General features: G+C 69.3%; 106 protein-coding genes, 8 tRNA genes and 1 other RNA gene (1 of these 115 running past the window's edge). 69 read left to right on the top strand and 46 right to left on the bottom strand.

All coding sequences use genetic code 11. The features are described from left to right. On the top strand, positions 1-488 hold the final stretch of the coding sequence (gndA, locus tag AC0Z9V_RS03185; protein ID WP_133080668.1) for an NADP-dependent phosphogluconate dehydrogenase. The gene continues 952 nt to the left of window position 1, outside the view; the window shows 488 of its 1,440 coding nt (coding positions 953-1,440); its start codon lies beyond the left edge, outside the window; the stop codon is at positions 486-488. 58 nt (positions 489-546) lie between these two features. Here the strand turns inward: gndA and epsC are convergent, their stop codons facing one another. The 3 genes from epsC to msrA all read right to left on the bottom strand — a co-directional run bounded on the left by epsC (position 547) and on the right by msrA (position 2,768). Then, positions 547-1,134: a serine O-acetyltransferase EpsC gene (gene epsC, locus AC0Z9V_RS03180; protein ID WP_133080667.1), complete on the bottom strand. Its 588-nt coding sequence runs from the start codon at positions 1,132-1,134 to the stop codon at positions 547-549. Positions 1,135-1,197: 63 nt separating this feature from the next. Further along, positions 1,198-2,133, bottom strand: a complete 936-nt coding sequence (cysK, locus tag AC0Z9V_RS03175; protein ID WP_208741343.1) for a cysteine synthase A — start codon at positions 2,131-2,133, stop codon at positions 1,198-1,200. A gap of 110 nt (positions 2,134-2,243) precedes the next feature. Beyond that, on the bottom strand, positions 2,244-2,768 hold the full coding sequence (gene msrA, locus AC0Z9V_RS03170; RefSeq protein ID WP_485141269.1) for a peptide-methionine (S)-S-oxide reductase MsrA: 525 nt from the start codon (positions 2,766-2,768) through the stop codon (positions 2,244-2,246). Positions 2,769-2,873: 105 nt separating this feature from the next. On the opposite strand from msrA, the gene AC0Z9V_RS03165 reads away from it, so the two are divergent. The 3 genes from AC0Z9V_RS03165 to AC0Z9V_RS03155 all read left to right on the top strand — a co-directional run bounded on the left by AC0Z9V_RS03165 (position 2,874) and on the right by AC0Z9V_RS03155 (position 5,567). Further along, entirely contained in the window at positions 2,874-3,800 is a 927-nt protein-coding gene (locus AC0Z9V_RS03165; RefSeq protein WP_485140676.1) for a Nif3-like dinuclear metal center hexameric protein, read from the top strand. 85 nt (positions 3,801-3,885) lie between these two features. Further along, positions 3,886-4,629, top strand: coding sequence for a zinc ribbon domain-containing protein (locus AC0Z9V_RS03160; protein ID WP_485140675.1), 744 nt, complete (start codon positions 3,886-3,888; stop codon positions 4,627-4,629). A gap of 2 nt (positions 4,630-4,631) precedes the next feature. Then, a complete protein-coding gene (locus tag AC0Z9V_RS03155) occupies positions 4,632-5,567 on the top strand; it encodes a reverse transcriptase-like protein (protein WP_485140674.1) in 936 nt (311 codons plus the stop codon). Between the two features lie 3 nt (positions 5,568-5,570). Here AC0Z9V_RS03155 and AC0Z9V_RS03150 read toward each other — a convergent pair whose 3' ends face one another. Continuing rightward, positions 5,571-6,332, bottom strand: coding sequence for a YaaA family protein (locus tag AC0Z9V_RS03150; RefSeq protein ID WP_485140673.1), 762 nt, complete (start codon positions 6,330-6,332; stop codon positions 5,571-5,573). 80 nt (positions 6,333-6,412) lie between these two features. On the opposite strand from AC0Z9V_RS03150, the gene rnpB reads away from it, so the two are divergent. Further along, positions 6,413-6,809: RNase P RNA component class A (rnpB, locus tag AC0Z9V_RS03145), an RNA gene on the top strand. A gap of 238 nt (positions 6,810-7,047) precedes the next feature. Here the strand turns inward: rnpB and AC0Z9V_RS03140 are convergent. Continuing rightward, positions 7,048-7,173, bottom strand: coding sequence for a helix-turn-helix transcriptional regulator (locus AC0Z9V_RS03140; protein WP_485140672.1), 126 nt, complete (start codon positions 7,171-7,173; stop codon positions 7,048-7,050). A 259-nt stretch (positions 7,174-7,432) separates the two neighbouring features. On the opposite strand from AC0Z9V_RS03140, the gene AC0Z9V_RS03135 reads away from it, so the two are divergent. The 3 genes from AC0Z9V_RS03135 to AC0Z9V_RS03125 all read left to right on the top strand — a co-directional run bounded on the left by AC0Z9V_RS03135 (position 7,433) and on the right by AC0Z9V_RS03125 (position 10,703). Then, positions 7,433-8,704 carry a choice-of-anchor P family protein gene (locus tag AC0Z9V_RS03135; protein WP_485140671.1) on the top strand — a complete coding sequence of 424 codons (1,272 nt, stop codon included), beginning with the start codon at positions 7,433-7,435 and terminating at the stop codon, positions 8,702-8,704. Between the two features lie 814 nt (positions 8,705-9,518). Next, positions 9,519-10,376, top strand: coding sequence for a glucose-1-phosphate thymidylyltransferase RfbA (gene rfbA, locus AC0Z9V_RS03130; RefSeq protein ID WP_485141268.1), 858 nt, complete (start codon positions 9,519-9,521; stop codon positions 10,374-10,376). Positions 10,377-10,451: 75 nt separating this feature from the next. Continuing rightward, positions 10,452-10,703, top strand: coding sequence for a hypothetical protein (locus AC0Z9V_RS03125; RefSeq protein ID WP_485140670.1), 252 nt, complete (start codon positions 10,452-10,454; stop codon positions 10,701-10,703). Between the two features lie 58 nt (positions 10,704-10,761). On the opposite strand, the gene AC0Z9V_RS03120 is transcribed toward AC0Z9V_RS03125, so the two are convergent. Beyond that, positions 10,762-11,799, bottom strand: a complete 1,038-nt coding sequence (locus tag AC0Z9V_RS03120) for a glycosyltransferase family 61 protein (protein WP_485140669.1) — start codon at positions 11,797-11,799, stop codon at positions 10,762-10,764. Between the two features lie 1,143 nt (positions 11,800-12,942). Here AC0Z9V_RS03120 and AC0Z9V_RS03115 point away from each other — a divergent pair. Continuing rightward, positions 12,943-13,881, top strand: coding sequence for a hypothetical protein (locus tag AC0Z9V_RS03115; RefSeq protein ID WP_485140668.1), 939 nt, complete (start codon positions 12,943-12,945; stop codon positions 13,879-13,881). A gap of 149 nt (positions 13,882-14,030) precedes the next feature. On the opposite strand, the gene terL is transcribed toward AC0Z9V_RS03115, so the two are convergent. Together terL and AC0Z9V_RS03105 are read right to left on the bottom strand one after the other, a co-directional pair. Further along, positions 14,031-14,576: a phage terminase large subunit gene (terL, locus tag AC0Z9V_RS03110; protein WP_485140667.1), complete on the bottom strand. Its 546-nt coding sequence runs from the start codon at positions 14,574-14,576 to the stop codon at positions 14,031-14,033. A gap of 434 nt (positions 14,577-15,010) precedes the next feature. Then, complete coding sequence (locus AC0Z9V_RS03105; RefSeq protein WP_485140666.1) at positions 15,011-15,133, bottom strand: hypothetical protein; 123 nt, start codon at positions 15,131-15,133, stop codon at positions 15,011-15,013. Between the two features lie 358 nt (positions 15,134-15,491). Here AC0Z9V_RS03105 and AC0Z9V_RS03100 point away from each other — a divergent pair, with 358 nt between their 5' ends. The 3 genes from AC0Z9V_RS03100 to AC0Z9V_RS03090 all read left to right on the top strand — a co-directional run bounded on the left by AC0Z9V_RS03100 (position 15,492) and on the right by AC0Z9V_RS03090 (position 19,133). Beyond that, entirely contained in the window at positions 15,492-15,689 is a 198-nt protein-coding gene (locus AC0Z9V_RS03100) for a hypothetical protein (RefSeq protein WP_485140665.1), read from the top strand. 827 nt (positions 15,690-16,516) lie between these two features. Beyond that, positions 16,517-16,903 carry a hypothetical protein gene (locus AC0Z9V_RS03095; protein ID WP_485140664.1) on the top strand — a complete coding sequence of 129 codons (387 nt, stop codon included), beginning with the start codon at positions 16,517-16,519 and terminating at the stop codon, positions 16,901-16,903. A gap of 928 nt (positions 16,904-17,831) precedes the next feature. Then, entirely contained in the window at positions 17,832-19,133 is a 1,302-nt protein-coding gene (locus tag AC0Z9V_RS03090) for an MFS transporter (protein ID WP_485140663.1), read from the top strand. A 33-nt stretch (positions 19,134-19,166) separates the two neighbouring features. On the opposite strand, the gene def (AC0Z9V_RS03085) is transcribed toward AC0Z9V_RS03090, so the two are convergent. From def (AC0Z9V_RS03085) to orn, 4 genes are all read right to left on the bottom strand, one after another. Next, positions 19,167-19,739 (bottom strand): peptide deformylase, encoded by a 573-nt coding sequence (gene def, locus AC0Z9V_RS03085; protein WP_485140662.1) that lies wholly within the window; start codon positions 19,737-19,739, stop codon positions 19,167-19,169. 5 nt (positions 19,740-19,744) lie between these two features. Further along, a complete protein-coding gene (locus AC0Z9V_RS03080; RefSeq protein ID WP_133080649.1) occupies positions 19,745-20,917 on the bottom strand; it encodes an acyl-CoA dehydrogenase family protein in 1,173 nt (390 codons plus the stop codon). Between the two features lie 151 nt (positions 20,918-21,068). Further along, a tRNA-His gene (locus AC0Z9V_RS03075) sits at positions 21,069-21,141 on the bottom strand. 126 nt (positions 21,142-21,267) lie between these two features. Further along, positions 21,268-21,870: an oligoribonuclease gene (gene orn / locus AC0Z9V_RS03070; protein ID WP_208741325.1), complete on the bottom strand. Its 603-nt coding sequence runs from the start codon at positions 21,868-21,870 to the stop codon at positions 21,268-21,270. Between the two features lie 318 nt (positions 21,871-22,188). Here orn and mptB point away from each other — a divergent pair, with 318 nt between their 5' ends. The 3 genes from mptB (at position 22,189) to AC0Z9V_RS03055 (ending at position 24,353) form a co-directional block, all read left to right on the top strand. Continuing rightward, positions 22,189-23,709, top strand: coding sequence for a polyprenol phosphomannose-dependent alpha 1,6 mannosyltransferase MptB (gene mptB, locus AC0Z9V_RS03065; RefSeq protein WP_485140661.1), 1,521 nt, complete (start codon positions 22,189-22,191; stop codon positions 23,707-23,709). A gap of 83 nt (positions 23,710-23,792) precedes the next feature. Beyond that, positions 23,793-24,212: a DUF3224 domain-containing protein gene (locus AC0Z9V_RS03060; RefSeq protein ID WP_133080647.1), complete on the top strand. Its 420-nt coding sequence runs from the start codon at positions 23,793-23,795 to the stop codon at positions 24,210-24,212. 68 nt (positions 24,213-24,280) lie between these two features. After that, a tRNA-Arg gene (locus AC0Z9V_RS03055) sits at positions 24,281-24,353 on the top strand. Between the two features lie 74 nt (positions 24,354-24,427). On the opposite strand, the gene AC0Z9V_RS03050 is transcribed toward AC0Z9V_RS03055, so the two are convergent. Beyond that, on the bottom strand, positions 24,428-24,871 hold the full coding sequence (locus AC0Z9V_RS03050; protein ID WP_133080646.1) for a DUF6098 family protein: 444 nt from the start codon (positions 24,869-24,871) through the stop codon (positions 24,428-24,430). A gap of 195 nt (positions 24,872-25,066) precedes the next feature. On the opposite strand from AC0Z9V_RS03050, the gene ssb reads away from it, so the two are divergent. Continuing rightward, complete coding sequence (gene ssb / locus AC0Z9V_RS03045) at positions 25,067-25,669, top strand: single-stranded DNA-binding protein (protein WP_485140660.1); 603 nt, start codon at positions 25,067-25,069, stop codon at positions 25,667-25,669. A 56-nt stretch (positions 25,670-25,725) separates the two neighbouring features. Then, complete coding sequence (gene ettA, locus AC0Z9V_RS03040; RefSeq protein WP_133080644.1) at positions 25,726-27,408, top strand: energy-dependent translational throttle protein EttA; 1,683 nt, start codon at positions 25,726-25,728, stop codon at positions 27,406-27,408. A 128-nt stretch (positions 27,409-27,536) separates the two neighbouring features. On the opposite strand, the gene tesB is transcribed toward ettA, so the two are convergent. Next, positions 27,537-28,457, bottom strand: coding sequence for an acyl-CoA thioesterase II (gene tesB, locus AC0Z9V_RS03035; RefSeq protein WP_133080643.1), 921 nt, complete (start codon positions 28,455-28,457; stop codon positions 27,537-27,539). A 204-nt stretch (positions 28,458-28,661) separates the two neighbouring features. Between tesB and AC0Z9V_RS03030 the strand changes: the two genes are divergently transcribed. Beyond that, complete coding sequence (locus tag AC0Z9V_RS03030; RefSeq protein ID WP_485140659.1) at positions 28,662-29,126, top strand: acyl-CoA thioesterase; 465 nt, start codon at positions 28,662-28,664, stop codon at positions 29,124-29,126. A gap of 7 nt (positions 29,127-29,133) precedes the next feature. Further along, entirely contained in the window at positions 29,134-29,802 is a 669-nt protein-coding gene (locus AC0Z9V_RS03025; RefSeq protein WP_485140658.1) for a DUF8185 domain-containing protein, read from the top strand. A 124-nt stretch (positions 29,803-29,926) separates the two neighbouring features. Here AC0Z9V_RS03025 and AC0Z9V_RS03020 read toward each other — a convergent pair whose 3' ends face one another. The 4 genes from AC0Z9V_RS03020 to pepN form a co-directional block, all read right to left on the bottom strand. Then, the gene (locus AC0Z9V_RS03020) at positions 29,927-30,466 is read right to left on the bottom strand and encodes a globin (protein ID WP_133080640.1); all 540 of its coding nucleotides are present in this window, start codon (positions 30,464-30,466) and stop codon (positions 29,927-29,929) included. Continuing rightward, a complete protein-coding gene (locus AC0Z9V_RS03015) occupies positions 30,463-31,095 on the bottom strand; it encodes a mechanosensitive ion channel family protein (RefSeq protein WP_485140657.1) in 633 nt (210 codons plus the stop codon). The genes AC0Z9V_RS03020 and AC0Z9V_RS03015 overlap by 4 nt, the downstream gene beginning before the upstream one ends. Positions 31,096-31,218: 123 nt before the next feature. Beyond that, on the bottom strand, positions 31,219-31,719 hold the full coding sequence (locus AC0Z9V_RS03010; protein WP_485140656.1) for an OsmC family protein: 501 nt from the start codon (positions 31,717-31,719) through the stop codon (positions 31,219-31,221). A 70-nt stretch (positions 31,720-31,789) separates the two neighbouring features. Beyond that, a complete protein-coding gene (gene pepN / locus AC0Z9V_RS03005) occupies positions 31,790-34,342 on the bottom strand; it encodes an aminopeptidase N (protein WP_485141267.1) in 2,553 nt (850 codons plus the stop codon). 209 nt (positions 34,343-34,551) lie between these two features. Here pepN and AC0Z9V_RS03000 point away from each other — a divergent pair, with 209 nt between their 5' ends. Then, complete coding sequence (locus AC0Z9V_RS03000) at positions 34,552-35,022, top strand: ribose-5-phosphate isomerase (RefSeq protein ID WP_133080637.1); 471 nt, start codon at positions 34,552-34,554, stop codon at positions 35,020-35,022. Next, positions 35,015-35,893 (top strand): Fpg/Nei family DNA glycosylase, encoded by an 879-nt coding sequence (locus AC0Z9V_RS02995; protein WP_133080636.1) that lies wholly within the window; start codon positions 35,015-35,017, stop codon positions 35,891-35,893. The genes AC0Z9V_RS03000 and AC0Z9V_RS02995 overlap by 8 nt, the downstream gene beginning before the upstream one ends. A gap of 97 nt (positions 35,894-35,990) precedes the next feature. On the opposite strand, the gene AC0Z9V_RS02990 is transcribed toward AC0Z9V_RS02995, so the two are convergent. Next, positions 35,991-36,061: transfer RNA gene (locus tag AC0Z9V_RS02990), tRNA-Gly, on the bottom strand. A gap of 114 nt (positions 36,062-36,175) precedes the next feature. Between AC0Z9V_RS02990 and AC0Z9V_RS02985 the strand changes: the two genes are divergently transcribed. The 5 genes from AC0Z9V_RS02985 to clpX all read left to right on the top strand — a co-directional run bounded on the left by AC0Z9V_RS02985 (position 36,176) and on the right by clpX (position 40,890). Further along, positions 36,176-36,249, top strand: a tRNA-Pro gene (locus tag AC0Z9V_RS02985). 69 nt (positions 36,250-36,318) lie between these two features. Continuing rightward, complete coding sequence (gene tig / locus AC0Z9V_RS02980; RefSeq protein WP_485140655.1) at positions 36,319-37,839, top strand: trigger factor; 1,521 nt, start codon at positions 36,319-36,321, stop codon at positions 37,837-37,839. Between the two features lie 252 nt (positions 37,840-38,091). Beyond that, entirely contained in the window at positions 38,092-38,718 is a 627-nt protein-coding gene (locus tag AC0Z9V_RS02975) for an ATP-dependent Clp protease proteolytic subunit (RefSeq protein WP_279628600.1), read from the top strand. Between the two features lie 40 nt (positions 38,719-38,758). Further along, a complete protein-coding gene (locus tag AC0Z9V_RS02970) occupies positions 38,759-39,433 on the top strand; it encodes an ATP-dependent Clp protease proteolytic subunit (protein ID WP_133080634.1) in 675 nt (224 codons plus the stop codon). A 164-nt stretch (positions 39,434-39,597) separates the two neighbouring features. Further along, a complete protein-coding gene (clpX, locus tag AC0Z9V_RS02965; protein WP_485140654.1) occupies positions 39,598-40,890 on the top strand; it encodes an ATP-dependent Clp protease ATP-binding subunit ClpX in 1,293 nt (430 codons plus the stop codon). 64 nt (positions 40,891-40,954) lie between these two features. On the opposite strand, the gene AC0Z9V_RS02960 is transcribed toward clpX, so the two are convergent. Then, entirely contained in the window at positions 40,955-42,463 is a 1,509-nt protein-coding gene (locus AC0Z9V_RS02960) for a glyceraldehyde-3-phosphate dehydrogenase (RefSeq protein WP_485140653.1), read from the bottom strand. A gap of 209 nt (positions 42,464-42,672) precedes the next feature. Here AC0Z9V_RS02960 and AC0Z9V_RS02955 point away from each other — a divergent pair, with 209 nt between their 5' ends. Then, positions 42,673-43,290 (top strand): mycothiol-dependent nitroreductase Rv2466c family protein, encoded by a 618-nt coding sequence (locus tag AC0Z9V_RS02955; protein ID WP_133080631.1) that lies wholly within the window; start codon positions 42,673-42,675, stop codon positions 43,288-43,290. 68 nt (positions 43,291-43,358) lie between these two features. On the opposite strand, the gene valS is transcribed toward AC0Z9V_RS02955, so the two are convergent. Together valS and AC0Z9V_RS02945 are read right to left on the bottom strand one after the other, a co-directional pair. After that, the gene (valS, locus tag AC0Z9V_RS02950; RefSeq protein ID WP_459268160.1) at positions 43,359-45,983 is read right to left on the bottom strand and encodes a valine--tRNA ligase; all 2,625 of its coding nucleotides are present in this window, start codon (positions 45,981-45,983) and stop codon (positions 43,359-43,361) included. 53 nt (positions 45,984-46,036) lie between these two features. Further along, entirely contained in the window at positions 46,037-47,557 is a 1,521-nt protein-coding gene (locus AC0Z9V_RS02945) for a SulP family inorganic anion transporter (protein ID WP_485140652.1), read from the bottom strand. A gap of 135 nt (positions 47,558-47,692) precedes the next feature. Here AC0Z9V_RS02945 and AC0Z9V_RS02940 point away from each other — a divergent pair, with 135 nt between their 5' ends. From AC0Z9V_RS02940 to AC0Z9V_RS02925, 4 genes are all read left to right on the top strand, one after another. Next, positions 47,693-48,493: an SDR family oxidoreductase gene (locus AC0Z9V_RS02940; protein ID WP_208741302.1), complete on the top strand. Its 801-nt coding sequence runs from the start codon at positions 47,693-47,695 to the stop codon at positions 48,491-48,493. 74 nt (positions 48,494-48,567) lie between these two features. Next, positions 48,568-49,017, top strand: a complete 450-nt coding sequence (locus tag AC0Z9V_RS02935; protein ID WP_208741300.1) for a hypothetical protein — start codon at positions 48,568-48,570, stop codon at positions 49,015-49,017. Further along, on the top strand, positions 49,014-49,328 hold the full coding sequence (locus AC0Z9V_RS02930) for a winged helix-turn-helix domain-containing protein (protein ID WP_208741298.1): 315 nt from the start codon (positions 49,014-49,016) through the stop codon (positions 49,326-49,328). The genes AC0Z9V_RS02935 and AC0Z9V_RS02930 overlap by 4 nt, the downstream gene beginning before the upstream one ends. Before the next feature lie 123 nt (positions 49,329-49,451). Next, positions 49,452-49,847 (top strand): DUF7793 family protein, encoded by a 396-nt coding sequence (locus AC0Z9V_RS02925; protein WP_485140651.1) that lies wholly within the window; start codon positions 49,452-49,454, stop codon positions 49,845-49,847. A 64-nt stretch (positions 49,848-49,911) separates the two neighbouring features. On the opposite strand, the gene AC0Z9V_RS02920 is transcribed toward AC0Z9V_RS02925, so the two are convergent. Further along, positions 49,912-51,267 (bottom strand): cytochrome P450, encoded by a 1,356-nt coding sequence (locus tag AC0Z9V_RS02920; protein WP_485140650.1) that lies wholly within the window; start codon positions 51,265-51,267, stop codon positions 49,912-49,914. A 422-nt stretch (positions 51,268-51,689) separates the two neighbouring features. On the opposite strand from AC0Z9V_RS02920, the gene ileS reads away from it, so the two are divergent. From ileS to AC0Z9V_RS02895, 5 genes are all read left to right on the top strand, one after another. Next, positions 51,690-54,986 carry an isoleucine--tRNA ligase gene (gene ileS / locus AC0Z9V_RS02915; protein ID WP_485140649.1) on the top strand — a complete coding sequence of 1,099 codons (3,297 nt, stop codon included), beginning with the start codon at positions 51,690-51,692 and terminating at the stop codon, positions 54,984-54,986. Further along, on the top strand, positions 54,979-56,364 hold the full coding sequence (locus tag AC0Z9V_RS02910) for a bifunctional folylpolyglutamate synthase/dihydrofolate synthase (RefSeq protein ID WP_485140648.1): 1,386 nt from the start codon (positions 54,979-54,981) through the stop codon (positions 56,362-56,364). The genes ileS and AC0Z9V_RS02910 overlap by 8 nt, the downstream gene beginning before the upstream one ends. Positions 56,365-56,371: 7 nt before the next feature. Next, a complete protein-coding gene (locus AC0Z9V_RS02905) occupies positions 56,372-56,803 on the top strand; it encodes a DUF4233 domain-containing protein (RefSeq protein ID WP_485140647.1) in 432 nt (143 codons plus the stop codon). 90 nt (positions 56,804-56,893) lie between these two features. Further along, on the top strand, positions 56,894-57,310 hold the full coding sequence (gene ndk, locus AC0Z9V_RS02900) for a nucleoside-diphosphate kinase (protein ID WP_133080621.1): 417 nt from the start codon (positions 56,894-56,896) through the stop codon (positions 57,308-57,310). A gap of 62 nt (positions 57,311-57,372) precedes the next feature. Further along, the gene (locus tag AC0Z9V_RS02895) at positions 57,373-58,338 is read left to right on the top strand and encodes an aldo/keto reductase (RefSeq protein WP_485140646.1); all 966 of its coding nucleotides are present in this window, start codon (positions 57,373-57,375) and stop codon (positions 58,336-58,338) included. Between the two features lie 58 nt (positions 58,339-58,396). Here AC0Z9V_RS02895 and AC0Z9V_RS02890 read toward each other — a convergent pair whose 3' ends face one another. From AC0Z9V_RS02890 to AC0Z9V_RS02850, 9 genes are all read right to left on the bottom strand, one after another. Next, a complete protein-coding gene (locus AC0Z9V_RS02890) occupies positions 58,397-60,523 on the bottom strand; it encodes a 3-hydroxyacyl-CoA dehydrogenase NAD-binding domain-containing protein (protein ID WP_485140645.1) in 2,127 nt (708 codons plus the stop codon). Then, positions 60,520-61,806, bottom strand: coding sequence for a thiolase family protein (locus tag AC0Z9V_RS02885; RefSeq protein WP_485140644.1), 1,287 nt, complete (start codon positions 61,804-61,806; stop codon positions 60,520-60,522). The genes AC0Z9V_RS02890 and AC0Z9V_RS02885 overlap by 4 nt, the downstream gene beginning before the upstream one ends. 49 nt (positions 61,807-61,855) lie before the next feature. Further along, complete coding sequence (locus AC0Z9V_RS02880; RefSeq protein ID WP_485140643.1) at positions 61,856-63,145, bottom strand: HRDC domain-containing protein; 1,290 nt, start codon at positions 63,143-63,145, stop codon at positions 61,856-61,858. Positions 63,146-63,228: 83 nt separating this feature from the next. Further along, entirely contained in the window at positions 63,229-63,855 is a 627-nt protein-coding gene (locus AC0Z9V_RS02875; protein WP_133081008.1) for a DUF3000 domain-containing protein, read from the bottom strand. Positions 63,856-63,962: 107 nt separating this feature from the next. Then, on the bottom strand, positions 63,963-65,033 hold the full coding sequence (locus AC0Z9V_RS02870) for a threonine aldolase family protein (protein ID WP_133080616.1): 1,071 nt from the start codon (positions 65,031-65,033) through the stop codon (positions 63,963-63,965). A 7-nt stretch (positions 65,034-65,040) separates the two neighbouring features. Beyond that, complete coding sequence (locus AC0Z9V_RS02865) at positions 65,041-65,760, bottom strand: SDR family oxidoreductase (RefSeq protein WP_485140642.1); 720 nt, start codon at positions 65,758-65,760, stop codon at positions 65,041-65,043. Further along, on the bottom strand, positions 65,757-67,121 hold the full coding sequence (locus AC0Z9V_RS02860; RefSeq protein WP_485140641.1) for a DUF6421 family protein: 1,365 nt from the start codon (positions 67,119-67,121) through the stop codon (positions 65,757-65,759). Before AC0Z9V_RS02860 ends, AC0Z9V_RS02865 begins: the two co-directional genes overlap by 4 nt. Positions 67,122-67,361: 240 nt before the next feature. Further along, the gene (gene msrB / locus AC0Z9V_RS02855; RefSeq protein WP_133080613.1) at positions 67,362-67,787 is read right to left on the bottom strand and encodes a peptide-methionine (R)-S-oxide reductase MsrB; all 426 of its coding nucleotides are present in this window, start codon (positions 67,785-67,787) and stop codon (positions 67,362-67,364) included. A gap of 14 nt (positions 67,788-67,801) precedes the next feature. Further along, positions 67,802-68,287: a universal stress protein gene (locus AC0Z9V_RS02850; RefSeq protein ID WP_133080612.1), complete on the bottom strand. Its 486-nt coding sequence runs from the start codon at positions 68,285-68,287 to the stop codon at positions 67,802-67,804. 89 nt (positions 68,288-68,376) lie between these two features. On the opposite strand from AC0Z9V_RS02850, the gene AC0Z9V_RS02845 reads away from it, so the two are divergent. Then, positions 68,377-69,645, top strand: coding sequence for an alpha/beta hydrolase family protein (locus tag AC0Z9V_RS02845; protein ID WP_485140640.1), 1,269 nt, complete (start codon positions 68,377-68,379; stop codon positions 69,643-69,645). Here the strand turns inward: AC0Z9V_RS02845 and AC0Z9V_RS02840 are convergent. Together AC0Z9V_RS02840 and AC0Z9V_RS02835 are read right to left on the bottom strand one after the other, a co-directional pair. After that, a complete protein-coding gene (locus AC0Z9V_RS02840) occupies positions 69,629-70,069 on the bottom strand; it encodes a SufE family protein (RefSeq protein WP_133080610.1) in 441 nt (146 codons plus the stop codon). The genes AC0Z9V_RS02845 and AC0Z9V_RS02840 overlap by 17 nt on opposite strands. Beyond that, positions 70,066-70,983, bottom strand: coding sequence for a sulfurtransferase (locus AC0Z9V_RS02835; protein ID WP_459289974.1), 918 nt, complete (start codon positions 70,981-70,983; stop codon positions 70,066-70,068). Before AC0Z9V_RS02835 ends, AC0Z9V_RS02840 begins: the two co-directional genes overlap by 4 nt. A 339-nt stretch (positions 70,984-71,322) precedes the next feature. Between AC0Z9V_RS02835 and zapE the strand changes: the two genes are divergently transcribed. Further along, positions 71,323-72,357, top strand: a complete 1,035-nt coding sequence (gene zapE / locus AC0Z9V_RS02830; RefSeq protein WP_485140639.1) for a cell division protein ZapE — start codon at positions 71,323-71,325, stop codon at positions 72,355-72,357. Between the two features lie 97 nt (positions 72,358-72,454). On the opposite strand, the gene AC0Z9V_RS02825 is transcribed toward zapE, so the two are convergent. From AC0Z9V_RS02825 to AC0Z9V_RS02805, 5 genes are all read right to left on the bottom strand, one after another. Beyond that, positions 72,455-72,706: an antitoxin gene (locus AC0Z9V_RS02825; protein ID WP_208741005.1), complete on the bottom strand. Its 252-nt coding sequence runs from the start codon at positions 72,704-72,706 to the stop codon at positions 72,455-72,457. A gap of 166 nt (positions 72,707-72,872) precedes the next feature. Further along, positions 72,873-72,946: transfer RNA gene (locus AC0Z9V_RS02820), tRNA-Gly, on the bottom strand. A 29-nt stretch (positions 72,947-72,975) separates the two neighbouring features. After that, positions 72,976-73,047 (bottom strand) — tRNA-Val (locus tag AC0Z9V_RS02815). A gap of 26 nt (positions 73,048-73,073) precedes the next feature. Next, positions 73,074-73,144 (bottom strand) — tRNA-Cys (locus tag AC0Z9V_RS02810). Between the two features lie 52 nt (positions 73,145-73,196). Then, positions 73,197-73,270: transfer RNA gene (locus tag AC0Z9V_RS02805), tRNA-Gly, on the bottom strand. A gap of 194 nt (positions 73,271-73,464) precedes the next feature. Between AC0Z9V_RS02805 and AC0Z9V_RS02800 the strand changes: the two genes are divergently transcribed. The 5 genes from AC0Z9V_RS02800 (at position 73,465) to rpe (ending at position 78,355) form a co-directional block, all read left to right on the top strand. Beyond that, on the top strand, positions 73,465-74,340 hold the full coding sequence (locus AC0Z9V_RS02800; RefSeq protein WP_133080606.1) for a cytochrome: 876 nt from the start codon (positions 73,465-73,467) through the stop codon (positions 74,338-74,340). Positions 74,341-74,477: 137 nt separating this feature from the next. Further along, positions 74,478-75,083: a peptide deformylase gene (gene def / locus AC0Z9V_RS02795; protein ID WP_485140638.1), complete on the top strand. Its 606-nt coding sequence runs from the start codon at positions 74,478-74,480 to the stop codon at positions 75,081-75,083. After that, positions 75,080-76,045 (top strand): methionyl-tRNA formyltransferase, encoded by a 966-nt coding sequence (locus AC0Z9V_RS02790; RefSeq protein WP_485140637.1) that lies wholly within the window; start codon positions 75,080-75,082, stop codon positions 76,043-76,045. The genes def (AC0Z9V_RS02795) and AC0Z9V_RS02790 overlap by 4 nt, the downstream gene beginning before the upstream one ends. Then, positions 76,042-77,622: an RsmB/NOP family class I SAM-dependent RNA methyltransferase gene (locus tag AC0Z9V_RS02785; protein ID WP_485140636.1), complete on the top strand. Its 1,581-nt coding sequence runs from the start codon at positions 76,042-76,044 to the stop codon at positions 77,620-77,622. The genes AC0Z9V_RS02790 and AC0Z9V_RS02785 overlap by 4 nt, the downstream gene beginning before the upstream one ends. 70 nt (positions 77,623-77,692) lie before the next feature. Then, the gene (gene rpe, locus AC0Z9V_RS02780; RefSeq protein ID WP_133080602.1) at positions 77,693-78,355 is read left to right on the top strand and encodes a ribulose-phosphate 3-epimerase; all 663 of its coding nucleotides are present in this window, start codon (positions 77,693-77,695) and stop codon (positions 78,353-78,355) included. A gap of 87 nt (positions 78,356-78,442) precedes the next feature. On the opposite strand, the gene AC0Z9V_RS02775 is transcribed toward rpe, so the two are convergent. After that, on the bottom strand, positions 78,443-79,177 hold the full coding sequence (locus AC0Z9V_RS02775) for an acVLRF1 family peptidyl-tRNA hydrolase (protein ID WP_485140635.1): 735 nt from the start codon (positions 79,175-79,177) through the stop codon (positions 78,443-78,445). Between the two features lie 51 nt (positions 79,178-79,228). On the opposite strand from AC0Z9V_RS02775, the gene AC0Z9V_RS02770 reads away from it, so the two are divergent. The 13 genes from AC0Z9V_RS02770 to nusB all read left to right on the top strand — a co-directional run bounded on the left by AC0Z9V_RS02770 (position 79,229) and on the right by nusB (position 92,183). After that, on the top strand, positions 79,229-80,698 hold the full coding sequence (locus AC0Z9V_RS02770) for a replication-associated recombination protein A (protein WP_133080600.1): 1,470 nt from the start codon (positions 79,229-79,231) through the stop codon (positions 80,696-80,698). 422 nt (positions 80,699-81,120) lie between these two features. After that, positions 81,121-81,747: a 30S ribosomal protein S4 gene (gene rpsD, locus AC0Z9V_RS02765; RefSeq protein ID WP_055771608.1), complete on the top strand. Its 627-nt coding sequence runs from the start codon at positions 81,121-81,123 to the stop codon at positions 81,745-81,747. Positions 81,748-81,905: 158 nt separating this feature from the next. Then, entirely contained in the window at positions 81,906-82,280 is a 375-nt protein-coding gene (locus AC0Z9V_RS02760) for a DUF948 domain-containing protein (RefSeq protein WP_133080599.1), read from the top strand. A gap of 24 nt (positions 82,281-82,304) precedes the next feature. Continuing rightward, positions 82,305-82,583 carry a DUF6167 family protein gene (locus AC0Z9V_RS02755; protein WP_485140634.1) on the top strand — a complete coding sequence of 93 codons (279 nt, stop codon included), beginning with the start codon at positions 82,305-82,307 and terminating at the stop codon, positions 82,581-82,583. A 155-nt stretch (positions 82,584-82,738) separates the two neighbouring features. Continuing rightward, positions 82,739-85,417, top strand: coding sequence for an alanine--tRNA ligase (gene alaS / locus AC0Z9V_RS02750; protein ID WP_485140633.1), 2,679 nt, complete (start codon positions 82,739-82,741; stop codon positions 85,415-85,417). A gap of 8 nt (positions 85,418-85,425) precedes the next feature. Further along, the gene (gene ruvX, locus AC0Z9V_RS02745) at positions 85,426-86,043 is read left to right on the top strand and encodes a Holliday junction resolvase RuvX (RefSeq protein WP_459268182.1); all 618 of its coding nucleotides are present in this window, start codon (positions 85,426-85,428) and stop codon (positions 86,041-86,043) included. After that, positions 86,040-87,272 carry an endolytic transglycosylase MltG gene (mltG, locus tag AC0Z9V_RS02740; RefSeq protein ID WP_133080595.1) on the top strand — a complete coding sequence of 411 codons (1,233 nt, stop codon included), beginning with the start codon at positions 86,040-86,042 and terminating at the stop codon, positions 87,270-87,272. The genes ruvX and mltG overlap by 4 nt, the downstream gene beginning before the upstream one ends. Next, complete coding sequence (locus AC0Z9V_RS02735; RefSeq protein ID WP_485140632.1) at positions 87,273-88,157, top strand: shikimate dehydrogenase; 885 nt, start codon at positions 87,273-87,275, stop codon at positions 88,155-88,157. It begins immediately after the preceding gene. Positions 88,158-88,189: 32 nt separating this feature from the next. Further along, on the top strand, positions 88,190-89,398 hold the full coding sequence (gene aroC / locus AC0Z9V_RS02730) for a chorismate synthase (protein ID WP_133080593.1): 1,209 nt from the start codon (positions 88,190-88,192) through the stop codon (positions 89,396-89,398). Continuing rightward, a complete protein-coding gene (locus AC0Z9V_RS02725) occupies positions 89,398-89,985 on the top strand; it encodes a shikimate kinase (RefSeq protein ID WP_133080592.1) in 588 nt (195 codons plus the stop codon). The genes aroC and AC0Z9V_RS02725 overlap by 1 nt, the downstream gene beginning before the upstream one ends. Beyond that, positions 89,975-91,069 carry a 3-dehydroquinate synthase gene (gene aroB / locus AC0Z9V_RS02720; protein WP_459268184.1) on the top strand — a complete coding sequence of 365 codons (1,095 nt, stop codon included), beginning with the start codon at positions 89,975-89,977 and terminating at the stop codon, positions 91,067-91,069. The genes AC0Z9V_RS02725 and aroB overlap by 11 nt, the downstream gene beginning before the upstream one ends. 143 nt (positions 91,070-91,212) lie before the next feature. After that, entirely contained in the window at positions 91,213-91,776 is a 564-nt protein-coding gene (gene efp / locus AC0Z9V_RS02715) for an elongation factor P (RefSeq protein ID WP_133080590.1), read from the top strand. Continuing rightward, complete coding sequence (gene nusB, locus AC0Z9V_RS02710; RefSeq protein ID WP_208741214.1) at positions 91,773-92,183, top strand: transcription antitermination factor NusB; 411 nt, start codon at positions 91,773-91,775, stop codon at positions 92,181-92,183. Before efp ends, nusB begins: the two co-directional genes overlap by 4 nt. 102 nt (positions 92,184-92,285) lie before the next feature. Here the strand turns inward: nusB and AC0Z9V_RS02705 are convergent, their stop codons facing one another. After that, complete coding sequence (locus AC0Z9V_RS02705) at positions 92,286-93,596, bottom strand: PrsW family intramembrane metalloprotease (RefSeq protein WP_485140631.1); 1,311 nt, start codon at positions 93,594-93,596, stop codon at positions 92,286-92,288. Positions 93,597-93,692: 96 nt separating this feature from the next. Between AC0Z9V_RS02705 and pyrR the strand changes: the two genes are divergently transcribed. The 13 genes from pyrR (at position 93,693) to AC0Z9V_RS02640 (ending at position 108,831) form a co-directional block, all read left to right on the top strand. Next, positions 93,693-94,280 (top strand): bifunctional pyr operon transcriptional regulator/uracil phosphoribosyltransferase PyrR, encoded by a 588-nt coding sequence (gene pyrR, locus AC0Z9V_RS02700; protein WP_133080587.1) that lies wholly within the window; start codon positions 93,693-93,695, stop codon positions 94,278-94,280. Then, entirely contained in the window at positions 94,277-95,305 is a 1,029-nt protein-coding gene (locus AC0Z9V_RS02695; protein WP_459268186.1) for an aspartate carbamoyltransferase catalytic subunit, read from the top strand. The genes pyrR and AC0Z9V_RS02695 overlap by 4 nt, the downstream gene beginning before the upstream one ends. Next, positions 95,302-96,675 carry a dihydroorotase gene (locus AC0Z9V_RS02690; RefSeq protein ID WP_485140630.1) on the top strand — a complete coding sequence of 458 codons (1,374 nt, stop codon included), beginning with the start codon at positions 95,302-95,304 and terminating at the stop codon, positions 96,673-96,675. The genes AC0Z9V_RS02695 and AC0Z9V_RS02690 overlap by 4 nt, the downstream gene beginning before the upstream one ends. Then, entirely contained in the window at positions 96,663-97,211 is a 549-nt protein-coding gene (locus AC0Z9V_RS02685) for a PH-like domain-containing protein (protein ID WP_485140629.1), read from the top strand. The genes AC0Z9V_RS02690 and AC0Z9V_RS02685 overlap by 13 nt, the downstream gene beginning before the upstream one ends. Continuing rightward, positions 97,208-98,557 carry a glutamine-hydrolyzing carbamoyl-phosphate synthase small subunit gene (gene carA, locus AC0Z9V_RS02680; protein ID WP_485140628.1) on the top strand — a complete coding sequence of 450 codons (1,350 nt, stop codon included), beginning with the start codon at positions 97,208-97,210 and terminating at the stop codon, positions 98,555-98,557. The genes AC0Z9V_RS02685 and carA overlap by 4 nt, the downstream gene beginning before the upstream one ends. Continuing rightward, entirely contained in the window at positions 98,557-101,862 is a 3,306-nt protein-coding gene (carB, locus tag AC0Z9V_RS02675) for a carbamoyl-phosphate synthase large subunit (protein ID WP_133080582.1), read from the top strand. The genes carA and carB overlap by 1 nt, the downstream gene beginning before the upstream one ends. After that, positions 101,852-102,703 carry an orotidine-5'-phosphate decarboxylase gene (pyrF, locus tag AC0Z9V_RS02670; RefSeq protein WP_485140627.1) on the top strand — a complete coding sequence of 284 codons (852 nt, stop codon included), beginning with the start codon at positions 101,852-101,854 and terminating at the stop codon, positions 102,701-102,703. Before carB ends, pyrF begins: the two co-directional genes overlap by 11 nt. Before the next feature lie 166 nt (positions 102,704-102,869). Continuing rightward, positions 102,870-103,208 (top strand): integration host factor, actinobacterial type, encoded by a 339-nt coding sequence (mihF, locus tag AC0Z9V_RS02665; RefSeq protein WP_133080580.1) that lies wholly within the window; start codon positions 102,870-102,872, stop codon positions 103,206-103,208. 10 nt (positions 103,209-103,218) lie between these two features. Next, complete coding sequence (gene gmk / locus AC0Z9V_RS02660) at positions 103,219-103,788, top strand: guanylate kinase (protein WP_133080579.1); 570 nt, start codon at positions 103,219-103,221, stop codon at positions 103,786-103,788. 42 nt (positions 103,789-103,830) lie between these two features. Then, positions 103,831-104,091, top strand: coding sequence for a DNA-directed RNA polymerase subunit omega (gene rpoZ / locus AC0Z9V_RS02655; protein WP_055771293.1), 261 nt, complete (start codon positions 103,831-103,833; stop codon positions 104,089-104,091). 31 nt (positions 104,092-104,122) lie between these two features. Continuing rightward, positions 104,123-105,337 (top strand): bifunctional phosphopantothenoylcysteine decarboxylase/phosphopantothenate--cysteine ligase CoaBC, encoded by a 1,215-nt coding sequence (gene coaBC, locus AC0Z9V_RS02650; RefSeq protein WP_485140626.1) that lies wholly within the window; start codon positions 104,123-104,125, stop codon positions 105,335-105,337. 86 nt (positions 105,338-105,423) lie between these two features. Beyond that, positions 105,424-106,635, top strand: coding sequence for a methionine adenosyltransferase (gene metK / locus AC0Z9V_RS02645; RefSeq protein ID WP_244186232.1), 1,212 nt, complete (start codon positions 105,424-105,426; stop codon positions 106,633-106,635). A 45-nt stretch (positions 106,636-106,680) separates the two neighbouring features. Beyond that, the gene (locus AC0Z9V_RS02640; protein ID WP_485140625.1) at positions 106,681-108,831 is read left to right on the top strand and encodes a primosomal protein N'; all 2,151 of its coding nucleotides are present in this window, start codon (positions 106,681-106,683) and stop codon (positions 108,829-108,831) included. Between the two features lie 10 nt (positions 108,832-108,841). Here AC0Z9V_RS02640 and AC0Z9V_RS02635 read toward each other — a convergent pair whose 3' ends face one another. The 5 genes from AC0Z9V_RS02635 to AC0Z9V_RS02615 form a co-directional block, all read right to left on the bottom strand. After that, entirely contained in the window at positions 108,842-109,126 is a 285-nt protein-coding gene (locus tag AC0Z9V_RS02635) for a hypothetical protein (protein ID WP_459289935.1), read from the bottom strand. Between the two features lie 102 nt (positions 109,127-109,228). Further along, a complete protein-coding gene (locus AC0Z9V_RS02630; protein WP_485140624.1) occupies positions 109,229-110,365 on the bottom strand; it encodes a glycosyltransferase family 4 protein in 1,137 nt (378 codons plus the stop codon). Further along, positions 110,362-111,234 carry an alpha/beta fold hydrolase gene (locus AC0Z9V_RS02625; protein WP_485140623.1) on the bottom strand — a complete coding sequence of 291 codons (873 nt, stop codon included), beginning with the start codon at positions 111,232-111,234 and terminating at the stop codon, positions 110,362-110,364. The genes AC0Z9V_RS02630 and AC0Z9V_RS02625 overlap by 4 nt, the downstream gene beginning before the upstream one ends. After that, positions 111,234-112,067 (bottom strand): aldo/keto reductase, encoded by an 834-nt coding sequence (locus AC0Z9V_RS02620; protein ID WP_459289929.1) that lies wholly within the window; start codon positions 112,065-112,067, stop codon positions 111,234-111,236. Before AC0Z9V_RS02620 ends, AC0Z9V_RS02625 begins: the two co-directional genes overlap by 1 nt. A 9-nt stretch (positions 112,068-112,076) precedes the next feature. Then, positions 112,077-112,784, bottom strand: coding sequence for a TetR/AcrR family transcriptional regulator C-terminal domain-containing protein (locus AC0Z9V_RS02615; protein ID WP_485140622.1), 708 nt, complete (start codon positions 112,782-112,784; stop codon positions 112,077-112,079). Position 112,785: the final 1 nt, after the last annotated feature.

Genomic DNA, 112,785 nt, shown 5'->3' with positions numbered 1-112,785 from the left:
AGGACGTCCGGCTCGCCCTCTACGCCTCGAAGCTCGTGAGCTACGCCCAGGGCATCGACATGCTCACGTCCGCGGCGAAGGAGTACGGCTGGGAGCTCAAGCTCGACGAGATCGCCTCGCTGTGGCGTGCCGGTTGCATCATCCGCGCAGAACTGCTCGACGACATCATGAAGGCCTATGCAGTGGCCGACGAGCGTCCCGCCAACCTCCTGCTCGCACCGGCGTTCACCGAGGCCATCGCCGGCGCGGTCCCGGCCTGGCGCCGGGTGGTCGCGACCGCCGTGCAGCTGGGCATCCCCGTTCCGGTCTTCTCCGCGTCGCTGGCCTACTACGACGGCCTGCGCCGCACGCGCCTGCCGGCCGCGCTCACCCAGGGCCTGCGCGACCTCTTCGGCGCGCACACCTACAACCGCGTCGACACCGAGGGCACGTTCCACACCCTGTGGGGCGAGGACAAGTCCGAGATCGAAGCCGTCGACACCCACTGACGGCACCCCGAACGCAGGGAAGCCCCGGACCGTGGTCCGGGGCTTCCCTGCGTTCGGGTCAGATGTAGATGGCGGGGTCCACGTACTCCGCGGGGTCGACCGCCGGCTGCGTCTCGCGCCGCGAATCGCGGTGGCGGAACGTCGCCGGGATGCCCGTCACGATCGAGTCGGGCGGAGTGTCCTTCACGACGACGGCGTTCGCGCCGACAGCGCTGCCGGCACCGATGGTGATCGGACCCAGCACCTTCGCGCCCGCACCGATGGTGACGCGGTCCCCGATCGTGGGATGGCGCTTCACCTTCTCGAGCGAGCGTCCGCCGAGGGTCACACCCTGGTAGAGCATGACGTCGTCGCCGATCTCCGCGGTGCCGCCGATCACGATCCCCATGCCGTGGTCGATGAAGAACCGGCGCCCGATGGTGGCCGCCGGGTGGATCTCGACCCCGGTGAGGGCGCGTGCGAGCTGCGCCAGGGCACGCGCCGGGAAGCGCAGCTTCTCGTTCCGCCACATGCGGTGGGTGAGGCGGTGCATCCAAATGGCGTGGAGCCCGGAGTACACGACGGTGTTCTCGAAGGAACCGCGGGCAGCCGGATCGTGGGTGCGCGCGGTCTCGAGGTCCTCGCGCAGTCGTTCTAGAAAGCTCACCGGCTACCTTCTCGTGGGGGTGTCATGGGGTTCAGCAGTGTGGGAGGGTCCTCCGCGGCGGGATCAGCCGCGGATGTCGTCGAAGAGCACCGTGGAGATGTAGCGCTCGCCGAAGTCGCAGACAACAGCCACGATGAGTTTACCGGCGTTCTCCGGGCGCTTCGCGAGTTCGAGGGCGGCCCAGACGATCGCCCCCGACGAGATGCCGCCGAGGATGCCCTCCTGGGTGCCGAGCGCGCGTGCCACCCGCACGGAGTCCTCGACGGTCGCGTCGAGCACCTCGTCGTAGATGTCGCGGTCGAGGTTCTCGGGGACGAAGTTCGCGCCGAGGCCCTGGATTTTGTGGGGACCCGGTGCGCCACCGTTGAGGATGGGGGAGTCGGCGGGCTCGACGACGACGATCTGCACGCCGGGCTTGCGCTCCTTCAGCACCTGGCCCACGCCGGTGATGGTGCCACCGGTGCCGACGCCCGCGACGAAGATGTCCACCTCGCCGTCGGTGTCCTCCCAGACCTCCTCGGCCGTGGTGGCACGGTGGATGGCCGGGTTCGCGGCATTGGCGAACTGCTGTGCCCAGATGGCGTTCTCCGTCGTCGCGACGATGTCCTTCGCGCGCTCGACGGCGCCGCGCATCCCTTCGGAGCCCGGCGTCAGGACGATCTCGGCGCCGTAGGCCCGCAGCATCACACGGCGTTCGGTGGACATGGTCTCCGGCATGGTCAGCACGACCTTGTAGCCGCGTGCGGCACCGACCATGGCGAGGGCGATGCCGGTGTTCCCCGAGGTCCCCTCGACGATCGTGCCACCCGGGCGAAGCGCGCCGGCCTTCTCCGCCGCGTCGATGATGGCCACGCCGATGCGGTCCTTGACGCTGTTGGCAGGGTTGTAGAACTCGAGCTTGACGGCTACCTGCGCATCCAGCCCTTCGGTCAGGCGGTTGAGGCGGACGAGGGGGGTCCGTCCCACCAACTGGGTGACGTCGTCGTAGATCTTTGCCATGCGCGGGAGCCTGCCTGTTCGGGGGTGGAGGGATGCGGCGTCGGCCGGGGCATTGTCAGGGACTGCCCGGGACCGACGGCGGTCAGCTTAACGGGTGGGGTCCGGTGCGCCTACGCGGCGAGCCACTGGGCGTAATATTTCCGGGCCTTCGACAGCTTGGGGTTGATGATCACCTGGCAGTAGCCCTGCTCGGGGTGCTTCGCGTAGTAGTTCTGGTGCCAGTCCTCCGCCACGTGGAACTCCGGGAGCCTGCTGACCTCGGTCACGATCGGGTTCTTCCAGTTCTGCTGGTTGCGGCTGATCGCGTCCTCGAACAGTGCCTTCTGCTCGGCGTCCTGGTAGTACATGACGCTGCGGTACTGCGTGCCGACGTCGTAGCCCTGCCGGTTCAGCGTGGTGGGGTCATGGGACACGAAGAACATGTCGAGGATGACGTCCTCCGGGATCACGGACTCGTCGAACGCCACCGCGACCACCTCGGCGTGACCGGTCATGCCGGAGCAGACGGAGTCGTAATCGGGGTGCTTCGTGTGGCCTCCCGTGTAGCCGGACACCACTTCGGTGACACCGCGGGTCTTCTGGTAAAGAGCATCGAGGCACCAGAAACAGCCCCCTCCAAGCACGAAAGTCTTCATGTCCTTGTCAATGCGTGGCACGCTCCGATGATTCCCGGTGCCGATCAGCCCCCGGCGGACGGTGCTGAGTTGGAGGGGCCGCCGGCGGCGGGTATTACTGGTGTCATGGAACAGCACGAGCACGGCCGCGGTGTCGCTCCGTCCGGCACCGCGTGGGCCTCCCGCAAGGGCGACGGTGCCGCGCAGGGAGTCCCGGCGCCGACCGTGGGAGACGTCCTCCGTGCCATCGAGGAGCTGTGGCCGGAGAGCCTCGCCGAGGGCTGGGACGCGGTCGGGCTCGTCGCGGGCCGGTCGGGGAACCGGGCGGCGAAGATCCTGTTCACCGTCGATCCCACCGCTGCCGTCCTGGACGAGGCGCTGGGCTGGGGAGCCACGATGATCGTCTCCCACCATCCCCTCCTGCTGACGCCCGTCTCCTCCGTTGCCGCGTCCGGCTTCAAGGGCGAGGCGGTCCATCGCCTGATCGAGGCAGGATGCGCCCTGGTCACCGTCCACACCAACGGGGACAGCGCCGTCGGCGGCGTGTCCGACGTCCTGGCCGACGCCCTCGGGCTGCGTGATGTCGAGCCACTGGTTCCCGCTGCGGACGGGCTGCCCGAGGAAGGAATCGGGCGCGTCGGGGACCTCGAGGTACCGGTAGCGCTCGGGGCCTTCGCGGAGGCGGTCTTCTCCATCCTGCCGGCCGTCGCCGGTGGCGTGCGGGTCGCCGGGGACAAGGACGCGCTGGTCCGCCGGATCGCGGTGTGCGGAGGCGCGGGAGACTCCCTGTTCGAGCACGTCCGGGCCAGCCATGCCGACGTCTACGTGACGGCCGACCTGAGGCACCATCCTGCCTCCGAAGTGAGGGAGGCGGCCGCCGGCGGTACCCCCTACCTCGTGGACGTCTCCCACTTCGGCAGTGAATGGCTGTGGCTCACGCCCGCCGCCGACGCCCTGGGCACGATGCTCTCCGACCAGGGCTTCGCGACCGACATCCGGGTCAGCGGGGTCAACACCGACCCGTGGGACTTCGTCCTCACTCCCGGTCACTGACGACCGGGAAGGGCGCCGTGGCCTAGGCTGGGACGACGCCCACGCCCGCTCGTCGTGCCCCGTCCGTCCCATCTGGAGGTTAACCGTGGCCAAGGCTGCACCCGAGGAACAACTCCGCCTGCTCGACCTGCAGGCCCTCGATTCGACCCTCAACAAACTCACACGGCAGGCCGGTGCTGCGCGCGGCAATCCCGAGCTCGGCGTCGTCGCCGCCCGGGTCAGTGAGGTCGACGGCGAGCTCGTGCGCGCCACCACCGAGCTGGGCGACCTCCAGCGCGAACTGACGCGTGCGGAGGACGAGGTGCAGTCGGTCGTGAACCGGCTGGAGCGTGACGAGAAGCGGCTGAACAGCGGTACCGGCACCTCGAAGGACCTGACGGCGCTGCAGCACGAGGTCGCGTCCCTGACGAAGCGGCGCTCGGACCTCGAGGACGTCGAGCTGGACGTCATGGAACGGGTGGAGGCGGCACGCACCACGCAGGCCGAGGTGCAGGGCCGCACGGATGCGGTCCGTGCCGAGCTCCGCGCCCTCGAGGAGGCACGCGACATCGAGCTCGCCGACATCGAGCTGCAGCGGGTCGACGTGCAGGCACGCCGCAACGAGCTCGCCTCGACGTTCGACTCCGGGCTCCTGGCCATCTATGAGCGGATCCTCGCCAAGCGCGGCGTCGGTGCCGCCCGCCTGTTCCACGGCAAGTCCGAGGGGTCCGGGATGCAGCTGAGTCCGGGTGACCTCGCCGACATCTCGAGTGCGGCACCCGACGACGTCGTGCTCTGCCCCGACTCCGGGTGCATCCTGGTCCGTTCCGGCGACTGGGGGAACCAGTAGCCGTGACGGAACAGCAGTTGTTCGACCCCCATGCGCGCGACGACCAGGCGACGGCGGGTGCGCCCACGCGGCTCGTCGTCGAGGCGGACGGCGGGTCCCGTGGCAATCCCGGGCACGCCGGGTACGGCGCCCTTGTCCGCGATCCCGACACCGGCCGGATCCTCGTCGAGAAGGCCGCCTACATCGGCAAGGCCTCCAACAACGTCGCCGAGTACTCCGGCCTCGTCTCGGGACTGGAACTGGCACGCGAGATCAACCCCGGCGCGTCCGTGCACGTGAAAATGGACTCCAAGCTCGTGGTCGAGCAGATGTCCGGGCGGTGGCAGATCAAGCACGCCGACATGCGCGTGCTCGCCGCCAAGGCGCGGAAGGTCCTGGATCCCCGCCGGGTGACCTACGAATGGATCCCGCGCGAACGCAACAAGGACGCCGACCGGCTTTCCAACGAGGCGATGGACGCCGGCATGGCCGGCGTCGAGTGGAAGCCGCGCGCTGCGGCGAGACCCGCCGCGGAACCGGAGGCCGCCGCGTCGGAGGAGCTGCCGCGACCGGCGGGCAGGCTCCACCACCTCGAGGTGTGGACCCAGGATCTCGCTTCCGCGGAGAAGAGCCTGGGCTGGCTGCTCGAACGGCTGGGCTTCCCGCGCGGGGAAGCCTGGAAGGACGGTGTCCGCTATGGCTCCGACGAGTTCTACGTCGTCCTGGAGAGCGGACCCGACGTGGTGCCGGGCGGTTCCGACCGCCGTCGTCCCGGGGTGAACCACCTCGCGTTCCGTGCCGGGTCCAGGGCCGACGTCGACCTGCTGGCGCGCCGCGCGGCAAGCCACGGGTGGTCGCTGATATTCGCGGACCGGCACCCGTTCGCCGGCGGACCGGACCACTACGCGGCCTACCTCGAGAACGCCGAGGGCTTCGAAGTGGAGCTGGTCGCGGACTGAGGCTCAGTCGAGCACGATGTCGAGCTGGGCCGGTCTGCGCGCGGTCGCCGGTACGAGCTCCGCCGTCCACTTCTCGCGGGCTGCCCGGAGCAGGGCCTCGGGCGTCGCCGGTACCGCTCCCCGCCGCGTCAGCAGGTGGCGGGCGAGTTCGCCGCGCGTGTGCTTCGCGAAGTGTGAGACGACCGTGCGCTTGCCGCCGCGCACCTGGAACACGTTGACCGCGGCACTCTGCAGCGGTGGGGGAGCCCAGGCCGCCGCGTAGGTGCTCGACCGGCAGTCGACGACCAGCCCGGTTCCCGCGTGCTGCGCCAGGGCGTCACCGAGGTGCTTCCGCCAGTAGCCTGCGAGCCGCCCCGTGCCCGGCAGGTCCACCGACATCGACAGGCGGTACGCAGGGATCGGGTCGCCGAACCCGATGGCGCCCCACAGTGCGGAGACGACGACGCACCACTCGCGGGCCTTGCGCTTCTGCACCGGCGTCAAACCGGCGTACCCGAGGGCGTCGTAGAGGACTCCTGCGTAAACGTCGTGGGCCGGTGCGGCGGGGGCGACCTCGAGCACCAGATTCCGCGCCACATCGGCGGCCAGGGATTCCCCGACGCCGAGCACCGCATGCGCGTCGTCCGCACCGCTGGCGTCCTTCAGGGCGGCGAGGACCGTCCGGCGGGCGGGATTCAGGTCGGGGAAGTGCAGGTTCTCGAGCCGCACCGGGCCGCCCCTGCGGGCGGCGGACTTACCTTCGGACGGGGGAAGCAGGATCAGCACCGATCCACTGTATCCAACCCGTGCAGCCCTTGGCCCCGTGCACCCGGCTCCCGGCCGGGCCGCCTAGAATGGTTCCTGGATGGGTCGACCAGGCGGCCGCGTTGGACGGTGTCCGCACCGCTCCACCGAGGAACGTCCGGGCTCCGCAGGGCAGGGTGGTGGGTAACGCCCACTCGGGGTAACCCGCAGGCCAGTGCCACAGAAAAGAGACCGCTGACCGCTGAGGGCTTCGGTCCTCACGGTCAGTAAGGGTGAAAAGGCGGTGTAAGAGACCACCAGCATGCCGGGTGACCGGCATGGCTCGGTAAACCCCACCCGGAGCAAGGCCAGACAGTGCGCGTTCGAGGGCTGCCCGCCCGAGTGCACGGGTAGGCCGCTGGAGGGCGTCGGTAACGACGTTCGTAGATGGATGGCCGCCACTCGCGCGACGGTAACGTCGCACGATGACAGAACCCGGCGTATCGGTCGACCCATCCCGCACCGGCCCCGGAACGACACTGATTCCGGCGCCTTCTCCGCAAATATCGGTGGTTTACCGCTTTACAAGTGGCCGGTATTCATCATCAGTGAACACGCAGGCCTCCCCATCGGCACTCGAGCACCCGGGCGGCACCCTAGCCTCACCCGAATTACTCGACAGGGAGATCTTCCGGGGCGAACCTTCCGCACTGCTTTTCCGTCTGCTCGTACAGTCTTGCGATGCACTCCTCCAGCTTCACGCGCTCCACCCGGCACTGACCCGGCCGCCCACCTGAACGGCCGGGGGGTCACCATTCTTCACGAGGGCGTACATCTGCAACTGGCTGACGGCGAGTTCCTCGGCGACGTCGGGCAGCGTCATGGAACGGGGGTTGACCGGTTATTGCCTGATCCTAAGGGCACTAAATTCCATCCGCGTCGCGATCGTGTCAGCATTCGTCGATTTGCCGGTAACGGATCTTGTTCGCTGTTCCCATCGCCGAAGGCGCCGTCGAGCACTCAACCCAGTGCACCTACGCGAGCCCTCAACTTCCTACTTCTTGCCTTGCACTGCCTCGGCTACTGACGTAGCTTATGGACACAACAGGATATGGGGTCCTGTTCTTTTTTCTGGGGAAAATATGAAAAAATCAATAGTTGGTCTCTTGGGTGCGCTTTCGCTTGTGCTGGCGGGGCCTCTCGCCTCCGCTCAAGCCATCGTTCCCACCATCACGCCCGCGCAGGTTCAGACCGGTTTCTCCAGTTCCGCCTATGGGTCCTACATCGTCAACAACGACAAATCTCTCGTATCTGGTCCGACCGGGTCCTCGACGATCACATGCACCTCGGCAACCGGCAAGACCGCCACTAACAACGTCGCCGCGGCGAACGTACCGCTGGTCGGCACCGTCGGTGCGGCGAACACGGACATCAAGACACTGCTGACTAGTACCGGCAAGCGGACAGAAGCTACCTCGACGGTTGCAGGGACGAAGCTGCTGGGCGGTCTGATCACCGCCGGCGCTATCACATCCATGAGCACAGCCGATAAGAGTGCCGCCGGCACGTTCTCCGGCACCAACAAGACGTCAATCGCCGACCTTAAAGTGCTGGGGCTGCCCGTCAGCGTCAGTCCTGCACCAAACACAATTATTGACCTTAAGGACCCCTTGCTCGGCTCTATCGGAAAGGTCACGCTGAACGGCCAAGAGAAGAAGTTGGTCAACGGCAAGTACCAAGTTTCCACCACCGCATTGCGGGTCCAGATTCTCAAGGCAGGGCTGCCCGGTCTCAATATCGGCACGGACATACGTATTGGTACCAGTGCGGCCAGTTTGACTCCCCCACAGGGGGGCTTTCTCACGGGTACCGGTTTCAGCACCAAAGCGACCCTGCTCAACGGTCTCGAGGGATCCGGAGCCACAGCACTGGCACAGGTCAAATGCGAAGGGGGGACCAGTGCGGCGAACGTCGCCGGAGTTTCCATTCCTGGTCTCCTGAGCGCAGGCGCCGCTACCACCACGACCTCTGGAGTCCTGACACCCTCCCTCAAAGTCACCGTGACCGACAAGCTGGCGGGGTTGAACGTCCTTGGCGGTCTGATCACGGTTGACGCTATCAAGGCCGAAACCTCGGCTACTCGGGCCCCTTCGGGCGGCACGGTAACCCTTACCGATACCTCGACGTTCACGAACCTCAAGATCAAGGGCTCGGCTAACATCAACGCCACGGTCGCACCGAATACAGTGCTCCAGGTACCAGGCCTCGGCAAAGTCACACTTCACAAGGTGACCAAGACCTCCACTAGTATCTCTGTCACCATGATCGAGGTCGTACTGGATCAAGCTATTGGACCCCTGCCGACGGGCTCGAAGATCGAAATAGGGTACTCGAACTCCGGCGTGCGCAACTAGAACCGGTGCTCTGACCGCAGCAGGGCCGGGGGGGGGGGGGGGGGGGGCCCCCCCCCCGCCCCCCGCCCGGGGGGGGGGGGGGGGGGGGGGGGGCGGCGGGGGGGGGGGGGGCGGGGGGCGGGGGGGGGGGGCGGGGCCCCCCCCCCCGCGCCCCCGCCGGGCGGTGGGGCCCACGCCCCCCGGCCCGCCGCGGCGGGGGGCGGCGGGGGGGGTGCCCCCCCCCCCCCCCGCCCCCGCCCCCCCGGGGGGGGGGGGGGGGGGGGCCCCCCCCCCCCCCCCCGGCCCTGTTAGTGCGAAACCTGGGCTTCCGGCGACGCCGCAAAGTGTCCTTGCTAAAAGCCCACTTCGATTCGCACAATTTAGGCTAACGCGTCGCGGCTCTTCCATATTCAGAATCACCTTTTGTGTCCCCCGTACAATCGCCCCGAGCGTTCGGCGTCAGTCAAAGCGTGAGATGCACTAGCCGTCCTTGTGAAGCCTGCGTTTCTCGAGTTCCCGGCGCCAATTTTGTCCGTATTCACTCACGCCGCGGGGGTCATCGAGTATTCCACCCACTGCACCAGTACGAGCTCATGGGTCCTCTCCGTCGCGAACCCCTTTACTGTCTCAACGACGGACGCCGTGCCAACCTCACCGGGGGCTCGATAAATGTAGCGGATCCTAGTTCGCACCAGTAACTGAGCAGGTCACTCAGGACCGCTTGTCGACGAGTCTGAAGTCACGGCGCGGATGCAGGGTCTGGACCGCCGCGATCCTGGGTGAGCTAAGACATCTGGTTTGGCGTTCCAGGCTTGACGCCGCGATGATTGCAATCATGCGTGGAATAATCCTTGCCGGTGGAACCGGATCCAGACTTCACCCCATAACGCTCGGGGTGAGCAAGCAGCTTGTTCCTGTCTATGACAAGCCGATGATCTACTACCCTCTTTCGACGCTGATCCTCGCCGGGGTCACGGACATCTTGATCATTACTACGCCGCACGACGCTGACCAATTCGAGCGACTGCTGGGCGATGGCAGCCGATTCGGTGTGAACCTCACCTACACCCAGCAGTCTTCACCGGACGGACTCGCTCAGGCGTTCATATTGGGAGCGGAGCACATCGGTAGCGAATCAGTTGCCCTCATCCTCGGCGACAACATCTTCTATGGTCAAGGGTTGGGCACTCAACTGCGAAGATTTTCTGACATTCAAGGGGGAGCGGTCTTCGGCTACTGGGTGTCAGATCCCACGGCGTACGGGGTTGTTGAGTTCGACCGCGACGGGCGAGCAGTGTCGCTCGAAGAAAAGCCACGACGTCCCAAAAGCCACTTCGCCGTACCGGGCCTGTACTTCTACGACAACGACGTCATCAACATTGCCGCTGATCTGAAGCCGTCACCGCGAGGAGAGCTTGAGATCACAGACATCAACCGGGTCTACCTCGAACGGGGGCAGCTGCGGGTCGAGATCCTACCCCGAGGCACGGCCTGGCTCGACACCGGTACCTTCGACTCCCTCAACGAGGCGTCCGAATTCATCCGGACGGTTCAAAAGCGCCAGGGCCTGTCTATTGGTTGCCCGGAAGAAGTCAGCTGGCGCCTTGGAAACCTCACTGACGACCAACTTGTGGAGCTGGCTAGACCTTTAGTGAAGAGCGGGTACGGACAATATCTGATGAGCCTGCTCTAGCCTTTCCAGCGTGCAGCGATGCCCAAAACGGCAGGGTGATAGGAACAGATTTTTGAGTTACGTGAGGAGAACAGTGTGACAAAGCACAAACGCAACGACGAGTGGTACGCGGTACAGCTCCGATTCGTGAAAGAGGACATCGAGAGAGTCGAAAGAGAGATCAACGACGTAGACGTCATGACAGAAGGCCCAGGCCTTACCGATGCGGCGGGCGATGTTGAGGTCGGGGACCTCGTGATGGCTGATCATCTGAAGATGAGGCTCGAGTACCTCAAGGATCAACTGCAGGAACTGACTGCGACCGCTGAGCATCTAGGAGAGAGTTAGACAGCTGGGGCCCTGAGATGTCAGGGCCCAGCCTCAAAAGCAGGATGGGCGTTGCTCGTTAGAGGAAGATCCTGGCCAGCAGCACTTCGAGTGCCGCCGGGTCGATCCGAAAGTCGTTTCTTTGATATAGGGGCTGGGAATTGCTGACCGTGGGGCCCCGCAATTCGAACCAAGGTTGTCCCTTCGAGCTGGCTAGGTCGAAGAAGAAAACGTCGTCCCAGAACTCCGGTATGAGAGGAATTACGATTGTCCGATCCGGGGCGAAGACGATGTTTGTAAGGGCTGACCCGAGTGGCCCCCCAATCGCTTCGCAGGAAGCAAACGCAGTTACCTGCTCAGCGAAAGAGTGCTCGGATGGAACGAACATTTCGAAGCCATACCGCTGAAATAAGTTGAAGACCTCATCTTCGTTATCAATGCGTCTGTTGCCGGTGTCGCTGCGGGTCACATACAGCCGTCTCTTTCCTGACGGCTTTGGGCAGCGCTCAAGCAACTCGTGGTAAGTGCGGGATGCCTCTGGTCGAATAGACCCCCAATTGCCCATGGGGCTGATGTAGTGAAGAGTTTCGACGAACAAGCCCTCAGCCGGAATCACCGACGCGTTACTGAGGTCGACGCCTATAGCGGCGGCCGAATCGCTCATCGTCGCCCACATGCCGCTCTTTGTCGTGGGGTTGACGGACTTCGGGAGCAGCATATCTGCGCCAAACACCTCAGCGGAATACCGCAATTCACGGAGCCTGGGAAGCACTTCGGTCAGCCAATGACCGTAGTATTCGACGCCATAGCGCGCCACCGAGTACTTAGGACGGTCGTCGCTTCTTGCAGCTGAGGACAGGTCGACTTCCCAAGTCCCGTCCTCGTTCGGTGTTAGATGCCGGTGCTTTCGAGGATTCCTCTGAACGTCGCCCTCGACGGTCTCCGCCACAATGGAGTCATCGTGAATTATCACCCCGTCGTCCATGATGTAGGCGTCACGAAGGATTACATGAAGTGTGGGTGAGTAATCTACAGTGCCGCGAGCATAGTTCTTCAATACAACTTTCTTGCGGGGGAAGTCTAAGTTATGAATGTTCGTGTATCCCACCGTGCTCATTCGCTCGACACTGCACTGCGGAAATATCGTCGTTGCGCCAACTTCTCCACGAGCGACCATCTCATGAATGGAGGTCATTTTAAGGCGCATGTCGTCTGTCGCTTTCCTAGGTGCCAAGTGTTCAAAGCTCTAGAGTAGTGGCAGTCCAACCTAGGAAAGAACGGAAGCGCTCCACCCTCGATGCGGAGTCGGTGCGCGTCATCGTCAGACGGCTTGGAGGGGCCGGGCGGATTGCCGCAGGGTAAGAGTAGCGACAAGTGCTTGCGTGTCCACTCGACCACGCCGGGAACGGCGCGCATGCGGGCCAGGCGTTGGGAATCGACTTCGTTGTTGACCGGACGTAGATTGCTTCTTCGTTGGCCCGATTGTCCTTGATCGTGCCGGACGGGATCGTAAAGACGTTCACGGTCTCCGACTCTGATCTGCCGGCGTAAGCACCTTGTCGAGGACGAACTTGATGAGGACGGCGAAGGCGCCGATGATCTTGGCTGCGAGCTGGCCGCCAGTTAGCTTTTGACTGAAATTTTTGGGCACCTAGATGCCCTTTCCCTCGGCCTGCCCTTCTCGCATGGGCCCAGGAGAGGAGCACTACGAGTTAGCAGATGAGGGCAGCGAGCAGGGCGTAACTGAACACGGCGAGGGCTGCTCGCTCGCTGGTTTCGCGGACGGGGCGCTTGTTCGAGGAAGTTGGTGAGAGGCCCGGTGGGAAGAAGTGCAATGCCGGCGACTCCGATACTCAGGCCGATGGTCCAAGTGTTCCCACGCTGCGCTGTTATGACCAGCCCGACGACGCTCAGGAGTGCACCGACCATTGTCACGCTCGCCATGGCGGTCACGATCGTGCCCCGCCATGCCTTGTTCACCATGGTCGATGTAGCATCCATCGAACGGCGGGGCACATGACGCCGAGGCCGCACCTGGGGTGGATGCATGCTCAGTGCACCGGTTTCGTCTCTTGATTGTCCGTATGGTGCGTATGCCCTTATACGGCATCCGTGCGTTTTTCCTCAGAGGAGTTAGGCGCGTAGCGGAGTGCTCGATTTAGGGCCTGAAAGCCTCTCGTAGCTATAATGATCTAGACACGCCGACGACTGCAGGGAATTTAATGGCTACGAATAGGTCCCAGTATGAAGTTGTAGCTAAGTGACAGCTCTCGGCGGAAAGGTATGGTCACCGCCCTCGAAGGAAGCCGCGGCTGACTATCGAAGATTCACGGAGGATTACCCGCAGGATAAGCTCCTCGCCCTCTTTTCTCCTGACAACCTCAAGGGATCTCTGGCTACCGCACCCGGCCCCACCTTCGTAGCATCGGCGCTGATCCGGGCAGTCGAAAATGGGAACAGATTCAGCATGGTTCGAATCAGTGATGGCGAGGGGAATTGCCTCTTCAACTACGACCAGTACCCCGCCCTCCGCGAGTACGTCCTGCACCGAATCTCTTACATGCACTTCGGGGAGGGGACAGTGGCGCTGCGCGCCAGGGACAACTTTTTCGAATACATAACGACGGCGTTGCAATCGGCTGACTTCGTTGGAGTTCCTACGGAAGCCTCCTTGGTGAAAGGCTTCAACACCGACGACGAGGCCTTGGACGTGCGCGCCGTGGTCGGCAATCGCACCGCGGTACTCAAGATTGCTGACCTAGCCAAGCCGGGACAGACGATGATTTCTCCGTGGACGAATCGTGACTTGCTCGGCTACTACGCGAAGATCTTGGGCGGCAGGGAACGTGTGGGCATCGTTTCAAGCTATCCGGAGTTGGGTCCGCTGCTGCAGAAAAAGTTAAGTATTGGTGAAGTGACGCACCACACCATCCCCCGCCAAGCAGTCTTCCTCAAGCCAGCCGACCGAAAGAACTCGTTCCACTATCCCAATGAGTTCGAACGGATCGTGAATGGTCTGGACCCCGTGCCGGGAATGCCGTACATCGTTTCCGCAGGGCTCCTCGCCAAGTACTACTGTCACGTCATCAAGTCACGGGGCGGCGTCGCGATTGATGCTGGTTCCGTCCCTGAGATATGGCTTGGGATCCCTAACCGAGGGCTGGCTCAATCCTTTATAGATCAATGGAAGCTGGTTTAAGTCCCTCGTCGGCAGCGGGGATTTTTTACTGCCGTAGTGCGCGGGAATGGAGACCGTGAGGGACGGATTGCCGGGGTGGACAGTTGCCGGTTGGGCCATGTCGGACGAGACGACGAACTATGCGCGGGCTGACTTTTTCGCTCCATTGGTCAGCCGAATCCCCACGCTGAGGAAGTAGCGCCGGGAGGCCCCGCGTTCGGCGACGCGTGTGGAATTCCGCTGCCTGATTGAGTGCGGGCACCGGAACAGCGGACCGCTCGTATCCCGAGCGGGCGGACGTGAAGAAGCTTGCGGCTGAATGTCAGGGGTACAAGCAAGATCAATAGGGCGAGATTCCCCCTCCATTCGCCAATCATCGGCTCAGTGCCCTCGAACGGGCAATGCTCCATTGCCATCAGCAGCAGCCGGTCGACGGCCTGCGACATTGCGTCGTTCATGTCGTCGTGAGCCCTATTTGGAAACGCCCGGGTCTTTTCGATGAGCTCGTCCACGCCAGGGAGGATCTCGATGGCGGGCAGGGTGACGTTCCCGGACCCGGCGAGCGGGCTGATCGCGGATGCCCGGGCGTACTTGGAACCCTCGGGTTCGATGGGGATGAGCCCCATAGCCTTCTTCCCGAGCGCGTTCATCACTTCGGGCCCGTTCGCCTTGGCCTGGACGAATTTTGCGGCAGCCTGCGGCCACCGGGCCAGCATGGCTTCGATAGCGTACCTGCACTGGTCAAGTTCCGATGCTTTCGCACCGAGTCGAGCAGCTAGGTGTCCACGAAAACGCGGAGCCACACCTGCCTGACGACGTATTCGCTGCTTTTGGTGTCCCTGAATGTGCGGCCCGAGACCGGACGAGTTTGTGGGGCGTCGTGGCCCGCCTCCTTGTCCTGCTCCAGCAGGACGCCAGCGACGTCGCACTGATGCCAACGGTGAGGATGATGATCACCGGAGCCCCGATGTGAGGCGGGCCGACGCTGCGTCGGTCCACCCGTCCCACACGTTCTTCCGGTACGTTTCGGAGCCTGCTTCCTCGCGGTTCTTCGTTGGGTCAACGATGATGAGAATGTCCCCGGGTGGCCTGACACTTCGGCACCGATGCCCACGGACAAAACACCGCCTTCGTGGCCGTCGAGGGTTCATCAGCGCATGGCTTCGTTCTTCGATGCGATCTTCAAGTTGATTTCGTCGCTCGTGGCAATCCGGTTGCGGATGCCCCGGCCGATCCTGTTCGCCGGGTTCTGCGCGTAGGACGCAATTTCCATACGCAGGTTCGGGTTGTGAGTGAGCGCCCAGGTCGGGAGTCGTCCGTGGCTCGGACGCTCTTACCCTCCTGGACTGCCGTGCATACGGTAAGCGGCTGTCGAGGGTGGTAAACGCTATGACGAGAGCGACATCAATGGGGTCGAGGCCCGGTGTCTGCTGGGTCTTTGGGTTTGTCATCAATGCCATCGAACCAGGGTTGCCCCACCTAAATTTCTGTGGCTCGAACTGTAGCGCAGCACACTCAAGCCGAGGGACGCTGACAGGGGCTACATCCTGGACCTGCGCGCTGGCCGGTAGTGTTGAGGTGTTTATAACCGCACCGCTAGGTGCACCGGGGGTTGGGGGAGAATTATGGCCATGGTCAAGTACAACGGGGAGTCTTGGACGATCCAAAAAGCGACTGCGGAGGCCTTGCTCGAGAAGTGCAGCCGCTTCCTCAATAAGGGAGGCGCTGGGTTCGTCGAGGTTCCAAAGGGTAAGGAAATGATGCATCTGCTTGTCGGGCCCGGTGTCACCATGTCAGTAAAATTCACCGAGGCCGAGCTGCAGGGCTAGCCGGTCGAGCGCCACCGAACCTGCGTCTGTCCAGGGAGGTGGTGGTTGGGTAGGTCTCTGGCTGTTTCAGCTGCAGGTCTGGCGGCCAAATCTTTCAGGGGGCTAGTCTCCCGCGCTGGTTCTCCGCCAGGTCATACATCCTGGTGACGCTGGCCTTGAGCTTCACGCGATCTATCCGCCTTAAGCTTCACCCGCCCATCTAAATCGCAGGCGAGCCACCGGACTTCATACGGGTGCACATCTGCGACTGGCTGACGGCGAGGTCCTCGGTGCCGTCGGGCAAAGTCATGCAACCGGGTTGATCGGTCACGATTTGGTCTTGAGGGCACTGAGCTTCATCACCCGTTGCGGGCGAGAGCGTCGGTCCTGGAGCTGCCGGCGCCGAAAGTTAACCTCCGGCAGCCACGCCATGCGAGCCATCGAGTATCCCCCATCGCACATCGACGAATTCACGAGTTCAATTCTTCGTGAAGCCCTTTACGGTCTGGACGACGTTGCCAGAGCTAGGGGAATTCCGCACAGATAAGCGGTGCTTCTGGGTTGTGCGGTGGACGCCCTTCGCCGGCTCCGCAGGACACCCAGGCGGCACTAACCTATTCCGGGAGGGTGTGATCGCATGCCAGCCGGTGCGCCTCTGTCACCTCTGTCACCTCTATTCGGCCGAGCCTAACCACCGTTGGCGACACTCTTGACTAGGATCATCTCGGCCAGAACATCACCACATGGAGGAACCGTTGAAGCGAGCAGCAGCTCTATCGACCGTGGCAGCACTGCTGTTGACAGCATGCGCCGGCACTACCGAACCAGCCGCAGGAGATGCGCAAAGCTTGACTGCCGCCGCGGATGCAGCGACCGCCGCTCCCGACGCCACCGCTCCGTCGATCACGGGGAAGTTCATTTCGCCAATGAAGGTCGACGTCGCTACAGCAGCCGCGACCGTCGAGGTGCGGGTGCAGCTCGCTGACCAAGACGGGATCGAGGATGGCAGCGGGGTGCAGCTCATCCACACGGAGTCCGGAGAGTCGGTGAACGGATCGTTCTCACTGATCGCTGGAGGCGCCCAAGACGGTGCTTGGAAGGCGGAGCTTGAGATACCGAGCGGCAGCGCCGCGGGGCCCTGGGACATCCGCGTGGCCGGCCTGAAAGATAAGGCGGGGAACGAGACGACCGGGGATGCGCTCACAATTGGCTCCTTGGAGGTTCTGTCCAAGTAGGTCCTGCCCTGCGACAAGGACCACCGGCTGCGGCACTGGTAATAACACGTCGAAGCTCGCCGCGTGCGGCGTGGTACCGGTGGCTGTAACTCACCGCCCCGCCGAGGCGTTGGCTTCGGCGCGTCCAACTCCTTGACCTCAGCGCAGTAGCCGCGCCGGATAAGCGGGTGCCGGCCTCCCACACTGCAGTGGCGACTACTCGCTCTTTCCGCAGCATTCGGGCGTACAAACAGGGGAGGGGCTTACTCCCGGCAACTCGAGGGAAATGCGGAGATCAATGGAGATCTTGAAGAAGTGCGTCATGGCCGTCACCCGATGTGTGCGTCGGCTGAGGAACAACCTCGTGGTGCTCGCGGGACCCGACGAACTGTCGTACTGACGCGCTCCCTCCCGTACGGCACGACCCGCCGGCGGATACCGAATCGGCAACAGTCGAGCGTCCGGCGCGTCGCACGTTGTTCCGCGCCGCATGTCGGCCTACTCTATGGGAACCGCCGTGGGTCTCGTACGCAAACGCGACGGTATGAACGGGCCGGCCCACTGCTGGGGCTTCGGGGTTGGCCCGTTCACCTCGGTAACGGCTGTGCCAGGGCGGAAAACGGTCCCCCGTACCCGGTCTCAAGAGGTAGGGGGACCGCCCGGCGTCTATAGCCGCCTCTGGAGGTCATCCACAGCGGTATTGCTGGGGAACGACCGCGGGACGGCCTCCACGCTCCATTTTCCGCTTACCGTCGAGGCTCGGTAATCGGATCGGTCCCCGGTAAGCCAAGGGAGGAATCGGGAACTTTCCGATGGGAGTCCGAATGGTCATTGCCGAAACGAACTATTATCGGTCGTGCTCCTCCGGCGGTCAAGAGCTGCCGAAGTGGAGCCGTGCATTGGACCGTTCCGTCCGGAGACGGCACGCCGCCTCGACTAGGGTGATCGGATGAGCGCTGGCGGTACCGGAGACAGACACCTGCTGGTGCGCAACCGCGACTTCCGCGCCCTCATGGTCTCGAGCACCTCGGGCGTGCTCGGGAACGCCGTGGCAGCCGTCGCGCTGCCGGTGATCGCCGCAGTGGAACTGCAGGCCGGCAACTTCGAGGTCGCGGCGCTCGCCGGGATGACCTTCCTTCCCTGGCTCCTCCTCGGCCTCGTCATCGGCGTATGGGTGGACCGGCTGCCCCGGAAGCCGGTGATGCTCGCCTCGCTCGTCGTGCGGGTCCTCGTGCTCGGTCTCCTGCCCCTTGGGTACTGGCTGGGGTTCCTCAGCGTGCCGCTGCTGTTCGGAACGGCATTCGTCGTGGGAGTGACGTCCGTGTTCTTCCAGCTGGCCGACGCCGCCCTGGTGCAGCAGGCCGTGACGCCGAATGAGCTGATGGAGGGCAACGGGCTCATCACCGGTTCCGGGGCCGCGGCCGACGCGGCGGGTCGCTCCGTCGCGGGGTGGCTCACGAGCTCGGCGGGGGCATCGAACTCCCTGCTCGTCCAGGTGGCGACCTCGATCGTGTCCCTCGTCGCCGTCCAGCGCCTCGACGTCAAGGAGGTGGTGCAGCCGCAGAGCGACCGGAGGATCCTGCGGGAGATGTACGACGGCCTGCGGTACACCTTCAGCACGGGCCCCCTGCGGGCCATCCTCTTCAACGCCGCCCTGTGGAACCTCGGCGGCAACATCGCGGCCTCCCTGCTGGTCCTGCTGGTGCTGAGGACGATCGGGGAATCGGAGGTGTGGCTCGGTCTCCTGTTGGCGGCTGCCTCCCTCGGCGGAGCGGTCGGCGGGGTCACCGCCAATGCGCTCGGGGAGCGTTTCGGCTCCGGCCCGCTCTGGCGCTGGTCGATGGTCCCCGGCGTCCTCGGCTATGCCTCGCTCCTGATCCTCACACCCGGGTGGGGGATGACGTGGGGGATCATCGGGATGTTCGTGATGGGCGCGAGTGTCGCCTGGAACATCGTGGTCGGCTCCAGCTTCCGGCAACGGGTCTGCCCGCCGGGGATGATGGGCCGCCTCGGTGCCGCATCACGGACGGTGAGCTGGGGGATGCTCGCACTGGCGAGCCTGATCGCCGGCATCCTGGCGGAGACCATCGGGATCCGCGAGGGGATCCTCATCGGCGTCGTCATCGCGTGCGGCGCTCCGCTCGTCGCCCTGCTCGGGCCGCTGCGCCGTGTCCGGCGGCTGGAGGACCTCTCCGAGGCTCCCGTGCCCGCCGACACCGCCGATCGTCTCGGCGCGTCCGAGAACGCCTGACCGGGATGAGCGGGCCCACGCGGGACCGGTGTCCTAGTGGCCGAACGGGTCGGGATCGACGCCGGGCATCCAGGTGAGCCCGGGCACGCCCCACCCGTGGTTCTTGAGGGCTTTCTTGGCCTTCCTGGACTGCCGGTTGTCGAGGCGGTCGACGTACAGCTTCCCGTCCAGGTGGTCGTACTCGTGCTGCATGCACCGGGCGAACCAGCCCGTCGCCTCGAACTCGACCGGGGCTCCGTCGCCGTCGAACCCGGAGACCCGTGCCCAGTCGGCGCGCTTGAGCGGGAACGCCTCCCCGGGGACGGAGAGGCAACCTTCGGACTCCTCGTCCGGGTCCGGATCGGATCCGGGCACCTTCGAGGTCACGAGCGTCGGATTGACGAGCACGCCGCGCGGGGCGACGCCGTCGTCGTTCTCCATGCCGTAGACGAAGATGCGCAGTCCCACGCCGATCTGCGGCGCCGCGAGGCCCACGCCGTTGGCGACGTCCATGGTCTCGAACATGTCGGCGATCAGCGTGCGCAGCTCGTCGTCGAAGGCCTCGATCGGCTGGGCACGCCGATGGAGGACCGGTTCGCCCGTGATGGTGATGGGGTGGACAGCCATGGGACCTACCTGTTCTGCGTGGGGCGGCCGGCGATCGACCGCCCGATGGACTCGCGCATGATCTCGCTCGTGCCGCCGAAGATGGTCAGCAGCCGCGCGGCCAGGAAGGCCTGCGACACCGGATACTCGAGGATGTAGCCGTAGCCGCCGTGCAACTGCAGGCACCGGTCCGTGATGGACTTGGCCCGCTCGCTCGCCCACAGCTTGGCCTGCGCGGCGGCCGTGGGGGTGAGCGATCCGGCGTTGAAGGCCAGCACCGCCCGGTCGACGAAGGTCTCGGTCACCTCGACCTCCGTCAGGATATCGGCGAGGACGTGGCGCGTGGCCTGGAAGTCGAGCACACGCTCGCCGAAGGCACTCCGGTCGGTCACGTACCGCACCGTCTGCTCGTAGGTGGCACGTGCGAGGGCTGCGGCCGCGACGGCGATGCCGAGGCGGCCCTGGGGTATCTGTTCGAGGCTGTAGCGGAGACCCTGTCCCACCTCACCGACGAGATCGGCGCCGGGCACGCGCACATTGTCGAAGAACAGCTCGGCGGTGTCGGAGGCCCGCAGCCCCATCTTGTCCAGTTGGCGGCCGGGGGTGTACCCCTCGCCCCTGCGCACCATGAATAGGGAGAAGGAGTCGCTGGAGCCGCGACCCGAGCTGCCGTCCGTGCGGGCGAGGACGAGTGAGGCATCACCGCTGATGCCGTTGCCGATGAAGACCTTCTGCCCCGTGATGAGCCAGTCGTCGCCGTCACGCACCGCCTTGGTGCGGATGCCGCGGAGGTCGCTGCCGGCGCCGGGCTCGGTCCACGCGCAGGACGTCACGATCTCGCCCGAGACCATGCCCGGCAGCCAGCGCTCCTTGAGGTCGTCGGAGCCGTGGGCCAGCAGGTGCGGCAGGACGAGGTCGTCATGCAGGTGGAAGGCGAGTCCGACGGCGAGATGGTTGCTGCGGGCGAATTCCTCGTCGAGCACGGCGCGGAACCGGTAGTCCGGCATCCCTGCGCCGCCGAACTCCTCGGGGACGGCCAGTCCGAGCAGTCCCTGCTCTCCCGCCGCCGTCCACACCGACCGGTCCATCATGTGCTGCTGGTCCCAGCCCGCGTAGTGGGGGGCGACGGCGCGTTCGTTGAATTCGCGGGCGACATCGCGGAAAAGCTCGTGATCTTCTTCGAACACCGTGCGTTCCATCGTTCTTGGTCCTTCGTTGCTGTCGACCGGAGGATCACGCAGACCGTCATGGCTGCCCTCCGGGGCGGGCGTGCTGGGCCGGAAATACGTATGCCGTCCCGGACGGTCTCCGGGACGGCATAGGTGGCCAGGGTCTTCCCTGGCAACTGAGGGTGAGTAACGGGGGTTGAACCCGCGACCTCCTGGACCACAACCAGGCGCTCTGCCAACTGAGCTATACCCACCATGTGTCTTCGCCGCCAGCCAGACCGAGGATCTCCGGCCAGGCTGTCTGCGAAAGGCAGCGGATACAAGTTTACACACTTTTTCCCGTGCTCCGGACCGCCGGTGGAGCGGGGGAGCGCAGGGCGTCAGGGAGCGATCGTGCGGGCGATGGCCTTGCTGGTCGCGGAATCGGGTCCGGGCGCGGGAACGAAGACGGCGGCACGGTAGTAGCGCAACTCCCGGATCGAGTCCTCGATGTCGCCCAGGGCGCGGTGCCCACCGGTCTTCGCCGGGGCCTGGAAGTAGGCGCGGGTGTACCAGCGGCGCGCCAGTTCCTTGATGGTCGACACATCGATGATCCGGTAGTGCAGGTGGTCGACGACGCTCGGCATGTCACGCACGAGGAAGTTCCGGTCCGTGCCCACGGAATTACCGGCGAGCTGGGCCTTGCGCGGCTCCGGCACCCATGTCCGGATGTAGTCGAGGACCTGCTGCTCGGCCTCCGCCATGGGGATGCCGCCGTCGAGCTCCTCGAGCAGGCCCGACGTCGTGTGCATGTTCCGCACGAAGTCGCCCATCTGGGCCAGGGCCTCGGGCGTGGGCTTGATCACCACGTCCACGCCGTCGCCCAGGATGTTGAGTTCGGCGTCGGTGACGAGGACGGCGACCTCGATCAGGGCGTCGTTCACGAGGTCCAGCCCCGTCATCTCGCAGTCGATCCAGACGATGTGTTCACTCGATATCGGCATCCGACCAATGTACCGCCCGGTAGGGACGCTTCCCGGCGGCGGGAACCGCGGTGTCGGCCCACGTGTCGACCCCCCCGTGTCGGCCCACGCATCGGCGGCCCTGTCGACGGGGATGGGCCCTGTGCCCTTCCCCGGCAGCCCCTGGTGCCGGTGCTAATATTCGAACAGTTCGCTCAGGGCTGCGGGGAGATCTGGGTAACCCTGCTGCTTCCGGCCAGGGCACCGCTCTGCGGTATGCCCGCCGTCCAGCCCCCGGCTGACGGCCTGAGGACATGGGCGTTCCCGCCCCTTCTGCTTGCCGACGATTGGATTTCCCAGATGCCCGCCCAGGTCCCGCTCACCGAGGTCGAGACGCAGCCGGGCCCGCATCATCCCAATGTCGCCGTGGTGCAGGGGTTCATCGGATCCCTGCTGATGTGGATGGGGTCGCTCGGCGTCGGCTGGCTCTCCCTCGCCTCGGCGGAGCTCCGCCGCAACCCCGTGATCATCTGGCTCCGTTTCGAGCCGGCCGGTGCCGTGCTGTCCGTGCTGCTCCTGGCGCTGGGCGGCATGCTCCTGATCCGGGCGTGGCTCCGGCTGGGCCAGCGGCTCAACGGCTGGTCGGATGAGACCCGCCCGTACCTGCTCCGGGCGATCATCGCGTGGACGATCCCGCTCGCAGCCGCGCTGCCGCTGTTCAGCCGGGACGTCTTCGCCTACATCGCCCAGGGCCAGGTCATGGTGGCCAAGCTGAATCCCTACGTGGACGGCTACTCCCAGATCTCCAACTATCTGCAGATCGGCGCCGACGATCTCTGGGCGCAGAGCCCCACGCCCTACGGGCCGGTCTTCCTCTGGATCGAGGAGGGGATCGTCCGCATCACGGGCGGGCACCCGGACACCTCGATCATCCTGTTCCGGGTCGTCGCCCTCATCGGTGTGGCCCTCTGCGTCTACATCGTCCCGAAACTCGCGGAGCTCCACTCCATCAATCCGAACCGCGCGCTCTGGCTCTCCGTCGCCAACCCGCTGTTCCTGATCAACTTCGTCGCCGCCATCCACAACGATTCCCTGATGATCGGACTCGCACTCGCCGGGCTGTACCTCGCGGCGACGAAGCGGCCGCTCCTGGGCATCCTGCTGATCACCCTGTCCGTCGGCATCAAGCCGATCACCCTGATCTTCCTGCCGTTCGTGGGGCTGATGTGGGCGGGCAAGGGTGCGTCCTGGCCGAGGCGGTTCCTCTACTGGTTCCTCACGGCCGGACTGTCCCTCGGCATCCTGTGGGTCATGGGCCTCGTGAACACCTTCGGGTTCGGCTGGGTGGGCGCGCTCAGCACTCCCGGCAGCGTCTGGATCTGGTACGCGCCGATCGGGTTCATCGGGCTGGTCATCGCGACGCTCGGCGACGCCGTCGGCCTTCCCGGCTGGGACCTCGCCGGCGTGTTCCACACCTTGGCGCGGCTGGGCTCGCTGGTGATCATCGCGCTCCAGATCTTCCGCGGCGACCACAGCCGGCTGGTCCGCCGGCTCGCCATAGCATTCGCGGCCGTCGTCGTCCTCTCGCCGATGATCCAGTCCTGGTACGTGGTGTGGCTCATCCCGCTGTTCGCGGTCACGGGGATCCGGAACGACTGGCAGGTGAAGTTCCTCTACCTCACGGTGGCCTTCTTCATGGTGTATGCCATCACGGACCAGCTGGACATCTTCCCGTACTTCGACCTCAGCCTGATGATGGCACGCCAGGTGGCAGCCGTCGTCGCGCTCGGATTCGCGCTCTACCTCGTCTTCGTGGACCGCAGCACGAAGGTCCTGTTCCGCCGTCGTTACCGCCCGCTGTCACCCGGGCAACTGCGCTGACTTGCCCGCGCAGCGAACCCGCCGTACCGCCCTCCGTCGGATTCCGGCATGCGGTACGGGCGATGAGCGGCAATACTATGCAGATGATTGAAACAGGAACGACGACGTACAGCGGCGAGTTCGAGATCACCGCCTGGGACGCCGAACCCTACTCGGAGCCCGGCAGCACCGGAGAACTGTCACGCGTGCGCGCCGCGAAGGTGTTCGAGGGGGAGATCAGCGGCACGAGCACCGCGGAACTGCTGATGGCCGGGAACGACGTCGGCGCAGGCTATGTGGCGTCCGAACAGTTCGTCGGGACGGTGGGGGACAGGACCGGCTCGATGACCGTCCAGCACTGGGGTGTCGCCGAAGGAGCCGACGCGGCCAGTTCGGGGCACATCATCCCCGGCTCGGGGACGGAGGGACTCCGGGGTATCTCGGGCAAGGCGATCTACTCGCAGGATCCGGACGGCCAGCATCGCCTCGAGCTGAGGGTGGCCTTCGCCGAGGACGAGGCATAGCGTTCCCCAGGGCCGCCGTCCGCGGGCCTGGGACGGGCCGGAACGGCCCATAGTAAACTGGACGGACTGCCTCCGTAGCTCAGGGGATAGAGCAGGGGCCTTCTAATCCTCTGGTCGCAGGTTCGAATCCTGCCGGGGGCACGGGAGAAGGGCCGGACACCATGGTGTCCGGCCCTTTCCCGTCCCGCCTGTGATGCTCGGTGGCGGGCGCCTGCCTAGGGGCGGTTGCCCGTGTCGAAGTTCTCGTCGTACACGCGTCCGGCCTCCTGCAGGAGGTCCCCGTGCAGCCTGCCGAGGGGTTTCACGTCGGCGAGCAAGGGCTCGCAATCCGGGCCGCGTCCCACGCACGATCCGGTGAGCACCCAGGGGAAGCGCTCCTCGTCCTCCGCCAGATGCCGGTACTGGCAGATCTGCCGTGCCAGCCAGTCCTCCAGGGGCCGCGTCCACCACTCCTCGGGTGTCAGCGGATTGACGGACAGGCCCGGCAGGGCGAGTCCGCTCTCCCCGTCCCTGCTGTTCGAGTCGCGGTCGGCCTCGAAGCCGCACGAATAACGCAGGTACACCGTCTCCGAGCCCTGGACGAGATCAACCAGCTCGCGGAGCGTGCCGATCATGCGCTGGTGGGTTGCTGTGGCCTGGGGCGGTGATGCGGTGTCCATACCTCCACGCTAGGAATCCCGGTCCGACCGCCTCAAGGAGTAATTGGTACTCCTGCCGGGCTTCCGCTCCGCCCCCCGGTGATCTAGGCGTTGTCCACATAGGACGGGTCCGGCCTCCGCCCCGGTGTCGGCCCCTCGAGACTTGAGCCGGGCGGGAAGGTACCGCCGCCCTCGACACCACCGGAAGGACGAATCATGACCGACATCATCACTGTGCGGGGCTACGTGGCGACCGACGTGCGCCTCACCCTGGCCCAGAGCGGGCTGCCCATCGCAGGATTCCGCATGTGCTCCACCGAACGCCGGTTCGACAAGGAAACCAACGCGTGGGTCGATGGCCACACCAACTGGTATTCCGTCTCGATGTTCCGTCAGCTCGCCACCAACGCCGGAGCGAGCATCAGGAAGGGCGACCGCGTGATCGTCACCGGGCGACTGAAGATCCGCCCGTGGATCAACGCGGAAGGACGGACCGGCACGTCCGTCGAGATCGATGCGGACACCGCCGGCCACGACCTGATGTGGGGCACCGCGAACTTCCGGCGGACAGCCGCGGACCGTTCCGAGGCGCAGCCCGGCGTCGGCGGGGACGAGCAGACGGCGGACATCCCGGGGGATGACGGCGTCCCCGACGGAGTCGACGCCGCCACCGGCGAGGTGTACGGCGCTCCCGCCGCCAGAGCATCCTCGGACGACGACGCAGGACAGCTCGCGGAGGGGGTGGCGGCCGGATCGGGTGGTGGAGCGGACACGGTCAACCGGACCGAGGTGCTGGAGGAGGCGTCCGCGCCGTTCTAGCGTCGCAGGCCGCCCCGAATGGGAGAACACGGTGGGCAACCACTAGCCTTAGACGCATGGCGGAATTCATCTACACAATGACCAAGGCCCGCAAGGCCGTTGGCGACAAAGTCATCCTCGACGACGTCAGCATGTCCTTCTTCCCCGGAGCGAAGATCGGCGTCGTCGGACCGAACGGTGCCGGTAAGTCGACCATCCTGAAGATCATGGCGGGCCTCGACACCCCGTCGAACGGCGAAGCGCGCCTGAGCCCCGGCTACACCGTAGGGATCCTCCTGCAGGAACCGCCCCTGAACGAGGAGAAGACCGTACTCGGCAACGTCCAGGAGGGCGTCGGCGAGATCTACGGGAAGATCCAGCGGTTCAACGAGATCTCCGAGGAGATGGCAAGCCCCGACGCCGACTTCGACACGCTGCTCGACGAGATGGGCAAGCTGCAGGAAGCGATCGATGCCGCCGACGCCTGGGACCTCGACTCCCAGCTCGAGCAGGCCATGGATGCACTGCGCTGCCCGCCGCCCGAGGCCGATGTGCGTGTGCTGTCCGGCGGTGAGCGCCGCCGTGTGGCACTGTGCAAGCTCCTGCTGCAGAAGCCGGATCTCCTGCTCCTCGACGAGCCCACCAACCACCTCGACGCCGAGAGCGTCCTCTGGCTGGAGCAGCACCTGAAGTCCTATGCCGGTGCCGTCCTGGCCGTCACCCACGACCGGTACTTCCTCGACCACGTGGCCGAATGGATCGCGGAGGTGGACCGGGGGCACCTCTACCCCTACGAGGGCAACTACTCGACCTACCTCGAGAAGAAGCGCGCGCGCCTCGAGGTCCAGGGCAAGAAGGACCAGAAGCTGTCGAAGCGTCTCACCGAGGAGCTCGAGTGGGTCCGCTCGAATGCCAAGGGCCGCCAGACGAAGTCCAAGGCACGCCTGAACCGCTACGAGGAGATGGCAGCGGAGGCCGAGCGCACGAGGAAGCTCGATTTCGAGGAGATCCAGATCCCGCCGGGCCCGAGGCTCGGCAGCCAGGTCATCGAAGCGCGCAACCTGCGCAAGGGGTACGACGACCGCGTCCTCATCGACGAACTGTCCTTCTCGCTGCCCCGCAACGGCATCGTCGGCGTCATCGGTCCCAACGGCGTCGGCAAGACCACGCTGTTCAAGACCATCGTGGGCCTCGAGCCCCTCGACGGCGGGGAACTGCGTATCGGCGAATCGGTGAAGATCTCCTACGTCGACCAGTCGCGTGGAGGCATCGACCCCAACAAGTCGCTGTGGGAGGTCGTGTCCGACGGACTCGACTTCATCCAGGTGGGCCAGGTCGAGATGCCGTCCCGCGCCTACGTCTCGGCGTTCGGCTTCAAGGGACCCGACCAGCAGAAGAAGGCGGGCGTGCTCTCCGGCGGTGAGCGCAACCGCCTGAACCTCGCGATGACGCTCAAGCAGGGTGGCAACCTCCTGCTCCTCGACGAGCCGACCAACGACCTCGACGTCGAGACGCTCTCGAGCCTCGAGAACGCACTGCTCGAGTTCCCCGGCTGCGCCGTCGTCGTCTCGCACGACCGCTGGTTCCTCGACCGGGTGGCAACGCACATCCTGTCCTACGAGGGCACCGAGGACGACCCGGACAACTGGTACTGGTTCGAGGGCAACTTCGACGCGTACGAGCAGAACAAGGTGGAGCGGCTCGGACCGGACGCCGCGAAGCCGCACCGCGTCACGCACCGCCGCCTCACCCGCGACTAGGGGCACCGCGACCGGACACGAAGGAGGGACACGGCATCATGCCGTGTCCCTCCTTTCGTGTCCGCTGGTATGCGCTCGGATCCGCGCCCTGCAAGCCCGCGGGCACCGGCGGGACCTGGCAGAATCCCTCAGGCGGACGGAATCCTGACCATGCCCTCCTGCGCCACACTGGCCACGAGGTCGCCGCTGCGGTTGTAGATGCGTCCGGCAGCGAGCCCGCGGGCTCCCGACGCGCTGGGGGAGCTCTGGACGTAGAGCAGCCAGTCGTCGACGCGGACCGGGCGATGCCACCACATCGCGTGGTCGAGGCTGGCCACGCTCATGCCGGGCTGGATCCAGCTCAGCCCGTGCGGCCTCAGGATGGACTCCAGGAGGGTGTAGTCGCTCGCGTACGCCAGGGCCGCGCGGTGGAGGTCGGGGTCGTCGGGCATCGGCCCGAGGCTGCGCATCCACACAGCGTTCCGTGGCTCCCGCGACCCCTCGTTGGACAGGTACAGGGGAGCGTCGATGTGCCGGATGTCGAAAGGACGGTCGAAGGCCCAGGCGCGGGCCACGGGGTGGTCGAAACCGCCGAGGAGATCGACCGTCGAGGGCAGGCTCTCGGGGTCCGGCACGTCCGCCGGCATCGTGTCCTGGTGGACGATCCCGTCATCCGGCTCCTGGAAGGAAGCGATCATAGACAGGATGGGCACGCCGTTCTGGTAGGCGTGCGTGCGGCGCGCCGAGAACGAGCGCCCGTCCCGCAGGCGCTGCACCCCGAACGTGATCGGCTGGTCCGCATCCCCGGCACGAAGGAAGTAGGCGTGCATCGAGTGCACGTCCCGGCTGGGCTCGACGGTGCGCATCGCCGCGACGAGCGACTGCGCGAGCACCTGCCCCCCGAAGACGCGGCGGCTCGGCTGCCGGACCGAGGTCCCGACAAAGATCTCCTCGTCCGTCTGGGCGCCCTCCGCACTGCTGAGGTCGAGGAGGTCCAGGAGCGTCGCCGTCGGATCCTTCCGCGGTCCTCCCTCCGCCGGTGCTTCAGCCGGGGGCGCGTGTTCTGCCATGGTTCGGTGTCTCCTCGTAGGGCGGCGTCTGGTGCAGTGGAGCCCGGCGGCCGCGCGAGGCGGTCCCGGGCATCTACTGACAGTAGACGCCGTCCCACCGGCGCTCAACATGCCGGTCGCACGACGGCATGGCGTTGCTCACACCGGAGTCTGAACGGGACCTGCGGATCGCTCCGGCCGAGCAGCTTTTGAGAGTATGGCCCTATGTCTCCCGTGCACACCATCCCCCTCCAGCTGCGATTCGGCGACGAGGACTCCTACGGCCACGTCAACAACGTCCGTTTCCTGCAGTTCCTCGAGGACGCGCGCGTGCTGCTGATGAGCGAGCCCCGGCCCGGCGGGTCGTTCATGGACCTGGTCGATGCCGATCACTTCACGCTCGTGGGCCGGCAGGAGATCGAATACCGGGCCCCGCTGAACTTCAGCACCACACCCGCCGCCGTCGACCTCTGGGTGACCGCCGTCGGCGGCTCCAGCTTCGAACTGGGCTATGCCGTGCGGGACCGCGTGGAGAGCGAGGGAAGCACCATCAGCGCGATCGCTGCGACCACCATGGTGCTGGTCAGCCGGAGCACCGGGCGACCCGTTCGCCTGTCGGAGGCGCAGAAGCGCATCCTTTCCGCCTGGGCCGGCCCTGCCGTCCCGTTCCGCCGCGCGCGCAGCAAGTAGCACCCGGATGACCTCCCCCTTCGTGCGCCTCGCGGACCCGCAGACCGTCGCCGACTTCCGGACCTTCACCGCGCGCGCCAGGGCCAACGACGACGGCGGCATGCGGCTCGTCGCGGCGGGCCCGGTCCTGGCAGCCTATGTCTGCACCCTCCGCCCCACGGTGCTGGGGGAGCCTGTCCCCACGGTTCTCGGCCTGCGCACCATGGCGCTCGCGGCGGACGCGGGCGCCGTGACCGCCGTGGATGTCACGGTGTCCCTGGGATCCGTCCTCGACCGTCTCGCCCGGATGGGGGACACCGACGTCGAGTTCGCCGTGCCGACGGTCACGACGACGGAGAACTGGGCCGGCGTCCTGCCGCCCCGCTCCGGCTGGGAGCACGCCGGGACCATCGGCTGCGATGCCCTCGACCGGGCTGCGAGGGATGGCATCGGGGAAGTGGCCCGCAGCCTGCCGGACCGGGCGGGCGCCCCGCTCGTGAGCAGCGCCCGGACCGCCGTCTGGGGCCGGGCCCTCGCAGGTGCAGCCGGCGCGGTACCGGCGGGAGCCGCCTTCGGGGCCTTCAGTCTCGGGTTCCTGGAGCCGGGCGGGACGGCGACGCTGCACACGAACGGCCGCTGGTCCCGCCTGAGCACCCGTCGCGGGCACATCCTGGTCCGCGCGGCAGCCATCCTCTAGGGAGCGCCCCAGGACGACTCCGGCCACGACCACCAGCGCTCGAGTCCCCGGGACGGGGTCACCTGCGTCGTCCCCGGCGCGGCCGCGAAACTCCGTGCGCGTGCCGTCCCCGGCGCACGGGGACTCAGTCCGCCGCGTTGACCATCGAGTGTGCGGCGCGGTCGAGGTAGTCCCACAGCGTGGCCTCGTGCAGGGGAGCGAGAGCCAGGGCGTCCACGGCGGCACGCATGTGGTGCAACCAGCGGTCCCGCGCCTCGGGCCCGACCCGGAAGGGCATGTGCCGCATGCGCAGCCTGGGGTGTCCACGCTGCTCCCCGTAGGTCTTCGGACCGCCCCAGTACTGCTCGAGGAACAGCAGGAGCCGCTCCTTCGCGGGCCCAAGATCCTCCTCCGGGTACATGGGCCGGAGGACGTCGTCGCCGGCGACGCCGTCGTAGAACGCGTCGACGAGCGTCACGAACGTCGCATGGCCGCCGATCGCCTCGTAGAAGTTGTCCGTGTACTGCGGCTGGCTGAACTGCTGCCCCGCCACGACGAGCCGTTCGGCCGGTAACGGGGGACGGACCCCGGAGACCGGGAGCGGGAGGCCGGGAGCGGGAGGTACCTCGCCCTGCGGCCTGTTCTCGCCCGGGGAAGCTGCCCCGTCGTGCTCGCTGGTGCTCATGCCTGTCCCTCCGTAGCAGCGGCAGCGGGCGCTGCCCCTTCGGCCGGCGGTGCCACGTAGTCCCCCTGCGACCGGTTGCCCACCTTCGTGATGTCTCCGTTGCGCACGTACCAGATGGCTCCGTCGGCATCGACCATCCGGGTGATCCGGAGGCCGAGGGACTGTACGACGCCCACCGTGTCTCCCACCTCGATGGTGTCGCCGATCCCGTACTGGTCCTCGATGGTGATGAAGAAGCCGAGGAAGGCGTCACGGATGACCTCCCTGGCACCGAAACCGATCGCGATACCGACGATGCCGACGCTGGCCAGGATGGGACCGATGTTGAAGCCGAGGGTCTCGATGGCCATGAGGATGGCCACGATGGCGATGGTCCCGGCAGCGATGCTCGACATCAGGCCGCCGATCGTCTCGGCCCGCTGCACGCGCCGCGCGCTGTCGAACGGGCGGAGGGCCGGCTGCGCCCACTTGAAGTGCGGCTTCTTGAAGACGCTGTAGCCGTCCTGGACACGCTTGACCGACCGTGCGATGAGGAAGCGGACGACGAGCCACAGGAGGAGGGCGCCGATCAGGATGATGACGGCGCCGATGACCTGGCCGCCGTAGCCGAGGGAGGGAAGGAATGTCATGTTGTCGCTTTCGTGCAGGCGCCCGGGTGAGGTCCGCTCGGGATCATCGGTCGATGACCGGGGCGCGGGGACGCCTTAACAGGCTACAGCGACGGCAGGGCGGTCCCACGAGGTGGTGCGTCCCTACCCCGAGGCGCCCGCGGTGCTGCTCGAGGGGCCCGCCGAGCTCGGCTCGTGGTGCACCGGGAAGTCGAGGGACCGCGCGATGAAGCACAGCCGGTTCGCCTCCGCGTGCAGGGAATCGGCCAGGGCGGTCTGGGCGGCGTCGGCCACCTCCACGTGCGGGTGCAGCGTGATGCCGGTGAACTCCCCGCTGCCGTCGCTGTTCACGCGCAGCGTACCGGTCGCTGCGTCCCGGTATCCGGTCACGACGACGCCGGCCTTCACCGCGACATGGAGGTAGGACAGCAGATGGCACTGGGCCACGGCGGTGAGCAGCAGCTGTTCGGGGTTCCACCGGTCCTTCGACCCGTGGAAGGTGGGATCCGCGGTGCCGGCCAGGGATCCGGGCCCGTCGACCTCGATCTCGTGGTCACGGCTGTAGGACCGGTAGCCGGAGGTCCCCGAGCCGAGGTTGCCCGTCCAGCGGACCCGCGCCGAGTAGTGGTGTTCCTGCAGGTTCATGGATCCAACCTAGTACGCGGCGCGGGCCCGGACACGGGGAGGACCGGTGTCCTCCCCGTGCCGGGGCCGCCTACCTGTCCGCGGCCTGCGCCGCGAGTGCGCGCACGACGCCGTCCCGGCTCTCGAGGATCAGGCGCCGCAGCGACGGCGAGTCGGTCCCGAGTCCCGCCAGGAAGGCGTCGGTCCGATCGAGCGTCGCCGGCGTGGTGAGCAGCGAGGGGTAGAGCCCCACGACGATCTGCTGGGCGATCTCGTGGGTACGGGTGGCCCAGACCTCCTGGATCGACGCGAAGTACCGGTCGACGAACGGTTCGAGGAGGGAGCGGTCATGGACCCGCGTAAACCCGGAGATCATCGAGCGCTGGGTGGCGTTCGGCAGGTCCGTCGCGTCGACGAGTGCCGCCCAGGCCGCTTCCTTCGCCTCCGGGGTCGGCAGTGCGGCCCGGGCCGCTGCTGCCGCGAGCTGCCCGGTGGCCGTCGAGTCGCGGCGCAGTTCCGCGTCGATGCCGGCCTCGCCGGAGCGCCCGCCCACCACGAGGCTGGTGAGCAGCTCCCAGCGCAGGTCCTGGTCCACGGTGAGGCCCTCGGGGACCTGCTCGCCAGTCAGCATCGCCGACACGGTGTCCAGCTGGGATGCCGTGCGGGCGTGCGCCGAGAAGGCCCTCGTGAACTGCAGCTGGGCGTCGGAGCCGGCATCGGCGGCCAGGGCGAGCTCGAGGAGGCTGTCCGCGGCAGCGTCGCCCATCGCCTCGCGGTCGTCGGGGTTGACGTAGAACGCGAGGGTGGAGGCGAGCTGCCGGAGCAGGACCAGGACCACGGAGGAGTCGGACTCCGCCCCGATGTTCTGCAGGACCAGTTCGACGTAGTCGCGGGCGGCCGTCTCGCCGTCGCGGGCGGCGTCCCAGGCCGACGCGAGCACGAGCGTACGGGGGAGGGAGTCGCGGAAGTCCTTCACGTGCCGCACGGAGGTCCTCAGGGAGGCGGGATCGAGGCGGATCTTCGCGTACGCGAGGTCGTCGTCGTTCAGCAGGACGAGCGCCGGGCGCGCGAGGCCCACGAGCTCGGGCACCTCGGTGCGCTCGCCGTCGACGTCGAGCTCGAGGCGGTGGACGCGCACCAGGGCGCCGTCGTCGTCATGGTCGTAGAAACCGACGGCGAGCCTGTGCGGGCGGATGGTCGGGAAGGCCTCGATGGCCGTCTGGAGGATGGCGAACGAGGTGATGGTGCCGTCGTCGTCCGTCTCGAACTCGGGGCGGAGGGTGTTGACGCCGGCGGTCTCGAGCCAGAGGGCCGACCACGCCTGGAGGTCCCTGCCGCTGGCGGCCTCGAGTTCCGAGAGGAGGTCGGCCAGTTCCGTGTTCTGCCAGGAGTGCTTGGCGAAGTACTGCCGCACGCCCTGCATGAACTCCTCCTGCCCCACCCACGCGACCAGTTGCTTGAGGACGGAGGCACCCTTGGCATAGGTGATGCCGTCGAAGTTCACCTGGACGTCCTCGAGGTCGTTGATCTGCGCGACGATCGGGTGCGTCGAGGGGAGCTGGTCCTGGCGGTACGCCCAGCCCTTCTCGAGGATGGCGAAGGTCGTCCAGGCCTGCTCGAACTCCGTCGCCCTGGCCGCGGCCAGCGTGGACATGAACTCGGCGAAGGACTCGTTCAGCCAGAGGTCGTTCCACCAGCGCATCGTGACGAGGTCGCCGAACCACATGTGGGCGAGTTCGTGCAGGATCGTGATGGCACGCCGCTCGACGGTCGCATCGGGCACCCGCGAGCGGAAGACGTAGGTCTCGACGAACGTGACCGCGCCCGCATTCTCCATGGCGCCGGCGTTGAACTCGGGGACGAACAGCTGGTCGTACTTCCCGAACGGGTACGGTGCGCCGAACTGCTCCTCGAAGAAGGCGAAGCCCTGCCGCGTCAGCGCGAAGATGTTCTCGGCATCCATGTACTGCATGAGCGACTTCCGGGCGAAGACGCCGAGCGGGATGGTCCTGCCGTCGGAACTCGTCAGCTCGCTGCGCACGGACTGGTACGGGCCCGCGATGAGGGCCGTGACGTAGGACGACAGGACGGGCGTGGGCTCGAAGTACCACGTCGCGCTGGCGCCGCCGTCCGCGCCGGCCCCTGCCTGGACCGGTTCCGGCGTGGTGGTGTTCGAGATGACGTCCCAGTGCGACGGCGCCGTGACGGCGAAGCGGAACGTCGCCTTCAGGTCCGGCTGCTCGAACACGGCGAAGACCCGCCGGGAGTCGGGGACCTCGAACTGGGTGTAGAGGTAGACCTCGCCGTCCACCGGGTCCGTGAAGCGGTGGAGACCCTCGCCCGTGTTCATGTAGAGCATGTCGGCCTCGACGACGAGCCTGTTGGTGGCGGCCAGGACGGGCAGCTGGATCCGGACACCGTCGGCGACCTCCGCCGGGTCCAGTTCCACGCCGTTCAGCTCGACGCGGTGGACCGTGTCCGTCACGGCGTCGATGAACGTCGAGGCGCCCTGCTGCGCGTCGAAGGAGATCACCGTCGTCGATCCGAACACGCGGTCGCCGCGGGTCAGGTCGAGGGTGATCTCGTAGGAGTGGACAGTGAGCAGATCGGCGCGTGTACGTGCTTCGTCGCGCGTCAGGTTCAGACCGGGCAAGGATCGCCTCCAGGGTGGTGTGCGGGTGCTCGCAGGTGACCGCGGCGTTTCGTATTCTCTCACTCCACCGGGCGCCGGCGTGAGGATGGCCCGGTGCGCAGCGGGTCCGGACTAGGCTGGAAGGGTCCTGCCACGCTGGGCGGACGTATCCCGCAGCCACCGCCGGCTCTTCCCGGCGCCACGAGAAGGAACCGATCGCCATGCGCGTCCACCTCGCCACCGACCACGCCGGCATGGAGCTGAGCGCCCACCTGCTCTCCCACCTCACGGCGGCCGGCCACGACGTCGTCGACCACGGTCCGACGTCCTACGATCCCGAGGACGACTACCCCTCCTTCTGCATCGACGCCGCGCAGGCCGTCGTCGATGATCGCGCAGCGGGGACCGAGGCGCTCGGGATCGTGCTCGGCGGCTCGGGCAACGGTGAGCAGATCGCAGCGAACAAGGTACGCGGGGTCCGGGCGGCACTCGCCTGGAACCTCGACACGGCGCGCCTCGCACGCCAGCACAACGACGCGAACGTCATCGCCGTCGGCGGCCGTCAGCACTCCGTGGAGGAAGCCACCGGGATCATCGAGGCCTTCCTCGCCGAGCCGTTCAGCGGCGCCGAACGGCACAGCCGCCGGATCGGCCAGATCGCGCGCTACGAGGAGACGGGCAGCGTTGCCTGAGGGCCACTCGGTCCACCGGCTGGCGCAACAGTTCTCGTCCGTCTTCGTCGGCGAGACGCTGGCCGTGTCCAGTCCGCAGGGCCGCTTCGCCGCGGGCGCGGCGCAACTCGACGGCGGCACCCTGCTCAGCGCCCTCGCCCACGGGAAGCAGCTGTTCCTGCGCTTCGACAACGGCCGCGTGCTGCGCGTGCACCTCGGGCTGTACGGCGCGTGGACCTTCGGCGGGGACGCCACGTTCCGTGGGGCCTCGAGCATCGGAGCGCCCCGCCGCGTGGGGGAGTCCGAGCAGCCGTCGGAGGGCGGTCCGACGGCGTATGCGGGACCACCGGAACCCGTGGGCGCTGTGCGTGTCCGGTTCGTGTCCGAGCACGGCTGGGCCGACCTCCGCGGGCCGACCGCCTGCGAGGTGATCACGACCGCTGACGAGACGACGGCCCGCGCGAAGCTCGGCCCGGATCCGCTCCAGCCCCGGCCGGACGGGTCGGCCTTCGTCGCGAAGGTCCTGTCGAGCATCACGCCCGTCGGGATCCAGCTCATGAACCAGGCGGTCATCGCGGGGATCGGCAACATCTACCGCGCCGAGGTGCTGTTCCTGCAGGGCATCAACCCCTGGCGCCCGGGGAAGCAGCTGAGGGAGGACGAAGCGCTGGGGATCTGGGCCGACACCGTCCGGCTGATGAGGGACGGCGTGCGCGAGGGCCGCATCATCACGACGACGGTCGAGGCCCGTAACGGGAGGCCGAAGCGATCGGCTCCCAACTACGTCTACAAGAGGACGGGCGAACCCTGCCGCCGGTGCGGGACCACGGTCCTCAGTGCGGAGATGGCCGCGCGCACCGTCTACTGGTGCCCGTCCTGCCAGCCGGACTGACGCCCCCGCGGCCGCCGGGCGGTGTGCTCGAAGCGGTGTACTTAAACAGGAACACCCGGACGAGGAGTCCGGGTGGGCCGCTTTACAGCGGAAGGAGAGGGGATGACGGGAATCGAACCCGCGTAATCAGTTTGGAAGACTGAGGCTTTACCATTAAGCTACATCCCCGCAACGGGCCCCTTTCGGGACCCCGTGGAACGCATATAACTACACCACAGCTGCCGCGCGATCGCCAAATGTGCGCGGTGGACGTAAAGGTGCGTAGACTGGCACTCGCACTTACGGGGTGTAGCTCAGCTTGGTAGAGCGCCTGCTTTGGGAGCAGGAAGTCGCAGGTTCAACTCCTGTCACCCCGACTCTGTCGTGTGATGAGGAAAGTGCCTCCGCTGCAGAACCAATCCCAATCATCTCAGGAGTCCTACGCTGTGAAGAGCGCTGTTGAAACCCTTTCCCCCACCCGGGTGAAGCTGAACGTCGAGGTTCCCTTCGAGGAACTGAAGCCCAGCATCGACGAGGCCTACAAGACCATCGCCACCCAGGTCCAGGTTCCAGGGTTCCGCAAGGGCAAGGTTCCGCAGCAGCTCATCGACCAGCGTGTCGGCCGCGGCTACGTGATCGAGACCGCCATCAACGACGGCCTGAACGGCTTCTACCAGAGCGCCGTGCAGGAGACGGGAATCCGTCCCCTCAGCCGCCCCGAGGTCGAGATCACCGAGGTCCCCGATCCTGCGAAGAAGGACGGCCAGCTCACCTTCACCGTGGAACTGGATGTCCGTCCTGAGATCGAGCTGCCCGACTACAAGGGCATCGAAGTCACCGTCGAACCCGTCGAGGCGTCGGACGAGGACATCGAGAAGGCGATGGACGAGCTGCGTGGGCGCTTCGGCACCCTGGCCGCCGTCGACCGCCCCGCCAAGGACGGCGACTTCCTCACGATCGACCTGACCGCAGCGGTCGACGGCGAAGAGGTCGACTCGGCGCAGGACCTGTCCTACCAGATCGGCTCCGGCACGATGCTCGAGGGCATGGACGAGGCCGTCACCGGGCTGTCCACGGACGAGACCGCGATCTTCGAGACCAAGCTCGCCGGTGGTGAGCACGCCGGCGCCGATGCCCAGGTCACCGTGCTCGTCAAGGCCGTCAAGGAGCGCGAGCTCCCCGCCGTCGACGACGAATTCGCCCAGCTCGCCTCCGAGTTCGACACCGCCGAGGAACTGCGGGCCGACCTCGCCAAGCAGGCCTCCGAGTCCAAGCTCATGGACCAGGGCGTCGAGGCGCGCGACAAGGTGCTCGACCGTCTCGTCGAGCTCGTCGCCGTGCCCGTCCCGGCCAGCGTCGTCGAAGAGCAGCTGGAGCAGCACTTCAACGGTGAGAACGCCCACAGCGCCGGCGAGGACCACGACACCGAGGAGCACCGAGCCGAGGTCCGCACCAACACGGAGCGCGCCTTCCAGAACGAGGTCATCCTCGACGCCGTCGCCGAGAAGGAAGAGGTCGGCGTCAGCCAGAGCGAGCTGATCGACTACATCGTCTCCACCGCGGGCCAGTACGGCATGGAGCCGAACCAGTTCGCCCAGATGCTGGACCAGAGCGGTCAGGTCCCGATGATCGTCGGAGAGGTCCGCCGCCGCAAGGCCCTCGCCAAGGTCCTCGAGTACGCCACGGTCACCGATACCAGCGGTGCCGCCGTCGACCTGAGCGAATTCGTCCGTCCCGCCGGGGACGACGCCGAGACGATCACCGTCGACGACGTCGAGACCGAGCAGGACGCCGTCGAGGGCATCGAGGCCGGCGAGTCCGAGACCGCTGAGGCTCCCGAGGCCGCAGAGGCTCCCGAGACCGCCGAGGCTTCCGAAGCCGCAGAGGCTCCGGAGGCAGCCGAAGAGGCCGAGACCGAAGCAGCTCCGAAGAAGAAGGCACCCAAGAAGAAGGCCGCCACGAAGTAGCCTTCCTCCGCAGCGCCGACAGCGGTGCCGCAGCCTCCGGGCGGCGGCACCGCTGTCTCGTTAAGCGCTGCCGGAGCCGTTTCCAGGCCCCCGCGAAGCGGCTCCCGGGACCCCGCCCGCCACCGTGCGCCGTCAGCGAACAGTTCGCGGTGCGGGAGCAATTCACCGCCGCAGCGGGTTAGTGTCCAAGGAGAGACAAACGGACGGGTCGGCCTAAGTGGCAGCGGCCCGCCAGAGTGAGAGGTTAACGCAATGGCAACCGAACCAAGTACCCCGAGCATGGCCGGTCCCGAGATGGGCGGACGTGACGAGTACATCTACACCCGGCTCCTCAAGGAGCGCATCATCTGGCTCGGTTCCGAGGTCCGCGACGACAACGCGAACGCCATCTGCTCGCAGCTGCTCCTGCTGTCGGCCGAGGACCCCGAGCGCGACATCTTCCTCTACATCAACTCCCCGGGCGGCTCCGTGACCGCGGGCATGGCCATCTACGACACGATGCAGTTCATCCCGAACGACGTCGTCACCGTCGCCACGGGCCTCGCCGCCTCCATGGGGCAGTTCCTGCTGTCCTCGGGCACGAAGGGCAAGCGGTACGCGACGCCCCACGCCCGCATCCTGATGCACCAGCCCTCCGGCGGTATCGGCGGAACGGCCACCGACATCCGCATCCAGGCAGAACTCATCCTCCACATGAAGCGCGTCATGGCCGAACTCACGGCGGAGCAGACGGGCCAGACCGTCGAGACGATCCTCAAGGACAACGACCGCGACAAGTGGTTCACAGCCCAGGAGGCCCTCGACTACGGCTTCTTCGACCACATCTCCGCGCACTCGGGCTCCGTCGCCGGCGGCGGCGGCACCGAGCAGAACGCGTAGTCCGCAGCAGCCTTCCACCAGTCGTCCTACAGGAGACACCATGAACCACGATTTCCAGGCAGCAGCGGGATCCACGGCGCAGAACCTGCCGACCAGCCGCTACATCCTTCCCCAGTTCGAAGAGCGCACGCCGTACGGCTTCAAGCGCCAGGACCCGTACACGAAGCTGTTCGAGGACCGCATCATCTTCCTCGGCACGCAGGTCGACGACGCGTCCGCGGACGACGTCATGGCGCAGCTGCTCGTGCTCGAGTCCACGGACCCCGAGCGCGACATCACCCTGTACATCAACTCGCCCGGCGGATCCTTCACCGCGATGACGGCGATCTACGACACCATGCAGTTCATCCGGCCCGAGGTGCAGACCGTGTGCCTCGGCCAGGCTGCCAGCGCCGCGGCCGTCCTGCTGGCTGCAGGCGCACCCGGCAAGCGCCTCGCGCTGCCGAACGCGCGCGTGCTGATCCACCAGCCCGCGCTGTCCGGCGGCCAGGGCGGGCAGGCCTCCGACCTGGAGATCCAGGCCAACGAGGTCATGCGCATGCGCACCTGGCTCGAGGACACGCTGGCACTGCACTCGGGCCGCACGGCCGAGCAGGTCAACATCGACATCGAGCGCGACAAGATCCTCACCGCCGCCGACGCCGTCGAGTACGGCCTGGTGGACGAGGTCCTGACCTCGCGCAAGATCACCCCGCCGAAGATCAACACGCCGTAGTCGGCAGGGCGGATCCGATGGTCCAGGGGGCCGCCGGATCCGCCCGATCGTCCGGTCATCGCCCGTGGCGCCGCAAGGCACCACGGGCATTTTGATACCGGCTACCACGGCCATGTGGCCTAGAGTGGTTCTAGCAATCGCGTAATACCTAAGGGGATTGAACCATGGCTCGCATTGGTGAGAGCACGGATCTGCTCAAGTGCTCCTTCTGCGGGAAGAGCCAGAAGCAGGTGCGGAAGCTGATTGCCGGCCCCGGCGTGTACATCTGTGACGAGTGCATCGACCTGTGCAACGAGATCATCGAGGAGGAGCTCTCCGAGGTGGCCGATCTCGGTACGTTCGAGCTGCCCAAGCCCCGTGAGATCTTCGACTTCCTGCAGGAGTACGTGGTCGGCCAGGAGCCCGCGAAGCGTTCCCTCGCCGTCGCCGTCTACAACCACTACAAGCGCATCCAGTCCGGCAGCGGTCCGCGTGCGGCGGGAACCCTCGCCGACGCGGCCGAGACCGAGGACGTGGAGATCGCCAAGTCGAACATCCTGCTGATCGGCCCCACCGGGTGCGGCAAGACCTACCTCGCCCAGACCCTGGCGCGCAGGCTGAACGTCCCGTTCGCCGTCGCCGATGCGACGGCACTGACGGAGGCCGGTTACGTGGGCGAGGACGTCGAGAACATCCTCCTCAAGCTCATCCAGGCCGCCGACTACGACGTCAAGAAGGCCGAGCAGGGCATCATCTACATCGACGAGATCGACAAGATCTCCCGCAAGAGCGAGAACCCCTCGATCACGCGCGACGTCTCCGGCGAGGGCGTCCAGCAGGCGCTGCTGAAGATCCTCGAGGGCACGGTGGCGTCGGTGCCGCCGCAGGGTGGGCGCAAGCACCCGCACCAGGAATTCATCCAGATCGACACCACGAACGTGCTGTTCATCGTGGCCGGGGCGTTCGCGGGGCTCGAGGAGATCATCGGGTCCCGGGCGGGACGGAAGGGCATCGGCTTCGGCGCGCCGCTGAGCTCCCTCAAGAACGAGGAGGCGAGCTACGGCGATGTCATGCCGGAGCACCTGCTGAAGTTCGGGCTGATCCCCGAGTTCATCGGCCGACTGCCCGTCATCACCACCGTCACCCACCTGGACCGTCCGGCGCTCATGCAGATCCTGACGGAGCCGAAGAACGCGCTGATGAAGCAGTACCAGAAGATGTTCCTGCTGGACGGGGTCGAGCTCGTCTTCGAACCGAAGGCGCTCGAGGCCATCGCCGACCTCGCCCTCGACCGCGGCACGGGCGCCCGGGGACTGCGCGCCATCATGGAGGAGGTCCTCCTCCCCGTCATGTTCGACCTGCCGAGCCGCGAGGACATCGCCACCGTGGTCATCACGGACGACGTCGTCGCCAAGCGGGCGGAGCCCACGCTCATCTCGCACGAAGTGGTCGCGAAGCGGCGGAACAAGTCGGCCTGACCCCGCGGCGGACAGCGATCCGACAGGAAAGGCCCGGCCGATCGGCCGGGCCTTTCCTGTGTCCTCAGGCCGTGGCGCCCGCGGTGGCTCCGGCGTCCGCCTGCGGGTAGCTCGGTGGGTGGACGGCTGCCATCTCCTCCATGACGCGGACGACCTGGCAGCTGTAGCCGAACTCGTTGTCGTACCAAACGTAGAGGACGAGGTGGATGTCCTCGGAGATGGTCGCGAGGCCGTCGACGATGCCGGCGCGGCGGGAGCCGACGAAGTCGGTGGAGACGACCTCGGGGCTGTCGATGTAGTCGACCTGCTTGCGCATGCCCGAGTGCAGGGACATCTCCCGCAGGTAGGTGTTGACCTCCTCCTTGGTGGTGCCCTGTCCGAGGGTGAGGTTCAGGATCGCGATGGAGACGTCCGGGGTGGGCACGCGGATGGAGCTGCCGGTGAGCTTGCCCGCGAGTTCGGGCAGGGCCTTGGCGACGGCGGTCGCGGCGCCGGTCTCGGTGAGGACCATGTTCAGGGCCGCGGAGCGGCCCCGGCGGTCGCCCTTGTGGAAGTTGTCGATGAGGTTCTGGTCGTTGGTGAAGGAGTGCACGGTCTCGACGTGGCCGTGCACGACGCCGTAGCGGTCGTTGATGGCCTTCAGGACCGGGGTGATGGCGTTGGTGGTGCAGGACGCCGCGGTGATGATCCGGTCGGTGTCTTCGATGGTGCCGTGGTTGATGCCGTGCACGATGTTCTTCAGTGCGCCTTTGCCGGGTGCGGTGAGCAGGACCCTGGCGACGCCGGTGCTCTCGAGGTGCTGGGAGAGGCCCGCCTCGTCGCGCCAGCGGCCGGTGTTGTCCACGACGAGGGCGTCGGTGATGCCGTAGGCGGTGTAGTCGATGGAGGCCGGGTCGTCGGAGTAGATGACCTGGATGCGGGTGCCGTTGGCGGTGATGGTGTTCGACGCCTCGTCGACCTGGATGGTGCCCTCGAAGGATCCGTGCACGGAGTCGCGGCGCAGCAGGCTGGCGCGTTTGGTGAGGTCGTTGGCGGAGCCGCGGCGGACGACGATCGCGCGCAGGCGCAGGCCGTGGCCGCCGCCGGCCTTCTCGATGAGCAGGCGGGCCACGAGCCGGCCGATGCGCCCGAAGCCATAGAGGACCACGTCGGTGCTGGTGCGCTCGTCGTGCCCGCCCTGGCCGACGATGTCGGCGAGCTCGGTGCGCAGGAACTCCTCCAGGGAGCGTTCGTCCCCGGCGGCGGTGGAGGCGTCGTAGGACAGTCGCAGGCGCCCGATGTCGATGGCGGCGGCGCCGAGGTCGAGGTCGGCGAGGATCGCGAGCATGGGGGCGGTATCCTCGAGGCGGAGTTCCTCGGTGGTGATGCGGCGGGCGAAGCGGTGGGCCTTGAGGATGTTCATCGTGGACTTGTTGATGAGGCTGCGTCCGTGGATGCTCGTGACCACGTTGTTCTTCCGGTACAGGCGTCCGATGAGCGGGATCATGGCTTCGGCGAGTTCCTCGCGGTCGAGCCAGCCGTCGTGGGTGTCGGCGGGGGTGTCGGCGTGGTCCTCGGTCCGGTGCTGCTGCAAAACGGCGTCCCTTCCATCACCGGGAAGTCCGGTGCGAACTCATCCAGCCCGATGCGACGCAGGGATAGCGCCAGGCACCGTCGGCTGGTCGTGTCCTTTCATTAGACCGCCTCCGGCAGCACGGCACCAACTCGGGGCGGAATACGACGTCGACAGGGCGGGTTGCACGGAAGAAGGCTACGGCCTCCCAATCTCAGAAGGAGTACTGCATGAGCGAGTCCACGACCGTCGAGAAGGCCGATTTCTGGTTCGACCCCCTGTGTCCGTTCGCCTGGATCACGTCGCGCTGGATCGGCGAGGTGGAGCAGGTCCGCGACATCTCCGTCGACTGGCACGTCATGAGCCTGTCCGTCCTGAACGAGGGACGTGACCTGCCGGAGGAATACCAGGCCATGATGCTGCAGGGCTGGGGGCCGGTCCGGGTCATCATCGCCGCTGCGGAACTGCACGGGAACGAGTACATCAAGAAGCTGTACGACGCGATGGGCACCCGCATCCACATCGGGCAGGACAAGGACTTCGGGCGGGTCATCCGCGAGTCCCTCGAGGAGGTGGGCCTGCCGGCGGACCTGGCCCGGTTCGCCACCACCGACGAGTACGACGAGAAGCTCCGGGCGTCCCACAAGGACGGCATCGATCGTGTCGGCGACGAGGTCGGCACCCCGGTGGTCGCCTTCAACGGCACGGCGTTCTTCGGTCCGGTCCTGACGAGGATCCCGCGCGGCGAGGAAGCCGGCCGTATCTTCGACGGCGCCGTGCTGCTGTCGGAGTTCCCCGAGTTCTTCGAGCTGAAGCGGTCCCGCACGAAGAGCCCGACGTTCGACTAGTCCGCAGGACAGACGGAAGGGGACCCACCGTACGGTGGGTCCCCTTCCGCGTTCTGCGCCCGGGAGGCCTATTCGGCGGGCTGGGCGACCAGTTCGACGTCGGAGACGGCCAGGGTGCCGTCTCCTTCCGCGAAGCGGAGGTCCCTGGCGTTGCCCGCGGCGAGGAGGTCGGACAGCCCGGCACGGACCTGCTCCACCTGCACCGACGGTGCCGTCACGACGGCGGTCTCGACCTCGGTGCGCTGTTTGACCTTCGCCTCGGACTTGGCCTTGCGGATGCCTCCGAGGGCCAGCGCGACGGAGGTGAGGACACCGGCGTCGGCAGTGTCCGGCAGGCCGGCCAGCGCGTCCGCGCTCGGCCAGGCCGCCCGGTGGACGGAGCCCTGGCGCCACCAGCTCCAGACCTCCTCGGTGGCGAACGGCAGGAACGGGGCGAACAGGCGCAGCAGGGCATCGAGCGTCGTGGCCAGCGCTGTCTGGACGGACTGCGTGCCCGCGTCCGCGGAGTCCCCGTAGGCACGGTCCTTGACCAGTTCCACGTAGTCGTCGGTGAAGGTCCAGAAGAAGGACTCGGTCAGCTGGAGCGCGCGGGCGTAGTCGTACTTCTCGAACGCCGCGGTCGCCTGGTCGGTCACGGTCCGTAGCTGTGCCAGCAGGGACAGGTCCAGGGCGTTGGAGACGCGCCCGACAGCACCCTCGCCCACCGACGCCTCGGTGACGCCGAGGTTCAGGACGAACTTGGAGGCGTTGAGCAGCTTGATCGCGAGGCGCCGGCCGATCTTCATCTGGTTCACCTCGTACGCGGTGTCCGCGCCGAGCTTGGCGGATGCCGCCCAGTAGCGCACGGCGTCGGCACCGAACTGCTCGAGGACGTCCGTGGGTACCACGACGTTGCCCTTGGACTTGGACATCTTCTTCCGGTCGGGATCGAGGATCCAACCCGAGAGCGCCGCGTGCTTCCACGGCACCGAGTCCTGCAGCGCGTCGGCGCGGACCGCCGTCGAGAACAGCCAGGTCCGGATGATGTCGTGTCCCTGCGGGCGGAGGTCGAAGGGGAAGACCTTGCCGAACAGGTCCTCGTCGCGGGCCCAGCCACCGACGATCTGCGGTGTGAGCGACGAGGTCGCCCAGGTGTCCAGGACGTCGTTGTCGCCGATGAAGCCGCCCGGCTGGTTGCGTGCGGATTCCTCGAAGCCCGGGGCGGGGTCGGCCGCCGGGTCGACCGGGAGGGACTCGAGCGCGGGAACGACGGGATGGTCGTACTCGGGTTCGCCGTCGGCGTCGAGGCGGTACCAGACGGGGACGGGGACCCCGAAGAAGCGCTGCCGGGAGACCAGCCAGTCGCCGTTCAGGCCCTCGATCCAGTTCTCGTAGCGCGAGCGCATGAAGGCAGGGTGGAAGTCGATCTCACGGCCGCGCTGGATCAGTGCGTCCCGCTTGCCGGCGTCGCGTCCGCCGTTGCGGATGTACCACTGGCGGCTGGTCACCACTTCCAGGGGCTTGTCGCCCTTCTCGTAGAAGTTGACCGGGTGCACGATCTTCTTCGGTTCGCCGTCGAGGTCCCCGCTCTCGCGGAGCAGTGCGACGACGGCCTCCTTGGCGCTGAAGATCGTCTTGCCGGCCAGCTGCGCATAGTTCTCGCGGGCGCGCCCGGTGGCGATCCACTCGGGGGTCTCCGAGCGGATGCGCCCGTCGCGACCGACGACCGCGCGGGTCGGCAGCTGCAGCTCGCGCCACCACGTGACGTCGGTCAGGTCGCCGAAGGTGCAGATCATGGCGATGCCGCTGCCCTTGTCGGGCTTCGCGAGGGGGTGCGCCTTGATCTCGACCTCGACGTCGAACAGCGGGGAGGTGACGGTCGTGCCGAAGAGGGGCTGGTAGCGCTCGTCGTCGGGGTGCGCGACGAGGGCGACGCATGCCGGCAGGAGCTCGGGCCGCGTGGTCTCGATGTGGATCTGTCCGCCGTCGGGTGTGGAGAAGGCGATCCGGTGGTAGGCACCGGGCTGCTCGCGGTCCTCGAGCTCGGCCTGCGCGACGGCGGTGCGGAAGGTGACGTCCCACAGGGTGGGCGCTTCGGCGAGGTAGGCGTCCCCGGCCCTCAGGTTCTCGAGGAAGGCGCGCTGCGAGACGGCCCGTGAGGTGTCGTCGATGGTCCGGTAGGTCAGGTCCCAGTCGACCGAGAGGCCGAGCGTGCTGAACAGGTTCTCGAAGACCTTCTCGTCCTCGACCGCCAGCTCCTCGCAGAGCTCGATGAAGGTGCGGCGCGACACCGCGTCGAAGTCGCGCTGGTTCTTGGCCGGCTCAGCGGGCGGCCGGTAGTCGGGGTCGTAGGCGACCGACGGATCGCAGCGCACCCCGTAGTAGTTCTGGACGCGGCGCTCGGTGGGCAGACCGTTGTCGTCCCAGCCCATGGGGTAGAAGACGTTGGCGCCGCGCATGCGCTGGAAGCGGGCGAGGACGTCGGTCTGGGTGTAGGAGAACATGTGCCCGACATGCAGCGATCCCGACGCCGTGGGCGGGGGTGTGTCGATCGAGTACACCTGCTCACGCGTGGTGGCCCGGTCGAAGGAGTAGGTGCCGTCCGTCCGCCATTGGCGGGACAGCCTCTCTTCGAGGCCCTCGAGGGCGGGCTTGTCGGGAACGGAAACGGGCTGGGGTGAGGGCGTGTCTGTGCCCTGGGTCGTGTCGGCCATGCCTCCATTGTTCCCTACGGCGGCGGGCCCGCCGTGCGCGGTGCTCCCGCGGCTCAGGCGCCGAACTGTCCGCGCAGCCGGTCGCGCATCGACGCGGACGCCTCGTTGAGGCCGACGACGGCCACCTCCGTGCCGTGGGAGCGGTACTTCTCCGAGACGGCATCGAGGGCGGCGATGGTCGACGCGTCCCACAGGTGCGACCGGCGCAGGTCGATGGTGACGTGGTGGGGGTCCGCCGCGTACTCGAACTGCATGTAGAGGTCGTTGGAGGAGGCGAAGAACAGCTCGCCGTCGATCACGTAGGTGACGCGCCGCTCGCCGTCCACCGTGTCCTCGGTGCGGTGGACGGTGACGAAGTGGGCCACGCGGCGTGCGAAGGCCACCATGGCCACGAGGACACCCACGCCGACGCCGATCGCCAGGTTGTGCGTCCAGACGGTGACGATCACGGTGGCGAGCATGACGGTGGTCTCGCTCCTGGGCATGCGCCTCAGGGTGGCGGGGGTGATGCTGTGCCAGTCGAAGGTGGCGATCGAGACGAAGATCATGACCGCGACGAGCGCGGCCATGGGGATGAGCGCGACGACGTCGCCGAGGGCGACGACGAGGACGAGCAGGAAAATCCCGGCGAGGAACGTCGAGATGCGGGTGCGGGCCCCTGAGGCCTTCACGTTGATCATGGTCTGGCCGATCATGGCGCAGCCGCCCATGCCGCCGAAGAAGCCGGTGATGATGTTCGCGGCACCCTGGCCCCACGACTCACGGGTCTTGTCGGACCGGGTGTCGGTGATGTCGTCCACGAGCTTGGCGGTCATGAGGGATTCGAGGAGTCCGACGGCGGCGAGCGCCAGGGCGAAGGGAGCGATGATCCGCAGGGTCTCGAGGGTCAGCGGGACGTCGGGGAGGAACAGCGAGGGCAGGCTCTCGGGCAGGTCTCCCTTGTCGCCGACGGTCGGCACGGGCACGTCGGCGAGGATCGTGAACAGTGTCAGGACCACGATCGCGACCAGGGGTGCGGGCACGGCCCTGGTGAGGCGGGGCAGGCCGAAGACGATCAGCAGGCCCACGGCGACCATCGGATAGACGAGGAGGGGGACGCCGAGGAGTTCGGGGACCTGGGACACGAAGATCAGGATGGCGAGGGCGTTCACGAAACCGACCATGACGGAGCGGGGGATGAAGCGCATGAGCCGCGCGACGCCGGCGATCCCGAGGATCACCTGGATGAGCCCGCCGAGGATGACGGCCGCGATGAAGTAGTCGATGCCGTGGCTGTCCACCAGGGGTGCGATGACGAGGGCGACCGCGCCGGTCGCGGCGGAGATCATCGCGGGCCGGCCGCCGAGGAAGGCGATGGAGACCGCCATGGTGAACGATGCGAACAGGCCGAGCCGGGGGTCCACACCGGCGATGATCGAGAACGCGATGGCCTCGGGGATCAGCGCCAGCGCCACGACGAGGCCGGCGAGCACCTCGGTCTTCAGGAGCCGCGGGGTCCGGAGCGCCAGCCTCACCGAGGATCGTTCCCTGGGCGAGAGGGGGGTGTCCGTGGTGGTGCGTCCTGCGGATGTCATGGTGCGTCGGTTCCTTCTGGTGGGACAGCGGAGGGCACAAGAGCGCGGGCCCCGCTCAACGTTACCTGCGCGCGGCCTTCTCCGGGTGGGTCCATCGGAGGCACAGGACCGCCCCGGGATGGCTACAGTGGCCCCATGACCCAGACATCCCCGGCGCCCCTCGGCGCGCCCGCCGACCCGGCCCCCTCCGCCCTGCGCGCCATCGTCACCGGAGCCAGTTCCGGCATCGGCGCGGCGACCGTGCGCGCCCTCCGCCGCGACGGCTGGGACGTCGTCGCGGCAGCCCGCCGGGTGGACCGGCTCGAGGCCCTCGCGGCGGAGACCGGCGCCACGGCCCTCGCCCTGGACGTCACCGACCAGGCGTCCGTCGATGCCTTCACGGCCGCGGCGACCGCCGGCGGCCCCGTGCACGCGCTCGTCAACAATGCCGGCGGAGCCTTCGGGGCCGACCCGGTGGGGCAGTCCGTCATCGAGGACTGGCAGCGGATGTACGACGTCAACGTGCTCGGCTCGATGCGCATGACCCGCGCGTTGCTGCCGGCACTGCGCGACGGCGGCCAGGGCAGCGTCCTGTTCCTGACCTCCACCGCCGCGCTCGCGGCCTACGAGGGGGGAGCCGGGTACTGCGGCGTGAAGGCCGCACAGGAGTCGATGGCGCGTTCGCTGCGGCTGGAGGAGGCCGGGAACAACATCCGGGTCATCGAGGTGTCCCCGGGCATGGTGCGCACGGAGGAGTTCTCGCTCAACCGACTCGGCGGGAACCAGGGTGCAGCGGACAGGGTCTACGAGGGCGTGGAGTACCCGCTGACGGCCGAGGACGTCGCCGATGCCGTGGCCTTCACCCTCAACGCTCCCCATCACATGAACATCGACCAGCTCGTCCTGCGCCCGCTGGCCCAGGCGGCGAACCACAAGGTGCTCCGCTCCACTACCTGATCGAAAGTGCTTGCCAATCCGGAAAGTAGTTGCGATGGTGATTCCATCAGCAACTACTCGGAAGGGGCACGACGATGAGCGATACCACGAAGACCGGTCACCCGGGCGCGGGGGAGGCGCAGGCACTGCTCGCGCAGGCGGACCAGATCGGCGCAAGTGTGAGGACCGGTGCGGGCTGGCCGCAGATCGCCACGTTGCTCGGTCTCGGCGCCGTCTCGGCGATGGGCGTCGTCGCCCTCGGACTCGCGGCGCAGGCGCCCGGCACGCCCGTCGTCCTCCCGATCGTCACCATGATGGTCTGGATCCTGATCTTCACGACGATGGCCGCCGTCTTCACCCAGGCGAACAAGCGCGGTTTCGGCGTCCGATGGGCGTACTACATCGGGGCGTGGGCCCTGCTGTGGGTGGCGGCGATGGTGCTCGGTGGCACGGTCCTCGAGGGCGAGCTGTGGTTCTCGGCCCTCATGGCGGCGCTCATCACCCTCACGACGACGGCGTGCGCCTGGTACGAGGCCCGCAGGTGAGCACGCAGGGCACGCCCGCCCACCCGCGCCACCAGCTGGACGACACGCTGGGCCACCCGGTCCGGTTCTCGTTGATGGCCGCGCTCGCCCAGACCCAGGAGATCGATTTCGCGACCCTCCGCGACCACCTGCAGGTCTCGGACTCGGTCCTCAGCAAGCAGGTGGCGGCGTTGGAAGCCGCGGGCTACGTCGGCGTCCGCAAGGGCTTCATCGGGAAGCGCCCCCGCACCTGGCTGACCATGACGAAGGCCGGGGACGCCGTGTGGCGGAACCATCTGGCGGCGCTGCGGGAGATCGCCGGCACCTTCTGAGCCGGGCGGCAGAGCTCTCCGCCACGGAGGGCCCTGCCGCCCGCTGCCGATTCCGTCCGGCGCTCCCCGACCCGGAGTAGGGTGCCTGTGGGCAGGTGTTGCACCGACAGGGGGACGGACAGCGTGGACGATCAGCCGAGCGGGACGGACGTGGCAGCATTCGCGGCCGAGATGAGGGACGCGGTCCTCTGGGTGGAGTGGAGCCGCAGCGCGACGGTCAGCGACGAGATGGCCGAGGCCCTGGTCGAGCGCGCGAACCGGCTCAGCCCCGACCTCTGCCCGCCGATGCTCGTGGAGCTGAACGGCATGGTGTCGCTGAGCCGCGGTGCCCTGCACCGGTTCGCCTCCGGCCTGAACATCGCAGCCATGGCCCTGGTGGGACCGTCAGCCGTCGACCGGACCCTGACCGAGTTCTTCACGCGGGTGCACCAGCCGCCGTACCCCACCCGTCATTTCGAGGACTCCGACCGGGCGCGGGCCTGGCTGGGCGATCATCCGCACAGCGGGGCCGCAACCTGAGGACTGCGTCCCCGGAGTCCCCGGCCGGAAGGTCGGCGGATCCGGGAGGACCGCCGCCTGCCCCTCAGGCCGGAGGAGCCGTGTCGTGGGCGCTCGTCCGCGACGCGACGCGCAGGCGCACCGAGAAGTTGTCCAGGGTGCCGGGCAGGGGGCGGGCCGGATCGAGGGCCTGACCGTCCTCGACGCCGAAATCGTGCCCGTGCACCAGCGAGGCCAGCGCGGCGCTCGTCAGGAGGAGCACCAACTGCTTCCCCGGGCACACCACCGGTCCGTCGCTGAACGGCACGAGGGGCCAGTCGTCCTGCTCGCCGGACAGCCAGCGCTCCGGGGAGAAATCGTGGGCACCCTGGACGTGGCGCTCGTCCCGGTGGAAGTACGGCGAGTAGATCAGGACGCCGCACTTCGCGGGCATCCGACCCTGTGCCCACTGCACGGGCGCGGTCGTCTGCCGCAGGATCATCGGGGTGGTCGGCCAGAGCCGCAGTGATTCGAGGACGACGGCTCGCAGGTAGGGGAGGAACCGGCGCCCCGACTCGTCCCCGTCCACCTCGTCCCGGGCGACCGCCATCGCCTCCGGATGCGTGGCGAGGACCGTCAGGGCCCGGAAGGTCGCCATCCCGGCCGGATCGAAGGCGAAGAGCCACTGGGGGACCTGCTCCGCGGGCTCTGCGCCGTCGCCCTTCGGGGCGGCGGCCAGCACCGCGGCGAGGCTCCCGGGTTCGGCGTGGGCGAGCTCGTGCCCGACGCGGGCCAGGAACCGCTCGCGAGTCCTCCTGCGCACCGGCCTCAGGAACGCCCAGTTGCCGTCCTTGCGCAGCCTGATCACCATCGCGGTGAGTTCCTTGTCGTCCCGCGCGTGGTCCCCGAAGACCACGCGGCGGACCACGCGGTACCACGCGTCCAGGAAGTCGCTCCACGGCAGGGACCCGCGGGACGAGGCTTCCGCGAGCAGCTGCTGCATCTCCTCCTCCACCACCGGGACGAATCGATCCGCGAGGTGGTGTACCGGATGGCTGGTGTCGAGGACCTGCTCCTGCAGGGCGCGCCGGACGGTGCGGACCTGCCCCTGGGAGATCAGGACGTTGGCGGGCTGGAAGTGGGACAGGGCGGCGCGCTTCTCGGTGGTCGCAGGCGAGAACGGCTCGGGCGACCCGGCCAGGACGGTGTGGACGTCTTCGGGAGCCAGCACCACCGCCTGCTTCCGGATCGGGAGCTTCAGCATCAGGGGGCCGGACGGGTACTTCGCGTGGATCGCCTGCAGGATGCGGACGGCCCTCGTGTCGAGGCCGAGGCGGGCGGAGAGCCCGACCACCCTCGGACGCCGGATGATGGGTCCCTTCGCGACGGTCGGCAGGAAGACTCCCAGCAGCAGCCGGGCGGTGTCCGGTGCGGACGCGGTGGGGAGGGTCGGGGTCGGCATGCGGTATCCATCCTGTCGCAGTCGGGGTCCCTTCCAGCCTGCCGCGCGCGGGTGGGGACCACAACGCCTTTCGCGGCGCCCGCCGGCCCGGCGGATGTGCAGGTCCCCTTTCGACAAGGAAATCGCGGCGGCGCTAGACTGGGGGCACAAGCGTCGACCCGGCGATCACCGGTGAGCTTCCGGAAGAAAGGCCGCCCTCCGTGGCGGCCCGTAGAACCGGACGGGTGGCCCGTCACAGCCGGAACGAGCGGCGGCCCCGGCTGCCGTGCCAGTGGCACGGCAGACGACGGCGGCAAGTGAGGTGGTACCGCGGGTCCTGGACCCCCGCGGCCGGTCAGGCAACCGGCGGTGGGCGGAAGGGGAACCGTCCTCACGGCAGGATTCCTGCACTCCCCGACGCCGCCGCACACAGGATGAGAACCATGCCGCAGATCTACCCCAAAGCCGTGTCGCCCGACGACAGCGGTGCCTCCTCCGGAACCAGCGCCTCCCCGCGCTTCCCCGAACTCGAGGAACGCGTGCTCCGCTACTGGCAGGAGGACGGCACTTTCCAGGCGTCGATCGATGCCCGGGATCCCGGCGTCGACGGTTCCAACGAATTCGTGTTCTACGACGGCCCGCCCTTCGCCAACGGCCTCCCGCACTACGGACACCTCCTCACCGGCTACGCGAAGGACCTCGTGGGTCGGTACCAGACGCAGCGCGGCCACCGCGTGGAACGGCGCTTCGGCTGGGACACGCACGGCCTGCCCGCCGAGCTCGAGGCCATGAAGCAGCTCGGGATGACGGACAAGCAGCAGATCCTCGCCATGGGTATCGACAACTTCAACGACGCCGCCAGGGCCTCCGTCATGAAGTACGCGGGGGAGTGGCGCGACTACGTGACCCGCCAGGCCCGCTGGGTGGACTTCGACAACGACTACAAGACCCTCAACCCGGAGTACATGGAGTCCGTCCTCTGGGCGTTCAAGACGCTGCACGAGAAGGGCCTGACCTACAGCGGGTACCGGGTCCTGCCGTACTGCTGGAACGACGAGACGCCCCTGTCCAACCACGAACTCCGGATGGACGAGGACGTGTACCAGGACCGGCAGGACCAGACCGTCACGGTCACGTTCCCGATCCTCGCCGGCGCAACGGCCCTGTCGAAGGACCTCGCGGGCGTGCAGGCCCTCGCCTGGACCACGACGCCGTGGACGCTGCCCACCAACGCCGCACTCGCCGTCGGGCCCGACATCTCCTACGTCGTCGTCACCGGGGAGCGCGACGGCCAGGCCGGCCGCTACCTGCTGGCGGAGGACCTGCTGGGCAACTACGCCAAGGACCTCGGCTTCGCCGACGCCGCCGCCGCACGCGAGGCCGTCATGTCCCGCCACCTCGGGACCGAGCTGGAAGGGCTCACCTACGAGCCGCTGTGGGACTACCTCGCCGACCCCGAGGAGGGCGGCTACCGCAACGCCTTCCGCATCCTCGTGGCGGACTACGTCACCACGACGGACGGCACCGGCCTCGTGCACCAGGCACCCGCCTACGGCGAGGAGGACCAGAAGGTCTGCGAGGACGCCGGCATCCAGGTGATCCTCTCTGTCGACGAGGGCGCGAAGTTCCTGCCGATGTTCGGCAGGGGCCCGCTCGCGGAGATCGTCGGGCTGCAGGTCTTCGAGGCGAACCGGCACATCACCCGCGTGCTGAAGTCCGAGGGACGCCTCGTGCGGCAGGCCAGCTACGTGCACAGCTACCCGCACTGCTGGCGGTGCCGCAACCCGCTCATCTACCGCGCCGTGTCCTCGTGGTACGTCGAGGTGACGAAGATCCGCGACCGCATGGTGGAGCTCAACCAGGACATCACCTGGATCCCCGGCAACGTCAAGGACGGCCAGTTCGGCAAATGGCTCGCCAACGCGCGCGACTGGTCCATCAGCCGCAACCGCTTCTGGGGCAGCCCCATCCCGGTCTGGGAGTCGGACGACCCCGAGTACCCGCGCACCGACGTGTACGGCTCGCTCGCCGAGCTGCAGGCCGACTTCGGCAGGCTCCCGCTGAACAAGCAGGGCGAGGTGGACCTCCACCGTCCGTTCATCGACGAACTCACCCGGCCCAATCCGGACGACCCGACCGGCCGGTCCACGATGCGCCGCGTCGAGGACGTCCTCGACGTCTGGTTCGACTCCGGATCCATGCCCTACGGCCAGGTGCACTACCCGTTCGAGAACGAGCAGTGGTTCGACACGCACAACCCCGCGGACTTCATCGTCGAGTACATCGGGCAGACGCGCGGCTGGTTCTACATGCTGCACATCCTGTCCACGGCCCTGTTCGACCGTCCGGCGTTCCGCAATGTCATCAGCCACGGGATCGTGCTCGGCTCGGACGGGCAGAAGATGTCCAAGAGCCTGCGCAACTACCCGGACGTCTCCGAGGTGTTCGACCGCGACGGCTCGGACGCCATGCGCTGGTTCCTCATGGCCTCGCCGATCCTCCGCGGCGGCAACCTCGTGGTCACCGAGCAGGGCATCCGCGACGGCGTCCGGCAGGTCATCCTGCCGCTGTGGAACGTCTGGCACTTCTTCAGCCTGTACACCAACGCGGCCGCCGGCGGCGCGGGCTACGAGGCGAAGACCGTGACACCCGAGGCCGCGGCACGGCTGGGTGAGCCGATCGACCGCTACATCCTCGCGAACACCGGCAACCTCGTGCGCGACATCACCGAGTCACTCGACGCCTTCACGATCAGCGACGCCTGCGAGTCCCTGCGCCGCTACCTGGACACGCTCACCAACTGGTACGTCCGCCGGAGCCGCCAGCGGTTCTTCGACGAGGACACGGACGCCTTCGACGTGCTCTACACGTGCCTCGAGGCCGTGTGCCGCGTCGCGGCGCCCCTGCTTCCCCTCGTGACGGAGGAGATCTGGCGAGGGCTCACCGGCGGTCGGTCCGTGCACCTCACGGACTGGCCCGAGGCCGCCGCGTTCCCCGCCGCCCCGGACCTCGTCGAGCAGATGGACCGCACGCGCCAGGTGTGCTCCGTGGGCTCCAGCCTCCGCAAGGCCGCGAACCTGCGGGTGCGCCTCCCGCTGCGGGAGCTGACCGTCGTCGCGCCCGGCGCAGCGGACCTCTCGGGCCAGTACTCCGCGATCATCGCGGACGAACTGAACCTGAAGGGCGTCCGCCTGGTCGACTCGGCCGATGCCGAACCGGCCGAGTTCGGGATCACCCAGCGCCTCGTGGTCAACGCCCGCGCCGCCGGCCCGCGCCTCGGCAGGAACGTGCAGAGCGTCATCAAGGCCTCGAAGGCCGGCGACTGGTCGGTGGACGAGGACGGCGGCGTCACCGCCGGTGGCCTCGGACTGGAGCCGCACGAGTACACGCTCGACACCGTGGTGGAGGGCAACGACGCCGCGTCGAAAGCCGTGACGGTCCTGCCCGGCGGCGGGTTCCTCGTCCTCGACACCGAGGTCACGGAGGAGCTGGCGGCGGAGGGCACGGCGCGCGACGCGATCCGCGCCATCCAGCAGGCACGGCGCGACGCCGACCTCGACATCAGCGACCGCATCACCACCACCATCGGTGTCGCGCCCGGGCAGGTCGGGGCACTCGAGGCGAACGCCGACCTGATCCGGGCGGAGACCCTCACGGTGGAGCTCCGCATCACCGCTGCCGAGGACGCCGGCAGCGATTTCAGCATCACCGTCGGAAAGCGGGAACAGCAGCATGGATGACACCAACGGCACCGGGGGCGGCCCAGGACTGGACGCCTTCTCGGTGGAAAGTGTGTACGCGGAACTCCTGGGCCGCGCGCCGGAGAACAGGATGGAGCCGCGCATGGCCCCCCTGCACCGGGCCATGGAGATCCTGGGGGAACCGAACCGGGCCTTCCCGATCATCCACATCACCGGCACCAACGGCAAGACGTCGACGGCCCGCATGATCGAGAGCATCCTGCTGGCGCACGACCTGCGGACGGGCCGTTTCACCAGCCCGCACCTCTCGCGTGTCACGGAGCGCATCAGCATCGACGGTGAGCCCGTCGACGACGACACCTTCGTGCGCGTCTGGGACGAGATCAAGCCCTACCTCGACATCATCGACGGCGAGCTCCTGGTCGCCGGCGAACCCCGCCTCACCTACTTCGAGTGCGTCACGATCCTCGCGTTCGCGATCTTCGCGGACGAGCCGATCGACGTCGGCGTGATCGAGGTGGGACTCGGCGGCATCACCGACGCCACGAACGTCGGCGACGGACAGGTGGCGGTCGTCACCCCCATCTCGCTCGACCACACCGACCTCCTCGGCGACACCGTCGAGGACATCGCCCTGGAGAAGGCCGGCATCATCAAGCCCGGCTCCTTCCTCGTCAGCGCGATCCAGCCGCGGGATGCCGCGCAGGTGCTCCTGGAGCGCGCCCGGGAGGTGGGTGCGGAGTTCCGGTTCGAAGGCGTCGAGTTCGGTGTCGAGTCGCGCACCGTCGCCGTCGGCGGGCAGGTGGTGTCCCTCACCGGACTCGCCGGACGCTACGGCGACCTGCTGGTACCCCTCCACGGCGAGCACCAGGCGGAGAACGCGGCCGTCGCGGTCGCCGCGGTGGAAGCATTCCTCGGCGGCGGTGAGCGCCGGCTCGAGACCGAGCTGATCCGCAACGGGCTGCGCGCCGTCACCTCGCCCGGCCGCCTCGAGGTCGTCCGGACCGCGCCGAGCATCATCGTGGACGCCGCCCACAACCCGGCCGGCGCCCGCGCCGCCGCGAAGGGCATCAGCGAGGCGTTCGACTTCCCCCGGCTCGTGCTGGTCATCGGCATCCTCGAGGACAAGGACGCCGCAGGCATCCTCGCCGAACTCCACGAGGAGCTCGGCGGCATCCTCGAGGACGTCTGCCTCACGCAGTCCACCTCGCCCCGCTCGATCCCCGCCGCGGACCTCCTGCAGGCCGCCCTCGCGGCCGGCTTCGCCGAGGAGAACATCAACATCGCCCCCGGCCTCGACGACGCACTCGAATGGGCCGTCATGAAGGCCGAGGAGAACAACGACCTCGCCGGTGGCATCCTCGTGACCGGCTCCATCACCGTGGTCGGCGAGGCCCGCACGCTCTTGGGGAAGTAGGTAGGCCATGGCACGCAGAACCAGGGCACAGCGCGAATGGCGGCCCGGCATGCCGAAGAGGCGGAGGTCCACGAAGATCCTCTTCGCCTCCACGGTCCTGCTGCTCGAGGCGTTCGTCGTCTTCTTCGCGACGCTCGCGGTCTTCGGACTGCGACGCGACGAGATCCCGCCCGCCGTCATCCTGACCTCGGGCCTGCTGCTCAGCGTCGTCCTCGTGCTGACGTGCGCCGTGCTGACCAAGCGGTGGGGGATCGGCCTCGGCTGGATCCTGCAGCTGGTGATCATCGCGGGCGGCATCCTCGAACCGGCCATGTTCGTGGTGGGCATCGCGTTCGCGCTGACCTGGCTCTACGGCATCCGGCAGGGGATGCGCGTGGACCGCGAGAACGTGGAGCGGGACCGGCTGCAGGCCGAGTGGGAGAAGGCGAATCCGGAATAGCCGCCCGCTTTAGTAGAGTCGGTCCTGATACCACCACCTCCCCGACCCGACACCGCGCCGTCCCGGACGGCGCCCACCCCAGGAGTTCCCATGAGCGTTGAGCGCACCCTTGTCCTCGTCAAGCCCGACGGCGTGTCCAGAGGCCTGACCGGCACCATCCTGTCCCGCATCGAGGCGAAGGGCTACACCATCGCGGAGCTGAAGCAGGTCCGTGCCACCCGCGAACTCCTGGAGGAGCACTACGCGGAGCACGTGGGCAAGCCGTTCTTCGAGCCGCTCGTCGAGTTCATGCTCAGCGGTCCGATCGTCGCCGCGGTCTTCGAGGGCCAGCGCGTCATCGAGGGGTTCCGTTCGCTCGCGGGAACCACCGAGCCGACGGCAGCGGCGCCCGGGACCATCCGGGGCGACCTCGGCCGCGACTGGGGCGTCAAGGTGCAGCAGAACCTCGTGCACGGCTCCGACTCGGCGGAGTCGGCGGAGCGCGAGATCGGCATCTGGTTCGCCTGATACCGCGTCATCGGTTGCCCCGGGTCATGTGCCCGGGGCAACTGTGTTGATAGGTTAGGGCCATGATGACCTATCGCAGACTGGGTTCCTCCGGACTCAGCGTTTCCACCGTCGGGCTCGGCTGCAACAATCTCGGCAGGGCCGGCACCACCTCCGAATCGCAGGAGGGCACCGACGCCGTCGTGCATGCCGCGATCGACGCCGGCATCACGCTCTTCGACGTGGCCGACATGTACGGGAAGGCGCCCGGTGTCAGCGAGATGCAGCTGGGCAAGGCGCTCGGCAGCCGTCGCGACGACGTCGTCCTCGCCACGAAGTTCGGACTGGACATGAACGGGGTCAACGGACCCGACTGGGGGGCGCGCGGATCGCGGCGCTACATCATCCGGGCCGTCGAGGCGTCGCTGCGCCGCCTCGGCACCGAGTGGATCGACCTCTACCAGTACCACGCCCCCGATGCCGCGACGCCGATCGAGGAGACCCTCGCAGCCCTCGACGACCTCGTGACGAGCGGCAAGGTGCGGTACCTCGGACACTCCAACTTCGCCGGCTGGCAGATCGCCGAGGCCGAGTTCACCGCACGCAGCGGTGGGTACACGCCGTTCATCTCCGCGCAGAACCCCTACAACCTGCTGGACCGCCGCCTGGAGCGGGAGGTCGTCCCGGCCGTCGAGGCGTACGGGATCGGTGTGCTGCCCTACTTCCCCCTGGCGAACGGTCTGCTGACGGGCAAGTACCGCCGCGACGAGGTCCCCGCCGGGAGCCGGCTCACGCACTCCCGGAAGAACGTGCTGGAGACGGCGGACTGGGACCAGCTCGAGGCGTTCTCGGCCTTCGCGGCCGAACGTGGACTCAGCGAGGTCCAGGTGGCGTTCTCGTGGCTCGCCGCCCAGCCGTCCGTCGGCTCGGTGATCGCCGGTGCCACATCTCCCGAGCAGGTGCGCCAGAATGCCGCCGCAGCGGACTGGACGCCGTCGGACGAGGATCTGGCCGGACTGGACGGCATCTTCCCCCGCCCGGCGGCCTGACCCGGCGACAGTCCCGTGCCGGGGGTCCATCGTCGTTCTGCCTGTCCGCGCGTACGGTTCAGGCCCGGTGGAACGTCTTCCCGATGACGCGCTCGGATGCTCCGACGCGATCGAGGTAGGGCGTGATGCCGCCGAGGTGCAGCGGCCAGCCGGCGCCCAGGATCATGCACAGATCGATGTCCTCCGGCGCGGCGACCACGCCTTCGTCGAGCATCCGCCCGATCTCGTCGGCCAGCGCATCCTGCGTACGGCGCAGCACGTCCTCCGCGGACGATGCGCCGGTTCCGCGCTCCATCAGCGCCAGGGTCTGCTCGGGAACGGTCTCGGTGCCGTCCTCCTGCTTCACCCACAACCCCTTGATCCCGGCGTCGATGAGTGTCCGCTGGTTCGCCGAGACGTGGAAGCGCTCCCCGAAAGCCGCGTGCAGCGACTCCTGGACGTGCTGACCGACGGGCAGCCCCACGAGGGCGAGCAGCCGGAAGGGCGTCATGGGCAGACCCATCGGACGCAGTGCATCGTCGGCCGTCGCGGCGTCCGTGCCCTCGTCGAAGACGGCGGTGATCTCGCCGAACATGCGTCCGAGGATGCGGTTCACCACGAAGGCGGGGGCGTCCTGCACGAGGACCGCGTTCTTCTTCAGGCCCTTCGCCAGCACGAACGCCGTCGCCAGCACGGCGTCGTCCGTCGAGGGCGCGCGCACGACCTCGAGCAGCGGCATCGCGGCGACGGGATTGAAGAAGTGGAAGCCGACCACCCGCTCCGGATGGACGAGGTCCGCGGCCATCTCCGCCACGGACAGCGAGGAGGTGTTGGTCGCGAGGATGCACTCGGGGGAGACGACGGCCTCGACCTCCGCGAAGACCTGCTTCTTGACGGACATCTCCTCGAACACGGCCTCGATCACGAAATCGGCGTCGGAGAAGACGTCCTTGGAGACCGAGCCGGTCACCAGTGACCTCGTCCGGTTGGCGGCGTCCTGGGACAGGCGCTTCTTCCCGAGCAGCTTCTCGATCTCCGCGTGCACGTACGCCACGCCCTTGTCCACGCGGTCCTGGTCGATGTCCGTGAGGACCACCGGAACCTTGAGCCGGCGGGCGAACAGGAGCGCGAGCTGGCCGGCCATGAGACCCGCGCCGACGACGCCGACCTTCGAGACCGGGCGCGCGAGCTTCCGGTCGGGAGCTCCTGCCGGGCGCTTGCCGCGCTTCTGCACGAGGTCGAGGAAGGCGTAGACCGTTGCATGGAACTCGGGCGTCTGCATCAGTTCCGCCAGTGCAGTGCACTCCGCCGCCGCCGACTCCTGCCTCGACCAGGTGAGGCCGGACTCGAGCAGATCCAGCACGCGCGAGGGCGCGGGAGCGGCGTTGCCGGTCTTCGCCTCGACGAAGGCCCTGCCTGCGGCGACCGCTGCGGTCCAGGCGGCGTCGTCGTACTGCGAGAGCGCGGCACGCCGCTCCTCGACGGCAGCTGCGGCTGCGCCGCCCCGAAGCACCTGCGCCGCCCACAGCAGGGACTGCTCGAGGTAGTCGGCGGGTTCGAAGAGGGCGTCGGCGATGCCGAGCCCGTGGGCGGCCCTGCCGTCGAGGCTGCGGTTGTTGCTCAGCGGGTTCTCGATCATCACCTTGACGGCATGGGCGGGGCCGATCAGCCGCGGCAGGCGGTAGACGCCACCCCAGCCGGGCACGAGTCCGATGAAGGCCTCGGGCAGGCCGATGCCGTTGGCCCCGGAGGACACCGTGCGGTAGTTCGCGGCGAGGGCGATCTCGAGGCCGCCACCCAGAGCGACACCGTTGATGAAGGCGAAGCTCGGCACGCCCAGGTCGGCGAGGAGGTCGTACGCCTCGTGTCCCAGTTCGGCCATGAGCCGGCCGAGGTGCTCGGACTTGACGCTCTTGACGGTGCTGAGGTCGGCGCCGGCCACGAGGAAGTAGGGCTTGCCGGTGACGGCGACGGCGGAGATCTCGCCGCGCGCCGCGCGTTCCTTCAGCTCCTCGAGGGTGCGGCCGAATTCGATGAGCGTGGTGGGGCCCAGCGTGGTGGGTTTCGTGGAGTCGAGGTCGTTGTCCAGCGTGATGAGCGCGAGGACGCCCGCGCCCTCGGGCAGGGTGATGTCCTGCACGTAGGAGTGGGTGACGATCTCGGCCGGGACGAGGCCGGCCAGTTCGTCGTAGCGTTCGAAGCTCATGCTGCGTCCTGTCCGTAGTGCTCGTGGTGGGGGTTCTCCCAGATGACCGTCGCGCCCATGCCGAGGCCGATGCACATCGTCGTCATGCCGTAGCGCACGCCCGGGTCCTCCTCGAACTGGCGGGCGAGCTGGTTCATGAGCCGCACGCCGGAGCTGGCCAGCGGGTGTCCCACGGCGATCGCGCCGCCGTAACGGTTCACGCGGGGGTCCTCGTCGTCGATGCCGAAGTGGTCGAGGAAGCTCAGCACCTGCACCGCGAAGGCCTCGTTGATCTCGAACAGCCCGATGTCGCCGATCTCCAGGCCTGCCTGCCGGAGTGCCTTCTCCGTGGCCGGAACGGGCCCGATGCCCATCACCTCCGGTTCGACACCGGCGAAGGCGTAGGCGACCAGGCGCATGCGGACGGGCAGACCGAACTCGGCTGCTGCGTCGGCGGAGGCGAGCAGGGCTGCCGTGGCGCCGTCGTTCAGTCCGGCAGCATTCCCGGCGGTGACGCGGCCGTGCGCACGGAAGGGTGTCCGGAGCGCTGCGAGGTCCTCGGCCGTGGTCCCCGGGCGGGGCGGCTCGTCGACGGTGTTCAGGGTCCAGCCGGAACCGGGCTTCCTGCCGGCCACGGGTACCAGGTCGGGCTGGATCCGCCCTGCCTCGTAGGCTTGCGCCAGCTTCTGCTGGCTGTGGACTGCATAGGCGTCCGCCCGGTCCCTGGTGATCGACGGGAAGCGGTCGTGCAGGTTCTCCGCCGTGTTGCCCATGTTCAGTGCCGCCGGATCGACGATGCGCTCGGAGACGAAGCGCGGGTTGGGATCGGCATCCGCTCCCATAGGGTGGTTGCCCATGTGCTCGACACCGCCTGCGATGACGACGTCGTATGCGCCGAAGGCGATCCCCGAGGCGGTGGTGGTCACAGCCGTCATGGCGCCGGCGCACATCCGGTCGATGGCGAATCCTGGGACCGTGCGGGGGAGCCCGGCCAGGAGGGCAGCGGTGCGGCCGATGGTGAGGCCCTGGTCCCCGGTCTGCGTGGTGGCGGCGATGGCGACGTCGTCGATCCGCTCGGGCGGCAGGGTAGGGTTCCGGCGCAGCAGGTCGCGGATGCACTTCACCACGAGGTCGTCCGCGCGCATGCCGGCGTAGATGCCCTTCTCGCCGGCCCTGCCGAAGGGGGTGCGTACTCCGTCGACGAAGACGACGTCGCGGACGGCTCGTGACGCGCTGCGTGCGGGCACCGTCCCGGTATCTAGGCTCACCTGTTGCTCCTCTTCGAGATGTAGGTCAGCGATCATGTTACTGGTGAGTAACATAGCGTGCAAGCGACAGGAGCCGGCCCGGGATTCAGCCTTCGGGCGTCTCCCGCCCCTTCGCAGGCAGGGGATCGGGGTCCAGGAATGCGACGGTGATGATCGCCGCCACCTGCTCGATCTGCCAGGGGCGCGCCCCCAGGTCGGCGAGTGCCGCCGAGACGGACTCGAGCGAGATCTCGGCGGGCGGACGCCAGGCGATGCGGCGCAGGTAGTCCGGCGTGAGCAGGTTCTCCACCGGCATGTCCAGCTTCTCCGCACACTGCGCGACGCGCGGGCGCGCGGTCTGCAAGCGGGCCGCGGCCTCGGGATCCTTCTCGGGCCAGATGCGGGGCGGGGGCGGCGCGTTGGTCGGCACGTGCAGGGGTGGGAGGTCGGTGAGCTTCCTCGCGTCGCTGATGCATCTCAGCCACCGGGGCGCCTCCTTCTGCGCTGCCCGGCCGTGGAACCCCTTCGTGGCCAGCAGCTGCGGGACGGTGGCCGGCATCGCGCGCGCGGCCGCGACGATCGCCGAATCGGGGATGAGGCGGCCGGGTGCCACGTCGCGACGCTGTGCGAGGTCTTCGCGCTCCAGCCACATCTGGCGGACGGCGGCGAGCTGGCGGCGGTCGCGCAACTGGTGCAGGCCCGAGGTGCGGCGCCACGGATCCACGCGCGGTTCGGCGGGCGGGGTGCGGCGGATGTGCTCGAACTCCTCCTCGGCGATGCCTAGCTTTCCGCCCTCCTCCAGCAGGCCGGCGAGCTTGTCCCGCAGTTCCGCCAGGACCTCGACGTCGAGCGCGGCGTAGCGGAGCCACGGCTCGGGCAGCGGCCGCTTGGACCAGTCCGCCGCCGAGTGCTCCTTCGCCAGGCTGAAGCCGAGCTGCGACTCGATGACGGCGGCGAGGCCGACCCGGGGGAGTCCGGCGAGGCGCGCCGCGAGCTCCGTGTCGAAGAGCCTGTCCGGCCACATCCCGAGCTCGGCGAGGCAGGGGAGGTCCTGGCTCGCGGCATGCAGGATCCACTCGACGCCGTCGAGGGCGTCGTCGATGATCTGGAGGTCGTCGAAGGGCTCGGGGTCGATCAGCCACGTCCCGGCACCCTCCCGGCGGATCTGGACGAGGAAGGCGCGCTGTCCGTAGCGGAAGCCGGAGGCGCGCTCGGCGTCGACAGCCGCGGGTCCCGTCCCGGCCGCGAGGGCCGCTGCCGCCCGCTCGAGCCCGGCGGGCGTGTCGATCACGAGGGGGACGCCTTCGCGCGGTTCGGTCAGCAGGGGGAGTGCGGCGGGTATGCCGGGATCGGACGCGTCGGTGCTGTCCGTGTGTTCGGAGGTATGGGAACTCATGGTGATTTCAGTCTATCCCCGCGGGCGTGTGCGCCCGGAAAGCACCCGGTGCTGCTCCCGGGACCGGACGGTGCAGCGCGGAGTCAGGACCTGCGGTGCGGAAGGTGCGCGACGCCGTCGGGCAGCGGCGGCAGCCCGGCGAAGGTGCAGACCATCTCCGACCACGCCTCGAGGTGCCTCCGCACGTCGGAGGTCTCCGGTGTCCAGGACGCGCGGAGTTCGATGTCGATGGTGTCGGGCCGGTCCTCGAGCGTCCCGTAGCTCTCCGAGAGGATCCTCGTGGCCGTCCCCCCGGTGCTGTGGTGGCGTGCCCCGTGATTGCCCAGTGCTTCCACCAGCCAGGTCCAGGCGACCGAGCCGAGGAGCGCGTCGTTGCCCATGTCCGGTTCGAGCTGTGCCCGGATGTAGGTGACGATCCGGAAGCGGCCGTTCCAGACCTCGGAGCCGTCGGGATCGTACAGGAGGATGAACCGTCCGGTCGCCAGCTCCTCGGGCTCGGGCGGGAGCAGGAGGGTGCGGGCCGGGCCGTGGAGCGGTGGCGGCAGGACGGGCGTGGCCTCGAAGACCTCGGCCCCGAGTGCCACCGCGAAGGGGGCCAGGCGCGACGGCGCCGGGATCTCCTCGAGCCGGATCTCGCTGCGACGGGCTGCTTGCCGCAGGCCGGCGAGGGCGTCCAGGAATTCCGCAGGTAGTTGCGTTATACCGCCGATTGCACTCACCCCCGCAGGTTATGCCCTGCGGGGGTGGCTGCGGCGGCGGCGCGCCGTCGCAACGGGTGTGCGGGCGGGCGCATCCGGCCCGGGACGCACCGACCGCGTCAGGCGGAGACTTCCCGACGGATCGCCTCGATGAAGGAGTCGACGTCCTCCTCGGTGGTGTCGAACGAGCACATCCAGCGGACCTCCCCGGTGGCCTGGTCCCAGTCGTAGAAGCGGAAGCTCTCGCGGATGCGGTCGGCCGAGCCCGGAGGCAGGATGGCGAAGACCGCGTTGGCCGTGGTCTCCTGCGTGAGCGTCACGCCCTTGATGCCGCGGACGCCCTCGGTCAGGCGTGCGGCCATCGCGTTGGCATGCCCCGCCGAGCGGAGCCACAGGTCGCCCTCCAGCAGGGCGATGAGCTGCGCCGAGACGAAGCGCATCTTCGACGCCAGCTGCATGTTGAGCTTGCGCAGGTACTCCAGGCCCGTGGACGCCTCCGGGTTCAGGACGACGATGCACTCGCCGAACATCAGGCCGTTCTTGGTGCCGCCGAAGGACAGGATGTCCACGCCGGCGTCGCGCGTGAAGGCGCGCAGTGGCTGGCCGAGGGCGGCCGCGGCGTTGGCGAGCCGGGCACCGTCCATGTGGACCCGCATGCCACGGGCGTGGCAGTGGTCCGCGATCGCCTTGATCTCCGCGACGGAGTACAGCGTGCCGAGCTCGGTGGTCTGGGTGATCGAGACCGCCAGGGGCTGCGCGCGGTGCTGGTCCCCCCAGCCCCACGCCTCACGGTCGATCAGCTCGGGAGTCAGCTTGCCGTCCGGCGTCGGGACCGTCAGCAGCTTGATGCCGCCCACCCGCTCCGGAGCCGCGTTCTCGTCGACGTTGATGTGGGCCGTCCGCGGGCAGACGACGGCGCCCCAGCGCGGCAGGATCGACTGCAGCGAGAGCACGTTGGCGCCCGTGCCGTTGAAGACGGGGTAGATGGAGATGCCCTCGCCGAAGTGGTGCTCCATCACCTCCTGCAGGCGTGCGGTGTACTGGTCCTCGCCGTAGGCGACCTGGTGGCCCTCGTTCGCTGCGGCGAGCGCGGTGAGGACTTCCGGATGCACGCCCGAGTAGTTGTCGGAGGCGAAGCTCCGCTGGGTGCGGTCGTGCAGGGACGGGGCTGTTGTCAGGGTGTCGGTCACGGTTCCATTATCCCCGATGCGCGTCGCGCACCGCGTCGATGCGGGCCCCGTTGACGTCCGCCGGAGGCGCCCCGAGCAGCGACGCCAGGATGCCGGCGAGATCGTCGACGTGCGTGTAGCCCGGGAACTTCCGGTCGGGGTGCTGCTGCCGCAGGGTGTCGTCGACCAGCGCCTTGACCACGACGGCGGTCGATGCCGCCGCGCTGCCGTCCCTGGCGAAGCCGTCGGCGACGGCCTGGAGCCAGGCGTCGACGGAGGCCTTGACCGCGGCGTAGGAGGCGTTGCCGGCCGTCGGGGCGGCGACGGCGGTGGCGGACACCGCCGCGAGGCGTCCGCCCCGCTCGGCCAACTGGTCGTAGAAGGCCCTGCTGGTGTTGAAGAGGGTGACGAACACCGAGCGGTGCAGGGCGTCGTAGTCCGCCGTGGACTGGGCGGTGATCCCCTTGCCGCCCCGCCAGCCGCCGACGAGGTGGAACAGGGCGTCTGCGCCGCCGTGGTCGGCGCGTACGCGGTCGGCGAGGACCCGCACCGCCGCCTCGTCCGTGAGGTCGCACTCCTGGCGGTCCACGCCCTCGAGCGTCGCGAAGGCCTCGGCGAGCCGCCCGGCGTCCGAGCCGACGGCGACCACCGCCAGTCCGTCCGCGAGGAGCCGTCGCGTGAGGGCCCTGCCGGATGCGCTGGCGGCGCCGGCGACGACGGCGGTCCGGCCGCCGGTGCTCTCGCTCATGCCGCGTCCGCCGTGATGCCCGCGGTGGACTCGATGACCGGCTTCATCTTGCGGTCGAGGGCCTCGAAGAACATCGAGAGCGGGAACTCGTCGTCGAGCACGGCGTCGGTCAGGCCACGCGGGGGGCCGAGGAGCTCGAGCGCGTCGGGACCCTTGGCCCAGACCGATGCGGGGTGCGGCGTGACCGTGGCGGATACCAGGTCGTAGGCGGCCAGCCAGTGCGCGATCTTCGGCCGGTCGATCGAGCGCCAGTACAGCTGCTCGATCTGCTCACCGAGGGCGACGACGACGTCCGCCGCCTCGTCCCAGTCGATGGTGAGCTCGGTGTCGGTCCAGTGCAGGACGCGGTGCTGGTGCATCCACGCGAACAGGAGCTGTCCGCCGAGGCCGTCGTAGTTGCGCACGCGGCTACCGGTGATGCTGAAGCGGAAGATGCGGTCGAAGATGACCGCGTACTGCACGAGCTTCGCGTGCTTCCGCGCCTCGGGTGACGCGTCCTCGTCCTTTTCGATCGTCACGGATTCACGGAAGGCGGTGAGGTCGCAGCGCAGTTCCTCGAGCGAGTACAGGAAGAAGGGCATGCGCTGCTTGATCATGAAGGGGTCGAAGGGGAGGTCGCCGCGCATGTGCGTGCGGTCGTGGATGAGGTCCCACATCACGAAGGTCTCCTCGGTGAGTTTCTGGTCGTCGAGGAGTTCCAGGGCGTCCTGCGGCAGTTCCAGGCGTGTGATGTCGGCGGCTGCCCGGACCACGCGGCGGAACCGGGCGGCCTCGCGGTCGGCGAAGATGGCTCCCCAGGTGAAGGTCGGGGTCTCGCTCACCGCGACGGTCTCGGGGAACAGGACAGCGGAGTTCGTGTTGTAGCCCTCGGTGAAGTCGAGGAACCGGATGGGCACGAACAGGCCGTTCGAGTATGCGCCCGCTTCGAGCTCGGCGATGAATTCGGGCCAGAGGACCTCGATCAGCACCGCCTCGACGAGCCGGCTGGTGCTGCCGTTCTGGGTGTACATGGGGAACACCACGAGGTGCTGGAGGCCGTCCGTGCGGTCCTGCTGGGGCTGGAAGGCGAGCAGCGGCTCGAGGAAGTCGGGAACGGCGAATCCGCTCGATCGCCAGGCGTCGAATGCCGCGACGGTGCGCCGGAGGTACTCGGCGTCGTGGGGGAACAGGGGAGCGAGCTCCGTGATCGCGGCCGTGATGGCGGCCGTGAGCTCGGCGGCCGGAGCGTGGTGCTCCGGCTCCGGGATGGAGCCGTCCTTGACCTGCAACAGGCGCAGCTCCTGGGCTGCTGCCTTGAGGGAGAGCCAGGCGGGCTGCTCCTGGGGCGTGGTGTCGACGGGCGCGAGGGGGGTGACGGTCATGGCTCCTGCTTTCTCTGGTCGTGGATGTCGGATCCGTTGCCGCGAGCGTAGCAACCAGGACAGCTCCTCTTACACTCCGAAGGGAGAAGTTCCAGAAAGTCTTATGCTCGGGAGCGGACGACCGCGGGAGAGGACCAGACCGGCTTTCCCCGCTATGGACGCACGAGGGACGTACCCGGACACGCCGGACACGGGAAAGGCCGGCTCGCGGGCCGGCCTTTCCGCACACTCTCGTCCGGGCTACTCCGCCGGAACGAGCTTCATGGAGATCGAGTTGATGCAGAACCGCTGATCCGTGGGGGTGTCGAAGCCCTCGCCCTTGAACAGGTGCCCGAGGTGGGAGTCGCATCTGGCGCAGCGCACCTCGATGCGTTCCATGCCCATCGACCTGTCATGCAGGTACCGCACCCTGTCGTCCGCCAGCGGCGCCCAGAACGAGGGCCACCCGCAGTGCGAGTCGAACTTCTCGTTGCTCGTGAACAGATCGGCACCGCAGGCGCGGCAGGCGTAGGTGCCGGCCGTCTTCGCGTCGTAGTACTCCCCGGTGTAGGGGCGCTCGGTGCCCGCCTTGCGCAGGACCTGGAACTCCTGGGGAGTCAGTTCCCGGCGCCACTCGTCATCGGACTTCTCGATCTCGGGCCGGTAGGTGTCGCGTTCGGTAGTCATATCCGGTGCAACGCCTATGAGTCGCCGATAAATCCCGAACCCGAGTACAGGTGCAGCACGGCGATACCGAGCTTGTCCTGTGCCCTGTTGGCCCAGTCGGTGTGGAACGTGTCGGCCATGGCGTGCGGACGCGTGATCACCACCGCCTGCTCGGCCCCACTCTCCGTGGCCTCCCGCACGAGGGCGTCCACGGGATTCCCCGTCGTCGTCCGTCCGCCCGCCGCGAATCCCTCGTCCCGCAGCAGGCGGAGGGACGCGTCGAGGGCGGTGCGGGCGGCGGCTTCGTCATGGCGGCGGTCGTCGCCGGAGAACGAGCGGAACGCCTCACCGACCTCGAGGAGGCTCAGGTGGCGGAAGAACTCGCCCAGGACGGACTCGTTGCGGTCCTCGGGGATCAGGACGACGACCTCGGCGGGATCCTCACCCTGCAGGGTCCGCAGGTTCCGGAGATCGGGGTGGGTCAGGGCTTCCTCGGTCAGCACCAGTATTGTTCGGCTCATGGCGCCACTGTACTGCGGCGCCCTGCCCGCCCGCGGTGCTGCAGGGCCGCGAATCGACGGCGCCTGCGGCGCAGGGTAGAAATGGAGCTATGGCAACTGGAACGTCGACGGCCGCGACGCAGCGGGTTCGGGCTCCCTGGCTCAAGTGGACCGCACTCGGGGTGGGCGCGGGAGCCGCGCTCGCGTCCTCCGCGGCCGGCGCGGTGTCCGGGCTCGCGGTGTACTTCGCCCGGCAGATCGTCACACCGGCGCGCAGGCGCGACGAGAACCTGGAGATCCTCGCGGTGGTCGGACAGGCGGGCAACCGCACCGTGATCCTCCCCGCGAACGAGGACACGACCATCGAGGGTACCTACAGCCTGCACTTCGACGGGGGAGCGGGCCACGCCCGCGTGGGCGCCATCCGGTCCTACGTGCCCCGGGAGGGGACGGTGGAGCGTGAGGTGGAGGAGGTCTATGCGGGCGACCTGACCTCGGCGACCCGCGGCTGGTGGGGCGGGGCCGTCTACCCGTCACCGGCGGCGATGGGTTTCGCCGAGGAGGAGGTGAGCATCCCCGTCGAGGGCGGCTCGGCCCCGGCCTGGCTCGTCCGCGCTGAAGCTCCTGCCCGCACCTGGGCCATCATGGTGCACGGCCGCGGAGCCTCCCGGGCGGAGGCGCTGCGCGCCGTACCGCCGGCGCGCCGGCTCGGCATGACCAGCCTCGTCCTGTCCTACCGGAACGACGGCGAGGCGCCGTCCGCGCCGGACGGCCGCTACGGCCTCGGGATGACGGAGTGGCACGACGTCGACGCCGCGATCGATTTCGCCGTGTCCTCCGGTGCCCGCGACGTCGTGCTCTTCGGCTGGTCCATGGGCGGCGCGATCGTCCTGCAGACCGCCGACCTCTCCCGGCACCGGCGGCGCATCGCCGCGCTGGTGCTCGACGGCCCCGTCGTCAACTGGATCGAGGTGCTCGCGCACCACGCCGAGCTGAACCGGATCCCCGCCCCTGTCGGGCGGCTCGGGCAGTACCTCCTCGCCAGCCGGCGCGCACGGCGGATCACCGGACTGGCAGCCCCACTGGATCTCAAGAGCATGGACTGGATCGCCCGCGCCGAGCAGCTGACCCTGCCCACGCTCGTCCTGCACAGCGAGGACGACGAGTTCGTGCCCATCGGGCCCTCGGCGGAACTGGCCGCCAGGAACCCGGCCTTCGTCACCCTCGAGCGGTTCCACCGCGCCCGCCACACGAAGGAGTGGAACCTCGATCCGGAACGGTGGGAGGCCGTCGTCGAACACTGGCTGGACGCACACCTGAACGGCCGGGCCCTCCCCGGTGGGAAGGTGCCCGGCCCGGAGACTACTGCGCTTCCCTGATCTTCCGCTTGATCCGGCCCAGCATCGCGGCCATGCCGCGCATGCGCAACGGGGTGATCGCCCGGGTCAGGCCGAGACGGTCGGGGACGTCGTCGGGAACGGCGAGGACGTCCGCGGCAGGCAGCCCGTCGAGTCCCTCGAGCAGCACGCCGGCGAATCCGCGGGTCGTGGGAGCCTCCGGCGGGGCGGAGAAGAACAGGTGCACGCGGCGCTCGGGCTCCTCGCCGATCTCCATGGTGAGGAAGAGCGGGCTCTGGCACTCGACCACCTGCTCCAGGAGCTCGGGGTGGTTCCCGTAGCGCTCCGGCAGGTCCGGGAGTTCCCGGGAGAAATCGAGCAGGAGCTGCAGGCGGTCCGGCTCCGTCAGGTCCTGGAAGTCGTCGATGATCTCGGCGAGCTTCGCCGGGACGGCCCCGGTGGTCATCGGGCCGCCCGTACCGGGCTCGCGGGCACGTCGCCGGGCTCGGTGCCCCGGACGATCGGTACGCGCACCGCATTGCCCCATTCGGTCCAGGAGCCGTCGTAGTTGCGCACGTTCGGGAAGCCGAGCAGGTGCGTCAGGACGAACCACGTGTGGCTCGACCGCTCTCCGATCCGGCAGTAGGCGACGACGTCGTCGCCGTCCTGCAGGCCGGCTTCACCGCGGTAGATGGCGTCGAGCTCCGCGCGCGTCCGGAAGGTCCCGTCCTCGGCGGCCGCACGCGCCCAGGGGACGGAGCGCGCGGTGGGGATGTGCCCTCCGCGCATCGCGCCCTCCTCCGGGTAGGCGGGCATGGTGGTGCGGGCCCCGGTGTACTCGTCGCCCGAGCGGACGTCGATCAGGGGCTTCCCGAGGTGGTCGAGGACATCGCCGAGGAAGGCGCGCACGGGTGCGTCGTCGCGCTCGACGACCGGGTAGTCGCTCGGTGCGGTGTCCGGCTTGTCCGTCGTGAGCTCCCTTCCCTCGGCCACCCACTTGTCGCGGCCGCCGTCGAGCAGCCGGACGTCCTCGTGGCCGAAGAGCGTGAAGACCCAGAGGGCGTAGGCGGCCCACCAGTTGCTCTTGTCGCCGTAGATCACCACGGTGGAGTCGCGGGAGATGCCCTTGGTGGCCATGAGGCGTGCGAACGCGGCGCCGTCGAGGTAGTCGCGCGTCACCTCGTCGTTCAGCTCGGTGTGCCAGTCGATCTTGACGGCGCCGGGCACATGGCCCGTCTCGTACAGCAGGACGTCCTCGTCGGACTCGACGACCACCAGACCCTCGGCGCCCAGGTTGGCGGCGAGCCAGTCGGTGGAGACGAGCCGCTCGGGATGGGCGTACTCGGCGAACTTGTCCTGCGTATCTGGAGCCAGTGTCATTGCGGCCTTTCGCATAGCTGTCTGCTCGAAGGAGCGTCTCTTCCTCCCTAGCGTAACCACGCGCCCGCCCGATTGCTTCCGGCTCCCCAGCGTGCGGCCGGGGCCGCGATTCCCGGCGCCGGTGCAGGGGGACCGGCGCCGGGTACCCCGCCTGCGATCAGTGTCCGGTTGACATCCGATCCACGTCCGGTCCGCGTCCGGTCCGCGTCCGGTCAAGGACCTGCGGGAGCGGCACGGACCACCGGCGCACGGACCGCCTTGCCGTAGTCTTGCCTAGCGAAGCGGCCTCCCGCGGGGGCCTCGCGACACCCAGCCGGAAAGAGAAAGCGGTCCAGATCCGTGCCAGCCACCGAACACCTCACAGCGCGCACCCCGAAGGTCTCCGTCGATGAGTTGCTGGGCGGTTTCTATCCGTCGCCCCGCTTCGGCGAGGTGTCCTTCGACACGTATCGTCCGGACCCCCAGCAGCCGTCGCAGTCGGCCGCCGTGACCAAGCTGCGCGAGTTCGCCTTCTCCGTCGACGAGCCCGAGCCCTCGGGATTCCGCAGACTGTTCGGCGGGGGCAGGAAGACCACCACGCGGGCGGGGATCTACCTCGACGGCGGATTCGGCGTCGGCAAGACGCACCTGCTCGCATCGCTCTGGCACGCATCCACGGGCCGCAAGGCGTTCGGCACCTTCGTCGAGTACACGAACCTGGTCGGAGCGCTGAGCTTCCGCAAGACCGTCGACGCGCTCAGCGGCTACAGCCTCGTGTGCATCGACGAGTTCGAACTGGACGACCCCGGGGACACGGTGCTGATGTCCCGGCTGATGCGCGAACTGGCCGACGCCGGCGTCAAGCTCGCGGCGACGTCGAACACCCTTCCCGGGTCGCTCGGGGACGGGCGCTTCGCAGCCGAGGACTTCCAGCGCGAGATCCAGGTCCTCGCGGACCAGTTCGAGGTGGCCAGGATCGACGGCGAGGACTACCGCCACCGGGGGCTGCCCCAGGCCCCGGCAGCGCTCGACGATGCCGCGCTGCGCGAGCGCATCGACGCCTACTCCGGCGGCGTCCTGGCGGAGGACGACTTCGGGGACCTGGTCCGGCATCTCGCCGACGTCCACCCGAGCCGTTACCGGCAGCTCCTCGACGGGATCGACGCCGTCGCCTGGCACGACGTGGAGACGATCACCGAGCAGTCCGTCGCCCTGCGGTTCGTGGTCCTGGCCGACCGGCTCTACGACCGGGATGTGCCGATCATGGCGAGCGGCACGACGTTCGACCACCTCTTCACCGAGGAGATGATGAGCGGCGGCTACATGAAGAAGTACTACCGGGCGGTCTCCCGCCTCACCGCCCTCGCGCGGCAGGGGAGCGACGTCGTCCACTAGGCCCATCGCGGTCCTCCCGCCGCCTCCGGCGGGAACGCAAGAAGCGCCGGTGCCGCCTCTCGGCGGGACCGGCGCTTCCTTATTGCCAGGCTGGGAATTACACGGCCGGCGGAGGGGTAGGGCTGGTGTCGCCCTTGCCGTCCTTCTTGTCGATCCTGTCCACCATCCCCGAAGCCTTCGTCTGCACTCCGTTGATGTGGTGCGAGTACTTGCCATGGGTCCTGCTGTCGACGAAGTCGCCAGCCTTCCCGATGCCGTTCTTCACCTTGTCGGAATTATCGCCAATGAGTTCGGTCGCCTTACCCGCGAGGGTGCCGGCCTTGCCCTTGAGCCCGTCCAATAAACCCACGGACACCTCCTTTCGGTCGTGGAAACGCAGGACCGTTTCCGCTGCTCCAAGCATAGAGGAGGAACCCCGGGGTCCGGCGGGAGAACGGAGGAGTTCGCTCGGGGCTGAGCACAAAAAATGCCCGGTCCTCGCCAGGACCGGGCAACGGCCGCAATCGGCCGGAAAGAGCGGACGACGGGATTCGAACCCGCGACATCCACCTTGGCAAGGTGGTGCTCTAGCCAGCTGAGCTACGTCCGCAAAAAAGCGCCCCCGAGGGGGCGCCTTCGTGGGCGATACTGGGATCGAACCAGTGACCTCTTCCGTGTCAGGGAAGCGCGCTACCGCTGCGCCAATCGCCCATTTTCATGGTGCTCGTACCGTAGTGAGGTGGGGACGGGATTCGAACCCGCGTATACGGCTTTGCAGGCCGCTGCCTCGCCTCTCGGCCACCCCACCGTGACCGGATCGCTCCGGCCACCGGACTGATCCGGCCATACAGTGACTTGCGAGCGGACGACGGGATTCGAACCCGCGACATCCACCTTGGCAAGGTGGTGCTCTAGCCAGCTGAGCTACGTCCGCAGAAGAAGGAAGAACCCGGAATTCCCGCTACCTGCTGAGCATTTCGCGGTGTTTCTTCGTTTTCCAACGAGAAAAAACTCTATCGGACGTTCGGGAGTTCGTCCAATCGGCGGGCGGACGCGCTGCCTCGGCGGGGCCCCGGGACTCCCCTTCGCCTGCATCCCGCTGTCAGAGGAGCCTGAGAGACTGGAGCCATGACCGCCCCGCTCCTTGCACACGCAACGCCGCACGGCCGCATGTACGCCCGCTCCACGACCGAGCAGCCGTCCGTGCCGTCCATCACCACCGTCATCTCGCAACTGCCCAGTTCCCTCGGTGGCTGGTTCGGTCACATGGCGGCCAGTGCCCTGTCGCGGGATCCGCGGCTGCCCGGAGCGCTGGGCGACCCGGCCGAGCTCCGGACGGCGGTCCGGGACGCGGCGTCGGCCGCCGAGCGCTACCGTGACGACGCGGCCCTGCGCGGCACCCGGGTCCATCACTACTGCGAGCAGGTTGCCCTGCGCGCCCTCGGCCGCCCCGACGAGCTCGAGGCTGCCCGACTGGCCCTGGAGGAGAACGGTGAGGGCGGTTTCGCGCAGCGGTTCGACGAGTGGTGGGACCTGTACGACGTGCGTCCCGTCGAGCCGGAACTGACGGTGTGGAACACCGAACTGGGCTACGCGGGCACCCTCGACCTCATCGCCACGATCGGCGGCAGGACCTGCCTCATCGACTACAAGACCAAGAACACCGACCGGAACGGCTTCGTGAAGGCCCTGGACGACAAGGTCGTCATGCAGCTGGTCGCCGGCATGAAGGCGCAGGAATCCCTCGTCGATCCGCAGAAGGGCGAATGGCGGCCGTGGGTCCACGACGACCAGCCGCTGCTGCTCGGCGTGGCCGTGGGCCAGACCGAGGTGCGGGCGATGCGGGCCAACCCCGCCGTGCTGCGGAACCACTGGCTGCGGTTCTGCGCCCTGCGCCGGGCCTGGGCGGCAGGGCTTGAGGCCGAGGAGGCCGGGCGCGCCCTGCTCCCGATCGGACCGCCCCCCACGAGGACGGCCCCCGCCGAGCCCGCGCTTCCCGCCTGAGGGGCCGACCGGGCCGAAGTCCGCGCGCCCGAGCGCCCCGGCACTAGGATTGACGGGAGCCGCGGCGAGCACGAGTGCCGGGGTGCCGATGATCCTGCGCCCTGCGCGCACTCCGCGAAGCGAGGAACCGAACACCGATGGCCGTCCTGACTATCCGCATGATCGGCGATCCGATCCTCCGCACACCGGCAGCAGAGGTCACCGACTTCGGTCCCGACCTCGCCCGGCTGATCGAGGACATGACCGAGACAATGATCGACGTGCAGGGGGCAGGGCTCGCCGCGCCGCAGGTGGGGATCGGGCTGCAGGTGTTCACCTACCGCGTCGACGGCGCGGAGGGCCACGTGGTGAATCCGGTCCTCGAGCTCACGGGACCCTCCCAGGGGGAGTCCGACGTCGAAGGCTGCCTGTCCGTCCCGGGGCTCGGAAGCTTCGTGGACAGGACGGACCGGGCCCGCGTCACCGGACAGGACCTGACCGGCAAGGAGATCACCGTGGAGGGGACCGGCATGCTGGCCCGGGCGTTGCAGCACGAGACGGACCACCTGCGCGGGACCCTCTACATCGACCGGCTCGAGGGCGAGGACCGACGGAATGCCCTTCGGGCGATCCGCAGCGCCGACTACAACAGCGTCACGTCCCGCACGGCCGCCGAGCGGTCCCGGTCGCTCGGTTCGAGCTTCACCCCCGGCGCGGCATCGACCCCGGGCCGCGCAGGGACCTTCGGCCGGACCACCCGATGAGGATCCTCTTCGCAGGAACGCCCGAGGTCGCCGTCCCCTCCCTGAGGGCGCTCGTCGACGCGGGGTTCGACGTCGCCGCCGTGCTCACACGCATCGACGCGCCGCTGGGCCGCAAGAAGGTCCTGACCCCCAGCCCCGTCGCAGCTGCCGCGGGTGAGCTCGGGCTGCCGGTCCTCAAGGGGAACCGGTTCACTCCGGAGCTGCTCGAGCAGCTCTCCTCGCTCGACCTCGACGCCGCCGCGATCGTCGCCTACGGCGGCATCGTCCCGCCGGCCGGACTCGCCGTGCCGAAGCACGGCTGGATCAACCTGCATTTCTCGGTCCTGCCGGCATGGCGGGGTGCCGCACCCGTCCAGCACGCGGTCCTCGCGGGGGACGACGTCGCCGGTGCCACGACGTTCCGCCTCGAGGAGGGACTCGACACCGGTCCCGTCTTCGGCGTGATGACCGAGACGCTCGAACCGCAGGCCACGAGCGGTGAGGTCCTCGAGCGCCTCTCGCACAGCGGTGCCGTGCTGCTCGTGCAGACCCTCTCCGGCATCGCATCCGGACGGGTCGAGGCCGCGCCGCAGTCGGGCGAACCGAGCTTCGCTCCGAAACTGGGGATCGACGACGCCCGCATCGACTGGTCGGAACCCGCCGTCGCCGTCCGGCGCCGCATCAATGCCGTCACCCCCGAGCCCGGCGCGTGGACGACGCTCGAGGGGCAGCGCGTGAAACTCGGTCCCGTCTCGCCCGCCGCGGGGGACCCCGCCCCGGGAGACCCCGGCGGGGTGATCGGGCAGCCGGAAGCCGGGGGCCCACCCGCTCCCGGCGCGCTGCAGGTCGTGGGTCGGGAGGTCCGGGTAGGGACAGGCACGGAACCGGTGGTCCTCGGCAGCGTCCAGCCGGCGGGGAAGAAGATGATGAAGGCCCTCGACTGGGCGCGAGGCGCGACGCGCGGAGAGCTGGTGTTCGAGTGAGCGGTACCGGAGGAACGAACAGCGGATCCGGAGGGAACGGCCCGTCCCGGCGATCCGGCGGCACCGGCGGATCGGGCCACCAGGCCGGCCGGGGGCAGGGCGGCGCGCGCCGCCGCAACGAGCAGGGCCGGGAGCGCAACCGCGGCGGGGACCGCCAGTTCTCCTCGGCCGCGCCCTCGCAGCGCACCCGCCGCGCCGATCCCGCTCGACTCGTGGCGTTCGAGGTCCTCCGCGCCGTGGCCGCCGAGGACGCCTACGCGAACCTCGTCCTGCCGGCGAGCATCCGCAAGCATGCACTGGACCGCCGGGACGCCGGGTTCGCCACCGAGCTGACCTACGGCGCGCTGCGGGGCCAGGGGACGTACGACGCCGTCCTGGCCCGCTGCGTCGACCGGCCGCTCGGTCAACTCGATCCCGCCGTGCTCGACGCGCTGCGCATCGGGGTCCACCAGCTCCTGGCGATGCGCGTCCCGGCGCACGCCGCGCTGGACCAGACCGTCGGACTGGTGCGCGCCGTGATCGGTGCCGGGCCCTCGTCGCTGGTCAACGCGGTGCTGCGCAAGGTGACCGCGCACGACCTCGAGGGCTGGATCGCCGAGCTCGTCGACGGCATGACGGACGCGACCGCGATCGCGGCGCTGCGCCACAGCCACCCCGAGTGGATCGTCCGGGCCCTGCGCCAGGCGCTCGTGGCCCACGGCCGCGACGTCGCCGAGATCGACGCACTCCTGGCGGCCGACAATGCAGCGCCGGTGGTGCACCTCGTGGCATTGCCGGGCCTCGCCACGCTCGACGACGCCCTCGCCGAGGGCGCGGAACCCGGACGCCTCGCTCCCGGGTCGGCCTACTATTCGGGCGGCGACGTCAGCCGCCTCCCCGGGTTGTCCACGGGCACCATCCGCGTACAGGATTCCGGTTCGCAACTCGTGGCCCGGGCGCTGGCCGCCGTCGACCTCGGCGACCGCCGGTCGGACGGTCCCGAGCAATGGCTGGACCTCTGCGCCGGCCCCGGCGGCAAGACGGCACTGCTCTCGGCGATCGGGCAGGACCGCGGTGTCCACCTCACCGCGAACGAGCCGGTGCCGCACCGCGCCCAGCTCGTCCGGCAGGCGCTGCGGCCCCTGCCCGCGGACTCTTGGACGGTCCGCGTGGGGGACGGGCGCGACGTCGGGCGGGAACAGCCGGAGAGCTACGACCGCGTGCTCGTCGACGCCCCCTGCACGGGACTCGGCGCGCTCCGGCGCCGCCCCGAGTCCCGGTGGCGCCGGCAGCCGTCGGATCTGGTGTCACTCGCGCCGCTCCAGCGCGAGCTGCTGGCCTCGGCCCTCGACGCCGTCGCGCCCGGGGGAGTGGTGGCGTACGTGACCTGCTCACCGCACCACGCGGAGACCGAGGCCGTCGTCGACGACTCCCTGAGGAGACGGACCGGCTTCGAGCGCCTCGATGCGGGAGCCGCCCTGGATGCCGTCAGCGTCGGCGGAGCCCTCGACGCCGGACACGGCTCGAGTGCGCAGCTGTGGCCGCACGTGCACGGCACCGATGCGATGTACCTCGCGCTCATCCGCAGGACTCTGTGAGGATGGACGGAGTCCCCCGCGGACGCCGTCGACCGTCCGAAACCCGAGCAGGGCAACGAAAGGAACCGCTGTGACCTCCCTCCGGATCAACCCGAGCATCCTGGCCGCGGACTTCGTCAACCTCGAGGCGGAGCTGCAGCGCATCGCCTCGGCCGATGCGGTGCACGTGGACGTCATGGACAACCACTTCGTCCCCAACCTGACGCTCGGACTCCCGATCGTGCGGCGCATCCAGGAGGTCAGCCCGCTGCCGCTGGACGTCCACCTGATGATCGAGGATGCCGACCGCTGGGCCCCGCAGTACGCGGAGGCGGGAGCCGCGTCGGTGACCTTCCATGCGGAGGCGGCAGCCGCCCCGGTCAAGCTCGCGCGCGAACTCCGCGGCGCAGGATCGAAGGCGGGCATGGCACTCCGGCCCGCGACGCCGGTGGAGCCCTACCTCGACATGCTCGCCGAGCTCGACATGCTGCTCGTCATGACGGTGGAGCCGGGATTCGGGGGACAGTCCTTCCTCGATCTGACGCTGCCCAAGATCCGCCGTGCCGCGGACGCCGTCCGGGGTGCGGGCCTGCCCCTGGTCATCCAGGTGGACGGCGGCATCACCGAGGAGACCATCCTCCGCGCAGCCGATGCCGGGGCCACCGTGTTCGTCGCCGGCTCGTCCGTCTACGGGGCGGACGACGCCTCGACCGCGATCGCCGCCCTGCGTTCGGCCGCCGGTCAGGAGAGCTAGACCCCTCTCCGGGGACTGCGGGGACTGCGGGGACGACGGTGGCACGCACCCCCGGTGCAGCCGGGTCCCGCGGTCCGGTCCGCTCCGTCAGGCCTTCGGGTCCGGCGGATCGGTCACCGTGATCCGCACGGCCAGCGCGGTCCTCGCGGCGTCCTTCAGCACCGCGAACCGGGGATCCGGGACCGTGACGAAGGGGACCTGCGGGAGCCCGGCGAAGGCAGTCAGCACGGGCTCGGCGAGGGTCGATTCCGCCAGCGCCCTGTCGCCGCCGAGCTGGAGGCACGACGGCGGATCGGCCCTGTACAGTGCTGCCGCGCGTGCGGCGGTCTCCTCCACCAGGGCGTCCGCCTGGTTCGCCCGGCGTCTCGCGAAGCGCTGCTGGGACCAGCCGCCCGCCGCCGTCCTGCCCTGGACGTACCGCGTGCCGGTCTTGGACGACAGCACCTGGCCCGATCTGGCGACGCCGACGGAGTACCCGCCGCGCCTGATCAGGAGGAGCCCGACCGTGAGGTCGGGGGCGACACCGTGCACGAGGTCCGAGAGCAGATCCGGCAGGACCTCCGCGGCGGAGGCGGCGGACCGGCCGGCGCCGGCCGGGGTGGCTCCTGGCGCGGTTGCCGGGGCAGGGCCACCGGGAAGCGGCGGGGCGAGCACGGCCGAGCAGCCGTTGCGGGCGACGATCCTGACGCCGGCGACCGTGCCACCGGCGCTCGGGGACGCCGGGGCCCGGAGGGCGGTGTAGGGACCGTTGCGAGCCTCGAAGCGGAACAGCCAGCCCGCGAGCCGATGGGGCTCGACGAGGACCGATCGGGTGGTGGACATGCTCCGCCTCTCGTGCCGCCTGCGTCAGTGGCCCACAGTAACGTTGACGCTGTGAATGATCTATTCAGCGCGGCTGCGGATGACGAGGCGGACGACGCGCCGTCCGACGGACCGCGCGCGCCGGGCACGGTGCGCCCGCGGAGCCCCCTCGCCGTCCGGATGCGTCCGCGCTCGCTGGACGAGGTGGTCGGGCAGCAGCACCTGCTCGGCTCCGGCTCGCCGCTGCGCACGCTCGCCGGCGAGCACGATCCGGGAGCGCACGCAGCGCCGTCGTCGGTGATCCTGTGGGGCCCGCCCGGTACCGGGAAGACGACGCTCGCCCACGTCATCGCGCGGGGCCAGGGCCGCACGTTCGTCGAACTCTCGGCCATCACGGCCGGCGTCAAGGACGTACGGCGGGTCATGGACGACGCCCTGACCTCCCGGGACCTGTACCGGCAGACCACCGTGTTGTTCCTCGACGAGATCCACCGGTTCAACAAGGCCCAGCAGGATGCCCTCCTGCCCGGCGTCGAGAACGGGTGGGTGGTGCTGATCGCCGCGACCACCGAGAACCCGTCCTTCTCGGTGGTGTCGCCGCTGCTGTCCCGCTCGCTGCTGCAGACCCTGAGGCCGCTCGACGAGTCGGACATCCGCGGCCTCCTGCAGCGCGCCGTAGACGACGAGCGCGGTCTGGCCGGCACCGTCGAGGTGTCCGAGGAGGCGCTCGAGCACCTCGTCCGCCTCGCGGCCGGCGACGCGCGGCGGGGACTGACGGCGCTCGAGGCGGCTGCCGGCGTCGCACTGTCCGGCACCGGCGACGGGACAGCGCCCGCAGGCCACGCACCCGCGTCGACGTCCCGTGCGGACCAGGACGACAGCGAGGACGGGGAGGAGCCACTCCCGGTCCTCGTGACGCTCGCCCACGCCGAGAAAGCCGTGGACGTCGCTGCGCTCCGCTACGACCGCGCGGGGGACCAGCACTACGACGTGGCGAGCGCGTTCATCAAGTCGCTACGGGGCTCCGACGTCGATGCTGCCCTCCACTACGTCGCGAAGATGCTCGAAGCGGGGGAGGACCCGCGGTTCATCGCCCGGCGCCTCATGATCTCGGCATCCGAAGACGTCGGGATGGCCGATCCGACGGCGCTGCAGACTGCCGTCGCGGCGGCGCAGGCGGTGCAGCTCGTGGGCATGCCGGAGGCGCGGATCATCCTGGCCGAGGCGGTGGTGCACATTGCCACGGCCCCGAAATCGAATGCGGCCTACAACGGGATCAATGCCGCCATCGCGGACGTCAGGGCGGGCCGCGGGCAGGGCATTCCCGCTCATCTGCGGGACGCACACTATCCGGGCGCGAGCCAGCTCGGCCACGGCAAGGGCTACGTCTACTCGCACGACGAGCCGCACGGCATCGCCCTGCAGCAGTACGCGCCGGACGATCTCGTGGGGCGGGACTACTACCAGCCGACCGATCGCGGGGCCGAACGGGACATCGCCTCGAGGCTGTCCAGACTGCGCCGCATCATCCGGGGGAGATAGGGCGCACGGACGACCGTGGTCATCCTTCAGTTCCCCGTGCGCGTCGGCCGGTCGCCGTCGCGACCGAGCTCCTCGTTCATGCTGCGTGTCGCGTCGGAGAGGGAGGAGGACGAGGTCCTCCTTTCTGCCGGGAGGTCGAGGGCGTAGGAGTCGGTCCCGGTCCGCCTGATTCGGCCCCGCCCTGCCTCGCTGGTAGGATGGGACGCTGACTGGCAAGTCGTCGTGTACCAGCCTCCTCTCCCATGCTCACCAGCAGGTCTCCTGCTGCGCCGCGCGGGGTGGCGGCCAGGGTCGCGGCGGACTGTAGTACCGGGAAGCGGCCAATCCCGGCTCTCCGCAAGTGGAGGCCAGCGACACCAGGAAGTGCGGACGCCCCCGTGGCGCCGGTCCGTTTCTTCGCCGCAAAAAATCGAAAGGTAGACGTGGCTAACAACACACGTGCCCGCCGGAAGGTCCGCATCTCGCGGGCCCTCGGCATCGCCCTGACCCCCAAGGCAGAGAAGTACCTCGAGCGTCGGCCGTACGCGCCGGGCCAGCACGGCCGTGCGCGTCGCAAGCAGGACAGCGACTACGCCGTACGTCTGCGTGAGAAGCAGCGCCTGCGCGCCCAGTACAACATCCGCGAAGCGCAGATGGCCCGCATCTTCGAGGAAGCCCGCCGCACCGCAGGCCTGACCGGTGAGAACCTGATCGAGCTGCTCGAGATGCGTCTCGACGCCCTCGTGCTGCGTGCCGGTTTCGCCCGGACCAGCGCCCAGGCCCGCCAGCTCATCGTGCACCGCCACATCATGGTCGACGGCGCCCGCGTGGACCGCCCGTCGTTCCGCGTGGCCGAAGGCCAGCTCATCCACGTCCACAGCCGCAGCGAGACCATGGTCCCGCTCCAGGTTGCTGCCGCTGGTGCGCACCGCGACGTCCTCCCCGCCGTCCCCGGCTACCTGGACGTCCAGCTCGACAAGCTCCAGGCACGCCTCGTGCGTCGCCCCAAGCGCTCCGAGGTCCCCGTGACCTGCGAAGAGCAGCTCGTCGTCGAGTACTACGCACGCTGATCCCCTCCGCTGACGGTCGTCTCCGCCGGCGCAGGACGAAGTGTGGACCAAGAGCCCGCGGCACACGCCGCGGGCTCTTCGTTCTGTAAGGTACTAAGAGCAAGAATTCCCACGCCCGCCCCGGAGGCGGTGCACCCCTGTGTAGAAGGAGACCGCCCATGTCAGGTGGAGATATTGCGGGCCTGATAGCTGCAGGCGTGTTCGCCGTCCTGGTGCTGCTGCTGGCCGTGCCGATCTGGAAACTCGGGCGGGTGTTCGACGAACTGCGCAAGGCGATCCGTACCGTCACCGACGAGACGACGCCGCTGATCGAGGAGGTCACGAGCACCGTGAGCACCACCCACCAGCAGCTCAAGACCGTCGACGGCATCACCTCCAACGTCTCCGACGCGTCGGCCAACATCTCCGCCCTGTCGTCGCTGGTCGCCGCCACCGTCGGCTCCCCGCTCATCAAGGTGTCGGCGTTCTCCTACGGTGTCCGCTCGGCCCTCGCGGGCCGCAAGGCGCCTGCACGACGCCGTCGCAGCCGCTAGCCCACCAAAGAACCGGAGAGAACGATGATTCGAAGAGCCTTCTGGCTGGCAGCCGGCATCACGATCGGCGTCGTCGCCGTGCGCAAGGTGTCGCAGGCGAAGTCCACCCTCGGCCCCGAGGGGCTGAACCGCGCCGTCGGGCAGATCAGCGACAGCATCGCCGACTTCGCCGACGCCCTGCGTTCGGCCATGTCGGAGCGCGAGACCGACCTGCGCGCCGCACTCGGCGTCCAGGAGCCGGCCGCTCCCGGCGCCGAGGCGTCCGGCGGGACGCTCCCCGGGCCGCGCCGCGCCCTCGGCTAGCACCGCGCAGCCCCACAGCCCGACCGACGGCCCCGCGGGGAACGCGTCCCGCGCCCGGGCGTCGCGCCGGCGGCACGCCATGCCGCGCCGCGTCCGGTCGCCCCGGCGCCCCGACCGGTCCACCGCGTCCCGACCAACCACTGAAGGATTGCCCCATGAAGTCCCACGAGATCGCCAGTCGCTGGCTGAGCTACTTCGAGAAGAACGGGCACACGGTCGTGCCCTCGGCGTCACTGATCTCCTCCGATCCGTCGCTGCTCTTCACGGTCGCCGGGATGGTGCCCTTCATCCCGTACCTGACGGCCCGCGAGGTGGCGCCGTACAGCCGGGCCACCAGCGTGCAGAAGTGCATCCGCACGGGTGACATCGAGGAGGTCGGCAAGACCGCCCGCCACGGCACGTTCTTCCAGATGTGCGGCAACTTCTCCTTCGGCGACTACTTCAAGGCCGACGCCATCCGCCTCGCCTGGCAGCTCCTGACCAGCGACGTGGCCGACGGCGGCTTCGGCCTGCCGGCGTCCAGGCTCTGGATTACGGTCTACCACGAGGACGAGGAAGCCCTGGAGATCTGGCGTGACAGCATCGGCGTCCCGGTCGAGCGCATCCAGAAGATGGGCAAGAAGGACAACTACTGGTCCACCGGGCAGCCCGGCCCGGCCGGTCCCTGCTCCGAGATCTTCTACGACCGCGGACCCGCGTACGGAGTGGACGGCGGCCCTGAAGCCGACGACACCCGGTACGTGGAGATCTGGAACCTCGTGTTCATGCAGTACCAGCGCGGCGAGGGCACCGGCAAGGACGACTTCGAGATCCTCGGCGAGCTCCCGAAGAAGAACATCGACACGGGCCTCGGCCTCGAGCGCCTCGCCATGATCCTGCAAGGCGTCGAGAACATGTACGAGACGGACCAGGTCCGGCCCGTCCTCGACCGGGCCGCGTCTCTCAGCGGCAAGGCCTACACGAGCGCCGAGTCGCCCGAGGACCCGCACCACACCGACGACGTCCGCATGCGCGTGGTCGCCGACCACATCCGGTCCTCGCTCATGCTCATCGCCGACGGCGTCACCCCCTCCAACGAGGGCCGCGGCTACGTGCTGCGCCGCCTCATCCGCCGCGCCGTGCGTGCCATGCGCCTCCTCGGGGTCGAGAAGGCGTGCCTGCCGGAGCTGCTGCCGGCATCACGCGATGCCATGAAGGGCGTCTACCCGGAGGTCGAGAAGGACTTCGAACGCATCAGCCGGATCGCGTACGCGGAGGAGAAGGCATTCCTGCGCACCATCGCCTCGGGTACGGCCCGGCTCGAGGAAGCCGTCCGGGAGTCGCTCGCCGAGGAACGTCCCCTGTCCGGCCAGGACGCTTTCACGCTGCACGACACCTACGGTTTCCCGATCGACCTGACCCTCGAGATGGCGGAGGAGGCGGGACTGGCCGTGGACGCCGACGGCTTCCGCTCGCTCATGCTCGAGCAGCGCCGGCGCGCCCAGGCGGATGCCCGCGGGAAGAAGGCCGGCCACGCCGACCTCTCGGTCTTCAACGAACTCCTCGGACGCGGCCAGACGATCTTCACCGGCTACGACGAGCTGACGTCCGAGGCGACGATCATCGGCGTCCTCGACAAGGGCGCGTCGGTCCCGAGTGCGCTCCAGGGCGACGAGATCGAGCTCGTCCTCGACCAGACCCCGTTCTACGCGGAGGCGGGCGGCCAGGCGGCAGATGTCGGCCTGATCACTGGGGACGGCTTCGTCGTCGAGGTCCTCGACGTCCAGCGGCCCGTCAAGGGCCTCAGCGTGCACCGCGCCGTCGTGCGGGAGGGCGAGGTCGCCCAGGGTGCAACGGTGACGGCTGCCGTCGACCGCCAGCGCCGCCACGCAGGGGAGCAGGCCCACTCGGGGACGCACATCGTCCACGCCGCCCTGCACGAGATCCTCGGTCCCGAGGCGCTCCAGCGCGGGTCCTTCAACAAGGCCGGATACCTGCGCTTCGACTTCTCCTGGGGCGAGGGCATCAGCGCCGCGGCCCGCTCGGAGATCGAGGAGGTCTCCAACATCGCGATCCGCAACAACTACGAGGTCGAGACGAAGATCATGTCCCTCGCGGACGCCAAGGCCCTCGGCGCGACGGCCCTCTTCGGTGAGGCGTACGGCGACACCGTCCGCGTGGTCGAGATGAACGCCGAGTTCTCCCGCGAGCTGTGCGGCGGCACGCACGTGGCGTCCACGTCGCTCATCGGCAGCCTCACGCTCCTCGGCGAGCAGTCCGTCGGATCGGGTAACCGGCGCGTGGAGGCCCTCGTCGGGCTCGACGCGTTCCGGCACCTCGCCGCCGAGCGGGCCCTCGTCTCCGAGCTCTCCGACATGCTGAAGGTGCCGTCCGCCCAGCTGCCCGAGCGCCTCTCCGCCACCCTGAACAAGCTCAAGGCCGCGGAGAAGGAACTCGACCGGCTCCGCAAGGAACAGCTCGCCGCGGCCGCGGGATCGCTCGTCGACACGGCCGTCGACGTCGACGGCGTGCGCCTCGTCGCGCACGACGCCGGCGAGATCGGCGGCGCGGACGAACTGCGGACGCTCGTGCTCGACCTGCGCGGACGCCTGGGATCCGAGCCGGCCGTGGTCGCCGCGACCGGCGTCTCGCAGGACCGACCGCTCGTGCTCGTCGCGACCAACGAGGCGGCGCGGACCGCCGGCGTGAAGGCCGGAGCACTGGTCCGCACGGCGGCGAAGATCCTCGGCGGCGGCGGCGGCGGCAAGGACGACGTCGCGCAGGGCGGCGGTTCGGACGCCTCGCGCATCCCCGACGCACTCTCCGCCATCCGCACGGCTGTAGCGGAACGCTGACGCCTCCCATGACGGACGACGGCGCGGGAGCGGCGACCGGGAACCCGGACGCCGCTCCCTATCCCCGCGGTCCGAAGCTCGGGGTGGATGTCGGGCAGGTCCGCGTGGGACTCGCCGGCTGCGACCGGGACGGCCTGCTGGCCACCCCCATCCGGACGCTGAAGCGCGACGCGCGCAAGAACAGCGACGTCCGGATCCTCGTCCGGGAAGCCGTGGAACGCGGCGCCGTCCAGATCGTCGTGGGACTTCCGAAGAACCTCAGCGGCCGGGAGGGCGCGTCCGCCGACATGGCCCGGACCTATGCCGGCCTGGTGGCCGAGGAATTGATCCGCCAGTCCCACCCGGTGCCGGTACGCTTGGTCGATGAACGGCTGAGCACGGTATCGGCCCACCGTTCGCTCCACGCGGCTGGTCTGAGCAGCCGCGAGCATCGTAAAGTGGTGGATCAGGTGGCTGCTGTCGAAATTCTCCAGCACGCCATCGACATGCAACGTTCACGTGGACGGGACGTGGGGGATCCGGTTCCTGTGCGTGAGGCAGAGGTCGCTCAGGGCCTCCCGCCGACCCCTACTGAGGAGCCAGTTATCAAGGACAGTTCGTCGAGCACGAGGGAACCGGAGTCATGAGTAACCGTACCGGCCAGTCTCCCGCCTCCCGCGACTCCGACGGCCGACACGGCCCCGGGACCCACGCCGGGGACGAGGGGTACGCCCACCCCGAGCCCGTCGAGGAGTTCTTCGCCGCGCAGGACGACCCGCGGCCCGACCGCCGGCCGCAGTCGTCCAAGATGCGGCAGCGACGGCGCCTGCGCCGCACCGTCGTCATGCTCGTCGTCCTCATGCTGTTCGCGGGCACGGTCTACGGCGCCGCGATGATGCTGCGCGACTTCCTCGGACTCGACGACGTCACCGACTACGCAGGGCCCGGCGGCGAGGAGACCGTGTTCACGGTCCCCTCGGGGGCCGGTGCCCTCGCGATCGGCGAGGGCCTCGAGACCGCCGACATCGTCGCCGACTCGGCGACCTTCGTCACGGCGCTCTCGGCGATCGCGGAGGGCCGCGAGGTCCAGCCGGGCGAATACGAGATGCGCCTGCAGATGTCCTCCTCGGATGCCGCGGAGGCGCTGCTGGGCGCCGACCCGTCCCTCGTGTCCTACGCCGCCGTCGCGCGGGACCTCCGGCAGAACGAGGTCTTCGACATCCTCACCGAATCGACGGGTATCCCGCGCGCCGAGTTCGAGGCACTCGCGGCCGCACCGACGCAGTTCGGCCTCCCGCCGCAGGCACTCTCGCTCGAGGGCTACCTGCACCCGGGGGAGTACCGCTTCGACGTCGAGGCCGGCGCCACCGACATCATCGCCGAGATGGTCAAGGCCACGACGGACCGCCTGGCGCAGGACGGCGTCACCGATCCGAACAAGCAGTACGAGATCCTCACCATCGCGAGCATCGTGCAGGCCGAGGCAGGCGAGGGCGACTACGCGACCGTGGCCGGCTCGATCAACAACCGCCTCACGCCCGGCAACACCGAGACCAACGGCCTCCTGCAGTCCGACGCCACCGTGGCCTACGGGCTGGGCAAGCGGACCTACCAGCTGACGCCCGAGGAGAAGGCGGACACGTCCAATCCGTACAACACCTTCGCGAACCCCGGCCTGCCGAAGGGCCCCATCGGCTCGCCGAGCGACGAGGCCATCGACGCGACGGTCAATCCGGCGGACGTGCCCTTCTACTTCTGGGTGACGGTGAACCTCGACACGGCCGAGACCAAGTTCTCCGAGACCTACGCTGAGCACCTGCGCTACGTCGCCGAGTACGACGCCTGGTGCGCCGACAACGCCGGACGGTGCGAGTAGGTGCCCTGGACGGTACCGGGGGCGCCGGGGGCGCCTCGGCGTCTCCGAGCCGCCGTCGTCGGTTCCCCCATCGGCCACTCCAAGTCACCGCTGCTCCACGCGGCGGCGTACCGGGCCCTGGGGATCGACTGCTCCTACACCGCCGTCGAGGTCGCTGAAGCGGACCTCACCGACTTCGTCGCCGGAGTGCGACGCTCCGACGGCTGGCGCGGACTGTCCGTCACCATGCCGCTGAAGGGCGGCATGGCCCGGCTCGTCGACCAGACCACGGACCCGGCGTCGGTGCTCGGGGTGGTCAACACCGTCGTCGTCGAAGGGCACGGCGCGGACCGGGTCCTCACCGGACACAACACCGACGTCGCGGGAGTGGCGAACGCCCTGGCCGCCGCCGGCGTCCGGCGGCCCGAGCGGGCCGCCGTGCTCGGGGGAGGTGGCACCGCTGCCGCGGCCGTCGCGGGGCTCGCCCGGCTCGGTGCGACCGAGGTCACGGTGCTCGTGCGCCGGCCGGAGGCGGCCACCGGGCTCGCGACGATCGGGACCGCGCTCGGCATCGGCGTCACGGTCGAGCCCTGGGGCGGGGCAGGACGGGCGCTGGCGGAGTCGGACGTCGTCATCTCCACGCTCCCGCCCCGCGCAGCGGACGCGCTCTGCCCCCTCCGGGACGGTTTCCGCACGGACGGGACGCTGCTCGACGTCGCCTACGACCCATGGCCCAGCGCCCTCGCAGCGGACTGGCAGCGCGCCGGCGGCACGATCGTGCCCGGCCTCGACATGCTGCTCCACCAGGCGGTCGAACAGGTCCGCCTGTTCTTCCCGGACATCGGGCAGGACAGCGCGACGGTCTTAAACGTGATGTGTGACGCAGTGGGCGCCCCCCGGCACTGAAGCCTGCAGTGCTGCATGGCAGTATGGAAACCATGTTGCGTTGGTTGACGGCAGGAGAATCGCACGGCCCCGCCGTGGTCGGGATCATCGAGGGCATGCCCGCGGGAGTGGGCATCACGAGTACCGACATCCAGGAAGCACTGGCCCGCCGCCGCCTCGGCTACGGGCGCGGAGCCCGCATGAAGTTCGAGCAGGACTCCGTCCGCATCCTCGGCGGCGTGCGCCACGGTCTCACGCAGGGCGGACCCGTGGCCATCGAGGTCGCCAACACCGAGTGGCCCAAGTGGGAGAAGATCATGTCCGCGGATCCGCTCGGCGAGGAGGACGCCGCCGAACTCGCCGCCTCGGCACGCAACGCACCCCTCACCCGGCCCCGGCCGGGGCACGCGGACTTCACGGGCATGCAGAAGTACGGTTTCGACGAGGCTCGCCCCGTCCTCGAGCGCGCGAGTGCCCGCGAGACCGCCACGCGCGTGGCCCTCGGCACGGTGGCCGCGAAGTTCCTCGAGGGCCTCGGCATCCGGCTGGTCAGCCACACGGTGTCCATCGCCTCCGTGTCCGTCCCCGAGGACGCGCCCCTGCCCGGCCCGAACGACGTCATCGCGCTCGACACCGACCCGCTGCGGTGCTTCCACCGGGACACCTCGGACGCGATGGTGGCCGAGGTCGACGCCGCGCACAAGGAGGGCGAGACCCTCGGGGGAGTCGTCGAGGTGGTCGCCTACGGCCTGCCGCCGGGACTCGGGAGCTACGTCCACTGGGACCGCCGGCTCGACTCGCGCCTCGCTGCCGCCCTCATGGGGATCCAGGCCATCAAGGGTGTCGAGGTGGGCGACGGGTTCGAGACCGCCGCGCGCCGCGGAACCGCCGCACACGACGAGATCGTCCGGAACGAGGACGGCAAGATCGTCCGCGTCAGCAACCGCGCGGGCGGCATCGAGGGCGGCATGAGCATCGGCGACGCACTCCGCGTCCGCGCCGCGATGAAGCCCATCGCCACGGTTCCGCGCGCACTGCGCACGGTGGACGTGAGCACGGGTGCCGCCGCCCGGGCCCACCACCAGCGCTCCGACGTGTGCGCCGTGCCGGCGGCGGGAGTGGTCGCCGAGGCCATGACCGCGCTGGTGCTGGCCGAGGCGGTCACCGAGAAGTTCGGCGGCGACTCCCTCGCGGAGACCGCCCGCAACCTGCAGAGCTACCTCGAGAACATCCCGGAGTTCCTGGACTCCGCCGGCGTGTGATGGAGACCCGTTCGCGCCTGGTGCTCATCGGGCCCATGGCATCGGGCAAGTCGGCGGTGGGGCGCGCACTGGCGCAGCGCCTGCACGTCCCCTTCATCGACTCGGACCGCGTGATCGTCGAACGGCACGGCAGTATCGGCTCCCTCTTCGCCCGCGAGGGTGAGCAGTTCTTCCGGAGCATCGAGGCCGACGTGGTGGGCGAGGCCCTGAGGACCGACGACGCCGTCGTCTCTCTCGGTGGCGGAGCTGTGCTCCATCCGCGGACCCGTGCGCTGCTCGCCGATGCCACCGTGGTGTTCCTCGACACCGACATCGACACCGTCCTGCCCCGCATCAGCGCGGACACCGCCCGTCCCCTCCTCGCGGGGAGTCCGGCCGAGCGCTGGCAGGAGCTCTACGCGCAGCGCCGTCCCACCTACGCCTCCCTCGCGTCGATCACCATCGACACGCGCGGACGCTCGGTGCGCGCCGTCGCCGACGCAGTGCTGCAGGAACTGCCCCGAGACCACCGGGCCGACCGTGACGTCGTCCCGGCACAGATCATCCACCCGAACGACGAAAGCGGGACGCAACCCCATGTCGACTGACGACGCGACCATCATCCCGGTGACCGGCAGCACTCCCGAGAACACCTACGACGTCGTCGTGGGACGGGGACTGCTGGGCCGCCTGCCGGCGATCCTCGGGGAGCGGGTGCGCCGCGTGCTGGTCATCCACCCGCGTGCCCTGCGCGCCACGGGAGACACCGTGCGTGCCGAACTCGCCGATGCCGGCTTCACGGCCGTGACGGCCGAGATCCCGGACGCCGAGGAGGGCAAGCACATCCAGGTTGCCGCCTTCTGCTGGCAGGTGCTCGGCCAGAACGACTTCACCCGCTCCGACGCCGTCGTCACGGTGGGTGGCGGAGCGGTGACGGACCTCGGCGGGTTCGTCGCAGCCACCTGGCTGCGCGGCGTGCGGGTGGTGCACCTTCCCACGAGCCTCCTCGGGATGGTGGACGCCGCCGTCGGCGGCAAGACGGGCATCAACACGGCCGAGGGGAAGAACCTCGTGGGCGCCTTCCACCCGCCGGCGGCGGTCCTCGCCGACCTGGACGCCCTGGGCACGCTGCCGAAGAACGAGCTCGTGACCGGGCTCGCGGAAGTGGTCAAGTGCGGCTTCATCGCGGACCCCGTCATCCTCGACCTGATCGAGCAGGACACCGCGGCCGCCACGGACGCGGCATCGCCGGTGCTGCGCGAGCTCGTGGAACGCGCCATCCGGGTGAAGGCCGACGTCGTCTCGGAGGACCTGCGCGACACGGGCCGCCGTGAGTACCTCAACTACGGCCACACCCTCGGGCACGCCATCGAGCTCGCCGAGCGGTACTCCTGGCGCCACGGCGCCGCGGTGTCGGTGGGCCTGGTCTTCGCGGCCGAACTCTCCCGGATGGTGGGGCGGCTCAGCGACGCGGACGCCGACCGCCACAGGGCCATCCTCGAATCCCTCGGGCTCCCCGTGACCTACCGCCGGGACCGCTGGGCGTCCCTCCTCGACGGGATGCGCCGCGACAAGAAGTCCCGTGGCGACCTCCTCCGCTTCGTCGTGCTCGACGGCATCGGCCGGCCCGGCATGCTCGAGGTCCCCGACACCTCCCTGCTCTTCGCCGCCTATCAGGAGATCGCCTCCTGAGCGGCGGCGACGGTTCTCCGCACGGCCACGGGAGCCCGCCGCGCCGCGCGGGGTAGACTGGCTTCTGGACTTTTGGCGCGACTCCGCGCGCCCGCTGTGCCTCGGCCGGCCCATCCATCCGCGAAACCGACGAAAGTGAATCTGTGGCGACCACGAACGACATCAAGAACGGCACTGTGCTGAAACTCGAGGGCAACCTCTGGAACGTCCTCGAATTCCAGCACGTCAAGCCCGGCAAGGGTGGAGCATTCGTCCGCACCAAGCTCCGCAACATCCTCTCCGGCAAGGTGGTCGACAAGACCTTCAACGCAGGCCTCAAGATCGAGACGGCCACCGTGGACCGCCGCGACTACCAGTACCTGTACAAGGACGGCGAGGACTTCGTCTTCATGGACACCACGGATTACGACCAGATCACCGTGCCCGGCAAGGTGGTCGGCAACGCCGCGAACTTCATGCTCGAGAGCCAGATGGCCACCATCGCCATGCACGAGGGCTCACCGCTCTACGTCGAGCTCCCCGCGTCCGTCACGCTGGAGATCACCTACACCGAGCCGGGCCTGCAGGGCGACCGCTCGACCGGCGGCACCAAGCCCGCGACGGTCGAGACCGGCCACGAGATCCAGGTCCCGCTGTTCCTGGGCAACGGCACCAAGGTCAAGGTCGACACCCGGACCGGCGAGTACCTGGGACGCGTCAACGAGTGAGCGCCCGCAGTAAGGCCCGACGTCGGGCCCTCGACATCCTCTTCGAATCGACGCAGCGCGAGATGCCTGCCCTCGAGGTCATCCGCGCACGCCGCGAGAAGACGGACATGGTCATCGCCGACTACACGGTGGACATCGTCGAGGGCGTCCTCGAGCACCAGGAGCAGATCGACGAGTTCCTCAGCACCTACTCCCAGGGCTGGACACTCGACCGCATGCCCGCGGTGGACCTCATGATCCTGCGGATCGGCAGCTGGGAACTGCTGTACAACGACGACGTCCCCGACGGCGTCGCGGTGAGCGAGGCCGTGGAGCTCGCCAAGGTCCTCTCCACCGACGAGTCGCCGAAGTTCGTCAACGGCCTCCTCGGCCGGCTGCAGCAGCTCAAGCCGACCCTGCTCGCGTAGCTCCGCCGACGGACCCTCCGCCACCGGAAGCTCCCGCTGATCGCCCTCCGGGCCGTCGACGGGAGCTTCCCGCGTTCCCGGCCCGGAGCGTGCGGGTGCGCGTCAGCGGGCGGCCGATGCCAGCTGGAAGATCCGCGCGCGCCGCTGCGTGGCGTCGTCCAGGAGCCTGCGTTCCTCGGCGGCGTAGTCGGCGTCGCGCCGTCCGCCCAGCATGCGCTGCCGCGTGTAGGCGATCCGCGATCCGGTGCGGATGAACGCGCGCATGTCCCGCTCGGCGCCCACGGACTGCGCCCAGGCGAGCGCCTGCGACCGGCCCGGGCGCGTCGCCAGCATCCGCACCTCCTCGGGCGTGAACCAGCCGGCCCGGGCGTAGTCGCCGAGCCGTGCCTCGGTCAGGCGGCGCTCGGAGCGGCGCAGGAGGACGACGGAGATCACCGCGGCGACGAACAGCGGCACCTGGACCACGAGGTAGAACAGGAAGAAATCGTTGAACAGCACGAGGGTGCCGCCGTTCCACAGCATGTGCCCCGCGATCGCCGGGAGGAGGCCGAGGACGAAGGCCCCGAGGATCCGGGCGTTCCCGCCGCCACGGCTCAGCGCGAACCCGAGGACGAAGCCGAGCAGCGAGGTGAACATGACGTGGGCGAAGGGCGAGAACAGGCCGCGCAGGATGAAGACGCCCACCAGCGCGCCGGCATTCCCCGACTCCGCCACGGCGGAACCGAAGTACAGGATGTTCTCCGTGAACGCGAAGCCCGCCGCCACCGTCCCGGCGTAGACGATGCCGTCCACGGGGCCGTCGAAATGGCTACGACGCGTGTAGACGAGGATCAGCACGCCGAGCCCCTTGGCGAACTCCTCGACCAGCGGCGCCTGCAGCACCGGCCCGATCACCTCCGGTGAGCTGGTGCCGAGCGCGCTGACCAGCAGTTCCACGACATAGGTGCCGAGCAGCAGCGTCACGACGACGGAGGTGCCGGCACCCCAGAGGAACGCGAAGAGCAGGGCGCCGCGCGGTTCGGGATCCCACCGGTCGATCCAGCGCAGGCCCAGCAGGCAGATGCCCAGCGGCACGAGGGCGAGGATGCCGCAGAGCAGGAACGCGGACGGACCCAGCGACAGGGAGAGCAGGAGCAGGACGCCTGCCACGACGAGGGCCGCGACGATCACGAGGAGCACGTTGAGCACGCCGTGGCGGCGCGGGGGAGGCTGGTTCCAGACGGGCTGGAAGGGGTGCCCTGCAGTGCGGGCGGGCGCCGGACGGTGGTGCCGTACCGTGGTCTCGCCCCACCAGCCCTGCAGCTGCTGCGGCTGCTGCCGCGGTCGATGGTGGCCGTCGGGGTGGTGGTCCACGCCCCCGGGACCGTTCCACCGCGGGCCGCCCGCGCCTGCTCCGGAAAAGTTTCTCGCCATGGTGCAACCCTAGGGGCAAGCGGCGCTGTGATAGTTTTGACGGTGCAACCAGCCTTTAAATTCCGTCCAGTGAGGCGGGGAAGGAGGAAGCGTGTTATGAACGTGCCTGCCTCGGAAACCGGCATCCACAAGCGCGTCGTTCTCGCAGAAGCAGACATCGACCGTGCTCTCACGCGCATCGCCCATGAGATCCTCGAGGCGAACAAGGGGCCGCGTGATCTCGTCCTCCTCGGCATCCCGCGCAGGGGCTTCCCACTCGCGCAGCGGCTCGCCCAGAAGATCGCGGCCGTCGACCCGTCCGTCGACGCGGATCTCATCACGGGACAGCTCGACGTCACCCTGTACCGTGACGACCTCCAGCGCAATCCCACCCGCTCGCCGCTCGCCACCCAGCTCCCGCCGTCGGGCATCGACGACAAGGTCGTGGTGCTGGTCGATGACGTCCTGTACTCGGGGCGCACCATCCGTGCGGCCCTCGACGCCCTCGCGGATCTCGGACGCCCGCGCATCGTGCGCCTCGCCGTCCTCGTGGACCGCGGTCACCGGGAGCTGCCCATCCGTGCCGACCACGTCGGCAAGAACCTCCCGACGTCCTCCCGCGAGCGCGTGCGGGTCCACCTCGCGGAGATCGACCTGATCGGGGGTTCCGCGGTGAACGAGGTCGTCATCGAGGACCGCGCGTGAAGCACCTGCTCAGCACCCAGGACCTCTCCGCGAGGAACGCCCTGCGCCTGCTGGATGTCGCCGAGGAGATGTCCGCCGTGGGGGAGCGGGAGATCAAGAAGCTCCCGGCCCTGCGCGGACGCACCGTGGTGAACCTCTTCTTCGAGGACTCCACGCGCACGCGCATCTCCTTCGAGGCCGCGGCCAAGCGCCTGTCCGCGGACGTCATCAACTTCGCGGCGAAGGGCTCCTCCGTGTCGAAGGGGGAATCCCTGAAGGACACGGCCCAGACCCTCGAGGCGATGAGCGCGGACGCCGTCGTCATCCGCCACCCGGCGTCCGGGGCACCGGCCCGCCTCGCCGCGTCGGGCTGGATCGACGCGGCCGTGGTCAACGCCGGCGACGGGACCCACGAACACCCCACCCAGGCACTGCTCGACGCGTTCACGCTGCGCCGCCACTGGGCCCGGATCGGCGGCGGCCCCTCGGCCGGCACCACGCTCGCCGGGATGAAGGTCCTGATCGTCGGTGACGTCCTCCACTCCCGGGTGGCCCGCTCCAACGTGTGGCTCCTGACGACCCTGGGTGCGGAGGTCCTGCTCGCGGGCCCGCCCACGCTGCTGCCCGTCGGCGTCGGTTCCTGGCCCTGCACGGTGTACTACAACCTCGACGACGCCCTCGCGCAGCGCCCCGACGCCGTCATGATGCTCCGCCTGCAGGCGGAGCGCATGAACGCCGCGTTCTTCCCGTCGACACGCGAGTACTCGCGGCGCTGGGGCTTCGACGACGGACGCCTCGCGCTGCTCGACACGATGGGCCTGCACGACACGGTCATCATGCACCCCGGACCCATGAACCGCGGGCTCGAGATCTCCTCCGCCGCGGCCGACTCGCCCCGCTCCACGGTGCTCGCCCAGGTCCGCAACGGGGTGTCCGTGCGCATGGCGGCGCTCTACCTGCTGCTCTCGGGCGACCACCACGACGAGCAGGACGGCGAGATGCACGACGAACTGCCTGCCACGACGCCGGAAGGCCGCATCAAGTGACGACGAACACCAGCACTCTGCCCGAATACCTCATCGTGGGCGCCTCGATCACAGGTGGCGCCCCGCAGGACCTGCTGGTCCGCGACGGCGTTCTCGCCGCCGTCGGGCCGTCCGCGGCGGCTGACGCCTCGGCGGCCGCGATCACCATCGCCGCCGAGGGCCTCGTGGCCCTGCCCGGCATGGTGGACCTCCACACGCATCTGCGCGAGCCGGGCCGGGAGGACGCCGAGACCGTCGAGACCGGATCGCGCGCTGCCGCACTGGGTGGCTTCACGGCGGTCCACGCCATGGCCAACAGCTCGCCCGTGGCCGACACCGCGGGTGTCGTGGAGCAGGTGTACCGCCTCGGCCTCGCCGCGGGCTGGGTCGAGGTCCGCCCGGTGGGCGCCGTGACCGTGGGTCTCGGCGGGGAACGGCTCGCGGAACTCGGGGCGATGGCGGAGTCCCGCGCGGCTGTCCGGGTCTTCTCCGACGACGGCGTCTGCGTCTCCGATCCGGTGCTTATGCGCCGGGCGCTCGAGTACGTCAAGGCCTTCGACGGCGTCATCGCACAGCACGCCCAGGAGCCGCGGCTCACCGAGGGTGCCCAGATGAACGAGGGCGACGTCTCGGCGGTCCTCGGGCTCACCGGCTGGCCCGCCGTCGCGGAGGAGAGCATCATCGCCCGCGACGTCCTGCTCGCCCAGCACGTCGGGTCGAGGCTGCACGTCTGCCACGTGTCCACTGCGGGGTCGGTGGAGATCATCCGCTGGGCCAAGGCACGCGGCATCGACGTCACCGCCGAGGTCACGCCGCACCACCTGCTCCTCACGGACGAACTCGTCCGCAGCTACGACCCGGTCTACAAGGTCAATCCGCCGCTGCGCACCTCCGACGACGTCCACGCCCTGCGGGCCGCCCTCGCCGACGGCACCATCGATGTCGTCGGCACGGACCACGCCCCGCACCCGAGCGAGCACAAGGAATGCGAGTGGGCCCAGGCCGCGATGGGCATGACCGGCCTCGAGACCGCCCTGTCGGTGGTGCAGCACACGATGGTGGAGACCGGCCTGCTCGACTGGGAGGGCTTCGCCCGGGTCACGTCGGTCACCCCTGCCCGGATCGGCCGCCTCGCCCACCAGGGCCGTCCCCTGGCGGCCGGCGAGCCCGCGAACCTGATCCTCGTCGATCCCGCCGCGCGGTGGACGGTCGATCCCGCGACCATGGCCACGAAGGGCCGCAACAGCCCCTTCCGCGGCCTCGAGCTGCCCGGCAGCGTGCGGGCCACGTTCTACGGCGGCCACCCCACGGTGCTCGACGGACGCCTGGCCGCGCCCCGGCCGGCCGCGGGACCTGCGACCGCCCAGGAGGCGCCGGCATGGAGTATCTAGGCTGGGTGGCCCTCGCCGTCGGCATCATCGTCGTCGTCGTCGCCCTGATGGCCCTCGGCTGGCGCAACCGGCTCCGCCGTCAGGCGGACGTCGCCGAACCCCCGGGAGCTCCCGCCGATCCCGGCCCCGTACTCTACGAGGCCGAGGGCCAGTACGTCGCGACGACGACGGCGGGGGACTGGCTCGACCGCATCGCGGTGCACGGGCTGGGCCTGCGGGGCAACGCCGTCGCCACCGTGTACGCCGCCGGTGTCCTGATTACGCGCACGGGTGCACGCTCCGTCTACATCCCGCGCACCGACCTCACGTCGGTCCACCTCGCCAGCGGCATGACCGGCAAGTTCGTCGAGAAGGAGGGCCTGGTCGTGATCACCTGGCTCCTCGGCACCGAGCGGGTCGATACGGGCTTCCGGACCCGCCATGCCGCCTCCAAGGCCCAGCTCGTCGCCGCCGTCGCGGCGCTCGTGCCGGCCCCACCCCCCGCTACGACCCACCACCGAACTCCACCGACCCCCGAAGGCAGGGAACAGCTGTGAGCACCGTCCAATCCAAGGCACCGGTCCATCGGAAGGCACCCGCGGTGCTCGTCCTCGAGGACGGGCGGACCTTCCGCGGCCGCGCCTACGGCGCCGAGGGCACCGCCCTCGGCGAGGCCGTCTTCGCCACCGGCATGACCGGCTACCAGGAGACCATCACCGACCCCTCCTACGCGCGCCAGCTGGTGGTCCAGACGGCGCCCCACATCGGCAACACCGGGGTCAACGCCGACGACGCCGAGTCCCGGCGGATCTGGGTGGCCGGGTACATCATCCGCGACGCCGCACGGCGCCCGTCGAACTGGCGCTCGGAGCAGAGCCTCGACGACCAGCTGCGCGAGCAGGGCGTCGTCGGGATCGAGGGCGTCGACACGCGCGCCATCACCCGCCACCTGCGCGAGCGCGGGGCCATGCGTGCCGGGATCTTCTCCGGCGAGGACGCCTCGCAGTCGGAGGGCCGGCTGCTCGAGCAGGTCGTCGCCCAGCCGTCCATGGCGGGCGCGCGCCTGGCCGACGAGGTCAGCATCGACGCCGCGTATGTCGTCGAGCCGGCCGACCACGGCTGGACAGGCGAGACGGTGGCGACGATCGCCGCGCTGGATCTCGGCATCAAGGCCATGACGCCCAAGCACTTCGCGCAGCGCGGCGTACGCACTGTCGTCCTGCCGGCCGGCGCCACCTTCGAGGACATCGCGGCCGCGCGGCCCGACGGCGTGTTCATGTCCAACGGCCCGGGTGATCCGGCCACCGCGGACGCGCAGGTGGACCTCCTCCGGCGCGTGCTCGACGAGCGGATGCCGTTCTTCGGCATCTGCTTCGGCAACCAGATCCTCGGACGCGCGCTCGGCTTCGGGACGTACAAGCTCCGCTACGGCCACCGCGGCATCAACCAGCCGGTCCTGGACCGCCGCACCGGCAAGGTGGAGATCACGTCGCAGAACCACGGCTTCGCGGTCGACGCGCCCCTCGACGGCCCCGTCGAGGCGCCCGCCGGACGCTACGGCCGCGTCGAGGTCAGCCACGTCAGCCTGAACGACGACGTCGTCGAGGGCCTCGCGTGCCTGGACCTGCCCGCGTTCTCCGTCCAGTACCACCCAGAGGCGGCGGCGGGTCCCCACGACTCCGCCTACCTCTTCGACCGCTTCATCGACCTCATGCAGACCGAGAAGGAACGCGCGGGCTCGGGCGACGCCCGCGCGGCGTCGGCCCTCGATGCCCCCTCCGAGTCGGAGGCGCTCGAGCGTGCGGCCGCCGCAGAACTCGGCACGCACGAATCCAAGGTGACGGGCACGCAGCCCCGGCACAGCCCCGCAGAACAGAGCAGCACCACGGAGGAAGAGAACTGATGCCCCGCAGAACCGACCTCAAGAGCGTCCTGGTCATCGGCTCAGGGCCGATCGTCATCGGCCAGGCCGCCGAATTCGACTACTCGGGAACCCAGGCGCTGCGCGTCCTGCGCGAGGAGGGCCTGCGCGTCATCCTCGTGAACTCGAACCCCGCCACGATCATGACCGACCCCGAGTTCGCGGACGCCACCTACGTGGAGCCGATCACGCCCGACGTCGTCGCGAAGATCATCGAGAAGGAGCGGCCGGACGCCCTGCTGCCGACCCTCGGCGGGCAGACGGCGCTGAACACGGCCATCGCCCTCGACAAGAACGGCGTCCTGGAGAAGTTCGGCGTCGAGCTGATCGGGGCGAACATCGCCGCCATCGAGCTCGGCGAGGACCGCGAGAAATTCAAGGGCGTCGTCGAGCGCTGCGGTGCCGAGTCCGCCCGCTCCGCCATCATCCACTCGATCGACGAGGCCCTCGTGGCGGCGGAGGACCTGGGCTACCCGATGGTCGTCCGTCCCTCGTTCACGATGGGCGGTCTCGGGTCGGGACTCGCGTACACGGAGCAGGACCTGCGCCGGATCGTCGGCCAGGGCCTGCAGTACAGCCCCACGAGCGAGGTCCTGCTCGAGGAGAGCATCCTCGGCTGGAAGGAGTACGAGCTCGAGATGATGCGTGACAAGAACGACAACGTCGTGGTCGTCTGCTCCATCGAGAACTTCGATCCCGTCGGCGTGCACACCGGCGACTCCATCACCGTGGCGCCGGCCCTGACCCTCACCGACCGGGAGTACCAGCGCCTCCGCGACATCTCCATCGCCGTCATCCGTGAGGTCGGCGTCGACACGGGCGGCTGCAACATCCAGTTCGCCGTCGAGCCGGACACCGGGCGCGTCGTCGTCATCGAGATGAACCCGCGCGTGTCGCGGTCCTCCGCGCTGGCGTCGAAGGCCACGGGCTTCGCGATCGCCAAGATCGCGACGAAGCTGTCCCTCGGCTACACGCTCGACGAGATCCCGAACGACATCACCCTGAAGACCCCGGCCTCGTTCGAGCCGACGCTCGACTACGTGGTGGTCAAGGTCCCGCGGTTCGCATTCGAGAAGTTCCCGGCCGCCGACCCCACGCTCACCACCACCATGAAGTCCGTCGGCGAGGCGATGGCGATGGGCCGCAACTTCACCGAGGCGCTCCAGAAGGCGCTCCGCTCGCTCGAGCAGAAGGGCTCCCAGCTGTCCTTCGCCCCGGTCGCGGTCGAGGACGTCGACGCCCTCGTCGAGGCTGCGAAGCGCCCCACCACCGAACGACTCTCGCAGGTGCAGCGCGCGCTGCTCGGCGGCGCGAGCGTGGAGCGGCTGTACGAGGCCACCGGGATCGACCCGTGGTTCCTCGACCAGCTCGTGCTCCTCAACGAGGTGGCCGAGGAGGTGCGCTCGGCGCCGAACCTGACGGAGGACGTGCTGCGGCACGCCAAGCGCCACGGCTTCTCCGACGAGCAGATCGGGCTGCTGACCTCCACCCCCGACGCCGTCGTACGCGGTGTCCGGCACGCCCTCGGCATCCGCCCGGTCTTCAAGACGGTGGACACGTGCGCCGCGGAGTTCGCGGCCTACACGCCGTACCACTACTCGTCCTACGACGAGGAGGACGAGGTGGAGCAGCACGAGAAGCCTTCGGTCATCATCCTCGGCTCCGGACCCAACCGGATCGGCCAGGGGATCGAGTTCGACTACTCGTGCGTCCACGCCACCATGGCGCTGCGCGAGGCCGGCTACGAGACCGTGATGGTCAACTGCAACCCCGAGACGGTCTCCACCGACTACGACATCTCCACGCGCCTGTACTTCGAGCCGCTGACCCTCGAGGACGTCCTGGAGGTCATCGCCGCGGAGCAGCGTACCGGTGGCGTGCTCGGCGTGTTCGTGCAGCTCGGCGGCCAGACACCGCTCAAGCTCGCCCAGGAACTGGCCGACGCCGGCATCCCGATCCTCGGCACCTCGCCGGAGGCCATCGACCTCGCCGAGCACCGCGGGGCCTTCAGCCGCGTCCTCGACGCGGGCGGGCTCATCGCGCCGAAGAACGGCACCGCGGTGTCCTTCGAGGACGCCAGGACGATCGCCGACGACATCGGCTATCCCGTCCTCGTCCGCCCCTCCTATGTGCTGGGCGGCCGCGGCATGGAGATCGTCTACGACGAGGCCAACCTCTCCCGCTACATCACGAACGCCACGGAGATCACCGAGGCGCACCCCGTGCTGATCGACCGCTTCCTCGAGGACGCCATCGAGATCGACGTCGACGCCCTGTACGACGGCACGGAGATGTACCTCGGCGGGATCATGGAGCACATCGAGGAGGCCGGGATCCACTCCGGCGACTCGGCGTGCGTGCTGCCGCCCATCACCCTCGGTGCCGACGTCCTGCAGCGCGTCCGCGAGGCGACGCTCGCCATCGCCGAAGGGGTCGGCGTCCGCGGACTCATCAACATCCAGTTCGCCCTCGCCTCGGACGTGCTCTACGTCCTCGAAGCGAACCCCCGCGCCTCGCGGACCGTGCCCTTCGTGTCGAAGGCCACGGGCGTGCAGCTCGCCAAGGGCGCCGCGCTCATCGGGACCGGGGTCACGGTCGCCGAGCTCCGCACGCGGGGCCTGCTGCCCGCGAGGGGCGACGGCGGATCCCTCCCGCTGGACGCCCCGGTGTCCGTCAAGGAGGCCGTCCTGCCGTTCAGCCGCTTCCGCACGCCGGAGGGCACCGTGGTGGACTCGCTGCTGGGCCCGGAGATGCGTTCGACGGGCGAGGTCATGGGGATCGACAAGTACTTCGATACCGCCTTCGCCAAGAGCCAGGCCGCGGCCAACGCGGCCCTGCCCGTCAGCGGCAAGGTCTTCGTGTCGGTGGCGAACCGCGACAAGCGCTCGATCATCATGCCGGTCAAGCGCCTCGTGGACCTCGGCTTCGAGATCGTCTCGACCGGCGGCACCGCGGACGTCCTCCGCCGTAACGGCATCCAGGCGACCACGGTCCGCAAGGTCGCCGAGGGAGCGGGCGAGGGCCGGGGCACCGTCGTCGACCTCATCACCGAGGGCGGCATCGACATGATCATCAACACGCCTTCGGGCGGCCAGGCGCGCGGAGACGGCTACGAGATCCGGGCGGCCGCGACCTCCTACGGGCTGCCGGTCATCACCACCATCCCCGAGGTGGGGGCCGCCGTCCAGGCGATCGAGGCCATGCGTTCCTACGAGTGGTCCGTCACGAGCCTGCAGGAACACGCGGCGAACCTGCGTGCCTCCACCGAGGCCCGCGATGCCTCCTGAGGCCGGTGCCGCCGCGCGCCGCGCCCCCTTCGGGGAGCGGCTCGCCGTGGCCCGCGCCGCCAAGGGCAGCCTCTGCGTCGGCATCGACCCCCACCCCGCCCTGCTGGGCGCCTGGGGGCTCGAGGACTCGCCGGGCGGCCTCGAACGGTTCTCGCTCGCGGTGCTCGACGCCGTCGGGCCCGTGGCGGCGGCCGTGAAACCCCAGGTGGCCCTCTACGAGCGCCACGGGGCACGCGGACTCGCCGTCCTCGAGACGCTCCTGGTGCGCGCAGCGGAGGCCGACGTCCTGACCATCGCCGACGCGAAGCGCGGCGACATCGGCTCGACCATGCAGGCGTACGCGGAGGCGTGGCTGGGGGAGGGCCGGCCCCTCGCCGCCGACGCCGTCACGCTCAACCCCTACCTGGGCTTCGAGTCGCTCCGTCCCGCGCTCGATCTCGCGGCGGCCACGGGCCGCGGCGTGTTCGTCCTCGCGCTGACCTCGAACCCGGAAGGCCGCACCGTGCAGCATGCCGGCGGGGAGGAGTCCGTGGCGCGGTCCATCGCCCGCGCCGCCGCAGCCGAGAACGTCGGCCCCGGTCCCGGATCCGTCGGGCTCGTCGTCGGGGCGACGATCGGCGACGCGGCACACCGGCTCGGCCTGGACCTGGCCGCACTCAACGGCCCGATCCTCGCGCCCGGGGTGGGCGCCCAGGGTGCGGGGCAGGAGGAACTCGCCGCCGCATTCGGATCGGCCCTGCCGTTCGTGCTCCCCACGTCGAGCCGCGCCATCCTGGCCGCCGGGCCCGACGGCGGGGACCTGCGCTCCGCCGCCGAGCGGACGCGCGACGGGCTCCGATGAGCCGGGGCGCGCATTGATTTCGGACGGGTGCGCCCGGTAGGTTCGGTTCCGGACCGACCCCGTGCCGGTCCCGTTCGACCTCCGTCCCGGCCCGAGTCCTCCTCGGGCGATCCATCCAACGAGCGGTCGCCGTCCTGCAGGGCGGCGTCCAGCGCAGGGAGCACCCGTGAGCCTCAAGCCATTGACGGACGTCGAGCGAACGCGGGCACGCGAGAAGGCGACGGCGGCACGGGCGGTGCGGGCGGACATCAAGGCCCGACTGAAGACCGGTAAGCTCTCAGTGGCGGACGTGATCGAGAATTCCGGCGGCGAGGACGCCGTGGGCCGCCTCCGGGTCCTGGATCTCCTCAAGGCACTGCCCGGCGTCGGGGACGTCCGGGCGGCGGCGATCATGGCGGAGGTCGGGATCGCCGCGACACGTCGCGTGCGAGGCCTCGGCATCCACCAGCGCACGGCTCTCGTCTCATACCTCGAACACCATCATTCTGGCTCGGCCAGCAAGTAAGGAAGCGTTTGTGTTGCAGCCCAGGTTGACTGTCCTCGCCGGCCCGACGGCGGTCGGCAAGGGAACCGTCTCGACCTACATCCGGGACAACTACCCCGAGGTGTGGCTCTCCGTCTCCGCGACCACGCGCCCGCCGCGACCCGGCGAGGTGGACGGCGTTCACTACTTCTTCGTCTCGCCCGAGGAGTTCGACTCGCTCATCGCCGACGGTCAGCTGCTGGAGTGGGCCGTGGTCCATGGCCGTAACCGCTACGGGACGCTGCGCCGCACGGTCCAGGCCGCGATGGACGAGGGCCGCACGGTGCTCCTCGAGATCGACCTGCAGGGCGCGCGGCAGGTCAAGGAGAGCATGCCGGAGGCCAACTTCGTCTTCCTCGCCCCGCCGAGCTGGGACGAGATGGTGCGCCGCCTCGTGGGCCGCGGCACCGAAACGCCCGAGGAACAGCAGCAACGGCTGGAAACCGCTAAACTGGAACTTGCCGCCGAGCCGGAATTCAACCACACCGTCGTCAACGACTCCGTGGAGCATGCGGCAGACGAGCTCGTATCACTGATGGGACTGCGTCCGCTGCAGCGCTGAGAAGCCCCGCAGCAGCCGTTCCGCCTAATATTTGGAGATTTTGTGTCAACTCAGCCCGAAGGCATCATCAACCCGCCGATCGACTCTCTGCTGGAGGCCTCGGACTCGAAGTACGCCCTCGTGATCTACGGCGCCAAGCGCGCCCGCCAGATCAACGCGTACTACTCCCAGCTCCACGAGGGGCTCTTCGAGTACGTCGGCCCCCTCGTCGACACGAAGCTGAACGAGAAGCCCCTCTCCATCGCACTGCGGGAGATCAACGAGGGCATGCTCGTGTCCTCGCCCATGGAACAGTCCGAATAGTCCGGCCCCCGAAGCAGGCCACGGACGACCGGTGCGCATAGTACTTGGTGTCGGAGGAGGGATCGCGGCCTACAAGGCAGCATCCCTCCTCCGTCTTTTCACGGAGTCCGGGCATGACGTCACCGTCATCCCGACCGACGCCGCCATCCGCTTCGTCGGGACCGCCACCTGGGAGGCCCTCTCGGGCAACCCGGTGAGCAACAGCGTCTGGGACGACGTCGACAAGGTCAACCACGTACGGCTCGGCCACGAGGCCGACCTCATCGTCGTCGCCCCCGCCACCGCGGACGTCCTCGCGCGCGCCGCCGCGGGTCTGGCCAACGACCTCCTGACCGGCACGCTCCTCATGGCGCACGGGCCCGTCTTCCTGGCCCCGGCGATGCACACCGAGATGTGGCAGCACGCGGCCACCCGGGCGAACGTCGCCACCCTCCGCTCGCGCGGCGTCACCGTCATGGAGCCGGCCTCCGGTCGACTCACCGGTGCGGACTCGGGTCCCGGCCGGCTCCCCGAGCCCGCCGACATCTTCGCGGCGGCGATGGACGCCGTCGCCCGCAGCGGGGGCTCCGGTCCGCTGCGGGGCAGGCGCGTGACCATCTCCGCCGGAGGCACCCGGGAGGCCCTCGATCCCGTGCGCTTCCTCGGCAACCGCTCGTCCGGCAAGCAGGGTATGGCCCTCGCCGAAGCGGCACTCGCGCAGGGTGCACATGTGACCCTCGTCCTCGCTCACGCCGACGTCGCCCCGCCGCCCGGGTGCGACGTCGTACGGGTCGAGTCCGCGCTGCAGCTGCGCGACGCCGTCCTCGAGGCCCTGCCCGCAACGGACGTCCTCGTGATGGCCGCTGCCGTGGCGGACTTCCGGCCCGCCGAGGTCGTCGCCACGAAGATCAAGAAGCGCGACGACGGCTCGGATCCCGTGATCACCCTCGTCCGCAACCCCGACGTCCTCCGCGAGGCGGTGCTCGCGCGGGAGGGGCGCTCGGAGCCGCTCGTGATCGCCGGATTCGCCGCCGAGACGGGAGACGCGACGGCCGATCCGCTGACGCATGCCCGGGCCAAGCTCGCGCGGAAGGGCTGCGACTTCCTCGTCCTCAACGTCGTCGGCTCTGACCTCGTCTTCGGCGAGGATTCCAACGCCGTCACGATCCTGGGCGCCGACGGCACCGAGTCCGCTCCGGTGCGGGGTTCCAAGCGGGCCGTCGCCGACGCCGTCATCGGGCACGCCGCGCGGCTCCTCGCCCCCTGATGCGCGGGCGCCCTCCGGTCCGCCGCGCCCGTTCCGTCGGGGAGCAGCCGGGCCGGACCGTCCCCCCGACCAAGTAGAGTGGGCACGTGAATCCACCGAGCACTGAGTCCCCCCTGCGCCTTTTCACCTCGGAATCGGTCACCGAGGGCCATCCGGACAAGATCTGCGACCAGATCAGCGACGCCATCCTCGACGGGCTCCTCGAGCAGGACCCCGACTCCCGCGTGGCGGTCGAGACCCTGGTCACCACGGGCCTCGTGCACGTGGCGGGCGAGGTCACCACGGAGGCGTACGTCGAGATCCCCGACATCGTCCGCCGGACCATCCTCGGCATCGGCTACGACTCCTCGGCCAACGGCTTCGACGGCGCCCGCTGCGGCGTCTCGGTATCCATCGGGCAGCAGTCCGCGGAGATCGCCTCGGGTGTGTTCACCTCCCTCGAGACCCGTGAGGGCACCGGCGTCGACCCCTACGACGCCCAGGGTGCCGGGGACCAGGGCATCATGTTCGGCTACGCGAGCGACGAGACCGCGGTGATGATGCCCACGCCCATCTGGCTGTCGCACCGCCTCTCGGAGCGCCTCACCGCGGTCCGCAAGGACGGCATCCTCCCGTACCTGCGGCCCGACGGGAAGACCCAGGTGACCATCGGGTACGACGGCGACCGGCCGGTCTCCATCGACTCCGTCGTCATCTCGTCCCAGCACTCCGCCGACGTGTCCCTCGAGCAGCTCCGCGCCGATCTCGCCGACCACGTCATCGCGCCGGTCCTGGCGGACTCCGAGCTCGACACGTCCTCGGTGCGCCACATCCTCAACCCCGGCGGCGCCTTCGTGATCGGCGGACCCGTGGGTGATGCCGGACTCACCGGCCGCAAGATCATCGTGGACACCTACGGCGGGATGGCACGCCACGGCGGCGGAGCGTTCAGCGGCAAGGATCCGTCGAAGGTGGACCGCTCGGCCGCGTACGCCATGCGCTGGGTGGCGAAGAACGTCGTGGCGGCGGGCCTCGCCCGCCGGGCCGAGATCCAGATCGCCTACGCCATCGGCATGGCCCAGCCCGTCGGGATCTACGTCGAGACGTTCGGCACCGAGACCGTGGACCCGCTGGCCATCGGCACGGCGATCCGCGAGATCTTCGACCTCCGGCCCCTCGGCATCATCAACGCCCTCGACCTGAAGCGCCCCGTCTACCAGCGCACCGCGGCGCACGGCCACTTCGGCCGCGAGGAGGACGGCTTCACCTGGGAGCGTACCGATCGCGTCGACAAGCTCCGGAGCTACTTCGACGCCTGAGGCGGGAGGGGACGGCGGCCGGCGCACGCCGGTCCCGGCGACATCATGACGGAGACGAAGCGGGATTCGGGCGGCACGGACGGCCAGCTGTCGCTGCTGCACGGCTTCGGCGCTGCGAAGCTGCCGCGCACCGATCCCGAGCGCGCGTCCGCCCTGCCCGTGGCGCGGGTCGTCCTCGACGCCCAGCTCCCGCACCTCGACCGGTTCTTCGACTACGCGGTGCCCGCCGCCATGGACGCCGAGGCCCAGCCCGGCGTGCGGGTCAAGGTGCGGTTCGCCGGCCGCGAGCAGGCGGGCTTCCTGGCCGAACGCGTCGACGAGGCCAGCACCACGGCGACGCTCCTGCCGCTGAGCAAGGTCGTCTCCCCGCACCGGGTGCTGACGCCCGAGGTCCTGGCGCTCGCGACGGCGGTCGCCGCGCGGTCCGTCGGCACGGTGAGCGACGTCCTGCGCTCCGCCGTGCCGCCGCGCATGGCCCGTGTCGAGGCCGAGTTTCCCCCCGAGGCGGCCGACGGCGCCGCGCCCGTCGCGGCAGGCCCGTCGTCCGGCAGCTTCCGGCGCTACCCGAGCGGCTCCGCCTTCCTCCAGCACCTGACCGCCGGGGAATCGCCCCGGGCCGTCCTCACGAGCCTGGGTGGCTTCGGCGCCAGGGCCTGGACGGAGGAGATCGCCGACGCCGTGGCGGCCGCGGCGGCCTCGGGGCGGGGATCCGTCGTCGTCGTCCCCGACCAGCGCGACCTCGCCCGCGTCGAGGCCGCCCTCACCGCCCGGCTCGGTGCCGCCGCCGTCGCCCGCCTGACGGGCGAGGACGGAGCCACGCCGCGGTACCGCAACTTCCTGCGCCTCCTCACGGGCACGGCGACCGTCGCGGTGGGCACGCGCTCCGCCGCCTACGCCCCCGTGCGAGACCTCGGCCTGCTCTGCCTGTGGGACGACGGCGACGACCAGCACATCGAGCAGCGCGCACCCTACCAGCACGTCCGCGACGTGCTGCTCCTGCGGGCCGAGCGGGAGGGTGCCGCGGTACTGCTCTCCTCCTTCGCCCGGACCACCGAGTCCCAGCGCCTCGTCGACACGGGCTGGGCACGCGCCATCCAGGCGGACCGCGCCGAGGTGCGACGGTCCACGCCACGCGTCGTCCACGCGGCCGACGCCTACCAGATGGAGCGGGACCCGCTGGCCGCGCAGGCCCGGATCCCGCACGCCGCCTGGGCCGCGGCGCAGGCGGGGCTCCGGCACGGCCCCGTGCTGCTGCAGGTCGCGCGGACCGGCTTCTCTCCGGCGCTGGCCTGCGACCGGTGCCGCCACCCGGCCCGCTGCTCCGCCTGCGCCGGGCCACTGGCCCAGGCCGGACGGGATGCCCCCCTGGTGTGCCGCTGGTGCGGGCGGCCGGACAACTCCTGGTCGTGCGCCGAATGTGGTGGCACGCGGGTCCGGGCGACCGTCGCGGGTGCCACCCGGACCGCGGAGGAACTGGGGAGGGCGTTCCCGGGCGTGCCGGTCGTCTCCTCGGCGGGCGAGCACATCGTCGACACCGTCCGCGATGTCCCCGCCGTCGTCGTCGCGACGCCCGGCGCAGAACCCGTGGCCCCCGGCGGCTACGCGGCCGTCATCCTCCTCGACGGCAACGCCCTGCTGAGCCGCGAGTCGCTGCGTGCGGGCGAGGACGCCCTCCGGCGGTGGTTCTCGGCGGCGATCCTCGCCCGTCCGTCCACGGCAGGCGGCACGGTGGTGATCACGGGCGACGACGACGTCGCGGTGGGGCACCTCGTGCGCTGGGATCCTGCGGGCGCCGCCGCCCGCGAACTCGTCGAGCGGCAGGAGCTCGGGCTGCCTCCGGCCGTGCGGTACGCGGTGCTGACGGGGACCCGGGAGGCCCTCACCCACTTCCTCGACGGCGTCGAGACGGAGGGGGCCGCGCGCGTCGTCGGCCCGGCCCCGATTCCGCCCGATGTGCGCCGGGAGGCGATGCTCGCCGCGCGTGCCGCCGCCGCGGCAGGGCGCGGTGCGGATTCGCCGGGGCGGGCGGCGACGGAGGCCCTGGCCGGCCAGGGCTCCCACCGCGTCCTGCTGTTCTTCCCCTACCGTGCCGCTGCGGGCATCACGCGGCAGCTGCGCGCACGCCGGGCCGCGCTGTCGGCGAAGCGGACGGGCGAGCCCGTCCACATCCGGCTCGATGCGCTGGACGTGCTCTAGGCGGCCTCCGTCACGGCGGGGGGACGCGGCGCCAGCCCTCGGAGTCGACCTCGATCACGAGGGGGACGACGGCCGCCACGCCCTGGCTCCGCAGCGCCTCCTCGATGTCCGGCGACGGTGCGGCGACCACGAAGGTCTCGCCGCGGTACAGGTCCGCCGTCGCGTTCACGAGCGCCACGAGGGCCTCGTGCCCTCGGCACCCGAAGCGCCCGGCGATCGGCAGCCGGGCCAGCCACGACGGCGGGATGCCCGCGTCGTCGACGAGGACGGCCGTCGCCGGGCACTGGAGATCCATGTCAGGAGCCTGCCCGGGGGAGCGGCTGGTGCCCCGCCGCTCCCCGTCCGGGAACCCCCGGTCGGGGGACCGGCGGTCGCGGGGTCCGTCGGGAAGGGCGCGTCATGAGCCCTTCGCCCCGTCCTCCGGCCGCGGGACCGACCGGGTGCGCCCGCGTCGCCGCCGCCGGGTGTATTCGGACACCGCACGCCGGCAGGCACCCCGCAGCTGCTCCGCGGACACCTCCCAGGAATAGCTCCCTGCACGCTCGAGCCCGGCGCGGGATGCTGCGGCCCACCGCGCGGGGTCGTCGAGGCTCCGCACCGCCGAGGCCACGTCCTCCGGGTCCCCGGGATCGACGAACAGGGCTGCCTCGCCCCCGACCTCACGGAAGATCGGGATGTCGCTCGCGACGACGGGCGTGCCGGTGGCCATCGCCTCGATGATGGGCAGGCCGTAGCCTTCCGCCCGGGACAGCGTGAGCAGGGCCGTCGAGTCGTGGAGCAGGTCCTCGTACTCCGCATCCGTCACGCCCCCGTGGAAGACGATGCGCTGCTCGTCCGCCGCCAGGTCCGTGAGTTCGGCGCGGCGTTCGGGCGTGATGCGGCTGAGCAGGTGGAGCGTGTGCCGGGGCAGCAGGGCCATGGCGCGGACGAGGGTCTCGACGTTCTTGTACGGCATGAAGGAGCCCATGTAGAGCAGCGACGGCGAGCGCGGCGCGTCAGGGTCCCGCCGGCGTTCCGTGGGCTGCGGGGCGTTGCCGACGAGCAGGACGGGCCTGCGGGTGAGCCTGTGCTCCGCCATGAGGGCCGCCGTGGTGTCGGAGATCGTCGCGACCACGTCGGCCCGGTCGAGCAGCAGGCGCTGCGGCCAGTAGGCGAGATGGTACAGCCGCCAGAGCAGGCGCACCGGGAGGGGGAGGAAGGACGGCGGCAGGGGGTTCTGGTAGTAGATCAGGTCGTGCAGCGTGAGGACGAGAGGGTATCTGCGGCCCCACGAGCCCATCGTCTGCATGGGGCACACGACGACGTCGGGCCGGAGGCGGTTGATGCGCCGGGCGACGAACAGTTCGGCGGGGGAGAGCGGGCTGTTGACCAGCACGGACGGCACGTCGGGCAGCAGGGCCAGCTGCCGGGGATCACTGACGAGCATGACGACGTCGTCCGTCTCCGCGAGCGCGGCGATCAGGCTCGCGCCGTACCGGCTGATGCCGTCGTGGTGGTCCGTGCGCGTGAAGCGCGCGTCGAACAGGATCCTCATGGGGCTGTGTCCTCCAGGAACTCCTCGATGATCAGCGCCGCTTCGCGCGGCTTCTCGTAGTGCACCAGGTGCCCGACGTCCGCGATGACCTCGAGCCGTGCGTGCGGGATGAGCGCTGCGAGGTCGCGCTGGCTGGCCACGGAACCGATGTCGTCCCGATCCGCCGCGATGAGCAGGACGGGCATTCGCAGGTCCGCGGCCCGTTCCCGCACGGTGCCCGAGATCGATGCCCGGAAGGCCTCGAGGACCACCCGCCGGCCGGCGAAGGAACTGAAGTAGGCGTCGTGCTGCCCGTGGATCCAGCGTCGCAGGGTCCGGTCCTTCGTCTTGGCCATGAAGATGCTCATGCCGCGGACGATCACCGGATTCGCCAGGAGGGCGCGCCCGGCCGCCTCGGGCAGGCGGTCGGCGGCCACGTAGTATCCCTCGGCGAGCCGGGAGGCGGTGCGGCTGGGTCCCTCGAGCGCCGGAGCGCTGATGGGATTGACGAGGACCACGCGCCCGGCGAGGCCCGGGGAGCCGGCGGCGGCCTCCGCGGCCACGATCGAACCGAACGAGTGGCCGAGCAGGACGGGCGCGTCGGGGGCGAGGAGCCGGGTGCAGTCGCTGATGAAGCGGGCGTAGGTGGCTACGTCGTGCGTGCCGGCCAGCGCCTGGCCCTGCCCGAAACCGGGCAGGTCCGGCAGGATGACGCGGTGCCGGGGCAGCTCCTCGACGAGGCGCAGCAGTCCGTGGTGGTCGCCCCGGAAGCCGTGCACCATGACGATCGTCCCGCGGGGCGCCTCGCCGGGCGCCGGAACGGCGGGATAGTCCCAGATGCGCTGCAGGGTGCCTTCCCAGCGCAGGGTCCGGACCGTGGCATCGCGCATCAGCCGACCCGGTCGGGGTGCGAGCCGAATCGCTGGTCCCGGTCCAGCGCGTCGAGGGCCCCGACCTGTCCGTCGTCGAGCGCGAACCCGAGGATGTCGAGGTTGGAGCCGATCCGCTCCCGCGAACTCGCCTTCGGGATCGTGAGGATGCCCTGCTGCAGGTGCCATCGCAGGATCACCTGCGCCGGTGTCCTCCCGAGGTCGGCCGCGATGCGACCGACGACGGCGTCCTGCAGGACGTTGCCGCGGCCGAGGGGGCTCCATGCCTGGGTGGCGATGCCGTGCTGCGCGTGGAAGGCGCGCAGGTCGCGCTGCTGCAGGTAGGGGTGGAGTTCCACCTGGTTGAGGACCGGCACGACGCCGGTCTCGTCGAGCAGCCTCTCGAGGTGCGGCTGCTGGAAGTTGGAGACGCCGACGGACCGCACGCGTCCGTCGGCGCGGAGGCGTTCGAGGGCGCGCCACGTCTCGACGTAGAGCCCCTTCGACGGGCAGGGCCAGTGGATGAGGTAGAGGTCGAGCTCCTCGAGGCCCAACCGCTGCATCGTCGCGTCGAAGGCGCGCAGGGTGGCGTCGAATCCGTGGTCGTCGTTCCACACCTTCGAGGTGAGGAAGAGGTCGTCGCGGGCGCCGGTCTCGAGGTACGCGCGGGCGGCTGCTCCCACACCCTCCTCGTTGCCGTACAGGGCGGCCGTGTCGAGCAGGCGGTACCCGACGTCCAGCGCCGTCGAGCAGAGCCGGGCGGTGTCCTCGGGCGGGACCTTGTAGACGCCGTACCCGACGACGTCGATCGACGTCCCGTCGGCGAGGGCGGCGCGGGGGACGGAGGAGGTCATGGGGGAACTCTACCGAGGTCGTCCTGCGGCCGGTGCCCCCTCACCCGGTCCTGCGCGTCGTTCGGCGGGATCGATGCTGTCGAGGATCAGTCCCAGGCCGTGGTCGAACTCGTCCCCGAAGTCGTAGCCGGGCTGCAGCACGATCCCGGTGGCGATCTCCATCATCCAGGGGTACTGCCCGCCCGCGAAGTGTTCCATGATCGGCGCCGCGACGTCGGGGACGGACTCGGCGCCGCTGAGCGGCAGGGCGGCCTCCTGCAGGGCGAACCCGTAGAGGTAGCTGTCGAGCAGCGCGTAGGCGTGGGCCGTGGCGCGGAGCGTGAATCCGCCCGTGCGCAGCGTGCCCAGGGTCGCGTCGTGGTGCCGCAGGGTCGCCGGGCCCGGGATCGTCCGCGACTCGAGCAGTCCCACCGCCCAGGGATGGCGGCGCAGTACCTCCCGCATCGAGCGGGCCCGGGCGAGCATCTCCTCGCGCCACGGGTTGCCGATCACGGGCAGGTGGACCTCCGCGAAGACGAGGTCCACGATGCCGTCGAGGATCCGCTCCTTGTTGGCGACGTAGTAGTAGAGGCTCATCGGCCTGCTGCCGAGCTCCCGTGCGAGCGTGCGGATGGTCAGGCCGGCGATGCCGTCGCGGTCCGCCAGGGCGAGCGCGCACTGCAGCACCCGCTCGCGCGACAGCGGGGTCCGTTCCTCCGGTTCCGTTCGTGCACTCATG

The sequence above is a fragment of the Arthrobacter sp. UYP4 genome (assembly GCF_057291175.1).
This window is presented reverse-complemented; position numbering and strand designations above follow the sequence as displayed.

Excerpts from the sequence above, each read along its gene's own strand:
- cysK (WP_208741343.1), bottom strand. The coding sequence starts at position 2,133 with ATGGCAAAGATCTACGACGACGTCACCCAGTTGGTGGGACGGACCCCC.
- msrA (WP_485141269.1), bottom strand. The coding sequence starts at position 2,768 with ATGAAGACTTTCGTGCTTGGAGGGGGCTGTTTCTGGTGCCTCGATGCT.
- AC0Z9V_RS03165 (WP_485140676.1), top strand. The coding sequence starts at position 2,874 with ATGGAACAGCACGAGCACGGCCGCGGTGTCGCTCCGTCCGGCACCGCG.
- AC0Z9V_RS03140 (WP_485140672.1), bottom strand. The coding sequence starts at position 7,173 with ATGACGCTGCCCGACGTCGCCGAGGAACTCGCCGTCAGCCAGTTGCAG.
- AC0Z9V_RS03135 (WP_485140671.1), top strand. The coding sequence starts at position 7,433 with ATGAAAAAATCAATAGTTGGTCTCTTGGGTGCGCTTTCGCTTGTGCTG.
- rfbA (WP_485141268.1), top strand. The coding sequence starts at position 9,519 with ATGCGTGGAATAATCCTTGCCGGTGGAACCGGATCCAGACTTCACCCC.
- AC0Z9V_RS03120 (WP_485140669.1), bottom strand. The coding sequence starts at position 11,799 with ATGAGCACGGTGGGATACACGAACATTCATAACTTAGACTTCCCCCGC.
- terL (WP_485140667.1), bottom strand. The coding sequence starts at position 14,576 with ATGCTGGCCCGGTGGCCGCAGGCTGCCGCAAAATTCGTCCAGGCCAAG.
- AC0Z9V_RS03105 (WP_485140666.1), bottom strand. The coding sequence starts at position 15,133 with ATGGAAATTGCGTCCTACGCGCAGAACCCGGCGAACAGGATCGGCCGG.
- AC0Z9V_RS03100 (WP_485140665.1), top strand. The coding sequence starts at position 15,492 with ATGGTCAAGTACAACGGGGAGTCTTGGACGATCCAAAAAGCGACTGCG.
- AC0Z9V_RS03090 (WP_485140663.1), top strand. The coding sequence starts at position 17,832 with ATGAGCGCTGGCGGTACCGGAGACAGACACCTGCTGGTGCGCAACCGC.
- def (WP_485140662.1), bottom strand. The coding sequence starts at position 19,739 with ATGGCTGTCCACCCCATCACCATCACGGGCGAACCGGTCCTCCATCGG.
- AC0Z9V_RS03080 (WP_133080649.1), bottom strand. The coding sequence starts at position 20,917 with ATGGAACGCACGGTGTTCGAAGAAGATCACGAGCTTTTCCGCGATGTC.
- orn (WP_208741325.1), bottom strand. The coding sequence starts at position 21,870 with ATGCCGATATCGAGTGAACACATCGTCTGGATCGACTGCGAGATGACG.
- mptB (WP_485140661.1), top strand. The coding sequence starts at position 22,189 with ATGCCCGCCCAGGTCCCGCTCACCGAGGTCGAGACGCAGCCGGGCCCG.
- AC0Z9V_RS03060 (WP_133080647.1), top strand. The coding sequence starts at position 23,793 with ATGATTGAAACAGGAACGACGACGTACAGCGGCGAGTTCGAGATCACC.
- AC0Z9V_RS03050 (WP_133080646.1), bottom strand. The coding sequence starts at position 24,871 with ATGGACACCGCATCACCGCCCCAGGCCACAGCAACCCACCAGCGCATG.
- ssb (WP_485140660.1), top strand. The coding sequence starts at position 25,067 with ATGACCGACATCATCACTGTGCGGGGCTACGTGGCGACCGACGTGCGC.
- ettA (WP_133080644.1), top strand. The coding sequence starts at position 25,726 with ATGGCGGAATTCATCTACACAATGACCAAGGCCCGCAAGGCCGTTGGC.
- tesB (WP_133080643.1), bottom strand. The coding sequence starts at position 28,457 with ATGGCAGAACACGCGCCCCCGGCTGAAGCACCGGCGGAGGGAGGACCG.
- AC0Z9V_RS03030 (WP_485140659.1), top strand. The coding sequence starts at position 28,662 with ATGTCTCCCGTGCACACCATCCCCCTCCAGCTGCGATTCGGCGACGAG.
- AC0Z9V_RS03025 (WP_485140658.1), top strand. The coding sequence starts at position 29,134 with ATGACCTCCCCCTTCGTGCGCCTCGCGGACCCGCAGACCGTCGCCGAC.
- AC0Z9V_RS03020 (WP_133080640.1), bottom strand. The coding sequence starts at position 30,466 with ATGAGCACCAGCGAGCACGACGGGGCAGCTTCCCCGGGCGAGAACAGG.
- AC0Z9V_RS03015 (WP_485140657.1), bottom strand. The coding sequence starts at position 31,095 with ATGACATTCCTTCCCTCCCTCGGCTACGGCGGCCAGGTCATCGGCGCC.
- AC0Z9V_RS03010 (WP_485140656.1), bottom strand. The coding sequence starts at position 31,719 with ATGAACCTGCAGGAACACCACTACTCGGCGCGGGTCCGCTGGACGGGC.
- AC0Z9V_RS03000 (WP_133080637.1), top strand. The coding sequence starts at position 34,552 with ATGCGCGTCCACCTCGCCACCGACCACGCCGGCATGGAGCTGAGCGCC.
- AC0Z9V_RS02975 (WP_279628600.1), top strand. The coding sequence starts at position 38,092 with ATGGCAACCGAACCAAGTACCCCGAGCATGGCCGGTCCCGAGATGGGC.
- AC0Z9V_RS02970 (WP_133080634.1), top strand. The coding sequence starts at position 38,759 with ATGAACCACGATTTCCAGGCAGCAGCGGGATCCACGGCGCAGAACCTG.
- clpX (WP_485140654.1), top strand. The coding sequence starts at position 39,598 with ATGGCTCGCATTGGTGAGAGCACGGATCTGCTCAAGTGCTCCTTCTGC.
- AC0Z9V_RS02955 (WP_133080631.1), top strand. The coding sequence starts at position 42,673 with ATGAGCGAGTCCACGACCGTCGAGAAGGCCGATTTCTGGTTCGACCCC.
- valS (WP_459268160.1), bottom strand. The coding sequence starts at position 45,983 with ATGGCCGACACGACCCAGGGCACAGACACGCCCTCACCCCAGCCCGTT.
- AC0Z9V_RS02945 (WP_485140652.1), bottom strand. The coding sequence starts at position 47,557 with ATGACATCCGCAGGACGCACCACCACGGACACCCCCCTCTCGCCCAGG.
- AC0Z9V_RS02940 (WP_208741302.1), top strand. The coding sequence starts at position 47,693 with ATGACCCAGACATCCCCGGCGCCCCTCGGCGCGCCCGCCGACCCGGCC.
- AC0Z9V_RS02935 (WP_208741300.1), top strand. The coding sequence starts at position 48,568 with ATGAGCGATACCACGAAGACCGGTCACCCGGGCGCGGGGGAGGCGCAG.
- AC0Z9V_RS02920 (WP_485140650.1), bottom strand. The coding sequence starts at position 51,267 with ATGCCGACCCCGACCCTCCCCACCGCGTCCGCACCGGACACCGCCCGG.
- ileS (WP_485140649.1), top strand. The coding sequence starts at position 51,690 with ATGCCGCAGATCTACCCCAAAGCCGTGTCGCCCGACGACAGCGGTGCC.
- AC0Z9V_RS02910 (WP_485140648.1), top strand. The coding sequence starts at position 54,979 with ATGGATGACACCAACGGCACCGGGGGCGGCCCAGGACTGGACGCCTTC.
- AC0Z9V_RS02905 (WP_485140647.1), top strand. The coding sequence starts at position 56,372 with ATGGCACGCAGAACCAGGGCACAGCGCGAATGGCGGCCCGGCATGCCG.
- ndk (WP_133080621.1), top strand. The coding sequence starts at position 56,894 with ATGAGCGTTGAGCGCACCCTTGTCCTCGTCAAGCCCGACGGCGTGTCC.
- AC0Z9V_RS02895 (WP_485140646.1), top strand. The coding sequence starts at position 57,373 with ATGATGACCTATCGCAGACTGGGTTCCTCCGGACTCAGCGTTTCCACC.
- AC0Z9V_RS02890 (WP_485140645.1), bottom strand. The coding sequence starts at position 60,523 with ATGAGCTTCGAACGCTACGACGAACTGGCCGGCCTCGTCCCGGCCGAG.
- AC0Z9V_RS02885 (WP_485140644.1), bottom strand. The coding sequence starts at position 61,806 with ATGATCGCTGACCTACATCTCGAAGAGGAGCAACAGGTGAGCCTAGAT.
- AC0Z9V_RS02880 (WP_485140643.1), bottom strand. The coding sequence starts at position 63,145 with ATGAGTTCCCATACCTCCGAACACACGGACAGCACCGACGCGTCCGAT.
- AC0Z9V_RS02865 (WP_485140642.1), bottom strand. The coding sequence starts at position 65,760 with ATGAGCGAGAGCACCGGCGGCCGGACCGCCGTCGTCGCCGGCGCCGCC.
- AC0Z9V_RS02860 (WP_485140641.1), bottom strand. The coding sequence starts at position 67,121 with ATGACCGTCACCCCCCTCGCGCCCGTCGACACCACGCCCCAGGAGCAG.
- msrB (WP_133080613.1), bottom strand. The coding sequence starts at position 67,787 with ATGACTACCGAACGCGACACCTACCGGCCCGAGATCGAGAAGTCCGAT.
- AC0Z9V_RS02850 (WP_133080612.1), bottom strand. The coding sequence starts at position 68,287 with ATGAGCCGAACAATACTGGTGCTGACCGAGGAAGCCCTGACCCACCCC.
- AC0Z9V_RS02845 (WP_485140640.1), top strand. The coding sequence starts at position 68,377 with ATGGCAACTGGAACGTCGACGGCCGCGACGCAGCGGGTTCGGGCTCCC.
- AC0Z9V_RS02840 (WP_133080610.1), bottom strand. The coding sequence starts at position 70,069 with ATGACCACCGGGGCCGTCCCGGCGAAGCTCGCCGAGATCATCGACGAC.
- AC0Z9V_RS02835 (WP_459289974.1), bottom strand. The coding sequence starts at position 70,983 with ATGACACTGGCTCCAGATACGCAGGACAAGTTCGCCGAGTACGCCCAT.
- AC0Z9V_RS02800 (WP_133080606.1), top strand. The coding sequence starts at position 73,465 with ATGACCGCCCCGCTCCTTGCACACGCAACGCCGCACGGCCGCATGTAC.
- def (WP_485140638.1), top strand. The coding sequence starts at position 74,478 with ATGGCCGTCCTGACTATCCGCATGATCGGCGATCCGATCCTCCGCACA.
- AC0Z9V_RS02790 (WP_485140637.1), top strand. The coding sequence starts at position 75,080 with ATGAGGATCCTCTTCGCAGGAACGCCCGAGGTCGCCGTCCCCTCCCTG.
- AC0Z9V_RS02775 (WP_485140635.1), bottom strand. The coding sequence starts at position 79,177 with ATGTCCACCACCCGATCGGTCCTCGTCGAGCCCCATCGGCTCGCGGGC.
- AC0Z9V_RS02760 (WP_133080599.1), top strand. The coding sequence starts at position 81,906 with ATGTCAGGTGGAGATATTGCGGGCCTGATAGCTGCAGGCGTGTTCGCC.
- AC0Z9V_RS02755 (WP_485140634.1), top strand. The coding sequence starts at position 82,305 with ATGATTCGAAGAGCCTTCTGGCTGGCAGCCGGCATCACGATCGGCGTC.
- alaS (WP_485140633.1), top strand. The coding sequence starts at position 82,739 with ATGAAGTCCCACGAGATCGCCAGTCGCTGGCTGAGCTACTTCGAGAAG.
- ruvX (WP_459268182.1), top strand. The coding sequence starts at position 85,426 with ATGACGGACGACGGCGCGGGAGCGGCGACCGGGAACCCGGACGCCGCT.
- mltG (WP_133080595.1), top strand. The coding sequence starts at position 86,040 with ATGAGTAACCGTACCGGCCAGTCTCCCGCCTCCCGCGACTCCGACGGC.
- aroC (WP_133080593.1), top strand. The coding sequence starts at position 88,190 with ATGTTGCGTTGGTTGACGGCAGGAGAATCGCACGGCCCCGCCGTGGTC.
- AC0Z9V_RS02725 (WP_133080592.1), top strand. The coding sequence starts at position 89,398 with ATGGAGACCCGTTCGCGCCTGGTGCTCATCGGGCCCATGGCATCGGGC.
- aroB (WP_459268184.1), top strand. The coding sequence starts at position 89,975 with ATGTCGACTGACGACGCGACCATCATCCCGGTGACCGGCAGCACTCCC.
- AC0Z9V_RS02705 (WP_485140631.1), bottom strand. The coding sequence starts at position 93,596 with ATGGCGAGAAACTTTTCCGGAGCAGGCGCGGGCGGCCCGCGGTGGAAC.
- pyrR (WP_133080587.1), top strand. The coding sequence starts at position 93,693 with ATGAACGTGCCTGCCTCGGAAACCGGCATCCACAAGCGCGTCGTTCTC.
- AC0Z9V_RS02685 (WP_485140629.1), top strand. The coding sequence starts at position 96,663 with ATGGAGTATCTAGGCTGGGTGGCCCTCGCCGTCGGCATCATCGTCGTC.
- carB (WP_133080582.1), top strand. The coding sequence starts at position 98,557 with ATGCCCCGCAGAACCGACCTCAAGAGCGTCCTGGTCATCGGCTCAGGG.
- pyrF (WP_485140627.1), top strand. The coding sequence starts at position 101,852 with ATGCCTCCTGAGGCCGGTGCCGCCGCGCGCCGCGCCCCCTTCGGGGAG.
- AC0Z9V_RS02640 (WP_485140625.1), top strand. The coding sequence starts at position 106,681 with ATGACGGAGACGAAGCGGGATTCGGGCGGCACGGACGGCCAGCTGTCG.
- AC0Z9V_RS02635 (WP_459289935.1), bottom strand. The coding sequence starts at position 109,126 with ATGGATCTCCAGTGCCCGGCGACGGCCGTCCTCGTCGACGACGCGGGC.
- AC0Z9V_RS02630 (WP_485140624.1), bottom strand. The coding sequence starts at position 110,365 with ATGAGGATCCTGTTCGACGCGCGCTTCACGCGCACGGACCACCACGAC.
- AC0Z9V_RS02625 (WP_485140623.1), bottom strand. The coding sequence starts at position 111,234 with ATGCGCGATGCCACGGTCCGGACCCTGCGCTGGGAAGGCACCCTGCAG.
- AC0Z9V_RS02620 (WP_459289929.1), bottom strand. The coding sequence starts at position 112,067 with ATGACCTCCTCCGTCCCCCGCGCCGCCCTCGCCGACGGGACGTCGATC.
- AC0Z9V_RS02615 (WP_485140622.1), bottom strand. The coding sequence starts at position 112,784 with ATGAGTGCACGAACGGAACCGGAGGAACGGACCCCGCTGTCGCGCGAG.